The 115343-nt window shown below is 60.5% G+C and carries 100 protein-coding genes and 7 pseudogenes (3 of these 107 only partly in view); 49 read left to right on the forward strand and 58 right to left on the reverse strand.

The genetic code is table 11. From position 1 onward, the window contains the following. Positions 1-450: the 3' portion of an Lrp/AsnC family transcriptional regulator gene (locus AXG89_RS35690; protein WP_075358133.1), read on the forward strand. Its footprint begins 30 nt before the window's first position; the window shows 450 of its 480 coding nt (coding positions 31-480); the start codon falls outside the window, past its left edge; its stop codon occupies positions 448-450. On the opposite strand, the gene AXG89_RS35695 is transcribed toward AXG89_RS35690, so the two are convergent. Beyond that, positions 447-1625, reverse strand: coding sequence for a pyridoxal phosphate-dependent aminotransferase (locus AXG89_RS35695; protein ID WP_075358134.1), 1179 nt, complete (start codon positions 1623-1625; stop codon positions 447-449). The genes AXG89_RS35690 and AXG89_RS35695 overlap by 4 nt on opposite strands. Before the next feature lie 45 nt (positions 1626-1670). Then, the gene (locus tag AXG89_RS35700) at positions 1671-2594 is read right to left on the reverse strand and encodes a LysR family transcriptional regulator (RefSeq protein ID WP_062001359.1); all 924 of its coding nucleotides are present in this window, start codon (positions 2592-2594) and stop codon (positions 1671-1673) included. A 77-nt stretch (positions 2595-2671) separates the two neighbouring features. Between AXG89_RS35700 and AXG89_RS35705 the strand changes: the two genes are divergently transcribed. From AXG89_RS35705 to AXG89_RS35745, 9 genes are all read left to right on the forward strand, one after another. Further along, positions 2672-3352: an HAD-IA family hydrolase gene (locus AXG89_RS35705; RefSeq protein ID WP_075358135.1), complete on the forward strand. Its 681-nt coding sequence runs from the start codon at positions 2672-2674 to the stop codon at positions 3350-3352. Next, a complete protein-coding gene (locus tag AXG89_RS35710) occupies positions 3349-4479 on the forward strand; it encodes a DSD1 family PLP-dependent enzyme (RefSeq protein WP_075358136.1) in 1131 nt (376 codons plus the stop codon). Before AXG89_RS35705 ends, AXG89_RS35710 begins: the two co-directional genes overlap by 4 nt. Before the next feature lie 225 nt (positions 4480-4704). Further along, positions 4705-5784 (forward strand): catalase family peroxidase, encoded by a 1080-nt coding sequence (locus AXG89_RS35715; RefSeq protein WP_075358137.1) that lies wholly within the window; start codon positions 4705-4707, stop codon positions 5782-5784. 138 nt (positions 5785-5922) lie between these two features. Next, positions 5923-6468 (forward strand): RNA polymerase sigma factor, encoded by a 546-nt coding sequence (locus tag AXG89_RS35720; protein WP_062001355.1) that lies wholly within the window; start codon positions 5923-5925, stop codon positions 6466-6468. Next, a complete protein-coding gene (locus tag AXG89_RS35725; protein ID WP_075358138.1) occupies positions 6465-7352 on the forward strand; it encodes an anti-sigma factor family protein in 888 nt (295 codons plus the stop codon). The genes AXG89_RS35720 and AXG89_RS35725 overlap by 4 nt, the downstream gene beginning before the upstream one ends. Before the next feature lie 537 nt (positions 7353-7889). Continuing rightward, entirely contained in the window at positions 7890-8846 is a 957-nt protein-coding gene (locus tag AXG89_RS35730; protein WP_075358139.1) for an anti-sigma factor family protein, read from the forward strand. 89 nt (positions 8847-8935) lie between these two features. After that, positions 8936-9895, forward strand: a complete 960-nt coding sequence (locus AXG89_RS35735; protein ID WP_075358140.1) for a hypothetical protein — start codon at positions 8936-8938, stop codon at positions 9893-9895. Then, the gene (locus AXG89_RS35740; protein ID WP_062001352.1) at positions 9892-10785 is read left to right on the forward strand and encodes a c-type heme family protein; all 894 of its coding nucleotides are present in this window, start codon (positions 9892-9894) and stop codon (positions 10783-10785) included. The genes AXG89_RS35735 and AXG89_RS35740 overlap by 4 nt, the downstream gene beginning before the upstream one ends. Before the next feature lie 2 nt (positions 10786-10787). Next, positions 10788-12200, forward strand: coding sequence for a serine/threonine-protein kinase (locus AXG89_RS35745; protein WP_062001351.1), 1413 nt, complete (start codon positions 10788-10790; stop codon positions 12198-12200). On the opposite strand, the gene tagF is transcribed toward AXG89_RS35745, so the two are convergent. The 17 genes and pseudogenes from tagF to AXG89_RS35830 all read right to left on the reverse strand — a co-directional run bounded on the left by tagF (position 12197) and on the right by AXG89_RS35830 (position 35060). Beyond that, a complete protein-coding gene (gene tagF / locus AXG89_RS35750) occupies positions 12197-12781 on the reverse strand; it encodes a type VI secretion system-associated protein TagF (RefSeq protein ID WP_075358141.1) in 585 nt (194 codons plus the stop codon). The genes AXG89_RS35745 and tagF overlap by 4 nt on opposite strands. Further along, positions 12778-16341 carry a type VI secretion system membrane subunit TssM gene (gene tssM / locus AXG89_RS35755; protein ID WP_119024774.1) on the reverse strand — a complete coding sequence of 1188 codons (3564 nt, stop codon included), beginning with the start codon at positions 16339-16341 and terminating at the stop codon, positions 12778-12780. Before tssM ends, tagF begins: the two co-directional genes overlap by 4 nt. After that, positions 16338-17666, reverse strand: coding sequence for a type VI secretion system protein TssL, long form (tssL, locus tag AXG89_RS35760; RefSeq protein ID WP_062002294.1), 1329 nt, complete (start codon positions 17664-17666; stop codon positions 16338-16340). Before tssL ends, tssM begins: the two co-directional genes overlap by 4 nt. Positions 17667-17680: 14 nt before the next feature. Further along, complete coding sequence (gene tssK, locus AXG89_RS35765) at positions 17681-19015, reverse strand: type VI secretion system baseplate subunit TssK (protein WP_075358143.1); 1335 nt, start codon at positions 19013-19015, stop codon at positions 17681-17683. Positions 19016-19019: 4 nt separating this feature from the next. Continuing rightward, positions 19020-20522, reverse strand: coding sequence for a type VI secretion system-associated FHA domain protein TagH (gene tagH, locus AXG89_RS35770; RefSeq protein WP_083637769.1), 1503 nt, complete (start codon positions 20520-20522; stop codon positions 19020-19022). A 12-nt stretch (positions 20523-20534) separates the two neighbouring features. Next, positions 20535-22511: a type VI secretion system Vgr family protein gene (locus AXG89_RS35775; protein WP_075358145.1), complete on the reverse strand. Its 1977-nt coding sequence runs from the start codon at positions 22509-22511 to the stop codon at positions 20535-20537. Next, a complete protein-coding gene (gene tssH, locus AXG89_RS35780; RefSeq protein WP_075358146.1) occupies positions 22498-25101 on the reverse strand; it encodes a type VI secretion system ATPase TssH in 2604 nt (867 codons plus the stop codon). The genes AXG89_RS35775 and tssH overlap by 14 nt, the downstream gene beginning before the upstream one ends. Positions 25102-25103: 2 nt before the next feature. Then, a pseudogene (gene tssG, locus AXG89_RS35785) lies at positions 25104-26140 on the reverse strand (type VI secretion system baseplate subunit TssG). Further along, entirely contained in the window at positions 26125-27981 is a 1857-nt protein-coding gene (gene tssF, locus AXG89_RS35790; RefSeq protein WP_075358148.1) for a type VI secretion system baseplate subunit TssF, read from the reverse strand. The pseudogene tssG (AXG89_RS35785) and the gene tssF overlap by 16 nt, the downstream one beginning before the upstream one ends. 24 nt (positions 27982-28005) lie before the next feature. Then, positions 28006-28530 (reverse strand): type VI secretion system baseplate subunit TssE, encoded by a 525-nt coding sequence (tssE, locus tag AXG89_RS35795; protein WP_082779011.1) that lies wholly within the window; start codon positions 28528-28530, stop codon positions 28006-28008. A gap of 2 nt (positions 28531-28532) precedes the next feature. After that, positions 28533-29024: an Hcp family type VI secretion system effector gene (locus tag AXG89_RS35800; protein ID WP_062001343.1), complete on the reverse strand. Its 492-nt coding sequence runs from the start codon at positions 29022-29024 to the stop codon at positions 28533-28535. A 69-nt stretch (positions 29025-29093) separates the two neighbouring features. Further along, a complete protein-coding gene (tssC, locus tag AXG89_RS35805) occupies positions 29094-30590 on the reverse strand; it encodes a type VI secretion system contractile sheath large subunit (RefSeq protein WP_075358185.1) in 1497 nt (498 codons plus the stop codon). 69 nt (positions 30591-30659) lie between these two features. Continuing rightward, positions 30660-31160 carry a type VI secretion system contractile sheath small subunit gene (gene tssB, locus AXG89_RS35810; protein WP_062001342.1) on the reverse strand — a complete coding sequence of 167 codons (501 nt, stop codon included), beginning with the start codon at positions 31158-31160 and terminating at the stop codon, positions 30660-30662. Between the two features lie 32 nt (positions 31161-31192). Beyond that, a complete protein-coding gene (gene tssA / locus AXG89_RS35815; protein ID WP_083637772.1) occupies positions 31193-32254 on the reverse strand; it encodes a type VI secretion system protein TssA in 1062 nt (353 codons plus the stop codon). Between the two features lie 308 nt (positions 32255-32562). Continuing rightward, complete coding sequence (locus AXG89_RS35820; protein WP_062002291.1) at positions 32563-33216, reverse strand: YceI family protein; 654 nt, start codon at positions 33214-33216, stop codon at positions 32563-32565. 16 nt (positions 33217-33232) lie between these two features. Next, positions 33233-33694: a DUF3455 domain-containing protein gene (locus AXG89_RS35825; protein ID WP_373408607.1), complete on the reverse strand. Its 462-nt coding sequence runs from the start codon at positions 33692-33694 to the stop codon at positions 33233-33235. 349 nt (positions 33695-34043) lie between these two features. Next, the gene (locus AXG89_RS35830) at positions 34044-35060 is read right to left on the reverse strand and encodes a 1-aminocyclopropane-1-carboxylate deaminase (protein WP_075358150.1); all 1017 of its coding nucleotides are present in this window, start codon (positions 35058-35060) and stop codon (positions 34044-34046) included. 159 nt (positions 35061-35219) lie between these two features. On the opposite strand from AXG89_RS35830, the pseudogene AXG89_RS35835 reads away from it, so the two are divergent. Beyond that, positions 35220-35740, forward strand: a pseudogene (locus tag AXG89_RS35835) (Lrp/AsnC family transcriptional regulator). Positions 35741-35806: 66 nt separating this feature from the next. Beyond that, positions 35807-36136, forward strand: a complete 330-nt coding sequence (gene ppnP, locus AXG89_RS35840; protein ID WP_075358151.1) for a pyrimidine/purine nucleoside phosphorylase — start codon at positions 35807-35809, stop codon at positions 36134-36136. A 56-nt stretch (positions 36137-36192) separates the two neighbouring features. Here ppnP and tssJ read toward each other — a convergent pair whose 3' ends face one another. The 3 genes and pseudogenes from tssJ to AXG89_RS42645 form a co-directional block, all read right to left on the reverse strand. Next, entirely contained in the window at positions 36193-36876 is a 684-nt protein-coding gene (gene tssJ / locus AXG89_RS35845) for a type VI secretion system lipoprotein TssJ (RefSeq protein ID WP_083637805.1), read from the reverse strand. Further along, the gene (gene tssG, locus AXG89_RS35850) at positions 36866-37840 is read right to left on the reverse strand and encodes a type VI secretion system baseplate subunit TssG (RefSeq protein WP_075358153.1); all 975 of its coding nucleotides are present in this window, start codon (positions 37838-37840) and stop codon (positions 36866-36868) included. Before tssG (AXG89_RS35850) ends, tssJ begins: the two co-directional genes overlap by 11 nt. Before the next feature lie 62 nt (positions 37841-37902). Beyond that, positions 37903-38709 (reverse strand): annotated as a pseudogene (locus AXG89_RS42645) (type VI secretion system baseplate subunit TssF); the annotation flags it as partial. Between AXG89_RS42645 and AXG89_RS35860 the strand changes: the two are divergent. Both AXG89_RS35860 and tssE (AXG89_RS35865) read left to right on the forward strand, forming a co-directional pair. Next, positions 38708-39430, forward strand: a pseudogene (locus AXG89_RS35860) (AAA family ATPase); the annotation flags it as partial. The pseudogenes AXG89_RS42645 and AXG89_RS35860 overlap by 2 nt on opposite strands. Beyond that, positions 39427-39849 carry a type VI secretion system baseplate subunit TssE gene (tssE, locus tag AXG89_RS35865; protein WP_062001332.1) on the forward strand — a complete coding sequence of 141 codons (423 nt, stop codon included), beginning with the start codon at positions 39427-39429 and terminating at the stop codon, positions 39847-39849. The pseudogene AXG89_RS35860 and the gene tssE (AXG89_RS35865), both read left to right, overlap by 4 nt. Here the strand turns inward: tssE (AXG89_RS35865) and AXG89_RS35870 are convergent. The 6 genes and pseudogenes from AXG89_RS35870 to AXG89_RS35895 form a co-directional block, all read right to left on the reverse strand. Beyond that, positions 39846-40679, reverse strand: a complete 834-nt coding sequence (locus AXG89_RS35870) for a phosphodiesterase (RefSeq protein WP_075358155.1) — start codon at positions 40677-40679, stop codon at positions 39846-39848. The genes tssE (AXG89_RS35865) and AXG89_RS35870 overlap by 4 nt on opposite strands. Positions 40680-40696: 17 nt before the next feature. Next, entirely contained in the window at positions 40697-41755 is a 1059-nt protein-coding gene (locus AXG89_RS35875) for an ABC transporter ATP-binding protein (RefSeq protein ID WP_062001330.1), read from the reverse strand. Beyond that, positions 41752-42627 (reverse strand): annotated as a pseudogene (locus AXG89_RS35880) (ABC transporter permease); the annotation flags it as partial. The gene AXG89_RS35875 and the pseudogene AXG89_RS35880, both read right to left, overlap by 4 nt. 27 nt (positions 42628-42654) lie before the next feature. After that, positions 42655-43479: an ABC transporter permease gene (locus AXG89_RS35885; protein ID WP_075358156.1), complete on the reverse strand. Its 825-nt coding sequence runs from the start codon at positions 43477-43479 to the stop codon at positions 42655-42657. Between the two features lie 9 nt (positions 43480-43488). Beyond that, positions 43489-44502, reverse strand: a complete 1014-nt coding sequence (locus AXG89_RS35890) for an ABC transporter substrate-binding protein (protein WP_062001328.1) — start codon at positions 44500-44502, stop codon at positions 43489-43491. After that, the gene (locus AXG89_RS35895) at positions 44499-45578 is read right to left on the reverse strand and encodes a substrate-binding domain-containing protein (RefSeq protein WP_062001327.1); all 1080 of its coding nucleotides are present in this window, start codon (positions 45576-45578) and stop codon (positions 44499-44501) included. Before AXG89_RS35895 ends, AXG89_RS35890 begins: the two co-directional genes overlap by 4 nt. A 296-nt stretch (positions 45579-45874) precedes the next feature. Here AXG89_RS35895 and AXG89_RS35900 point away from each other — a divergent pair, with 296 nt between their 5' ends. Together AXG89_RS35900 and AXG89_RS35905 are read left to right on the forward strand one after the other, a co-directional pair. Beyond that, positions 45875-47560 carry a phospholipase C gene (locus AXG89_RS35900; protein ID WP_062001326.1) on the forward strand — a complete coding sequence of 562 codons (1686 nt, stop codon included), beginning with the start codon at positions 45875-45877 and terminating at the stop codon, positions 47558-47560. A 112-nt stretch (positions 47561-47672) separates the two neighbouring features. Beyond that, on the forward strand, positions 47673-49103 hold the full coding sequence (locus AXG89_RS35905) for a cytochrome-c peroxidase (RefSeq protein ID WP_062001325.1): 1431 nt from the start codon (positions 47673-47675) through the stop codon (positions 49101-49103). Here AXG89_RS35905 and AXG89_RS35910 read toward each other — a convergent pair. After that, positions 49100-51055: a PhoX family protein gene (locus tag AXG89_RS35910; protein ID WP_062001324.1), complete on the reverse strand. Its 1956-nt coding sequence runs from the start codon at positions 51053-51055 to the stop codon at positions 49100-49102. The two genes, AXG89_RS35905 and AXG89_RS35910, sit on opposite strands and share 4 nt — an antisense overlap. 204 nt (positions 51056-51259) lie before the next feature. Between AXG89_RS35910 and AXG89_RS44535 the strand changes: the two genes are divergently transcribed. The 3 genes from AXG89_RS44535 to AXG89_RS35920 are packed head-to-tail and all read left to right on the forward strand — an operon-like array spanning position 51260 to position 53572. After that, positions 51260-52426 carry a RecQ family ATP-dependent DNA helicase gene (locus AXG89_RS44535; protein ID WP_335672018.1) on the forward strand — a complete coding sequence of 389 codons (1167 nt, stop codon included), beginning with the start codon at positions 51260-51262 and terminating at the stop codon, positions 52424-52426. A 58-nt stretch (positions 52427-52484) separates the two neighbouring features. Continuing rightward, positions 52485-53033 carry a RecQ family zinc-binding domain-containing protein gene (locus AXG89_RS44540; protein WP_335672019.1) on the forward strand — a complete coding sequence of 183 codons (549 nt, stop codon included), beginning with the start codon at positions 52485-52487 and terminating at the stop codon, positions 53031-53033. A 2-nt stretch (positions 53034-53035) separates the two neighbouring features. Next, a complete protein-coding gene (locus tag AXG89_RS35920; protein ID WP_075358157.1) occupies positions 53036-53572 on the forward strand; it encodes a cupin domain-containing protein in 537 nt (178 codons plus the stop codon). Between the two features lie 3 nt (positions 53573-53575). Here the strand turns inward: AXG89_RS35920 and AXG89_RS35925 are convergent, their stop codons facing one another. The 6 genes from AXG89_RS35925 to AXG89_RS35950 form a co-directional block, all read right to left on the reverse strand. Next, positions 53576-54610, reverse strand: a complete 1035-nt coding sequence (locus AXG89_RS35925; RefSeq protein ID WP_075358158.1) for an NAD(P)-dependent alcohol dehydrogenase — start codon at positions 54608-54610, stop codon at positions 53576-53578. Positions 54611-54648: 38 nt separating this feature from the next. Next, positions 54649-55392, reverse strand: coding sequence for an SDR family oxidoreductase (locus tag AXG89_RS35930; RefSeq protein ID WP_075358159.1), 744 nt, complete (start codon positions 55390-55392; stop codon positions 54649-54651). Positions 55393-55399: 7 nt separating this feature from the next. Beyond that, on the reverse strand, positions 55400-56380 hold the full coding sequence (locus AXG89_RS35935) for a sugar-binding transcriptional regulator (RefSeq protein WP_075358160.1): 981 nt from the start codon (positions 56378-56380) through the stop codon (positions 55400-55402). Between the two features lie 61 nt (positions 56381-56441). Next, positions 56442-57326 (reverse strand): carbohydrate ABC transporter permease, encoded by an 885-nt coding sequence (locus AXG89_RS35940; RefSeq protein ID WP_062001319.1) that lies wholly within the window; start codon positions 57324-57326, stop codon positions 56442-56444. Continuing rightward, the gene (locus AXG89_RS35945) at positions 57323-58261 is read right to left on the reverse strand and encodes a carbohydrate ABC transporter permease (protein ID WP_062001318.1); all 939 of its coding nucleotides are present in this window, start codon (positions 58259-58261) and stop codon (positions 57323-57325) included. Before AXG89_RS35945 ends, AXG89_RS35940 begins: the two co-directional genes overlap by 4 nt. 69 nt (positions 58262-58330) lie before the next feature. Further along, entirely contained in the window at positions 58331-59683 is a 1353-nt protein-coding gene (locus tag AXG89_RS35950; RefSeq protein ID WP_062001317.1) for an ABC transporter substrate-binding protein, read from the reverse strand. Between the two features lie 283 nt (positions 59684-59966). On the opposite strand from AXG89_RS35950, the gene AXG89_RS35955 reads away from it, so the two are divergent. Next, the gene (locus AXG89_RS35955; RefSeq protein WP_075358161.1) at positions 59967-61091 is read left to right on the forward strand and encodes an ABC transporter ATP-binding protein; all 1125 of its coding nucleotides are present in this window, start codon (positions 59967-59969) and stop codon (positions 61089-61091) included. A 99-nt stretch (positions 61092-61190) separates the two neighbouring features. Here AXG89_RS35955 and AXG89_RS35960 read toward each other — a convergent pair whose 3' ends face one another. After that, positions 61191-63302 (reverse strand): hypothetical protein, encoded by a 2112-nt coding sequence (locus tag AXG89_RS35960; protein WP_162916227.1) that lies wholly within the window; start codon positions 63300-63302, stop codon positions 61191-61193. On the opposite strand from AXG89_RS35960, the gene AXG89_RS42650 reads away from it, so the two are divergent. The 9 genes from AXG89_RS42650 (at position 63286) to speB (ending at position 71250) form a co-directional block, all read left to right on the forward strand. Continuing rightward, on the forward strand, positions 63286-63663 hold the full coding sequence (locus tag AXG89_RS42650; RefSeq protein WP_162916228.1) for a hypothetical protein: 378 nt from the start codon (positions 63286-63288) through the stop codon (positions 63661-63663). The two genes, AXG89_RS35960 and AXG89_RS42650, sit on opposite strands and share 17 nt — an antisense overlap. Before the next feature lie 1007 nt (positions 63664-64670). Then, entirely contained in the window at positions 64671-65528 is an 858-nt protein-coding gene (locus tag AXG89_RS35965) for a transporter substrate-binding domain-containing protein (RefSeq protein ID WP_062001314.1), read from the forward strand. Between the two features lie 15 nt (positions 65529-65543). Continuing rightward, positions 65544-66206 (forward strand): amino acid ABC transporter permease, encoded by a 663-nt coding sequence (locus tag AXG89_RS35970; RefSeq protein ID WP_075358906.1) that lies wholly within the window; start codon positions 65544-65546, stop codon positions 66204-66206. Positions 66207-66211: 5 nt separating this feature from the next. Then, positions 66212-66865: an amino acid ABC transporter permease gene (locus AXG89_RS35975; RefSeq protein ID WP_075358907.1), complete on the forward strand. Its 654-nt coding sequence runs from the start codon at positions 66212-66214 to the stop codon at positions 66863-66865. Then, positions 66862-67665: an amino acid ABC transporter ATP-binding protein gene (locus AXG89_RS35980; RefSeq protein ID WP_062001312.1), complete on the forward strand. Its 804-nt coding sequence runs from the start codon at positions 66862-66864 to the stop codon at positions 67663-67665. The genes AXG89_RS35975 and AXG89_RS35980 overlap by 4 nt, the downstream gene beginning before the upstream one ends. Beyond that, positions 67662-68912: a M20 family metallo-hydrolase gene (locus AXG89_RS35985; RefSeq protein WP_062001311.1), complete on the forward strand. Its 1251-nt coding sequence runs from the start codon at positions 67662-67664 to the stop codon at positions 68910-68912. Before AXG89_RS35980 ends, AXG89_RS35985 begins: the two co-directional genes overlap by 4 nt. 25 nt (positions 68913-68937) lie before the next feature. Next, positions 68938-69630, forward strand: a complete 693-nt coding sequence (locus AXG89_RS35990) for a DUF1989 domain-containing protein (RefSeq protein ID WP_062001310.1) — start codon at positions 68938-68940, stop codon at positions 69628-69630. 149 nt (positions 69631-69779) lie between these two features. Continuing rightward, positions 69780-70301, forward strand: coding sequence for a helix-turn-helix domain-containing protein (locus AXG89_RS35995; protein ID WP_062002285.1), 522 nt, complete (start codon positions 69780-69782; stop codon positions 70299-70301). A 10-nt stretch (positions 70302-70311) separates the two neighbouring features. Further along, the gene (speB, locus tag AXG89_RS36000; RefSeq protein WP_062001309.1) at positions 70312-71250 is read left to right on the forward strand and encodes an agmatinase; all 939 of its coding nucleotides are present in this window, start codon (positions 70312-70314) and stop codon (positions 71248-71250) included. A gap of 959 nt (positions 71251-72209) precedes the next feature. Here the strand turns inward: speB and AXG89_RS36005 are convergent. Beyond that, the gene (locus AXG89_RS36005; RefSeq protein WP_075358750.1) at positions 72210-73517 is read right to left on the reverse strand and encodes an MFS transporter; all 1308 of its coding nucleotides are present in this window, start codon (positions 73515-73517) and stop codon (positions 72210-72212) included. Positions 73518-73684: 167 nt separating this feature from the next. Here AXG89_RS36005 and AXG89_RS36010 point away from each other — a divergent pair. The 9 genes and pseudogenes from AXG89_RS36010 (at position 73685) to AXG89_RS36050 (ending at position 81349) form a co-directional block, all read left to right on the forward strand. After that, a pseudogene (locus AXG89_RS36010) lies at positions 73685-74427 on the forward strand (GntR family transcriptional regulator). 37 nt (positions 74428-74464) lie between these two features. Then, on the forward strand, positions 74465-76153 hold the full coding sequence (mdcA, locus tag AXG89_RS36015) for a malonate decarboxylase subunit alpha (RefSeq protein ID WP_062001306.1): 1689 nt from the start codon (positions 74465-74467) through the stop codon (positions 76151-76153). Positions 76154-76158: 5 nt separating this feature from the next. Then, positions 76159-77016, forward strand: coding sequence for a triphosphoribosyl-dephospho-CoA synthase (locus AXG89_RS36020; RefSeq protein WP_075358751.1), 858 nt, complete (start codon positions 76159-76161; stop codon positions 77014-77016). A gap of 16 nt (positions 77017-77032) precedes the next feature. Further along, positions 77033-77335, forward strand: coding sequence for a malonate decarboxylase subunit delta (locus AXG89_RS36025; protein ID WP_075358752.1), 303 nt, complete (start codon positions 77033-77035; stop codon positions 77333-77335). Next, on the forward strand, positions 77332-78177 hold the full coding sequence (locus AXG89_RS36030) for a biotin-independent malonate decarboxylase subunit beta (RefSeq protein ID WP_075358753.1): 846 nt from the start codon (positions 77332-77334) through the stop codon (positions 78175-78177). The genes AXG89_RS36025 and AXG89_RS36030 overlap by 4 nt, the downstream gene beginning before the upstream one ends. Then, a complete protein-coding gene (gene mdcE, locus AXG89_RS36035) occupies positions 78174-78986 on the forward strand; it encodes a biotin-independent malonate decarboxylase subunit gamma (protein ID WP_086386680.1) in 813 nt (270 codons plus the stop codon). The genes AXG89_RS36030 and mdcE overlap by 4 nt, the downstream gene beginning before the upstream one ends. Beyond that, positions 78983-79615, forward strand: coding sequence for a malonate decarboxylase holo-ACP synthase (locus tag AXG89_RS36040; RefSeq protein ID WP_231941498.1), 633 nt, complete (start codon positions 78983-78985; stop codon positions 79613-79615). Before mdcE ends, AXG89_RS36040 begins: the two co-directional genes overlap by 4 nt. Beyond that, entirely contained in the window at positions 79612-80541 is a 930-nt protein-coding gene (gene mdcH, locus AXG89_RS36045) for a malonate decarboxylase subunit epsilon (RefSeq protein WP_075358793.1), read from the forward strand. The genes AXG89_RS36040 and mdcH overlap by 4 nt, the downstream gene beginning before the upstream one ends. Before the next feature lie 88 nt (positions 80542-80629). Next, the gene (locus AXG89_RS36050; protein WP_062001301.1) at positions 80630-81349 is read left to right on the forward strand and encodes a DeoR family transcriptional regulator; all 720 of its coding nucleotides are present in this window, start codon (positions 80630-80632) and stop codon (positions 81347-81349) included. Positions 81350-81359: 10 nt separating this feature from the next. Here the strand turns inward: AXG89_RS36050 and AXG89_RS36055 are convergent, their stop codons facing one another. Then, a complete protein-coding gene (locus AXG89_RS36055; RefSeq protein ID WP_075358754.1) occupies positions 81360-82250 on the reverse strand; it encodes a LysR family transcriptional regulator in 891 nt (296 codons plus the stop codon). A 123-nt stretch (positions 82251-82373) separates the two neighbouring features. Between AXG89_RS36055 and AXG89_RS36060 the strand changes: the two genes are divergently transcribed. Both AXG89_RS36060 and AXG89_RS36065 read left to right on the forward strand, forming a co-directional pair. Beyond that, complete coding sequence (locus AXG89_RS36060; protein WP_075358755.1) at positions 82374-83123, forward strand: SDR family NAD(P)-dependent oxidoreductase; 750 nt, start codon at positions 82374-82376, stop codon at positions 83121-83123. Positions 83124-83152: 29 nt separating this feature from the next. After that, positions 83153-83746, forward strand: a complete 594-nt coding sequence (locus AXG89_RS36065; RefSeq protein ID WP_075358756.1) for an NADPH-dependent F420 reductase — start codon at positions 83153-83155, stop codon at positions 83744-83746. Positions 83747-83762: 16 nt separating this feature from the next. Here AXG89_RS36065 and AXG89_RS36070 read toward each other — a convergent pair whose 3' ends face one another. From AXG89_RS36070 to deoC, 8 genes are all read right to left on the reverse strand, one after another. Further along, the gene (locus AXG89_RS36070) at positions 83763-84824 is read right to left on the reverse strand and encodes an ABC transporter permease (protein ID WP_062001297.1); all 1062 of its coding nucleotides are present in this window, start codon (positions 84822-84824) and stop codon (positions 83763-83765) included. Continuing rightward, entirely contained in the window at positions 84821-86347 is a 1527-nt protein-coding gene (locus AXG89_RS36075; protein WP_075358794.1) for a sugar ABC transporter ATP-binding protein, read from the reverse strand. The genes AXG89_RS36070 and AXG89_RS36075 overlap by 4 nt, the downstream gene beginning before the upstream one ends. 92 nt (positions 86348-86439) lie before the next feature. Further along, on the reverse strand, positions 86440-87444 hold the full coding sequence (locus tag AXG89_RS36080; RefSeq protein ID WP_062001296.1) for an autoinducer 2 ABC transporter substrate-binding protein: 1005 nt from the start codon (positions 87442-87444) through the stop codon (positions 86440-86442). Positions 87445-87497: 53 nt separating this feature from the next. Beyond that, positions 87498-88532, reverse strand: a complete 1035-nt coding sequence (locus tag AXG89_RS36085; protein WP_075358757.1) for an ABC transporter permease — start codon at positions 88530-88532, stop codon at positions 87498-87500. A gap of 16 nt (positions 88533-88548) precedes the next feature. Beyond that, positions 88549-89484: a ribokinase gene (gene rbsK, locus AXG89_RS36090; RefSeq protein WP_075358758.1), complete on the reverse strand. Its 936-nt coding sequence runs from the start codon at positions 89482-89484 to the stop codon at positions 88549-88551. After that, entirely contained in the window at positions 89481-89954 is a 474-nt protein-coding gene (locus AXG89_RS36095; RefSeq protein ID WP_075358759.1) for an RbsD/FucU family protein, read from the reverse strand. The genes rbsK and AXG89_RS36095 overlap by 4 nt, the downstream gene beginning before the upstream one ends. 80 nt (positions 89955-90034) lie before the next feature. Beyond that, positions 90035-92425 carry an aldehyde dehydrogenase family protein gene (locus AXG89_RS36100; RefSeq protein ID WP_062001292.1) on the reverse strand — a complete coding sequence of 797 codons (2391 nt, stop codon included), beginning with the start codon at positions 92423-92425 and terminating at the stop codon, positions 90035-90037. A gap of 33 nt (positions 92426-92458) precedes the next feature. Continuing rightward, positions 92459-93466, reverse strand: a complete 1008-nt coding sequence (deoC, locus tag AXG89_RS36105) for a deoxyribose-phosphate aldolase (protein WP_075358795.1) — start codon at positions 93464-93466, stop codon at positions 92459-92461. 256 nt (positions 93467-93722) lie between these two features. Between deoC and AXG89_RS36110 the strand changes: the two genes are divergently transcribed. After that, complete coding sequence (locus tag AXG89_RS36110) at positions 93723-95276, forward strand: sensor histidine kinase (RefSeq protein WP_062002280.1); 1554 nt, start codon at positions 93723-93725, stop codon at positions 95274-95276. Between the two features lie 300 nt (positions 95277-95576). After that, the gene (locus AXG89_RS36115; RefSeq protein WP_062001291.1) at positions 95577-96680 is read left to right on the forward strand and encodes a glycosyltransferase; all 1104 of its coding nucleotides are present in this window, start codon (positions 95577-95579) and stop codon (positions 96678-96680) included. Between the two features lie 18 nt (positions 96681-96698). Here the strand turns inward: AXG89_RS36115 and AXG89_RS36120 are convergent, their stop codons facing one another. After that, positions 96699-97847 (reverse strand): CaiB/BaiF CoA transferase family protein, encoded by a 1149-nt coding sequence (locus AXG89_RS36120; protein WP_075358760.1) that lies wholly within the window; start codon positions 97845-97847, stop codon positions 96699-96701. A 134-nt stretch (positions 97848-97981) separates the two neighbouring features. Between AXG89_RS36120 and AXG89_RS36125 the strand changes: the two genes are divergently transcribed. Continuing rightward, complete coding sequence (locus AXG89_RS36125) at positions 97982-98770, forward strand: hypothetical protein (protein ID WP_075358761.1); 789 nt, start codon at positions 97982-97984, stop codon at positions 98768-98770. On the opposite strand, the gene AXG89_RS36130 is transcribed toward AXG89_RS36125, so the two are convergent. Further along, the gene (locus tag AXG89_RS36130; protein WP_075358762.1) at positions 98763-99668 is read right to left on the reverse strand and encodes a LysR substrate-binding domain-containing protein; all 906 of its coding nucleotides are present in this window, start codon (positions 99666-99668) and stop codon (positions 98763-98765) included. The genes AXG89_RS36125 and AXG89_RS36130 overlap by 8 nt on opposite strands. A 146-nt stretch (positions 99669-99814) precedes the next feature. On the opposite strand from AXG89_RS36130, the gene AXG89_RS36135 reads away from it, so the two are divergent. Together AXG89_RS36135 and AXG89_RS36140 are read left to right on the forward strand one after the other, a co-directional pair. Next, entirely contained in the window at positions 99815-100996 is a 1182-nt protein-coding gene (locus AXG89_RS36135; protein WP_075358763.1) for a M20 aminoacylase family protein, read from the forward strand. Positions 100997-101089: 93 nt separating this feature from the next. Then, on the forward strand, positions 101090-102364 hold the full coding sequence (locus AXG89_RS36140) for an MFS transporter (protein WP_075358796.1): 1275 nt from the start codon (positions 101090-101092) through the stop codon (positions 102362-102364). A gap of 6 nt (positions 102365-102370) precedes the next feature. Here AXG89_RS36140 and AXG89_RS36145 read toward each other — a convergent pair whose 3' ends face one another. The 5 genes from AXG89_RS36145 to AXG89_RS36165 all read right to left on the reverse strand — a co-directional run bounded on the left by AXG89_RS36145 (position 102371) and on the right by AXG89_RS36165 (position 107910). Further along, positions 102371-102916: a DUF4136 domain-containing protein gene (locus tag AXG89_RS36145; RefSeq protein ID WP_143325582.1), complete on the reverse strand. Its 546-nt coding sequence runs from the start codon at positions 102914-102916 to the stop codon at positions 102371-102373. Between the two features lie 14 nt (positions 102917-102930). After that, entirely contained in the window at positions 102931-105300 is a 2370-nt protein-coding gene (locus tag AXG89_RS36150; protein ID WP_075358764.1) for a CHASE2 domain-containing protein, read from the reverse strand. Positions 105301-105307: 7 nt separating this feature from the next. Beyond that, positions 105308-106672, reverse strand: a complete 1365-nt coding sequence (locus tag AXG89_RS36155; protein WP_083637967.1) for a FecR domain-containing protein — start codon at positions 106670-106672, stop codon at positions 105308-105310. 6 nt (positions 106673-106678) lie between these two features. Then, complete coding sequence (locus AXG89_RS36160; RefSeq protein ID WP_075358765.1) at positions 106679-107371, reverse strand: response regulator transcription factor; 693 nt, start codon at positions 107369-107371, stop codon at positions 106679-106681. A gap of 131 nt (positions 107372-107502) precedes the next feature. Beyond that, on the reverse strand, positions 107503-107910 hold the full coding sequence (locus AXG89_RS36165) for a hypothetical protein (protein ID WP_075358766.1): 408 nt from the start codon (positions 107908-107910) through the stop codon (positions 107503-107505). Positions 107911-108467: 557 nt separating this feature from the next. On the opposite strand from AXG89_RS36165, the gene AXG89_RS36175 reads away from it, so the two are divergent. Together AXG89_RS36175 and AXG89_RS36180 are read left to right on the forward strand one after the other, a co-directional pair. Continuing rightward, entirely contained in the window at positions 108468-109250 is a 783-nt protein-coding gene (locus AXG89_RS36175; protein WP_062001280.1) for a substrate-binding domain-containing protein, read from the forward strand. 49 nt (positions 109251-109299) lie between these two features. Then, positions 109300-109905, forward strand: coding sequence for a pyridoxamine 5'-phosphate oxidase family protein (locus AXG89_RS36180; RefSeq protein ID WP_075358768.1), 606 nt, complete (start codon positions 109300-109302; stop codon positions 109903-109905). Between the two features lie 98 nt (positions 109906-110003). Here the strand turns inward: AXG89_RS36180 and AXG89_RS43945 are convergent. Then, positions 110004-110220: pseudogene (locus AXG89_RS43945) on the reverse strand (LLM class flavin-dependent oxidoreductase); the annotation flags it as partial. A gap of 121 nt (positions 110221-110341) precedes the next feature. Between AXG89_RS43945 and AXG89_RS36190 the strand changes: the two are divergent. Then, on the forward strand, positions 110342-110977 hold the full coding sequence (locus AXG89_RS36190) for a 2OG-Fe(II) oxygenase (RefSeq protein ID WP_236873669.1): 636 nt from the start codon (positions 110342-110344) through the stop codon (positions 110975-110977). Between the two features lie 185 nt (positions 110978-111162). Beyond that, the gene (locus AXG89_RS36195; RefSeq protein WP_075358769.1) at positions 111163-112254 is read left to right on the forward strand and encodes a porin; all 1092 of its coding nucleotides are present in this window, start codon (positions 111163-111165) and stop codon (positions 112252-112254) included. A gap of 15 nt (positions 112255-112269) precedes the next feature. Here AXG89_RS36195 and AXG89_RS36200 read toward each other — a convergent pair whose 3' ends face one another. Continuing rightward, on the reverse strand, positions 112270-113406 hold the full coding sequence (locus AXG89_RS36200) for a hypothetical protein (RefSeq protein ID WP_075358770.1): 1137 nt from the start codon (positions 113404-113406) through the stop codon (positions 112270-112272). 66 nt (positions 113407-113472) lie between these two features. Next, complete coding sequence (locus tag AXG89_RS36205; protein WP_075358771.1) at positions 113473-115002, reverse strand: class I adenylate-forming enzyme family protein; 1530 nt, start codon at positions 115000-115002, stop codon at positions 113473-113475. Beyond that, on the reverse strand, positions 114999-115343 hold the 3' portion of the coding sequence (locus tag AXG89_RS36210; protein WP_119024777.1) for a hypothetical protein. It continues 6 nt past the right edge of the window; 345 of the gene's 351 nt are visible here — the last part of the coding sequence; the start codon falls outside the window, past its right edge — the gene reads right to left on this strand; it ends in the stop codon at positions 114999-115001. Before AXG89_RS36210 ends, AXG89_RS36205 begins: the two co-directional genes overlap by 4 nt. Beyond that, positions 115301-115343, reverse strand: the final stretch of a protein-coding gene (locus AXG89_RS36215) for a VOC family protein (RefSeq protein ID WP_119024778.1). The gene runs 428 nt beyond the window's last position; only the last 43 of its 471 coding nucleotides appear in the window; the start codon falls outside the window, past its right edge — the gene reads right to left on this strand; its stop codon occupies positions 115301-115303. The genes AXG89_RS36210 and AXG89_RS36215 overlap by 49 nt, the downstream gene beginning before the upstream one ends.

Raw genomic sequence — 115343 nt, forward strand, 5'->3', positions numbered from 1 at the left:
CTCAACTTGCTGCAAGAAAACGCGGCCACGCCGTTGCGCGTGATCGCAACCGAAGCCAACGCATCGGTCGCGACATGCCAGCGCCGGATCGCGCAACTCAAGGCGGACGGCGTGCTGCTCAAGGAAGTCGCGATTGTCGACCGGATGCGCGTGAGCCGGCCGCTGACCATTTTTGTATCGGTGGAACTGGACAAGCAGAACGATTCGCTGCTGCGCGCTTTCGAGCGCCGCATGATGAGCGAAGGTGATGTGATGGCGTGCTACGAGGTATCGGGGGAATTCGATTTTTTGCTGATCGTGAATTCCGCCTCGATGGAGACGTATCACGCGTTCACGCGAAGGCTCTTTTCATCGAACAACAATGTGCGCAACTTCAAGAGCAACTTCGCGATGAACTGCTCGAAGTTCGAGACGAAGATTCCCCTGGATGATCCAGAGGAATCAGCTTAACGCCTGATACTCGCTACAAAGGTCGCGATGCGGTCGCATGCTTCGGCGAGACGCGCTTCATCGAGCACGAAGCCCAGTCGCACGAAACCCGCCGCGGTTTCTCCGAACGCACTGGCATCGAGCACCGACACACCCTGCGCCCGAAACAACTGCCAACTGAAATCGTAGGCGCTCAAGCCCGTGCCGGTTACGTCGACTATCATGAACATGCCCGCCTCCGGCAACAGGCAATGCAAGCCTGCCACATCGCGCAGACGATCGAACACAATGTCGCGGCGACGTCTGTAGATCTCGCGCATGTCCGCGACGATCTGCGGGCGGTTTTCGAGCGCGGTCATTGCGGCTTGCTGGATGAAGCCCGGCAAACCGTAGAGCATGCAAAGCGCCAGGCGTCCAAGGTGTTCTACAAGCGTCTTCGGACCGATCACCCAGCCCACGCGCCATCCCGGCATTGCATGGGATTTCGACAAGCTGCCGATCGTCACGGTGCGCTCGGCCATGTCGTCGAGCGAGGCAATGCTGACATGCTCGCGATCGAATGTGAGGTCCGCGTAGACCTCGTCCGAGACGATCCACAGATCGTGTTTTTTCGCCAGCGCCGCAATGCGTTCAAGATCCGGACGCGGCATCACCACACCCGTCGGGTTGCACGGCGTGGCGAAGAAAATGGCTTTGGTGCGCGGCGTGATGGCGGCTTCGAGCGCGTCGCAATCGAGATGAAACGCCTTCGCCGGGTCTACGGCCACGGGTACGAGCGTCGCGCCGGTGACACGCACGCTGGCCTCGTAAGTCAGGTACATCGGCTCGGGCACGACGATTTCATCGCCTGCTTCGCACAAGCATAACGATGTCGCAAAGAGTCCGTTCTGCGCGCCCGCGACGACGATCACGTTGTTTTCATCGATACCCTGATTGCCGGTCTGCTGCACGTGATCCCGCGCGATCGCCGCACGAAGCGGCGCACGTCCCACCACATCCGCGTAATGCGTATCGCCTTCGCGCAATGCACTGACCGCGCGATCGACGATCACTTCGGGCGTCGCGAAGTCCGGGTCGCCGACGCTCAGAATAATGACGTCTTCGCCCTTGTTGAAGGCTTGCTGCGCTGCGTGATGAATTTCCCACGCGGCCGTGCGCTTGCCTTGCAGACGCTCGACGAGATTCGAATACTTCATGCGGCCACTCCCTTGAAGCGTGAATCGTTTGATTATAGCGGCGGTCTATCGGCTGTTTGTCGTGGCCGCGCCCAGATTCGTCGCGAGATAAGCCAGCAACGCCTGGACACGCGAAGAGCGGCCCTTGCGCGATGGAACCAGTGCGATGACCGGCGCGCTGCCAAAGTCCCACTCGCCCAGAAGCCGCACGAGCTTGCCCGATGCAACCGCGTCCGCCACGTCCCATTGCGAACGCAGCACGAGCCCCAAGCCATCTTCGGCCCAACGACGCGCAACACTGCCGTCGTTGGTACTGAATGCAGCGGTGACACGCAGTGCGAGCGGTGCGGAATGCTTGGCGCCGGTCTGCGCGCGCCGTCGGCGCACCCGCCAGAGCGTCACGTCTTCATCATTCTCGCGGATGCAGATGCAATCGTGATCGAGGATCTCGCGCGGTTCACGCGGATAACCCCGGGCCGCGATATAACCCGGACTCGCGCATAACCATCGTTCGTTGGCGAGCAGCGACCGCGCAGTCCACGACGTGTCGCGCACCGTGCCGATCTGGATCACGACGTCGGCGTCGTGACTATGCGGCCAGGGCGTTTCCAGCAGATCGAGTTGCAGCCGGATCTCCGGATTCTCCCGCGCAAATCGCGCGAGCAACGGCGCCACATGCACGCGGCCGAAGCCGAAAGGGGCTGCGATGCGAATGTGGCCGGCGAGACGCGCGGTTTCATCGCGGAACGTATCCGGAAGCGCTTCAATGGCGGTGAGAAGACCCTGCGCTTCCCGCGCGAGGCGCGCACCGTCGGCGGTCAGCGACATGTTTCGTGCATCCCGCGTGGCGAGCGTTACGCCGAGCGTTTCCTCCAGCTTCTTGAGCCGCATGGAAAGTGCCGATGTCGTCACGTTGAGCACGCGCGCCGCCGCACTGAGCGATTCCGATCGCGCGAGCGTAGTGACGAGCCTGAGATCCGCCAGTTCCATCGTTCAGTTTTTCTTAAGGATAGATGTGTGTGAATTTAACCATAGCTTAATGTTTTATCAGTAAAGTTGCGTCCATCATGCCAAACCAATCTGCCTCGACATACCCGAAAGCGGTGCTCTTCGACCTGCTCACCGCTCTCTTGGATTCATGGACCTTGTGGAACCGTGCAGCCGGCAGCGAGGCCGCGGGACGCACGTGGCGCGCGGAATATCTGCGCCTGACCTACAACCGCGGCGCGTATGTGCCCTACGAAGAACTCGTGCGTCAGGCCGCGTTGCAAACCGGCCTGGACGAGTCGGCAGCACGCACGCTCGAAGCCCAGTGGCTGCAACTCGCGCCGTGGAGCGGTGCGCGCGATTCATTGCGCAAGCTCGCGCCGCACTGCAAGCTGGGAATCGTCACGAACTGTTCCGATCGGCTGGGCCGGCAAGCCGCCGACCTGTTCGATATCGACTGGGACGTGATCGTGACGGCCGAAAACGCCGGTTTCTATAAGCCCGATCCGCGTCCTTATCAACGGGCGCTGGATCGCCTGAACATGAACGCCGACGACGCCGCTTTCGTCGCCGGTTCGAGCTACGACATGTTCGGCACCGCGAAGCTCGGCTTGCGTACCTACTGGCACAACCGCGTGGGCCTCGATCTCGTCGATGGCGCACAGCCACCCGAAATCGAAGCGCCCACGTTCGATGCGTTGCTGCCGTGGCTGCGCCAATTCGGTTCATCGAAGGCATCGAAGGAAGACTCCGCACAATGAAACTCGACCAGATCGAAACGCCCGCCGCGCTGATCGACCGGCCGCGCATGATGCGCAACATCGAACGCATGCAGGCGCATATGAACGCGCACGGCGTGGCGTTCAGGCCGCATGTGAAGACCTCGAAGTGCGTGGACGTGGTGCGCGCCCAGCGCGATGCCGGCGCTCGCGGCATCACGGTGTCCACGCTCAAGGAAGCCGAGCAATTCTTCGCGGCCGGCTTCAGCGACATCCTGTATGCGGTGGGCATGGTTGCATCGAAGCTGCCGCGTGCATTGGCGTTGAAGCAATCTGGTTGCGATTTGAAACTGATCGTCGATAACCTCGAATCGGCGCGAGGCGTCGCGGAGTTCGGCCGTTTGCACGGCGTGACCTTTGAGGTGTGGATCGAAATCGATACCGACGGCCATCGCTCCGGCGTCAAGCCCGGCGAGGCGCGCTTGATCGATATCGGCCGCGCCTTGCATCAGGACGGCGCGCGCCTGGGCGGCGTGCTGACGCACGCGGGATCGAGCTACGAACTGAACACGGCCGAATCACTCGCCGCGCTCGCCGAGCAGGAGCGCGCCGGTTGTGTGCAGGCCGCCGAGCGCCTGCGCGAAGCGGGTTTGCCATGCGATGTTGTCAGCGTCGGCTCTACGCCGACCGCCCTCGCCGCGCGTCACCTTGAAGGCGTGACCGAAGTTCGCGCGGGCGTGTATGTCTTCTTCGATCTCGTGATGCGCAACGTGGGCGTATGCAATACGGCCGATCTGGCGCTGAGCGTGCTGACCACGGTCATCGGTCATCAGGCGGATAAAGGCTGGGCCATTCTCGATGCCGGCTGGATGGCGATGAGCCGCGACCGCGGCACGGCGAAGCAGACGCATGACTACGGCTACGGCCAGCCATGTACGCTCGACGGCTCGCCGCTCGAAGGCTACACATTGACCGGCGCAAACCAGGAACATGGGATCCTGGCGAACACGGGTCATCCGGACGGAGACATCACCGCGCACTTGTCGGTCGGCACGCGGCTTTTGATCCTGCCGAACCACGCCTGCGCGACCGGCGCGCAATACCCGGCTTATCACGCGCGTTTGGGCGCGGACGAGATCGAAGTGTGGGACCGGTTTTACGGCTGGTGAGGCGGCGCTTGCCTCGTCAGACGAGCTACCGGAAAACGCTGAAAACATTCACCCGCCCGAGCAGTTCCAGGCAAACGGCGGTTAAACCCCCGCCAAATTTTTGACAGAAGGTCAACAGACAACTTTTTGTCCGACTATACTTGCGGCCTTTCTGACTTCCTGGCTTGCCCGCATCGCTGGCCTTAGGCCGATGCCACACGGCAGCAACGAAGCCAAAGTTTTGCCATGACTGAAAAGCGCCGCCGTCCCAGCCTGATATCCCGCTACGCCCTGATTGCTGCAACGATTGGCGGTATCGCGGGATTGTTTGCGTGGACCGGCGGATGGATTCATTGGCCACATGATCAGCAGACGCTTACATCGGCCCGGTTGATCGATGCCTTCGAATCCGATACAAGCCCACACCCCGGCTTCCGCCGCAATCATGCGAAGGGTGTATGCGTGAGCGGTCGCTTCGAAAGTAACGGCAACGGCGCGCAGCTTTCTCGAGCAAGCGTGTTCGAGCGGGGCACGGTTCCGGTGGTCGGGCGCTTGTCGGCGCCGGGTTTCGACCCGACGCAAGAAGACGATACCGCGATGGTCCGCAGCTTCGCCCTGCGCTTCACCTTGAGCCACGGCGAGCAATGGCGCACCGCGATGAACTCCGTGCCGATCTTCGCCGTCAGCACACCGGAAGCGCTGTATGAGCATTTGGCCGCGTTGCGGCCGGACGCCGCGAGCGGCCGCGTCGACCCCGCGAAGATGGAGATGTTTCTGGAAAAACACCCTGAAACAACGGCTTTTCACGAATGGCTGGCAAGTCACCCGGCGTCATCGAATTTTTCCAACGCCAGTTATTTCAGCATCGACGCGTTCAGGTTCACCAACGCCCAAGGCAACACGCATTTCGTTCGATGGAGCGTCGTGCCCGACGCGGCATACCAGCCCGTCAGCACAACCGATGCGCGCGATCCGGACTTCCTCGCGCACGACCTGAGCAAGCGCCTCGAGCGCGGTCCCGTGCGCTGGCATCTGATGATCACGCCGGCCGCGCCCGGCGATCCGACGAACGACGCCACCCGCGTCTGGCCGCAAGAGCGGGAGTTGCATCGCGTGGATGCGGGTGTGGTGGTGATCGACAGGGCGGAGTCGCAAATCGATGGAGCCTGCCGCGATATCAACTTCGATCCGCTGATCTTGCCGGCTGGAATCGGACCGTCGGACGATCCGCTGCTGGCCGCGCGCTCATCGGCATATTCGGTTTCTTTCAACCGCCGTACACAAGAAGAAGCGCAGGCGGCGCAAGCGGGAAACTCACGCCGCTAGACCGTGCGGCAAGCCGGACGGGTATGCGGCGAAATGCCCGATTGCAAGTTAAACTACCCGGTTCGTTTCACGCAGCTCTCGCGTGCATGCTGCTGGCAGCATCCGGACAAGACACTGGTACCAGGAGATATTCGTTCGATGAACGGTGCAGACTTACCAAGCATGCTTCCCGAAATGCTGCCGCGCTTGTGGGCCTTTGCGCTGCGCATATCGGGCGACCGGCACGACGCCGAGGATCTCGTCCAGCGTGCGTGCCTGCGCGCGCTCGAACGGGCGCATCAATTGCAGCCCGATACGGCCCCGTTGAGCTGGATGTTTTCGATTGTTCATTCCACCTGGATCAACGAATTGCGGGCGCGAAGCGTGCGCAAACGTTCGAGCATGGACTGGGACGACGACTTCCTGGAGAACATCGCCGACCCCGTGGATAAAGGCCCGGAAACGCAGCTCATGCACGGCCAGATCATCAGCGCCGTGGAACGCCTGCCCGAAGCGCAGCGCGTGGTGATGCTGCTGGTCGCAGTCGAAGGGCTGAGTTACCAGGAAGCTGCAGATGTACTCGAGGTTCCTATCGGAACCGTCATGAGCCGCTTATCGCGCGCACGGCAAGCAGTCGGCGCGCAGTTCGGCACGCACGAACCGAAGCCAAAAGCCTCGGCGACGCGAAAGGACTCAATCGCATGAAAACCGATGAAGTAATGTTGATGGCGTATGTCGACGGTGAACTGCCGCCCGACCAGCGCCATGAAGTCGAGGAACACATTCGCGCGTCAGCCGAGGCGGCAGAGCTGGTCGAGTTGCTGAAGGCGTCGCGCGTGGATTATCGGGGCGCGTTCGCCGCACAAAAGTTGCCGCCTGTACCGGATTCGCTGACGCAGAAGATTGAAGCGATGGCACGCGCGCATGCCGCGCCCGCAGTCAATGACAACGCCGTTCCCTCGTCAGCCGGCGGGCCCGTTCGCTCGCGTATGCGCTCCGTTCCCGCGTGGCTTGCTGCTGCCTGTGTAGCAGGCGCGTTCTGCGGCGGCTTGTTCCTGCGACTCGGTCCTCTTTTGGACCACGGCCCATCCGGTTCGATGGCCGCAAGCAATCTCTCGCCGTGGGTTCAGGCCGCCACGGGTTACCAGAAGCTCTATACCCGCGACACGCTGGCCTATGTCAGCGAGACGCCGGAAACATCGTCGAAAACGGTCGATGACATCCGTCGCGAAGACGGTCTTGCATTGCGCATCCCGGATTTGCACAGCGCCGGCCTGACGTTCAAGACCGTGCAGCGCCTGCGTTTCAACAACAAGCCGCTCGTTCAGATCGTGTATCAACCCGAGAAGGGTGAACCCGTCGCGCTTTGCGTGATGAAGGACGTGAAACCGGATCAGGCGGTGGCGGGTCAGGACGTCGATTCCATGCAGGTGGTGACCTGGCGTCAGGCCGAACTGAGCTACGCGCTGATCGGCAAACACGACGGCGTGGACCTGAATGCGCTCGGCAAACAGATCTCGAACCGCGAGGTGGAGCAGCTTTTCAGCGATTCGACGTCCGTGGTGCTTCCGGGCTCATTGGCTGGCTGAATTTCCGCAGTCAACATGTCGTGGTCATCCAAGTTCGCGCGTTTTCTCTGGTATGACCATCGAACGTGTGGTTTGCACGAAACAACGTTTAAGCGTCCGCACCAAATCGCAGTTACACTTGTTACAAGTCCCGCCGGAGCTGGAAAAGCGTGTTTTGGGATCATCGATTTAATTTTGCGCGCATGGAATTTCGGCGCAACCCTGGGTGTTCTTCTTTTAGTACGGGTATAACTTGAGGCCGTTGTTGGGTTGCCGCATTCGTGTGAAGTGGCGATTCTTCTGTGAACCATGTAATCGAATATCCCTGTCAAGCCCCTCGCCGGGCGTCGCCGGGGCCGCAACGGGGGGTTATGCTGGTTGTATGGGTGACCCGGCTTGGATATAAATAAGCCCTTAGAAACTGTGAAGAAACAGTAGAGTCCTCGAAGGTCGATTGCAATTCCAAATGAGTGTGTTTTTTTCATTGGGAAAATGCAATAAAGGGCACGAGAGAAACAAAAACATAAATCATCAGCGAAAGCGAACTGCTTAAGTCTTATGAAATCGGACGATACCCTGCTGATGGCCTACGTGGATGGCGAACTGCCGTCACACGAACGCGAGGAAGTGGAGCGCGAACTGCGCACTTCTCCCGACGTGGCTGAGCGCGTCGCGCTCTTGCAGGCTTCGCGGTTGCCTTATCGCGATGCATTTGCCGGACAGAAGCTGCCACCGGTTCCCGCCAGCCTGACGGCGAAGATCGAGGAAATGGCCCGATCGGCCAAGGCCAGGATTGATGTCAGCGTGAATGATCCCGTGGTGGAACATGCGCCCGGAAGTCCTGCGTCGTCGACCATTCGTTCGCGGCTGCGCATTGCCCCCGCTTGGCTTGCCGTGGCGTTTCTCGGAGGCGCGTTCGCGTGCGGACTCGTGCTGCGCCTCGGGCCAGGCGCAGGGCCGGCATCGAACGTGGGTGCATCGATTGCATCCGTGGGGACCGGTGTCTCGCCCTGGATCATGGCTGCAGCAAGTTACCAGCAACTCTATTCGCGCGAGACGCTTGCGAACGTCAACAGCGACACCGACCTGTCCATCAAGACCGTCGACGAAATCCGCCAGGACGATGGCCTCGCGCTGCGCATTCCCGATTTGAGCGCGGCAGGGCTCACGTTCAAGCGCGTGCAACGTCTGCGCTTCAACAACAAGCCGCTCGTGCAGATCGTGTATTTGCCCAAGGAAGGCGCGCCCATCGCACTATGCGTGATGAAAGAGGTCAAGCCGGATGCGGCGGTAGCGGATCAAACGGTTGCATCGATGACTGTCGTCACCTGGCGTCAGGCTGAACTCGGCTATGCGCTGATCGGGCAGCCGCAAGGCGTCGACCTGACCGCGCTTGGCAAGCAGATCTCCAGCAGCCAGGTCGCGCCGCTTTTCAGCCGCGACGAGTCACGTGCGTCAAGCGCCTCGCTGTTGGCATCGGCGAAAATCCCCCTGAGTACCCGCCCCGTTTTCTGACAGGCGCGGAATAATTTCATCGCTTCGCTGTTGTGTTTAATGCGCCGGCCATTTCCTGGCTCGCGGCGCATTAACGCACAGCGGAACGCATGAGCTATCGCCTCGAATACTTCCTGTTTCTGTTGCACTCCCGTCGGCCGGTCAAACGCGCGTTGTGCGGCTTGTCTGCGTTCGCGTTGCTGTGTGCGGCCTCGCAAGCGCATGCCGGCTGGACGATCGCAAGCGCCGACGCACCCGCCACGGTCATTCGCGCGACGAACGTCTATCAATTGGGCGCGGGCGAAGCGCTGCGTGACGACGACCTGGTTGAATCCGCGCCGCGCAGCGTGGTCCAGCTTCAGGACGATGCAGGCAACCTGCTCGCACTCGGGGCACAGACACGAGTGCTGCTGCAGGCGGGGCCGCGTGTATCGCTGCTCGATGGCTGGCTGAAGATCGCCCATACATGCGCAACGCCGCCGTGCAAGGCGCCGGTCGTCGATACGGAACGGGGTTCGGTCGAGCTTGGCGGGAACGCGGCGGTGGTCGTTGCGGCGCTGCCCGGCACGAATCAGGACGAGTCGACAATCGCCGTATTCAGCGAAAGCGGCACGCAAACGTTGGCTGGTTCCGCGCGTAAAAACGCCATCACGCCGGGCAGTTTCGCTTATGTGACCGCAAGCGTGCCGCCGCAGATTGCGCAGCGTCCATCGAGCGCATTCCTCACCGACATGCCTGTTGTTTTCCGCGACGCATTGCAGCGTCTGCCCATCACACCGGCCGCACACGACAGCCCTGTAAAACCGCTGCGCGCGGCGACCTACGACGATGTGTCCGCTTGGCTCGCAAGCGACTTGCCGGCGCGCAAGCGCTTCCCCGCGCGTTTCCGCTCGCGCCTCACGGACCAGGCGTTTCGCCATGCCATCGATCAAAACCTCAAGGCCTTGCCTGAGTGGCGCGTGCTGCTCTACCCGCCGCCCCCTCGACCCGATGCGCGCCAACGCGCGTTGCAAGCCGTTCGCGTCAACACCTCCGCGCCGCCCGCGAACTCACTGTATGCACATCCATGAAACGCAAACTCTCTCTTAGCGCCAAGTTCAATCTCGTCTTCCTGCTTGTCTTTGCAATCGGCCTGAGTGCGGCGGGCGTGGTCGCGGATCGTCTGTTGCAAAAGCAGGCACTCGATGAAACCGTACACGACGCCAACGTGCTGATCAGCGCGGCAGCATCGATGCAAAGCTACACCGCAACCCACGTCACGCCGCTGCTCGCCACGCAGATCAAATATCAGTTCGTGCCCGAATCCATTCCGGCGTTCTCGGCCATCGAAATGCTGAACCTGTTGCAAAAGGATTTCCCGAACTTCTCGTACAAGTCGACCATGCTCAATCCGACCAATCCGCGCGACCGGCCAACGGATTGGGAGACCGACGTGATCACGCATCTGCACGATCATCCCGACCTGAAACAGATGACAGGTCAACGCATTTCGTCGGGCAATCCCACGCTGTTCCTTGCGCGGCCAAGCCGCATCACGGACGTCGCGTGCATGCAATGCCACAGCACCCCGAGCGCAGCGCCCGCGACCATGATCGACAAATACGGCTCGGCGAACGGGTTCGGCTGGACCATGAACGATGTGATTGGCGCAGAGTTCGTGTCGGTGCCGATGACGCAACCCATCGAACGTGGCCGCGCTGTCTGGCGCACGTTCATGCTGTCGCTGACGGCGGTGTTCGCGGTGGTGCTGATCGTGATGAACGTGATGGTGAACATGCTGATCACGCGACCCATCCAGTCGCTCTCGCGCGCCGCCGATGAAATGAGTCTCGGCAAGCTTGCCGAAACACCTTTGCCAACGGGTGGATCGGATGAGATTGCGTCGCTGGCGGTATCGTTCGGACGCATGAGGACGAGCCTGATCGAAGCATTCAAGATCCTCGATGAAGGGGCGCACTGATCATGACGGCATCCGCCGACACCCCATCCGAACTCGGCCGATACCGCATCGAGCGCGTGCTCGGACGCGGCGCAATGGGTGTTGTGTATCTGGCGTTCGATCCGCAGATCGAGCGCCATGTCGCGCTTAAGACCATCCGCAACGAATTGTTGCCGGCAGGTTCCGAAGGCGGTTCGATGCACGACCTCACCGCGCGTTTCCTGAACGAAGCGCGTGCGGCCGGCCGCCTTGCGCATCCGAATATCGTGTCGGTGTATGACTATGGCGAAGCGGGCGACACGGCATACATCACGATGGAATACGTGCGTGGCGAGAGCCTCGCCGCGCGTCTCGCTCAGCATGCCCGAACGCAAACCCGAATAGAACCGGCGCGTGCCTTAGGTTGCTTTTTGCAACTCCTCGATGCACTTGATTACGCGCATCAGGAAGGCGTGATTCATCGTGACATCAAGCCTGCCAACCTGCTGATCACGCAACGCGGCGAATGCAAGATCACGGACTTCGGCATTGCGCGGATCGAAGCGTCGCATCTCACGCAACTGGGCACGGTGATCGGCACGCCCAGCTACATGTCGCCGGAACAGTTCACGGGCGAGACCATCGATGCGCGCGCCGACCTTTTCTCCGCTGCGGTCGTGCTCTACGAAATGCTGACCGGCGTGTGTCCGTTCGCGGGCACGCCGACCGTGGTCATGCGGCAAGTGTTGAGCGACACGCCTATGCTGCCATCGGAACGCGTGCCGGGCTTGGCCGGTTATATCGATGCGATGTTGATGAAGGCGCTTTCGAAGCGGCCCGAAGACCGTTACGCCTCCGCGCGTGAATGGCGCGATGTGCTGATGGGCGCGCTCGGCGCGGCGCAATCCGAGGACAGCGACCAGACGGTGATTGCATTTGCAAAGCCGATTGCGTTACTCGAAGCGCCAGAGCTCAGCGAACCTTCAATGGACTGGCCGCCTGAACTGATAGCGCAACTGGAGGAGCGGCTCGCAAGTCACGTGGGACCGGTTGCGACGATCTTGCTGCGTCGTGCGACGGCGAAGTCCTCGGACTTCAACGCGTTGCGGGAGCGGCTCGCGGCGCATTTTCCAACCGATGCCGCGCGGCGCGATTTCAACTCGCTGCTGATGCGGCTTGAGACGCCGGGGGATGGGTCACGGATTGCTTCGGGTATGAAGCGGACTTCGATGCCCAGGAACGAGCCGGTGCTTCAGGTGAGCATTGCGCCTGAGGTCTTGCAGGACGCCACGCTCAAGCTCGCTGCATATGTTGGGCCGATAGCGCGGGTCATCGTGGCGCGCGCCGCCGCGAACGTGCCTAATACGGATACGTTTTACGAACGTCTGATCGATGCCGTGCAGGAACCGGATGACCGCGATGCGTTGCGGCGGGATCTTGGCATCGCACCGGATTAACCTCCCAGCAATCGCAAGAACAACGCCGTATCCGGCGCGCCCTCGTGCCTGTGCAGCGCTTGAGCGCTCGTCCACCAAACGCTCGCAACATCGCCCTCGCTCAAAAACCGCCTGAACTTATCGCGCCAGACCAGCGTTTCAGCACCGCTATCAAGTTGCTCCAGCTCGGTCTCGAACTCTGCCAGCGAGAACTTCGCCTTCAACGTCGATAAGGCCAAACCCGCCGCATGCTCGTACCACACCGAACTGCTGTGCAGCCAGTCATCGAAGAAAGCTTGAGCCATTGGTCGAGCCACGACGAAAGGAAAATACCGCCCGACCGCGTCGATACCCGGCATCATCACGCCCGCATACGCCGTATCATCCATCACCCCGGGTTTCATCGCGAAACACCATAGCGGCATGCCGAGGAAGTCTTGCAACCAGGCGTCGCCAAGCTGTTCCTGAGCCTTGAGCAATCCGCGCTGCAACCACGTATCCCACTGCACGACAAATTCGCGCGACAAACCGCGTCCCACAAAGTCGCCATGCGTGCGCACTTTTCCGTAGAAGCCCGTGCCGGCTTCTTCAGGCGTCGTCATAGTTGCGCCGGGCATCGAAAGCGGTCGAGCACACCGGCACGAAACGGATTGACCACGCTGCTCGCCGTGAGGTCGACTGATACCAGGCCGTTGTCGAAGGTCGCCTTGAAGCGGTCGGGCTGACCCGCGGGCGTGATGCGCGCGGTATCGAGCAGATGGAACAACGCCCACGGTCCGTCCGCATGCGGCGCAGTCGTCGCTGCCGGATCGAGCTCCACATGCGCCTGCCCCGTGCCCTTGCCGCTCGGCCACTGGAAGGCAGCGGTCGCGCCTGGCGTGCTGTCGGTTGCAACCAGTTGCACGCCGTCTACATCGAGTACAAAACGTTTGACGGATGGATCGATGGAAGCAAGCTTCGCCGAGAATCGAACCGATATATCATGCCCGCCATCGCGAAACAACGCATCGCGGATCTGCGCAGCATTCTGGAACTGCGCAAGGACGTCGTCGGGTATGCCAAGCGAGCGCGCTTCCGGGCGCCAGCGCCATACAGCGCCCGACGTATCCACGCGGTTCTGCAAGTTCTTCTGGAAGAAATCATCGATCAGGCCGCCCGGCCCGAGAATCCGCCCGAAGTCATCAGGCGCGGCATCCCGCGTCGAGGTGCGCACGAGCGGATAGCGGCCATCCAGCGCTTGCCGGCAAGCCGGCGCGACCGTTGATGCCCACAGCGCCCGAAGCTGCGCACGCTGGCTTTGGACCTGAACGGTATCGGCGTTATCCGCGACACCTTGCAGCACCGCACCGAGCGGCGCGGGTGCGCCTTGCGCGAGCAGTTTCAAGCGATCGAGTGAACTCGTCGGCGGCAAGGGCAGTGATTGCTTGCGCGCGGAATCGACCGCTTGCAGCGTTGCGGCCGCTTCCTTCAATGCACTGATGGAATCGTCGACAGGCGCACCCGAGGTTGCCCCCGGCTTGCCCGCAAGATCATGCAGCGCCTGGAAATGCGTGTTGACGAGCGCGGCGCTGTCGGCACTTGCAGCGGGTTGCGTTTGACCTTCTGCGCCGCCGAGGCTCTTGCGCAATGCATCGAACTTGCCTGCGGCAGCGTCAGTACTTGCTGCCGGCGCGACGAACGTCGTCTCGAGCGCCGCCGCCGTGATCAATGCACGCAGCGGTGAGTTCTGCGAGCCCATCAGGTTCGCAACGCGCGCGCCCTGGTCGGGTGCGGAAAACGATACGACACCGACATCGCCCAGCAGTCCGTCCCACTGCCGGATGCTTTCCTCGCAGTACAAACGCGTCAATGCCGTGCGAAGTTCATCGATACCTGCTGCATCCGGCTTCGTCTCGGCGCGCCCCAGCACCCAGTCGTCCTTCGCAATGTTGGCGAGCGTCATCTCGCGCAAGCGCAGGAAAGCGGTAAAACCAGCTTGCGTATAAGCACCATCGATACCCTGCGTCAACGGCATCCCGCTCTTGCGCACGAACACCAGCAGACCACTTGGCCCCGCCGCCTTGGCGATCGAAAAATCCGCCAGATGAAGCTGCGTAAGCTGCTGCTGGATGCGGCTGTTCAGACGCTGCGCAAGCGGCACGCGGCTCAATGTTGCGCGTGCCTGGGCAATCAGGTTCTGATCGAGCGGCAAGTTTGAATCGAACTGTCCACGGCGAAAGAGCGCCTCAAGATGCTGATCGATACTCGCGCGTTGAGCATCGCTTGCGGTTTGCAGCGGACCGCGTTGCCAGTCGCGCATGGCCCAGCTTCTCAATGCGTCGGGATCGTAGTGCGTCGGGTCGCCAAGCATCAGGTACGCACGCAGTACTTCATATTGAAGCGCGGCATTGTTCGCATCGCCGCGACGCAACTCTTCTTCCATGCGCTGCACAACAATGGGCAACAACGTCTGGCGCAACAACCGCTGATACACCCGTTGCGCTTCGGCGCCGATTTTCTCGCGTTGATCGAGACCGAGCTTCGCCCACCACACATCACCGCGGCTTTCGCGTCCGGCTTCGCCGCCGGGCAAGTCCCGGGCGGCATCGAGTACGGGGAGAACTGCGAGCGGATCATCGCCGAGCGTGGTCTGTTGCACCCGCTGCTGAAGTGCTGCAATCTGCTGACGGCTTTCGTCAACGAAGCGGCGGTTCGCCCGGTCGCTGACAAAGAGTCCGATCAACCCTGCGATCAACACGGCGCCCACCGCGCCAATAGCAATCTGCTGAAACCACGCACGCCGCCGCTCGACGCGCAAGTTGCTGCCAGCAAGGCCCGCTTCCTCGAAGATCACATCGCGCAGCAAACGCTTCACGAAGTATGCGCGGCCACTCGATGTATCGGCGAGCAGCACTTCCCGTTGCAACCCGAGCGCTGCGGCCATGGAACTCATCATGCGGTCGAGCGGACGACCGCTTTGCGTGCCGCTTGTGAAATACACGCCGCGCAACAACGCGGCGCGATCAAAGCGCGATTCGCTGAAGGCGTCATCCAGGAAACGCTGCAGCGATCCTTCGATACCCGCGAACTGCTGCGGGAACGAATAGATCAGCGCGCGACGGCGCACATCGGTTTCCTGCTGCATGCGTTGCAGCACGCGCTCCTGGAGCTGCCGATGCAGCAACCGGAATTCATCCGGGAAACGTTGCAGCGGTTGTCCTGAATTTTCCGCGCCGTCTTCAGGCGAATGCGGGAACGTCACGCCCCACACTTGCTCGCGTTCGTCGCGGCCGAGGTCATCGAAGAATTCGGAGAAGCCGGAGAGCATGTCGCTCTTCGTGACTACCACGTACACCGGGAAACGCATGCCGAGCTGCTTGTTCAACTCGCTCAGGCGTTCACGCACCCACGCCGCGTGCGCTGCACGTTGGGCATCGGTCTGCTGCAACAAGTCCGCTGCCGATACGACGACCATCACGCCGTTGAGCGGACGACGCGGACGGTATTTGCGCAGCATTGCGAGAAATCCGAACCATGCGCCGCGATCCGCTTCGGCGTGACTGTCTTGCGTAGTGAAGCGGCCGGCGGTGTCGAGGAGAACGGCGTCGTCGGTGAACCACCAGTCGCAATGACGCGTGCCGCCAACGCCGCCAATCGCCTGCGCGCCGAGGCGGTCGGCCAGCGGAAATCGCAACCCTGAATGAACCAGCGCCGTCGTTTTGCCTGCACCCGGCGCGCCAACGAACATGTACCACGGCAAGTCGTAAATGGTCTGGCGGCGCGCACTGAACCACGATTGCCAGCCCTTGCCGTCTTTGCCCGTCGCGGTGGTTCGAAGCGTCTTCAATGCTTCCTCGAAGCGCGTGCGCAGGATGGCGAGATCCGCATCGGCGGCCTTGCGTGCTTCGCTCGGTTTGCGATCGGCCGGGTTCACCGAATCCGCGATAAGACTGCGCACGAAGTTGGAACTCGCAAGCCGCGCCTTCACGGCACGCGCGCCGAAGTACACCGCCCAGCACGCGAACAGCAGCGCGATCGCGATCCATCGGCTGGTCCCACTTCCTAGCGGCTCGCTGCCGTTGAACGCGAGCAAGGGTCCTTCGAACCACACAATGAACGCCAGCGCCAACATGCCGAAAAACGACATGACCACCGGCTTTCTGAATCCGTTCAACCACCTCATGACGCGGCTCCTGGCGAAAGAATCACAATGGCAACGCGACGATTTTTCGCGCGGCCCGCGGGGGTATCGTTTGGTGCAATCGGCTCGGTGTCGCCGCGTCCTTCCGCGCTCAGGCGCGAGGGCGAATCGATGCGCGCCGCGATGATCGCGCGCACGGTATCGGCGCGCGCCTGCGAAAGCGCCACGTTCGACGGAAACCGCGCCGAGATGATGCGCTGGTTGTCGGTGTGGCCGACCACGACCACGTTGCCCGGTTTGTCCTGCAATGCGTCCGCGATGCGCTGCATCAGCGGAGCAAAATGTGGATCGAGGTCGGCGCTGCCCGATGCAAACAATTGCGTGCCCGTCGCCGTGTTGTTGATGGTGACTGTCGTGCGGTCTGCCGAATCGCCGACCGTCACCAGCCCTTGCGCAATCTCGGGCGCGAGGAAACCGGCCAGCGTGGCGGCAAGCTTGGGTGCTGCATCGACCTTCGATGCGAGTACAGGCGCGGGCGCCACGCGTATCGACCGCATCGAGGCGAACACCGGGTCCGAAAAGTCGTTGATTCGAAAGCTCAAAACGAGGCTGGCGGTCACGAGCACGAACGCGGCAAGTGCAAGCGCGACCCATAGCGGCACGAATTGCAACAGGCGCTTGCGTTCGCGCGGCGCGGGTTGCCAATGCGGCGACAACGCGCGTTCAACCGGCGGGCGCTGCGCACGGACCATCTGTTCGAGCCGTTCGCGTATCACGTCGAGCTGCGTCTTGCCGCCTTCCATCAGGCGGTATCGTCCGTCGAAACCCAGCGCGAGCATCACGTAGATCAGCTCGAGCAGATCGACATCGATAGCAGGGCTTTGCGCAAGACGCTGCAGGATTACGAAAAGACGCTCGCCGCCCGAAGCTTCGTTGTGGAAGGTCACCAGCAAACTGCGGCGGCCCCACACGCCGGCACCCCACGGCGTGGCGGCAATCGATTCATCGATGAACGTGCACAGGCAATAGCGTGCCGGGCCAAGCTGCGCATCGGGTACGCCGAATGCGCGGCCGTTGGTTTCGAATGTGCGCACCATCTGGATCAGTTGCGTACGCAGCGCCTCGAGATCCGGATGGCTCGTCAGGCGCCGCAACGGCAATGCGAGTTCAAGCAGCGGGTTCGCGGCGCGCAACAGCGGGTTGCGGCCGGCGAGCGTGGCGTCGAGCGGCGCCAAAGCTGGCGCTGCCGCCGCGGTTTTTGCCGTAGCCGGGCGCTCGCGCTTGAGGCCGGGCGTCGGCATCATGATCGTGCGCGCGGCGTCGAGGAAACCCGAGTCGTCGATAGTCGGGTCCGTGTCGTTAGTCATTGCAGTGTCCTTGTTCATCGACGGATGGCCCAGCATTCCATCGTCAGGCCAGGGAACTCGCCGGCGACGTGCAGCGCCATTCCAGCCGACGCGTTGAGTGCTTGCCAGCCTTCGTTCTTGTCGTCGAGTTCGAAGTAAGTGAAGCCCGCATGGAACGGAAGCTGGCGCGGCGCGACCGGCAACGCGCGCAAACCGATGCCCGGCAATTGCAGGTTGACGAGGTCGCGAATTTTTTCGACCGCCCCGATCTTCACCTGGCTGCCGAACGCGGACAGCAGCGTTTCGGTGGATACCTGGGCGCGCACGGCGAGCACAAAAGTCGCATTCGTGAAGAGCGAGCGATCCGCGACCAGGGCGACGCGCAGGCCGTACTTGCGCTCCTCCAGCGGTATGGAGACCACGCCCGGATCAGCGACGCGACTCAAAGCAAGACGCAACGCTTCGATCACCGGCGTGAACGTTTGCTTCAACCGGTCATGCCGATACACGGGGAACGCCGGCGGCCGCCGATCACGCTGACTGAAGGTCGCCAGTTCTCCCGCGAGCTGCACAGTGGCCTGGAAAAGCGCTTCGGGATGCAGTCCGGTCATCGAGCCAAAATGCGCGACCAAGGGCTGCGCGCGATTGACGATCTGCAGCAGCAGGAAGTCGGAGATCTCCGCCATGCCCGCGGCTTCCGGCTGCGACAACCGGGCCGCCAGCGCCTCGCCGCGTTGCTGGAGCAGACCGTTGAGCTCGGTCGAGAAGCGCGCGAGCTTGCCCGCGACAGTGAAGTCCAGACACGGCGCGCAATACTCTTCGTCCAGCACCACACGCGAATCGCTCAGGCGTTCGATCACACGCGCAACGCCCACATAAGCATGCGCATGCACGACGTCCGGTTCGAGCGCGAGTTTCATCCGCAGCTTGCCGACCTGCAACAGCGTGCTGACGGCGTCGGGATCGTTGCTGTCGTGGACTTCGAACTCTTCCGTCCGATAACGCGCGAGGTTGTAGGCACGCTCAGGTCCGCCCGACTCGGTCGCGCCCGGCCGGCGAACCGGCAGTGCGAGCACCACGAGCAGGCTCGCCGTGCCCTCGGGAATGTCGAGCGGCTCCGGGAGGTCGTCATCGGCGGGAAGGTTGAACGGCGTGCCATCAGGCAGGACGCCCGCAGCCGAGCGCAGCGCGAACTTGCCGAGCTTCAACAGCGCTTCATCGATTTCCACCGATGTGAATCCCCAGCCGTAAGCACGCAGGCTGTCAACGCGCGCTTCGAGTTGCGTCTGCACGTGCCGGTCGTGCTGCTGCAGATGCTGCGGCTGCAGGAACATGCCTTCCGACCAGATGACCTTGCTATTCCAGTACATGGCGTTATTCGCTTGGAGTTGAACGTGTGAGTGCGTCGAGTTGCGCCTGGTACGCGCGGCTGAAGGGCTCGCCGAAGGTGCGCTGGAAGTCGTCGCCGGCGTCACGCGCCACGTCCTCCCAGGTATCGACGAAACGCTGCCAGAGGCGCGCGCGGCGATTGCCGAGCAGCGCATCGATGCCCTTTGCCGGTTGCACCGACCGGTCGATCGTCACTGGATCGATGCGCGACATTGCGTGTTCGAGTGCCGCGCGCATGCCGGCGACGACAGCGAGTTCGTGCGTCTGGATATCGTGGAAGGCTTCTTGCAACGCGTCTTCAGGCGCGAGATATCCCGCGCCGCGTGCGCCGAGCATCTGCGTGAGCGCCATGTCGACGTCGGGGAAAAACTTGAGCGGATTGTTGTCGCGCTCTTCGATCAACGTCATGGCGATACGCGTCTCGCGCTTTGCCATGGAGCGTGAGCGCAACGCGGTCATCGTGCCCTGCGTCGCGACGCGCAGCATGCCGCCTACAAGACGCGCGAGGTCATTTGCGGGGATGTGACGGACAGTGCCGGCGTCGATGCCGAGACCTTGCAGGAGGGCTGTCAGCGTGGCGTCATCGCCGGTGGAGGGCGTTGCAGCGACCGGTTCCGGGTGCTTTGGCTGAGGCGTTGGTGCAGGCGCTGGTTCCGGCAGCGCCAGAAACTCCGTCGCTGGAATCACCGGCGCAAGCTCGTCGTGCATCTCGACCGGCGGGATAAACGGGTCGAAGTCCTCGGGAATGATAGGCGTCGCCGGTCCGTCCAAAACCGGCAACGTCGGCACTGCGTTCATCGCGCGTTCCGGCGATATGTGTTCGAAACCCCTGCTCGACCCCGACACCGAAAACGGCGACACTTCGTGTTTCGCCGGACCGATCCCAAGCGGGCTGTTGCCGGCGCCGAGGGCATCGATAAGCTCCTGATTCGCATTCACCCCAAAACGCGCAGGCTCACGCAATAGCGGCGTGGCCGCGAGCGGATCGGGCGTGAATGGAGTATCGGCGCGACTATCCTTCGATGCTGCATGCGGCGCATTCCAGTCATCCGGAATCAGCGGCGCGGCCGGCTTCACGTCCCAGTCCGGTTTCTCCGGCAACGGCGCCGATGGTATGGACACATCCGGGCGCGTCATCATGGTCATGTTCTCCAACTCGTGCTCGATGGACACATCCAGCGCATACGGACCGACCCGCAGACGATCGCCATCATGAAGCTGCGCCTCGCGTGATCCGTCCAGTATCTGGTCGTTCAGCAACGTGGGATTGCTGCCTGCATCGACCAGGATGAAAGCGCCATCGCGCCATTCAATGCGCGCCTGCACGCGCGAGATTGCGCGTTGCGTGTCGGGCAGCACGACGGTGCATTCGGGCGCGCGGCCAAGCGTGCCGCCGGCTGTATCCAACTCGATATCTTGCGGTGCGCTCAAGACGCCGCCACTCACGGTCATCCTCAACTTCGCTGCCCTGGACTGATTCGGTGACATGCGTAAAGCTCCTTATTTGACGACCTTGCGCGAGCCGTCGTCGGCATCGCGCGGCGGGGTCGGCGGCGGTGGCGGCACGCTCACGGGAACAGGAGGAATGCCGGGACCGATGGGTATCGGGATACTCGACATCTCGATGGTCTCCGGACCAATCAAGATGTACGAAGCCCCCGCGCGCAACGCGATGGTCGCGGTCGCCTCGATCTCCACGGCCATGCCCGCCTTGATCTGCACGGCCAAGCCGGCGTTCAGCGAATAGGCTTCGCCCACGAACTGGTTGTGCGCCGTCATGGTCGCGGCCGTCACGCCGCCGAGCACGCTCGACTTGCTGCTGCCCATTACCGTGTCGTTGCGCGCACCGTTCGTCTTGATGAACTCGCTGCCGCTTACGCTCAAGTGACGATCGTGTTCCACGTTCATCAGCGCGTCGTGCTTGACCCACGTTTCATGATTGCGTTCGGCGTGAAAGAACAGTTGTTCGTCGCCCTTGCGATCATCGAGCCGCACTTCGTTGTAGCCGCTGCCGCCCTTGGTCGAGTTGCTCTTGAGCGTGGAGATGGCCGCGTTTGCGGGCAGCTCATACGGCGGCATGTTCGTCGAGTTGTAGACCGCGCCCGTGATCACCGGACGGTCCGGATCGCCTTCGATGAATTCGACCAGCACCTCCTGCCCGATGCGCGGAAGCTGCATGGATCCCCAGCGTTTATTGGCCCAGCTTTGCGATACACGCACCCAGCATCGGTCGAGCTTTTGCGCGCCCGACGACTGCGCGAGTTGTTCACAGTGGAACTGGACCTTTACGCGGCCGTATTGATCGGTGAGGATTTCATCGCCATCGGGGCCGACGACTACCGCCGTTTGCGGACCGCCTACGCGCGGCTCCGGCGTGGTTCGTGCCGTACGGAACGTGTTATCCGCGCGGATCGCGGTAAAGCTGCAATCGAAGATCGGCAACGTGCTGTCGCTCGTCGATACATACGCGTCGGAGACGATCTCCGCACGTGTCTCCGTAATCAGGTATTGGCGATCCTGTGCGGTCGCCGGATGATCGCGCAAACGGATCAGCCCGCCCGGGATGAGACCACGCGACGTGCTGCGTGCACTGATGGAATCGTTCTGCGTTTGATGAATCTCGATGTTCACGCGTGCGAGACGATCGCCATCCGCGGCCTTGACGTGACCCGTCAGGTGTTCCTGCATCACGTAACGCGCGGGATCGAAGGGCGCTGCGCGGGTTGCCCGCGCGACGAGACCGTGGCTATTGCTCACCGATGCCTTCTCGAAGTCGTACTCGTTGACTTCGTATCGTCCAGTCTGCAACGTCGCGCCCGACACCCACCGGTACACGCACTCTTCATCCTGCTCGGGCGTGTCCCAAGCCTGGTACGGAATGGTCTCGTAATGCGGAATGGGACGATGTTCGCTATTCGAGTCGGTCAGCACTAGCGTATGTTTGCCGCCCGTGTACTCGAAAAAATAATGAATGCCTTCGCGCTCGAGCAGACGGCTTACGAAGTCGAAATCGGTCTCGCGATACTGCACGCAATTTTCGAGCGGCGGATAAGCTGCGCTGCATGCATTGCGGAAATCGATATAGAACGGTTCGAACACCGCGCTTACGATCTGCGGAACCGTCTTTTGATAAAAGAATCGCCGATGCGACGATTGCGTCAGCAGCCACAAGCGCGGATGCACGATGGCTTCGTAACGCGCCATGCGGTTATGCGTGGTGTCGCCGGGGACAATGAGCCGCAACGTAGTGACGATGCCATTGAACTGGCGCTCGCCGGCCGCCGGATAATCGAGCGTGACGGACAGGTTCTGGCCAAGCACGTCGCCGGGATCGATATCGTTGCGCGGGCTCAAGAATGCAAGCTGGAATTCATTCATGCGGCCGAGCGCTTCGATTGTCGACATGCGCATGAAGACCGCCGTGTCGCCAAGCGCGGCGCATTCCATGCGGACGTGGCGAGTACTAGTCGAAGGCATAGGTGAACTCCTCTGCTTCAACGCCCACATGTACGCGTGCAAGCGGTTTTCCATCGATCACGCGCGTCAGGAATTCCGTGCTGATCCGCGGCAACAGACTGTTGGTGAGGATCGCGTCGATCATGCGTCCGCCGCTTTCAAGCCGCGTGCAACGCACGGCGATCTGACCGACCACGTCTTCGTCGAAAGTGAACGGCACCTGATGTGTACGCGTCACACGTTTCGCCACCCGTCCGAGTTGCAAGCGGATGATGGAGCGCAGCATCGCGTCGCTGAGCGGGTAATAGGGGATCGTCACCATGCGGCCTAGCAACGCCGGCGGAAACGTGTGCAGGAGTTCCGCATGCAACTGTTCTTCGATGGTTTCCATCGCCGGCATGTTCTCTGGATCGCAGCACAGATGCGCAATGCATTCCGTTCCCGCGTTCGTGGTGAGCAGGATCAGCGTGTTGCGAAAGTCGATGGAGCGGCCCTCGCTGTCTTCCATCCAGCCCTTGTCGAATACCTGGAAGAAGAGTTCGTGAACATCGGGATGCGCCTTCTCCACCTCGTCGAGCAGCACAACGCTATGCGGCCTTCTACGCACGGCTTCGGTCAGCACGCCACCTTCCCCGAAACCGACATAACCGGGAGGCGCGCCTTTCAGCAGCGAGACCGTATGTGCTTCCTGGTATTCGCTCATGTTGATGGTGATGAGGTTTTGCTCCCCGCCATAGAGCAGTTCGGCGAGCGCAAGCGCGGTCTCCGTCTTGCCCACGCCCGATGTTCCCGCGAGCATGAACACGCCGACCGGTTTGTTTGGATTGTCGAGTCCCGCACGCGACGTGCGAATGCGCCGTGCGATCATCTCGGTTGCGTGACCCTGACCGATGATTCGCCGGTCCAACAGCTCACCAAGACGCAGCACGTTGTCGATATCGTTCTTCACCATCTTGAGAACGGGCACGCCGGTCCAGTCCTGAACCACCGCTGCGACCGCTTGCCGATCCACGCCGGGCAGGATCAATGGTGCGTCGCCTTGATGCTCGGCCAGCAACGCCTGTTGCGATCTCAGCGCGGCAAGGTCTGCACCGGCAGCGCCATCGCGTAGTTGCGAACGGCGCGCGAGGATGTCTTTTACGAGTTCGCGTTCCACGTTCCAACGCGTATCGAGTTCCGCGAGTCGCTGCGTTTCTTCTTCCAGCGCCTTCGATGCCACCTTGTGACGCGCGGCTGTATCGATGCCGATCAGGCTTTCGCGCGTGATGACCTCGAGTTCCGTCTTCAACGCGGCGATGCGTTTCTGCGCGTCGTCCACTGCCGGCGGCGTAGCGTGCTGACTCACTGCAACGCGGGCACATGCGGTATCGAGCAGGCTTACGGACTTGTCGGGCAACTGACGCGCCGGAATGTATCGATGCGACAGGCGCACGGCCGCTTCTATGGCTTCGTCGAGCACTTGCACGCCGTGATGCTTTTCCAGCGCACCGGCAATGCCGCGCATCATGGTGATTGCGCGTGCTTCGTCCGGCTCGCGCACTTGCACGACCTGGAAACGCCGCGTCAACGCCGGATCTTTTTCTATGTACCGCCGATACTCCGACCACGTCGTCGCCGCGATCGTGCGCACGGTGCCGCGGGCAAGTGCAGGTTTCAGCAGATTGGCGGCATCGCCGGTTCCGGCTGCGCCGCCTGCGCCCACGAGCGTATGCGCTTCATCGATGAAAAGAATCACCGGGCGCTCCGCCGACTGCACCTCCTCAAGCACCTGGCGCAGGCGCGTTTCGAACTCGCCCTTGACGCCGGCACCTGCCTGGAGCAACGCTACGTCGAGCGTGCGCAGCGTGACATCGCGCAGCATGGGGGGAACATCGCCGGCCACGATTCGTTGCGCCAGTCCCTCGACCACGGCCGTTTTCCCTACACCCGCCTCGCCCGTCAGAAGCGGATTGTTCTGGCGGCGCCGCATCAGGATGTCGATGACCTGACGAATCTCATCGTCGCGACCGACGATTGCATCGAGCCTGCCTGAGCGTGCTTGTTCCGTGAGGTCGACGGTGAAGCGCTGCAATGCGTCCTGATTGGTCGCAGGCATGGCGACTGCCGCTGACGGCGCATTGGAGGCTTGCACATTCTCGGGCGAATCCGCGAGCAAAACGTCGAAGTCATTCACGAGGTCATCGAGTTTCACTCGATCGAACTCGCGCGAAATCCCGCGCAACGCGTTGCGTAAGGCCGGCGTCTTCAACGCGCCGACAATCAGATGCGCGCTGCGCACTTTCGCTGCATCGAACAACAAGGACCCATACACCCAGCCGCGCTCGACAGCTTCTTCCAGTTGCGAAGAGATGTCCGTGATCGATGTAGACCCGCGCGGCAAACGATCCAGCGCTTCTGTCAAATCACGCGCGAGCGCCGAAGGCTCCACGCCAAAATGCTTGATGATCCGGTGCAGATCCGAGTCGGGCAAGTTGAGTAGCTGATGCAGCCAGTGAGTCAGCTCCACATAAGGATTGCCCCGCAAACGACAGAACGTCGTGGCACTTTCCATCGCGCGATAGCTGAGTGTGTCGAGTTTGCCGAACATCACGGCGCGGCTGATTTCTGCCATGGTTATTCCTGTGCGAGAGTCTTGACGCGGCCGTTTCGGCAGAGCGGTTTGAGTAGGAGTTGCGTGGCGTCGGACGCAGCCGGACGTGTTAACAACCATGTTGTGTAACCAAGACGCTGTAGCCGCCCGAGAGCAAGACGGGGTACTTCTGCGCGCTGCAATTGCAGGTTCAAATCCCATTCGAGCGGATCGCGCACGTAGTTGCGGATCCAGTCCGCAAGACGCACGAGGCTCGCGCCGCCGGGCAGGAATCGCTGATAGTCGGTCATCGAAAGCGGACCCAGCGCAACGCGGAACTTGTGCTGCCGGTCCCACGCTCGGCCCCAAGCATGGTGCCGAGGCCGAGGCGGCCGCTTTCATCGGCGGCGCCCAAACGGCTCAGCGAACGCGCCGGCAAGTCGATCCAGTGACCGACGTTCTCCTTCACTTTCACCGGGACGTTGAAGAAGCGCATCAACACAAGACGCAATCCGGCGGCGTGACGGGTCGGACCGCTGAGTACGCCGGCAAAGTGAAGCTTTGCGAAGTCAGGAATGCTGTCGCGATTGCGCAGCGCCGGTTCGCCGAGCCCGAAGGTGCTGCCGACATATGCGGAAAAACGATCACCGTTGTTGCGGTCAAGGCTCACTGTCGGCTGCGCCACCGCCCATGATCGATAAAACAGCGACGTCATGCGGTGATGGAACACATCGAGAAACCGCGCAAAGGTCGGGTCGTTGGCGTTACGCGTGCGGTCACGGATGTATTCGGTGAGGTGCGTGGGCATCGGGCCATTCGGTCCCAGCAGGCCGAAGAAATTCACGACCAGCTTCGGCGCTTTCTTATCCTCACCGTTCAAGCTGAAACTGCGCAACGTGGTCGGAAAGAAGATGAGGTCCGGTTCCTGACCGAAGCGCACGGCATCGTCACGCGGCCGCAACGATGAACCCACTCGCGGCAAGCCGGGATACGCGCATTCGAGCAAGCGCACGGCCTGGAAAAAGTCGAAGCTTTTTGCATCGGCGGAAAGCCGGTCGAGGATGGTCACAGCGTTTTGCATAACCCACTCCCCGGCGCCCAGCGCATGATTTCGCCGCGCGTTGCGCTCGTGACCACCGTCTCGGTGAACGAATTCAGCGATACATATTGAGTGAAGAAGCGCGCGAGCACCGCGCCAAAGAGAAACGCGCTTGCGCCTTCGAAGCCGATCTCATCGATCAGCAGGTTGATCTCCAGGCCTCGGCCAAATACGATCGGTCCGCGCGACGGCAAGCGACGCGTCACAGGCTGTGTATCGATGGAACGAAGACCGTCGACCTGTCTCGCCGCCGCGCCGTCACCAGCGGGCGCATAGAGGCCGAGCAGATCGCGCATGGCTTGCGCACCCTGACCGTCGTTGCTGTCCACAAGCGACGCATAGTTCAAGGACAAGTGGCTCAGAAGCCGCCATGCAACCGGACCCTCTGCATATGACGGCAAAGGCCGGCTAGGGCCGCCGATGCAACGCGCGCTGAGCACAGGCACTTCCAGGTCGACGGTGAAATCGGTCGCCGTATCGCCGAGCGGCATGGTCAGCGTCAGGTCGCGATTGGTGCACAAGACGCTTAGCCCAAGTTGATGGAGTTCGCCCGGGTATGGCGCGTCGGATGTATCGACCAAAGCGATGAACGTCTCGCTGCCAAGGTAATTCGAGCGCACGCCGCGTTCGGTTTGTCGCGATGAAGGCAGTCGTTTCTCACGGCGCACCTGGTAAAACGCACCATCGCCCGAGTCGTGAATACCCATGTCGCGCACACGATAAAACGGCTGGAACGGCAATTCAGCGCCGCCGCCCGCGCGATATCCGGTCACGCCTTGAATCTGATACACCTCGAAGTCCATCGGCCGCGTGCGATCCACCACAACGTGATGCTCGAACTGTTCGCCGGTCACCGCAATGCGGTCGGTGCGCCGCGGAAACAGGTTGATGCACGGCGTGCAGTGCAGGGCAAAGTGCGATGCATCGATGAGTTGTTCGAGCGCCTGATCCACTCGCGAGAGCAACACGATCAATTCGATTTCGTCACTGTCGCAACGGGCCATGCTAGGTTTGAGTCCATCGACGGAAACAAACATGAAGCGCGGTGAAAACGCGAAATACTCTTGCAGCAAGCGATACCCGGGAAACGACCGGCCGCTCACTGGAAGCAAGGCTTCGTCGTCGGAGAAGCCGAGCGGTCGAATGGACGATGCAGGAAACAGCTTGCCTTCAACAACTACGCCAAGCGTTGACCCAAGCAACAACTCATATAAACGCGCTGGCAAACCCTCTCCGCCGCGCAAATAAAGCGGCAGGTTATCGAGCGAAATATCGCTGATTTTTTGATTGTTCAGCGCACGCAAACGCAGGCGCAATCCCGCTTTCACGCCGCGCGGCAACGCTACGTCAACGCCCGCGAGCGTGCCTGTATGCGTGAACAAACGCGCTTCAATCAATTCGATGGGCCACATCGTCATTGCATGCGAGGTACGGAATTCACAGCGCGTGGAACTTTCGCCATCGAGCCGCCCGTGCAAGGCCGTTCCGCGAGGGACCTGAACGCCATCGGCGAGTGACGGATGTGTCATGTCAGGCTGCACTTCCACGATCGTCATCGCCGGCGTCGGCGCGAGATAGTGCGGATAGACAAGCTCTGCAAGATGCTGCGTGAAGCGTGGAAACTCGGCGTCGATCTTCATCTGCACGCGCGCCGAGAGGAAGCTGAAGCCTTCCAGCAAGCGCTCAACATATGGATCTGCGCATTCGAAACTTTCAAGCCCGAGGCGTCCCGCGACCTTCGGAAATTCCTTCGCGAATTCCCCGCCCATCTCGCGGACGTGCTGAAGTTCCTGGCTGTAATACTCGATCAGTTTTGGATTCATGGTCGGGGTCGGTTATGACGCGGTTCAGTTCGCACCGGCTTGCTCGGATAAGTTGACCGTCCCTGCTTCCAGGTCGAGTTCGGTGCGCAAATAGAGACGTTCCGGGACAGGGTGCGCATGCAGATCCCCCTCCACGATGAACGCCATGGCGTTATGCTCGCCGGTCGTCTCACCTGACTGCACGGCACGCACGCGCAGCGTGCCGGGGAGAATTCGCGGTTCGAACGCACGGATGGTGTCGGCCATCAGACGCTCGATCTGCACAATGTCCACATTCGACGCACTCTTTCCCGCAAGGTCGGAGAATCCGAAATTGAGCACTGAATCCGCGACATGCGGAAACCGTTCAATGTCCTGCGACGCAGAAAGCCCTTGCGCATTCAGGAGCCATCCGAGATCGCGCATCACGCTCTGCCGCAACGCCCGCGCAGAACTCGCGCGTTGCTCACGTACCTCGCGGGTCGCATCGCGGTCGTGATCGGTCAGGCGTTCGAGCAGCGAGGGCTGGATGCGCCCTGCGTTGCGCGCGATCGTCGGCGGCTTCGTCACGATCACGCTTCCGCGTTAGCGGGGATGTTCCACTTGCTTTCGACTACGCCGCCGAGTGCCGAGCCGGACGTCGGATCTTGCTGCTGGTAGCTCACGTGGAATTTTTCGAAGTTGAGCGTGACGGTCTCGGTGAACCGGTCTTCGCCGTCCGAGCCACCCGTTGAATAGTTGGTGACGAGCACTTTTTCCAGTTCGATGATGTAGTACTCGAGCGGCTTGGTTCCGCCGGCCTTGCGCACGGTCAGCTTGCCGGTCGGATAGTGCTTGCCGGTCGTGCAAGCGGTGACAATGGAAGGCGTCGAGCGGTCGGTATATTTGGTGACCGACAGGTCGTGGACCGCGACCTTGCCGCCGCCACCGCCGGTACCGAGGTGCATGGTCCCGGACTGGCTCAGGCCCCAGCTCCACGAGAGAATATCGATCTCGTCCTTATGCACTGAATCCAGCGATTCGCCCTTGACTGTACCGAGATCCAAGAAAATATCGACTGCCATGATTTGTTATCCTAAATAGATGATTGCGATTAAACAAACGTTCGGACCAAGCCCGGTGACTAAAAAGAGTTACGCGGCTTTTGCTGAAGGCAGCTTCGACACCAGACGCAACGAAACCGTCAGACCTTCGAGTTGGTAGTGCGGACGCAGGAAGAACTTCGATGTGTAGTAGCCCGGGTTGCCTTCGACTTCTTCCACTACCACTTCGGCTGCAGCGAGCGGCCTGCGTGCCTTCGTCAGCTCCGACGAATTCTCGGGGTCTCCATCCACGTATTGAAGGATCCAGTCCTGCAGCCAGCGCTGCATATCGTCCTTCTCCTTGAAGCTGCCCACCTTGTCGCGGGCAATACATTTCAGGTAATGCGCAAAGCGGCTGCAAGCGAACAGGTACGGCAAGCGCGCTGCGAGATTCGCGTTGGCGGTTGCATCCGGATCTTCGTATTCGACCGGCTTGTTCAGCGATTGCGCTCCAATGAACGCAGCAAAATCCGAGTTCTTCTTGTGCACGAGCGGCATGAAACCGTTCTTCGCTAGTTCCGCCTCACGACGATCGCTGATCGCGATCTCCGTCGGGCATTTCATGTCGACGCCGCCGTCATCGGTGGGAAATGCATGAACCGGCAGGTTCTCCACCGCGCCGCCCGACTCGATACCGCGGATTCGCGAGCACCAGCCATACGTCTTGAACGAGCGGTTGATGTTCACCGCCATTGCGTAGGCCGCGTTTGCCCATGCGTATTTCGATGCATCCGCGCCGGCCGTGTCTTCTTCGAAGTCGAACTCCTCGACTGGGCTCGTCTTCGCGCCATAAGGCGTGCGCGCAAGGAAGCGCGGCATCGCGAGACCGATGTAGCGCGAATCATCCGAGTCACGCAGCGAACGCCATGCGGCGTGTTCCGGCGTCTGGAAAATCTTGGTCAGGTCGCGTGGGTTGGCAAGCTCCTGCCACGAGTCCATCAGCATCACGGCAGGATCGGCGCCTGCGATAAACGGCGCGTGCGCGGCCGCTGAAATCTTGCCCATCTGCGTCAGGAAATCGACGTCCGGACCACTGTTGTCGAAGTAGTAGTCCGCAACCAGTGCGCCGTAAGGTTCGCCGCCGAACTGGCCGTATTCTTCTTCATAGAGCTTCTTGAAGAGCGGGCTTTGATCCCACGCGACGCCCTTGTATTTACGCAACGAGCGATGCAAATCGTTCTTCGAGATATTGAGCACGCGCAGCTTCAGCGTCTCATCGCTTTCCGTGTTGGTCACGAGATAATGCAGGCCGCGCCACGCGCTTTCGAGTTGCTGGAATTGCTCGGTGTGCAGGATCACGTTCACTTGAGCGCTGAGCTTTTCATCGATCTTCGCAATCAGCGATTCAATGGTCGCAAGCGCGTCTTCGGAGACGAGATGCGTGTCTTGCAGCACCTGTTCCGCGAGCGTGCGTACCGCGCTTTCCACGGCTTCCTTGGCTTTGTCGGTGCGTGGCTTGAACGCCTTTTGCAAGAGACGTCCGAACTCGCCGGATGCATCCGCCTCGGTGGTCGGAGTTTCCTGCGTGCTGGTCGTTTGCTGCTGCATGTTGTCGCTGGCATCTGCCATGATTGGTCCTCTTGGCTTGCTGGTTGATAGGGATTCAGGCGTGCAGGATCACGCTTGCGGCTTGGGTGCGGAAGCCAGCGCGCTCAGCAGGGCTGGATCTTCCAGCAGCTTGCCGACCAGCTTCTCCGCGTCGGTCTTGCCGTCCATGTAGGTCAACAGGTTCTGCAACTGGCTGCGTGCTTCGAGCAACTTCGCTAGCGGCTCGACCTTGCGTGCAATCGCCGCCGGGGAGAAGTCGTCCATGCTTTCAAACGTCATGTCCACGCCCATCTTGCCGTTGCCCGTCAGCGTGTTCTCGACCTGCATGGCAACGCGTGGCTTCATGGAGCGCAGGCGTTCGTCGAAGTTATCGATGTCGATTTCGAGGAACTTGCGATCCGCCACCGGCTGCAGCGATTCTTCAGGCGTTCCCGAGAGATCCGATAACACGCCCATGACGAAGGGCAGATTCACCTTCTTTTCCGAGCCGTAAACCTCGACGTCGTACTCGATCTGCACGCGCGGCGCACGATTGCGTGCGATGAATTTCTGACTGCTTTCCTTGGCCATCTTCCTGTTCTCCGGTGAATGAATCGAACGAGCTATTCGGGTGCCGACATGCCGGCCGTTCCAACTACGCTGGTCAGTTGAGCCAGCCCTTCGGGTGCAAGGTCTTTCAGCAAGTCGACGAACGACTTGTCGACAAGTCCACGTGCACGATGCAATAACAGCGGCACTGGACTCGAGGGTTCGTGGCGTGCGTAGTAGTCGCAAAGCCGGTCTAGGGTCGCGATGACATCCGCGCGAGTGGCAAGCTGGTTTGTTCCCGGCGCAGGGATATTGGTCGTGACCGACGCGTGCGCGGTTGTGTGCGCGTCCGGTTCCGGCGTTTTGTCGACGCCCAGTTTTTTCAGGCAATCGCCAATGAGCGTTTCACCTCTTCGCAACGGCGTCTTCAACGCAGCGAGGTCCAGCGCTTGCGCCATGCCGACGCGTTCCGTCAGCACGACCTCGATCCGTTCCGCGTACGCCAACGCCGCGCTGAATGCAGCCTTCAGCGATACCGCGCGATCGACCGAGGCTGCTATCGCCGCTTCGATTTCCGCAAGGCTCATCACGGCGCGGGCGGGTGGCAGGGGCATATCGCCATTGGCATAGAACCATTCGCGCAACGTGAGCAGCAACGTTTGCGATGGAGGCTGCGGCAACAATGGCGTATCGAGTAGTTGTCCAAGCACGCCCGATGTATCCACAAAAGCGGCGAGCGCATTGATGCGTGCCGTCGGGTCGCTGCCGTCGTTCGTGTCGAGTTGCGGATGTACGTGATTCCAATGACGCTCCAGCAGGCCATCCGCGAGCGCGAGTCCATCGGTAAATCCAGCGACGCCTTCAATGGCGAGACACGCCTGCGACAAGAACGCAACCACTCTCAAGTCGCGGCTGCGCGACATCAACTCGACGCACAACGTATTCGCTGCACTCCAGTCGGGCGGGACGGCCGCAACCACGGTCTTGCCATATTCCGCTTCAGGCTTCCCGTTCACCGCTTCTTCCAGCAACCGGAACGATGGGTCGTATTCAAGATCCGCGCCGCAGGTGAGTTCTGCGGAGACGTCTTCGAGCCAGGCGGCCCACTCGATATGCGTGATGAATTCAGGTGTCATGTCGGAACTTCAGAACAGCTCGGTTAGGTAACTTATTCAAGCGTCAATCAACACGTCTCTTACCTAACAAAACATCTTGAAGCTTGGTTTATTCCGAATTTTTTTGCAGGCCGCACATCGAAAATGTTTCTGAATGAAACAGGGGTTCCTGCCGGAGGTCAAAGCAGGTATTTCCGCGCGATGCGGTATCAAACAGCTTTGGCAATTGGCAATGAACATCGGATACCTAACCAATGGATGCAAAAAAAAAGCGCGCTTCAAAATCACGCGCACTTTAGATGACCGCAATCTGCTCATTGAGGCGCTGCTTACTGCCCGTCCGCATCGAACTCCGCCTGAATCGCGACATGTACGTCGTCGCCCACAGCCGGATACCATGTCGATAACCCGAATTGAGCGCGACTGAAGTGACCATCGGCGGAGAAACCGAGGGTTTCTTTTTTCGTCAGCGGGTCTTTGGCATGACCGTTGAACGTGACCGCCAGCGTCACTGGCCGCGTCGTGCCACGAATGGTGAGGTCGCCGGTCAGCTCGCCCTTTTGATCCCCCGTGCGCTTGAACTGCGTACTGACGAAATGCATGGTCGGGTACGTATCCACGTTCAGCACGTCATTGCCCTTGATCATCTTGTTGAGAATGGGGACATTTGTGTCCAGGCTGTTTGCATCGATAGTCGCCTCCACCGTGCTTTGTTCCATACCGCCCGCGTTCCAGTTCAGTTGCGCATCGGCTTTATCGAAGCGCATCACAAAGCGCGAATACTTGAAGTGGTCCACGTCGAAGCTGACGTTCCAGTGATGCTCGTCGAGCTTGTAGCGCCCCGCTGGAACGCTGGTTTCATTCGGCGACACGGAATGCGTCACCACGCTGAGCGCCGTGCAAGCGGACAACGAAATCAATCCCGCCACCAGCAGTCCCGCGCGAATTGTGTGAAAGCTCGATAAGAATCTGGACTGCATCATGGTCGTCCTTGTCATGCTATTTGTAGAAAGCGTAGTTCGCGATATACGGAGAACTGCCCGTCTGGTGTTCCGCTGTACACGCGGCCGCGGGCATCAGACCGCCGACGGTATTGATGCGTTGAACATAGCGGATATTGGACAGCGTACCGCTCGCGCCCGCGCTGTGTGTTTCCAGCAGCAACTGCGGGATGCTTTCAGCGGTTGCGCTGGGCGTTTGCGCAAGCACGTGGCCGACTATACGGCTGCCATCGTCCGCTTGCCATGACGGTCCGGCCGCATGCTTGATCACGGCTTGCCCGCTGGTATCGTAAAGCGTTGCAAGCGGACTCTTGAATACCCACGCCAGGTGATGCTGCGCATCGTATTCGCATGAATAGACCTGTACGCCGGAAGCGGTCGTGGACATGACCTGTTCCGCTTGCGGCGGGTCGATGGATGCCGCGGCGAATGCGCTAGAACACGTCGCGATCGCTGACACAAACAACGCGGCTGTACGAATGGAACGACTGGACAGAATTGACATGACATCCCCGCTTGAATGCTTCGACAAAGCCGCGCCGGCAGGCACCGGGGTCCCGGATGCAACAAGACGACGGAGGGAAATGAGCAAGTTGAACATGGGTGGAGCCCGTAAGTGTGGAGTGGTTGCGGCCGTTACCGTCTGGTTTCTCCTGGCTGCTTTCGATACAACACCTCAAGGTTCAGATCTATTCCATCGGTAGATCAAAGCGCTTAGCCGCCGAAAAGTCCCTGTAAGGACCCTGTCGGCGGCTAAGCGCTGATTATTCAACGAATGGAGCGGCAGGCTTATTCCCTTGCCCTTTTCTTTATCCCTCGCGAAAGATGAAGCTGTAAGCGTTGAGCGCCGGTACGCCGCCTAAATGCGCATAAAGCACCTTCGATCCCGCCGGAAATTCCCCGCGTTTTACCTTGTCGATCATGCCGTGCATCGACTTGCCTTCGTAGACCGGGTCGGTCAGCACGCCTTCCAGCTTTGCGCAAAGGCGGATTGCATCGAGCGTGCCTTCATTTGGCAGACCATATTCGGGGCCGCCGTAACGCTCGTCCAGCACGATATCGCTCGCTTTGATGTCCTGCCCGAGTTCAACCTGCTCCGCCGTTTGCCGCGCAATCCGGTGGATCTGCTCGCGGGTTTTCTCAGGTTTCGCCGATGCATCGATACCAATCACCCGATCCGCGCGTCCATCCGCTGCAAACCCCACCACCATGCCCGCTTGCGTGCTGCCCGTCACCGAGCACACCACGATGTAATCGAACTTGAAGCCAAGTTCCGCTTCCTGCTGCCGCACTTCCTCCGCAAAGCCGACGAATCCCAGCCCGCCAAGCGGATGATCCGAGCAGCCCGCAGGAATCGCATAAGGTTTGCCGCCTGCCTGCCTGACGCTTTCCAGCGCGTCCTCCCAGCTCTTGCGGAAACCGATATCAAAGCCATCCGCCACGAGCCTGACATCGGCGCCCATGATCCGCGACATCTGGATATTACCGACACGGTCATACACCGCGTCCGAATAGTTGACCCAGTTCTCCTGCACGAGCACGCATTTCATGCCCAGATGCGCGGCGACGGCGGCGACCTGTCGCGTCTGGTTCGACTGAATTCCGCCGATGGACACCAGCGTATCGCAGCCCTGCGCAATCGCCTCGGGGATCAGATATTCGAGCTTGCGGGTTTTATTGCCGCCGAATGCCAGCCCGCTGTTGCAGTCCTCGCGCTTCGCATACAGCTCGACTTTCCCGCCCAGATGTTCCGATAAACGCTTGAGCGGCTGGATTGGCGTGGGGCCAAACGTCAGTGCATGCCGCGGAAATTTCTTCAGATTCATGTCTCGCTCCGGTGATCAGCCAAGTCGCCGCAACCATTTGCGTCGATACGAATATGGTAAAAAAATTCGCTGCGATCGGTGTTGCAAAGAAAAATACTTTATCCTTATTTACGAGGCTTAATCTGGATTTTCACTTAATTAACATGTGAACCATTGCCGATGAACGCAACAAAAGTTCGTGCTATATCGCGGGGAAGCGTCAAGACGCCTGATTCTCAAGGCGCCGAGGTCGATCGCGTTGACCGCGCTATCCTCCGGCAATTGCAGCGCGATGCTTCCATCTCCAACGTGGCGCTTGCCGCGAAGGTCAATCTCAGTGCGCCGGCGTGCTTGCGTCGCGTCGAAAGATTGAAGCAGGCGGGATTTATCAGCGGGATCGTTGCGTTGCTTGCGCCAAAGAAACTCAACGCCGGCATGCTGGTGATGATTGGCGTGGTGCTGGATCGATCGACGCCCGAGTCCTTCGCCGCCTTCGAAAAGGCCGCGCAAAAAGTGTCGGGTTGCATGGAATGTCACGTCGTGACAGGCGAGTTCGATTACTTCATGCTTATCCGTACGCGCGACAGCGAGAGCTTCAACAAGCTGCATGCCGAGCATTGCTTTATCTGCCGGGTGTGCGGCAGGTGCGCAGCTTCATGGTGCTCAAGGAGATCTTGTCGACGACGAGTTTTCCCGTTTGAATGGCGTGGCCACGCAGCCCGGTTAAAATGCCGCGGATACATCAACCGGAACAAGGGACTTCACGAATGGCATCGGACACGACCAATACGCAATTCGACAACGCGTCGATCATCAAGCGCGCGAACATTTACTTCGATGGAAAATGTGTATCGCATACCGTCCTGCTTGGCGACGGAACGCGCAAGACGCTAGGGGTCATATTCCCCGCATCGCTGACGTTCTCGACACAAGCCGCCGAGCAAATCGATGTCACCGCAGGCCGCTGCCGCGTGCGAAATCCCGGCGAGGAACAATGGCGCGAGTACGGTCCGGGTGAATCGATCGCGGTGCCGGCTAATACCAGTTTCGATATTGAAGTGATCGAGACGCTAGATTACGTCTGCCATTATTTTTGATTTTTTGAGCGGCTGGACGGCGCTGAGAACGCCGTCTTGATTCGGCCCGTGAGATGCTAGTCGACTGGCCGCGTCCAGTCGTCAAGTGAAGAGGTAAGCTTTCCTGCTGGCTTCGGTACCGTGCCTTGTGCCGTCACGACCGTTTTAGTCGGCTGCGGGTCAAGCACTGGACGAGGTGTACTGCGCACCGTCGCCTGTTGCTTGACCGCCTGCGGCCCCTTGCCGATAAGCGCCATCGAACTGTCCTTCACCTCGATGCGAACAGGATCACTCTGCTTCCACTGCTTACGTGGCAGCACCATCCGCCAAGTTGCTCGTTGATTGTCCTCCCGGAAGAACGCCACGATCGCAACATACTCCGTATCGTCACTCATCGGTTCGCTGATGCTCGCGTTTGCATTCGGCCGAAGCACGACGTCCGTTGTGGTCAAGAGGTCGGGTTTCAGAGCGTCCAGATCATTGCTTTGTAGCTGCGCATAATCGAGTTGCTCAAACGCCTGTGGCGTCTTCAACTGATAGACGCGGAGCACTGTAGACAATGATTGTCCCGCGCCGTTCGTATTCAACGACGACCGGCTTATGAGGTCGAGGTTCATCGCCTTGACCTGGGTGGTGAATGCCCACTTCGCTGCGTCCACGGTCCCGGTTTTCACAGACTGGGCGATGCCGCAGCTGGTGACGAGCAGGCTGGTGCACAGCGCGGCAGACAAGATCGCGCAGCGGTTGATTTTATTGCTCATTGCGGTGTTCCGTGTTTTCGCTTTGGCCATTCCATGTGCCGAGTTGCACACGCGTGATGACGCCTGTTTTGTACGGGCGCTCGAGTTGCTCCAACTGGCTTGTGTATCCAAGACGAACCTGGTCTGAAGCGATATCCGCCCTCGGCATCAACTCTGGAGAGACGTGCATCTCCAGATGTGCATTTGCTTCGTACCCGAGGTAAAACCGCAGCAGCGCCATGATTTCACCGTGAAGTTGGCGGCCAGGCGTAAGGCCTAACACCGACTCACACGTTATGGGTGTGATGACCACGCGCACGCAATTGCCGCGATCGTAGAAACCGCGTCCGAGCACGCAGTTCTCGCCTAATGCGGTCGGCTCGAATTCGGTCAGATGAATCCAGACCGGATGGAATTCCGCGACGGTGATCCTTGCATCGGGTACGGCGTGTTGCAGCACGCCCGCGAGTCCCTCGGCCGTACGCGTGCGCTGGCCGGCGAGACCAAGCATCGAGAGCAACTTGCGCGTACCGACCGTCTTTTCGATCGATGGATGCCCGATACCCAATCCCACGAGGCTTACCAGACAACGCGAAACTTCGTCCGTGCCGCCCTTTTTAAAGCCCGCCGGGAAGCGATACTTTCTCCACGCCCGATAAAACTGCGTCGCAATGCGATGGTGGAACATGTCGAGAAACGCCGACAGCGGTTCGGCGCCGTCGCGGTTCTGCGCGACTTCATCGATGAAATACGATGGCATGTGCGCATCGACGCCGTAAAGACCGAGAAAGGTCGTGCGCACAGAGGGTGGCTTGGATACGTCGTCGTAGTCGTACTCGACTGCATCGATCTCCTTGCCAGGAAAGCCCAGGCGTTGACGCGACCGGAAGCGAACGAGCTCGTTCGATGGCGAATCGGTAGTGCCAAGCGGCGCGTCGTCGGGCGCAGCGAGCTCAAGCAATTCGCAGAAACGCATGAAGTTCATCTGCGTAGCGTTTCGCAGCAACGCGGGGAGTATTGCCGGGAGTAACGCCGGAAGCGGGGACTTCAAAACGGCGCTCCGTCGCCTTCGCAATCGGCAAACGTGATACGGCGTCCCGTGGGCAATGACACGATCACGAGCCGCGTGTAAAGGTTCACCGTCGCGTAGAGCGCGAGGAAGCGGTTCAGCATTTCGCCGAACAGCGCAAGATCCCCATCGCCAGCAAACTTGTCGCTCTGTAACGTCACCTCGATTTCCACGCCGCGCAGCAGGCCGCCCTTCACGAGTTTTTGCAGCGGACGATGCTTGACGTCGGTGATCGCTTCAATGCGACGGCGGTTTAGCTCGCCGTCAGTCCAGTCGTAGAGCGCAAGTGAGCCGCGCAGGATCTCGGCATCAAGCAGCGACAGGTAGTTTGGCGCCAGATGCGACAGCACGCGCCAGTGAAAACGATCACCCGTCGGCGGATAAACAGGCAAAGTTGGCGCGCTCAGGTTCCTCACCGACGCGACATTCGTAAAGCCACCGCGCATACGATTGATGCTGGCTTCTCTCAAGCCCTTGCGAGGCAACATGCCATTCGTGCCGGTCACTGCAAGCGAGAGCGTTTCATCGTGCATGGCGGTCTCGTTGTCCCAGGCGTGGCCGCCCAGCACCACCCACGTATTAAATCGCCCCGACGGCCCGCGCCGTGTGCGTGTGTGGAAATATCGTTCGGGCATTTCGTGCCGCAACATGCCGCCTCGATGGCGAAATGAAGCAAACGGCGCGTACTCGAACCGTGAACCGTTCGATGTCTCAAAGCCGACCACGGCGTCGACTGAATACGGCTCGACAAAATTTCCGTTTGTTCTGACCGCGTGCACCCTGTATCAGGAAGCGCACACGGTTTCACAGCTGAAGGGCTCGCCGCCGGGATACGTCGGTTATGGGCAAGGTGGTGTGCTGACCGAAGCCGTGCGCCGCCGGCCGTATAGCGTGATTCTTCTGGACGAGGTCGAGAAGGCGCATCGCGATGTGCTCAACGTCTTCTACCAGGTCTTTGATCGCGGATTCATGCGCGATGGCGAGGGGCGTGTCATCGATTTCCGCAATACGGTGATTGTGATGACATCGAATCTGGGCAGCGATCAGATCATGGCTGCATACGATGCCGTGCAGGAAGCTGGTGGCGATGTAACCACGAGCATGTTGATGCAAGCCATCAGGCCTCAGTTGATCGATCACTTCCAGCCGGCGTTGCTTGCGCGTTTCCAGACGGTTGTGTATCGACCGCTTTCGGTTGAGGCAATGGCAACCATCGTGCGCATGAAACTGGATAAGGTGGCGCAGCGCGTCGAGCGCAAGTTCGGCTTGCCCCTCATTTGCGACGACGCGCTCATTGACGAACTCGTACGCGCTTGCCAATTGCCCGACTCGGGCGCACGCAATACCGACAGTTTGCTCGATCAGCAAATCCTGCCTGTGTTGTCGCGCGAGTTGCTCATCCGGGCGGCGCAAGACACGAAGGCCCCGGCGATCAGACTCTCATATTCGGATGAAGGCGGAATCGGCGTTGAGTTCGAAGTGTTTGCGGATGACGTTACGTCGTGACGCACGGCGGCCCCGGTTTGTTCGAAGCACTGACGGGTCACTTCGCCAACGGCGATCCGATAGACCTCCATAATCGCAACCAGCAAACGTTCTTGTCGGTGCGCGACAACATCCAGCGGATCTTGAACAGCCGCCGCGACAGCCTTGCCCATCTGCCTGATTATGGTCTGGGTGATTTATCAAAGGTCTATCGGCACATGCCTGCGTCCGCGCATACGCTGCGGCGTGAGATCGAAAGTACGCTGCTCAAGTATGAGCCACGACTGAAGGCCATCGAAATCGAACCAGCCGACAAGCACGACAACATGCTGCTCAGCTTCACGATGACGTGTCATTTGCATCAAACCGGGCTCGTGCGTTTTGGTACGCATTTCGCACCCGATGGAAAAGCGCACCTCACGACACAGGACGAACGCTAATCCACCAAAGCCCCATCCACATCAAAAAAAGGATACGGCCCGTCAAACTGCTCGACATACGCGTGATGTGAAACCATCCCGACGCCCGCGTTCCAGTAATGCAGCGCGAACGCGCCGGGTTCAAGCACAAAACGCGATGGCGCATCGGCATGAAGATCAAGCACGACCTGATGCGCAGTCGATGGCGCGATCGATGCGATCGTCCCGCCAAAACGTCGATGCACCGGCCGATGCACATGCCCGCACAACACACGTTCCACGTTCGGATGCTTCGCGATCAGCGCCTCGAGCTTGCCGGCAGTTTCGGCGTCGAGCGCCATGTCGTCCATATGTCCGATACCGGTTGCAAACGGCGGATGATGCAACGCGACGATAACCGGCCGCTCACGTGCTTCGTCCAACTGCTGTCCGAGCCACTGCAAGCGCGCGTCACACAAAGTGCCGGGACTTGCATGAGGAATTTGCGAATCCAGCGCGATGACCCGTAACTCGCCAAGATCGAACGCGAATTGCACGAAGTCGCCACCTGCACCCGCTTTCCGCAAATAATCGGCATCGAATACTTCGCGCAGCGTGGCGCGGTCGTCGTGATTGCCGACCATTACATACACCGGCATCGTCAGCGGCTTCAGGCAATCGGCCACATGCCGGTACTCTTCCACTGTCCCGAAGTCTGTCAGGTCCCCCGTCACCAGGACCGCATCGGGTCGCGGACTCATCGTGTTGAGACGCTCCACACAACGGCGCAGACAAGCGGCGGTATCGACTTTTCGATAAGCCAGCGCACCAGGAACCTTGATATGCAGGTCGGAAATTTGAGCTAACAGCATAACGGTCTTTCTCCAGATTAGTGCAGCGCGACCCAGCCCTCGTCGCGTACCGATATCCCTACAATAGTCCCTTGCGCAAGTTCCACACGTCCAGGGACATCGACAGTCAACGCATCGGCGGCAGCATCCTTGATCCTGAGGCGCGTGCGTTCGCCAAGGAACATGGCCGACTCCACCGCGCCGCGTAATTGCGCGGACTCGGGATTGACGAGTTCGGCGTCCTCCGGACGGAAAAATACTTCTGACCGTGCGCCATCCTGAACACGCAACTGCGCGACAAGTCCCTTCACGTTGATCGCGCCGCCGGATGCAATGAACGCATCATCGCGGCACTCACCGGCGACACGATTCAACGTGCCGATGAACTGCGCGACCGCGCGCGTCGCGGGCTGGTAATAGATTTCGCGCGGCGTGCCGCATTGTTCAATCCGCCCTGCACTCATCACCACAATGCGGTCAGCAAGGGCCATCGCCTCCGACTGATCGTGCGTGACGTAAATGCTCGTCACGCGAAGCTCGCGCAGCAGTGCGTTCATTTCGGCGCGGAGGGTTTCGCGCAGACGTGCATCGAGCGCGGTCAGGGGTTCATCGAGCAACAATACACGCGGTCTCGGCGCCAATGCGCGTGCGAGTGCAACGCGTTGCCGCTGCCCGCCGGACAGCTCGGTGATCGGCTTGTCGGCGTGCGCGGTGAGTTCGGTCATCGCCAGCAATTCATCGACCCGGCGACGCGCCGCCGATGCCTCCACCTTCTGAATGCGCAGACCATAACCCACGTTGCCGCGCACCGTGAGGTTCGGGAACAGCGCATAGTTCTGGAATACCATGCCGACCTGACGACGTTCAATAGGCAGTGCGGTGACATCGTCGGCGCCAAAGCGGACATGGCCACCCGCGTCGGGTTTTTCGAGCCCGGCGATCAAACGCAACGTAGTCGTCTTGCCGCAACCCGATGGCCCAAGCAATACAAGCGTTTCGCCGGGTTCTATCGATAAATCGACGGGTTCGAGCACGCGTTGTCCGCGGAACGTTTTCGCGCATCGGCTGAGGGTGACTGGGACGGCTTCGAGTCTCATCGTGCGGTCTTTACGGTTGGGGTTTGAACGGGCAACGCGTCGGGGACACGTCGCAATGCACGTTTGCGTTTTGCCGCCGCGCGAGCGCTTTGTGCGCCGGCGGGATCGACGCCGAGCCACTGCATCGCGATCAACAATGGCAGCGTCATCAACAGGAAAAGTATCGTGTACGCGCTGCCGATTTCAAGGCGCATCGACGCGTAGGCATCGGCGAGTCCGACGGGAAGCGTTTTCGTATCGGGCGTATGCAGCATCCACGTCAGGTTGAATTCGCCGATGGACAACGTCAGCACCGCAAGCGCGCCGGCAACAATGCCGGGCCGCGCGTTGGGCAGCACGATGGTAAAAAACCGCTGCGTGAACGACGCACCAAGACTCGCTGCACCTTCTTCCATGGTGCGCAGATCCGTTCCAGCGCAAACGGCCGCGACCGAGCGCACCATGAACGGCAGCGTGAACACGACGTGCCCTGCCACGATGAACCACATGCTGGAGCGAAACGCGCTCCAGCCGCCATACACGGAAAGCAGCGCGAGCGCCGTGGCAAGTCCGGGCAAGGCAATCGGCAATACGAGCAGCTCTTCGATCCACCTCGCCGAGCGGCTGTTGCTGCGCGCGAGCGCGTAGGCTGCGGGCACGCCTATCGCGAGCGTGATGGCGAGCGTGGCGAGCGCGATTTCTATCGATAACCAGACGGAGCCCTGGTACATCGCCCATACTTGTCCGAGCCATTTGAGCGTGAGTCCGCTCGATATGCCGCGAAAGTAATTGACGGTCAGGCCGGCCATCACCGACATCACGACGGGCACGACCATGAACGCGACGAGCGCGAGTGTGACGACCGTTTGTGCAGCAACAAGCAGACCGCGCGGCTTCATGAATTCAGGCATCGGTTGACCTCATGCATTGGCCGCGACGGTCGCGCCGGTCAGACTGCGCGCAACCGCCAGCACCGCCCACGTGACAAGACCCAGCACAATCGACAAGGCCGCCGCCGTTGCCAGGTTCGCGTTGAGCGTGAACTCGGTGTAGATGGTCATAGGCAAGACGTCGAGGTCGGTGGCGAGCGTGAACGCCGTGCCGAATGCGCCCATCGCGGTCGCGAAACAGACGGCTCCCGCCGCGATCAACGCGGGCATCAGGGCGGGCAGGACAACATCGGCGAAGATCCGCCACGGCGATGCACCCAGCGAACGCGCCGCCTCTTCGAGCGACGCATCGAGCTTGGTCGCAGCCGCCATGACGGTGACGATCACGCGCGGTATGGAGAAGTAGAGATAGCCGAGGAACAAACCGCTGAGCGAGTACGCAAACACCCAGCGATCGCCGGTGAGCCGCGTGGAGATGGCGCCGATCAAACCCTGGCGTCCGGCCAGCATGATCACCATGAATCCCACCACCACGCCCGGAAACGCGAGCGGGAACGTCAGCAACGCGACCAGCAGGCGCTTCGCCGGCACATCCCGGCGAGCGAGGAACAAGCCCGCCACTGTCGACAATACCAGCGTCGCCGCTGTCACCGCCAGTGACAACGCGATCGTCGCGACGAGGCTGTGCAGATAGCGCGCGTTGGTCAGCACCTCGCGATACGCGCTCAACGCATTGGGCACGGCGCTCGCCTGCAGCAGCGCAACGAGCGGCAGCAACCAGAACGCGATGAACACCGCGAGCGCCGGCGCGAGCAACGCAATCCGTGCGCGCGTGGAGAAGGTGGAATCTTGCATGACTGAAAATCAGTGCATCACACGAAGATACTCTTCGCCGAACGCACTTTGCTTCGCAGCCATCTTCGCGAAATCGACATCCTTCGCACGCGCATAGTCGGATGCCGGCAGGAATTTGGCGGCGACATCGGGCGGCAGCGTACCGCCACGCACCGGACGCAGGAACGCATTGGCCCACAAGCGCTGTCCTGCGTCGGACAGTACGAAATCAAGCACCTTCTCGCCATTCGCCTGATGCGGTGCGCCTTTGACAAGACTCATCACATACGGCACGACGATGGTCCCTTCCTTCGGAATCACGAACTCCACGTTCGCGTGATCCTTGTATTTCGCTCGATAAGCATCGAAGTCATAGTCGAGCAGGATTGGAATCTCACCGGACATCACACGCGCGTACGCAGTCTGCTTCGGCACGATCGGCGCGTTGGATTTCATCTTCGCAAACCAGTCGAGGCCGGGCTTGAAGTTATCGAGCGTACCGCCCAGCGCCTGGTTCACCGCAACCGCGCCGGCGTACCCCACGAACGCGGACGATGGATCCAGATACCCGACCATGCCCTTGTATTCCGGCTTCAACAAATCAGCCCATGAACGCGGCACGGGTTTGCCATCGAGCGCGTCCTTGTTCACGAAAAAGCCCAGCGTACCGGAGTGGATTGCGAACCAGTAACCGTTCGGGTCCTTCATGCCGGCCGGGATATCGTTCCAGTGCGCCGGCTTGTACGGCTGCACGAGATCCTTGTCCTTCGCCTGGAACGCCGACGACACGCCGAGATACACCACGTCGGCAATCGGGCTCTTCTGCTCGGCCATCATCTGCGCGATGGCCTGGCCGGAGTTCTTGTTGTCGAAGGGAACACGAATGCCCGTCTGCTTCTGGATGGCTTCGATCTGGCTCGCCCAGTCAGCCCATTCCGGCGGGCAGTTGTAGCAGATCGCGGTGCCGTCGGCATACGCGGCGCCAGCCGCGCAAAAGGTGGCCGTCGCGGCAAGCAGCGTGGCGAGGAGTTGACGGATTTTCATGCAGGATTCTCCGGTTCGAGAGCGGCCATCCGGGCCGCAGGTTCGATGTATGACGCGATAGTCGCGCCGGTTCGCACGTTATGAGGCAACTTGAAGGGAATGGGCTCATTAGCTTCGTTCGCGGCTTCGTCGATGGCTTTGCTGTCGGGCAAACCGAGCTGCTTCGCCAGATGACGCCATGCGTGCCGGCCGATCTCGCGATTCGGCGTGGCGACACTCGAAAGCGCGGTCGATAACCACTCGCCGAGTGGAATGCCATCGAAGCCGAGCACGGAGATATCGCCGGGAACCAGCAGACCCGCATGACGCAGGCCGCGGATCACGATCATCGCGAGGCGGTCGTTGCTGCAGAAAAGCGCAGTCGGCCGGCGCAACGGGTCCGAGAGATGCGCGAGCAAGCTGGCCGGCAACTCTTCCGCGTTGAAGTCCATCTCGAGCGGCGCGTAGGGCGTGAGGCCGGCGTCGAGCATCGCATTTTCATATCCGCGATACCGCAGCCGGGCGCGATCCGATTCGGCAAACGACCCGGCAAGCATCAGGATGCGTTTGTGGCCGCGCTGCAGGAGTGCGCGCACGCCATCGCGCGCGGCCCGCCTGTTATCCACCGATACCGCCGCACGGCACGCGGTGTCATTATGCGCGAGCACATACGGCAACCCGATGCGATCGAGTTCATTGAGCAGCGGATTGGATTCGGCGTCGGCCACGGTCGCAATCAGGCCGTCCACGCGCTGCTCGCGCAAGGTTTCGATGGCGCGGCGTTCGCGCGCACTGTCGTAGGCGGTGGTCATCAGCATCAGCCGATAGCCGCTGGCGGACGCAGCTTCATCGATACCTTGCAGCGACTCTGCAAACACCGGATTGGCGAGCGTCGGCACGACCACGCCGACGAGCCGCGTGCGCACCCCACGAAGCTGCCGGCCGCGCGCGCTGGGCATGAAATCCAGCGCTTCGATGGACTCGCGCACCTTTGCGAGCGTCTCGGCGTTGAGCAGCTCCGGCGTGTTGAGCGCACGCGATACGGTGGCAATGGAGACGCCGGAATGTGCGGCAACGTCTCTGATGGTGGAGTGCATGGGCCAGTCGGGAAAGAGATGAAAACGGTTACAGCGGGACGGATTATCTGAGCGCCGTGTGACGCTGGCATGACTGCCTGTGAGCCTGAGCGTCATCTTTTTGGAACCCGTCCTTACCAACTCTTTCTGCTTGTTATGTGGAAGTAACCGTGGCGAAAGCGCAGCGCCTTTTGCGCTTCATGTGCAGGTGTTCCAATGCGGGCGGAAACGAAAAATGGCCATCAAGTCCGGACTCGTCCCCACAGGCCACGCGGCCACCCGCTTTACACACAACAAACGACATCGGAGCTTCACACATGTTTCGTCGAGCCTTACTGGTTGGCGTACCCACTGCAGCAATGGCCATCGGCCTCTATGCATGCGGCGGCGGCAACGACAGCAACCCCGACTCGTCACAGTCGATCCAGAACCGTCTCGCGACGGCCACGCCGATCAAGCACGTCGTCGTGATCTATAACGAGAACGTCTCGTTCGATCATTACTTCGCGACCTACCCGAACGCAGCGAACCCGGCCGGCGAGCCGGTGTTCACGGCCGCCGCGGGCACGCCGGCGGTGAACGGGCTGAGCGGGGCGCTGCTGACGGCGAACCCGAACTTCACGAACACGCTGAATGGCGCAGCGGCTGCGAACCCGTTCCGTCTCGACCGTACGCAAGCTGCATCGGCCGACCAGAACCATGCTTATCGTGCGGAACAACAGGCTTATGACAACGGCGCGGCCGACCTCTTCCCGAAGTTCACGGGTAAAGGCACGGCGGGCGGCGCTGGTTCGTTCGGCACAGCCGGCCAGGTCATGGGTTACTACGACGGCAACACGGTCGGCGCGCTGTGGAACTACGCGCAACACTTTGCGATGAGCGACAACGCCTACACGGACACCTACGGTCCGTCGACGCCTGGCGCGCTCGAAGTGGTGTCGGGCCAGACCAACGGCATGCAGGTCGTGAAAGCGAGCCAGGGTCCGGTCAGCGCGACGAACACGGGCAGCTACTACGTCAATGACGGCCAGGGCGGCTTCACGATGATCAACGACGTCGACCCGGCTAACGACACGTGCTCGAGCACGACGGATACCGCGTTGATGGCCGGCAAGAACATCGGCGACCTGCTGAACGCGGCCAACATCTCGTGGGGCGGCTTCATGGGCGGCTTCAACCTGGCGACCGTGAACAGCAACGGCACGACGGCCTGCAAGCGCAGCACGTTGTCGCCGGTGGTGGGTCAGGCAACGGCCGACTACGTGCCGCACCACAACTGGTTCCAGTATTTCGCGTCGACGGCGAACCCGACGCACGCACGTCCGAGCTCGCAGGCTGCTATCGGCTTGTCGCTCGAAGCCGATGGCAAGACGCCGGAACCGGCTAACCACCAGTACGACACGGATGACTTCTTTGCATCGGTGAAGGCCGGTAACTATCCGTCGGTCAGCTTCATCAAGGCGCCGGCGTTCCAGGACGGCCACGCTGGCTACTCGGACCCGCTCGACGAACAGGCCTTCACCTCGAAGGTCGTCAACTTCCTGCAGCAGCAGCCGGATTGGGCGAGCACCGCTGTGATCGTGGCGTGGGATGACTCGGACGGCTGGTACGACCATGCCTATGCGACGCCGACGTCCGCTTCCTTCGACGCGATCGCGGATCAGGTGAACGGCGCCGGCAAGTGCGGCACGGGCACGGCTCCGCTGGGTGTGAAGGGCGCACCGGTCAATGGCCGTTGCGGTCCCGGCACGCGTACGCCGTTCATCGTGATCTCGCCGTGGGCGAAGGTGAACTATGTCGATCACACGCAGATCAGCCAGGCATCGGTCACGCGCTTCATTGAAGACAACTGGCTCAATGGCAATCGCCTCGGCGGTGGTTCGTTCGACGCAACTGCCGGCAGCATCATGAGCTTGTTCAACTTCAGCGGCGCGGGCAGCAACCCGAAGGTGTTCATCGATCAGAACCTCGGTACGCCGGTCGCATCGGTTCCGGCAATCTGATTTTATAAGCCGCGCGTTGCACGCTGACGCGAAGCCGTGCTTTGTACCTTGTCGCCGTCCCGTAATGGGCGGCGACTTTTTCACTACTGCTTTTTGTATCCTCTCAGGTCCCATGTCGCATACCGCCACACCTTCCATGTCGCCGAATGCCGGGCAGAAACCACGCCTGCCGCGCCCGAAAATCGTCCTGCTCTGGTGCATCGCCGCGGCGTTCGCTGCCGCGTTCGTGTTCTGCATCTGGGCCGTGCTTTATCCGGCGACCGTGCCCGCTCGTGTTGGCGACATCGTGGAAGACCTGACAGGCGCCAATCCGAATCCCGTCATGCTGAGCCGTCCGCCAGTCGCGCCGCTGAGCGCCGTCGCGTTGCTCGGCCAAAAGATATTCTTCGATAAATCCCTGTCCGCGTCCGGCACGCAATCGTGCGCGTCGTGCCACAGTCCCGACCATGCGTTCGGACCGCCGAACAACCTGTCCGTGCAACTCGGCGGACCGCACATGACGTTGCAGGGGTATCGTCCGCCGCCTTCGCTGATGTACCTGTATTTGCAGCCTAATTTCAGCATTGGCCCCGATGCCGGCGAAGCCGAAGCACCGCCCGATTTTGCTGCCCTGGCCTCGCAAGCCGCCGGCACCGCCCGGGCGCAAAAGAACGCGGGTACTGCACCCGCCGCGCCTGCAATGGTCCCGCAAGGCGGTTTTTTCTGGGACGGCCGCGCCGACACCCTTCAGGCACAGGCATCAGGCCCGATGCTCAATGCCGTTGAAATGGCGAACACGAGTCTCGAGGATGTCTCGGCCAAACTGCAGCGCACGGCTTACATGGGCGACTTCAAGCAGTTGTTCGGCCCGAACATCTTCAAGAGCACGGAGCTGGCAACGTCCGAGGCCATGTTCGCGGTCGCGCGTTATCAGATCGAAGAGCAGGCGTTTCATCCGTATTCGAGCAAGTACGATTACTGGCTCGAAGGCAAGGCGCGCCTGACGCAAGCGGAGCTGCACGGCCTGCGTCTTTTCAACGATCCCGACAAAGCGAACTGCGCCGGCTGCCACTTGTCGAAGCCCGCTTCCGACGGCACGCCGCCGATGTTCACCGACTACCAGTACGAAGCACTGGGCGTGCCGCGCAATACCAAGCTTGCGATCAACAACGATCCCAAGTTCTTCGACATGGGCGTATGCGGTCCCTTCCGCAGTGACATCAAGGACCAGACGCAATATTGCGGCATGTTCCTCACGCCCACGCTGCGCAACGCCGCCACGCGCCAGGTCTTCTTTCATAACGGCGTCTATCATTCGCTCGATGACGTCATGGCGTTCTACAACGAGCGCAACACTGCCCCCGAAAAGTTCTATCCGAAGGGCGCGGATGGCAAGGTCAACAAATACGACGATCTTCCCGCCCAACTGCACGCGAACATCGACGTAGCCGATGCACCCTTCGATCGCAAGTTCGGCGACAAGCCCGCGATGACGGCCCAGGAAATGAAGGACATCATCGCGTTCCTGAAGACACTTGACGACGGCTACCGCAAAGGGTCCTAGCTTTTGCCAAGCTTGATGCTGGTCGTGTCGGCGGTGAGGTAACCCACGGTGGCGCCGAAGCGGTCTTTGTAGTTGGCCCGCACGAGCGGGTCCAGCGTGGCCTTCACCTTGTCGTGAACCGGGCTTTCCCAGTCGCCCGCGTGCTGGAAGTTCGTCATGACGTAGGTCCAGCCGTTGATTTCATCGACGGCATGAAGGCCCGTGGATTCTGCGCCGGCCGGACACGAGAGCACACGCGACAAGGTCTTTGTATCGACGTTATAAGCCCACAGGAAGTTGTTCACGTGCATGCTGGAATCTTCGCCAATGAAGAGCGTGCGCAACTTCTCCGAGAACTTTACGTTGTCCGGATTCGCGATCTTCGCGGCGCTCGCCGTGTTGCCCAGGGCATCCGGCGTCGCGAGGTCTTCGCCCACGAGGGCGGTCGGCGCGGCCATATCGACGGGAACCCATTCGCTGTTGATCGCGGCGCCGCTCGTGTCCTTCTGCGCTGATTTAAGGTTCAGCGCATAGACCGCGCCGGCGCTGATGGCGGCGTCCACGGCGACATCGGTCGAGGCGGAGTTGCCCTTCACCATCGACTTCTCGACGCGCGACATCGCCGTGTAGACGACCTTGTCCTTAGCGTTGACGGTCGTGCCTTCGAGCTTCGTAAATCCCAGACTCCCGCCAATGAATGCCGCGTAGCGATGCGTCTCGAGATATGCAGCCGCCTTCTCCATGCCCGGCTTGATGCGGATCCAGTTGAACGTGCCGTTGTAATTGATCTTCTTGAAGCTGGTATCGAGCGGATCCTTGGTCGCCACATCCATGATGTCCGATGCCTTCAGGCGCGAGGCCATCGCTTCGATCTCGGCGCTCGTGGCGCTGCCAATTTTGATCCATGTGAGGTTCGCCGACCCCGCTCCAGCCGATGACGTCTGCGCCCACTTCGCCACATACAGCGTCCCGGACGACAGATCCTCCGCACGATCCGCGATGAACATGAACAGGCCGCCGTTGGTCGCGTCGTCGCCCATCATCACCGTGCGCTTGTCCGGCATCACCTGGACCAGCTCATGCGAGATGCGGCCGAGGCAATAGTGCTTCTTGATCGTGCCGGTGCCGTCCGGATTCACGGTCACTTCGGGCAAGTGGCCATAGTTATAGGGATTGGCGCGGGTTGCATCGCCGTAGAGGCTCGTGCTGTAGGCCTTGAACTGCGCGTTGCTTGATATGGTCGTTGCGTCCGGCTCGTACTCCTCGCTCGACAAATGCGTGTTCCACGGCGAAAGACTCGCCCCGCATGTGATCCACAAACCGTTCGCCTTCGACGTATCCACGTTGTGATACTTCACGAGCGTGAGCTTGCCCGTGGTCTGGTCCTGATCGAGCGTCAATACCGCGATCGGCGACGGCAGTTGTCCATACGCCGACACGAGGCTCTGGTCGCGCGTTGCGTATTCGAACTGGACCACGGCGAACACGGCACGGCCCTTGATGCCGGGGACGGTGGGTTTATCGAGGGAGAGCAGCGAGCTTCCATCCGGGCAATCCGAAAAGAACTGGCGCTCCTTCCCCGGCACCGAACGGTCGATGATCGGCTGGTTGTTGATATCGAAATATCCGCCGCTCAGGATCGTGCCGCCGTTGCCGTTCGGAACCATGTCGCCGGTCACGAAGAAAGGTTGGTACGCGAGCTTGTAGTCCTGCGTGCTGCCGTCGCTCATGGTTACGGTGAGCGTCGACGCGACCGTGGTCGTTGCCATGGCTGCGGGGTTGGCGAGAGAAGGCGCAGCCATCGACGAAAACGCCGCCGATTTGAACGATGCCGACGTGCCCGCAACAGCGTCGTCGCCACCGCCACAACCGGACAAAAGCGTCGAAACGGAGAAAGCGCCCAAAGGCAGCATGGGTGCGCCGACCAGCAGTTTCAGGGTCTTGCGGCGGGAAAAATCGGGCTGCTCTTGCATGTCTTCTTGTCCGGGTTTGTGGGTAGGTTGCGTCCGGCTTAAGTAGTGACCGGCGCGCAATGAAGGCGAAGTGTAAGTTTCATGTATGAAAGCAATATGACAGTTATCGGTATTGGTTTTGGAAGTCTGGCAGAACGCGGCACCGCGTTTGCTCAGTGCAGTAGCGAGACAAGGACATTCCCCTTTATCAGTACAGGCACGCATGTGACGACCGAATCCAAGCTGGGCAAACCCATCAAGGAGCTGCTTCAGGGCACGCTGAAGAAGCGGCTCAAGGCGTCCTTGCATGATGTCTTTGGCATCGATGCACTGCGACCCGGGCAAGAGGAAGTGATCCGCAGCGTCCTTGACGGCCACGACACGCTCGCCGTCATGCCCACGGGCGCGGGCAAGTCGCTGTGCTATCAACTTCCGGCGTTGCAGCTCGGCGGCCTGACGCTCGTGGTCTCGCCGCTGATATCGCTGATGAAAGATCAGTCGGACAAGCTGCGGGAATCCGGTATCGCGGCGGTTGCGCTGCACAGCGGGCTTTCGGCGGCGGATGAACGGCAGGCGATCCGCGACATCCATTCAGGCGAGAGCCGCTTTTTGTTCCTTACCCCCGAGCGGCTGGCAAAGCCGGATTTTGTCGAAATGCTCAACGAGCGTGGCAAGCCCGGGACTCAGTTGATCGTGATCGATGAAGCGCATTGCATCTCGCAGTGGGGTCACGACTTCCGGCCGGCTTTCGTGGAGATGCTGCAGTCCATCAAGGCGCTTGGCAGGCCGCCCGTTCTGGCGCTGACTGCAACGGCAACGCCTGCAGTTGTAGAAGACATCCTGCGCGAGCTCGATATGAAGGACGCACAGGTCATCAATACAGGGGTGTATCGGGACAACCTGGTGTTTGCGGTCGAACAACTGACCAATCCGAAAGAGAAACGCACGCGTTTGCTTGAACGGATTCAGGCGCTAGAAGGGACTGGCATTGTCTATTGTTCGACGGTTGCCGAATGCAATGCGGTCCACGCGGAATTGATGGAAGCGGGAATAGAAGCTCAACGGTACAACGGCAAGATGTCCGCATCAGAACGCACGGCGGCGCAAGACGCGTTCATGGAGAATCGATGCCGTGTGATGGTCGCGACAAACGCTTTCGGCATGGGTATCGACAAACCGGATATCCGTTTTGTCATTCACCACCAGATGCCGGGAAGCCTACTACCAGGAAGCCGGCCGCGCGGGACGCGATGGAGCCGAAGCGCACTGCATCCTGCTGTTCGAATTGAAGGACAAGCAGGTCCAACAATTTTTCCTGAGCGGCCGTTATCCGAGTGTCGAAACGCTTACGCGTTGTGCCGATGCCCTGCGAAAGCTCGCGAGCGGGAATGAACGCAAGCTGATCGATACACCCATCGACTCGCTGCACGAAGCGCTGCCTGAGATTGGCTTGAACAAATTACGGACGGTGCTATCCGTGTTGCAGGACATGCGGATGATTCGACGCACACGCAAAGGCAGCGTGACCGTGCTCGACACCGACGCCCCGCACGATATGCAGGAAGCCGCGCAACGGTTCACGCAGAGGGCAGCACACGATCGCGAAGTGCTTGAACGGATGATCGGTTACGCGCAAAGGGGCCAGTGCCGCTGGCGCATCCTGCTCGATTATTTTCACGCGCATCTGGATGCGGCTCGTTTGCATGAAGCTGTATTGAGCATGCCCGACGAACTCGATGGCGGCGTCTGCTGCAAGTGCGACAACTGCGTTTCCCCGCCAACGGTCGTACCGAGCCCGCGCGAATTGCAGCAGCCCGCTTCCACGCCGAAGCGGGCCGCCAAAGTATGGAATCCCGGGGATGCGGTCCAGGTCCGTAAATACGGAAATGGCCACGTGGAAATGATGAGCGGTGATCGCGTCGCCGTTTTGTTTCCTGACGGCGAGACACGGACATTCATAGCACGTTACGTGAAGGCAGTTAAAGCAAGGAGGTCCTGATCATGAAACACGAATTCGACTCGGCATTTCATCCGGCGGATATCGCATTTGAGACGCTCAAGCTCGCACCGCATGCGTGGGTTCCCAACAATAGCCGCTTGCCCGTTTTGATTTATCGACGAGCGGTCGATCCGTCAACAAAGGATCTCGGCAAGACTTTCGAAGCGCTGCTCGCGGGCAACGAATGGCTGCCGCAATGGCGCGACAGCATCTTCGATTACCACCACTTTCATTCGACGGCGCATGAAGCGCTTGCAGTGATTTCTGGCAAGGCCGAGGTGATCATCGGCGGGCCGGGAGGCGAAGTTGTTTCTGTCGCAGCCGGCGATGTCGTGCTGCTTCCGGCTGGCACGGGACATTGTCTGCAATCGACGGAAGGACGCTTCCAGGTTGTCGGCGCGTATCCAGAAGGGCAGCAATGGGATATCCGGCGCGATGCTTTATTGAAGGAAGAGATCGCTGCAATGGAAGCGTTGCCGTTTCCGCGCAGCGATCCTGTCGCCGGGCGCAATGGTCCGTTACCCCAGGAATGGACCTGAACGTCATTCCATCACGATCTGAACCTTGACGTCGGTTGGATTGCCGCTCGCCGCTTCCTCGAAGGCCTTGATGCCGTCGGCAAATGCAAACGAGCGCGAGATGAACGGCTTCACATCCAGCCGGCCCGACGCGATCAACTGGATCGCGCGCGGGAACATGTTGGCGTAACGGAAGACCGATTCCATCCGTACTTCCTTGATCTGTACTGCGACAATGTCGATGGGCACCGGATGCTGCGGCATGCCGACCAGCACGATGCAACCGCCCGGACACAGCAGGTCGACAATGCCATCGAACGCCTTCTCGTTGCCGCTTGCTTCGAAGACGATGTTTGCGCCCCAGCCATCGGTGAGTTCGGCGACAACGTCCTTCACCTTGCGCTCCCGGATGTTCACGGCCGTCACGCCTTGCACGCCGCCGATCAACTCGAGCTTTTCCGGCACGAGATCACACACGATCGCGCGGCTGCAACCGCCCGCAAGCGCGGCCAGCGCACACATCATGCCGATGGTTCCAGCGCCGAGAATGACAGCCACGTCCCCTGGCTTGATCTTCGCCTTTGTCGCGGCCTGCATGCCGATAGCCAGCGGCTCGACGATCGCGCCTTCGCCGAACGTCACGTTGTCCGGCAGCTTGAACGTGAACGCGGCCGGGTGCACGACGAATGGCGTCAGGCATCCATGAACCGGCGGCGTTGCCCAGAAACGCACGCTTGGATCGAGGTTGTACAGACCTTCGCGCGATGCACGTGACTCCATATCGGGCACGCCCGGTTCCATGCAAACGCGGTCCCCCACTTTCAGATGCGTGACTTCGTCACCGATCTGGATCACCGTGCCTGCGGCTTCGTGACCGAGCACCATCGGTTCGTTCACGACAAACGGCCCGATGCGCCCATGCTGATAATAGTGGATATCGCTGCCACAAATGCCAACCGTGTTGATGCGGATGCGCACGTCGCGGGGGCCCACGACCTGCGGCAATGTGAACGGACGCAAGCTGATGCGACGCGCTTCTTCAAGAACCAGTGCTTCCATGATTGAAGCCCTCTGCAAAGGGGTAACGTGGATAAAAATCAGCCGGCCTGAAAGCCGCCGTCCAAAGCCAGGCTTACGCCGTTGACCATGCTTGAATCTTCGCCGAGAAGGTACGCAATCGTGCGGGCCGCCTCTTCGGGCTGCACGAATCGACGCAAGGGGATGCGAGCCAGCATGGGATCGGACTTTGCCGGCTCGCTCCAGACTTTTTCCGCCATGGGCGTGAGCGTGATGACCGGATTGACCGTGTTCACGCGTATGCCATAAACGCCGAGTTCGACGGCCATGACGCGGCTCAATGCGTCCAGCGCGGCCTTCGATGCGCAATACGACGCGTGCAAAGGCGTTCCGACCTGAGCAGCGATACTCGACACATTGACGATCGCGCCACCGTTGCCCCTCGCAATCATGCTGCGCGCGCATTCCTGCGCGACGATCATTGCGGCGCGAACGTTCACGGCCATCGTAAGATCAAAAGCGTCGATGGTTGCATCGAGGAAAGCGCCGAGCTCGGCAATGCCCGCGCAGTTCACGAGCAAGTCAACCGGCTGCGCTTCTTGCGCAGCCTTCAACGTGGCGGCTGCATCCGCGAGATCGACCGCTATGGTCTTGCAATCGATCAGCGCGGCGAGCGCATCCAGGTCAGCCTGAGAACGGCTCAGCGCAACCACGTGTGCGCCGCGCTCGGCCATCAGTAACGCAGTCGCGTAGCCAATGCCCTTCCCTGCCCCGGTGATCAGCACCGTCTTGCCTTCGAACTCGCGATTCCGGTCCACGTTCATTGTCCTTTCAAGGTTCGTCGCAGAGACGGCGCGCGGTCTCTTCGTCTGTTACCAGCACTGATGGATAACGCCCGCGCAACGCAGCGCGCGTCACCGCGAACTTCTTCGCGCCGCCGCTCACCAGCACGACGCGCTTGATCTTGCGCAGATCGCCCAGTGTGATCGCGACCGTACGGCGATTTAGCGGATGATCGATCGCCTCGCCATCGGCGTCCATGAAGTGACCGAGCATGTCGCCGACCGCGCCGGCTTTCTCGAGCGTTCGGACCTGCTCGGGGTCGTTGATGCCGTAAGTCACCACGAGCGATTCCGTCAGGTCGCCGCACGTCAGCAATGCAAGATCGGATTGGCGCGCGCGCTCATACGTCTCGCGCACGGCACCCTCCTGCAGCAGCATGTCGCGAACGTTCTGGCTGCTTACGTAAATGGGCGCCGCGAACAAAAACCCATCGGCCTGACAGAGGTTCGCGAAGTCCGAAACAATGTCGAACGTATTGATGCTCGGGCAATGCGACAGGCCGCCTTGCAGCGACACCGCCGATACCGGCCCGTACGCGCGCTGCGGCAACGCCCGAAGCACCGCTCGAATCGTGCGGCCCCAGCCAAGCCCGATGGTCTGCCCCGCCTCGATCTGACGCGCCAGGTAAGTCGCGCCGCCAATACCGATCGCGGCCATGTTCGCTTCGTTATTCGCGCCGGTCGGCACGACGACCGCCGCCTCCAGGCCGAAACGTTTGGTCAGCGCTTCCTCCAACGCGACGCATGGCGCGAGCCGGCTGTTGATGGTGATCTGCACCATGCCGGATTCGCGGCTCGCAGCAAGCAGCCGGTTTACGCGCACACGGTTGCTGCCAATGCGCTGCGCGATCTCCTGCTGCGTGAGGTTGCCGACGTAGTAATGCCACGCTACGCGCGCCTGCAGCTCCTCTTCGGTATCGACAAAGGGCTCGGCTGACACGGCGACGGCGGGCGGTGCGGGCTTGTTCATGAGCGTGATGGGTTTCGATAGGGACGGCGCGATGGTAATGCACCCACCCTTGCGTCACCTTTCATTTCACCGCGCCCATGGTGAGCCCCTGCACCAGCCTGCCCGACACCGCCAGCGCGAACACGACCATTGGCAACACGATCAGCGTCCCCGTCGCCATGATTTCGCCCCACGGCAATTCATAGCCGCTCATGTAACTCGTTGCGGCAACAGGTGACGTGATGGCGTCGGTGCGAGTGAGAACCAGCGCATACAGCAAATCGTTCCACGAAAAGATGAACGCGAAGATGGCAGACACCACAATGCCCGGCATCGCCAGCGGCAGGTTGATGCGCCAGAAAATGCGCCACGGGGAAGCGCCGTCGAGACGCGCGGCTTCATCGAGTTCAACCGGGATGTTGCGAAACTGATCCGTGCAGATCCATACGACAATGGGCAGCGAGAAGGTCAGATACAGCAGGATCAGCACGATGTGGGTATCGACGAGACCGAGCTTGGTTGCGATCAGGAAGAATGGCACCGCGAGTACTACAGGGCTCACCATGCGGTTCGAGATAAACCAGAACCACAAGTCTTCCTTGCCGCGAAACTCGAACCGCGCAAGCGCATATGCGGCGGGCGCCCCGAGCAGGATCGACAGGAAGGTTGCGCTGCTCGCCACGATCAGCGAGTTGAGCAAGCTCGCAGCAACATCGTGTTCGAAGAGTGCGTCGGTGTAGTGCGCAAGCGTTGGCGTGAAAAGCCACACGGGGGGCACGGCGAGCGCATCGGCCTGGCTCTTGAGGCTCGTCGTGACCATCCAGTAGAACGGAAACACCGACGTGAGGAACACGATCAGCAAACCGATCACGTGCCAGACCGTCGCACGGCGACGCGCGTTTTTCGCCCGGCGTGCCCGCGACGAAAGCGGTGTGACGGTCACATTGTCAGCAGTTGATGTGCTCACACAGCCTCCCGATAAACAAAACGAATATAGAGCCGCGACAGCACGATCGTAAGGATCAGCAGCAAGACCGCCTGAGCGGAAGCCATGCCTTGATCGAAGAGACGGAACGCGACGCGCTGGATGTAGATGCTGATGAATTCGGTCGCCGTGCCCGGACCGCCGCGGGTCATGGTGAACACGGCATCGAACATCTTGAGCATGTCGGCGGAACGCAGGATCAGGATGGCGGTGAGACCCGGCAACAGATACGGCCGTTGCAGGTGCCATAGAATCTTGCTCCACTTCGGCGTCTCGAGACGCGCGGCTTCCTCGGCTTCCTTCGGAACCATCGCAAGACCCGCAAGCAGGATCAATGCGCAGAACGGCGTCCATTGCCAGATGTCCATGATCATCACGGAGACGAACGCAAGCGTGGGGTCAGCGAGCCAGTCGAGGGGCGGGATGCCAAAGAAGCTCAGCAGATAGTTGACTACGCCGAACTGCCGATTGAAGATCAGGCGGCCGATCAATCCCACCACGGCGTAGGTGGTTGCCATCGGAATCACGAGACCCACGCGCGCCGCCACACGCAGCCAAGGCAGCGCCGTCCTGTGCAGCATCAACGCAGCGAACAGGCCGAATGCGAGCTCGACAGGCAAGGTCAGGCAAAGGAACATGACCGTGCGGCCCAGGGCGCCCCAGAATGACGGATCGGTGAGCGTAGCGACGTAATTATCGATACCGACAAAAGGCGTCCCTGAAGCCAGGTCCGCAAGCTTGTATTGATGAAACGAGTTGTAGACCGCGAGCAGCAGCGGATAAATGCCGATGATCGCCAGCGCCGCGACGGCGGGAAACAAAAACCAGAACGCGGGCGATCGCGGCATGAACCGAAAACGCGCGCGCGGTCGCGGACGCATTGCGCCGGTCGCTGGTGGAACCGTGGTCTTGAGCATGAAACCTCTCCGCAGGTTGGCTCAACGTGAGCAAGAGGCATTGCGCACGCAATGCCCCTCTCATCGGCTTTACTTGAGCAAAGGCTTCTTGCCGTCGTAGTAACCCGCTTTCTTCAGGATGTCTTCTGTCTTCGTGCCGATCGTCTGTGCACCGTCTTTCACCGATACCTGGCCGAGCATGATCTTGCTGCCCCACTCGCCGATCACTTCCGACACGGCCGGCCATTCCGGGAAACGCGGCCGGTAGTCAGGCACGCCGCCTTGCCACGATTCGACCATCGGCTTCACGAACGGATACTTGCTTTGAACATCGGCTTCCTTGTAGACCGCCGTGCGGCCGCTGACACCGCCCGCTTCCAGATACGGCTTGGCCATTTCCTCGGAAGTGATCCACTGGATGAACAGCCACGACGCTGCCTGCTTCTTCGCATTCGACTTCGCGTTCACGGCCAGCGAGAAACCACCCAGCGCAGGCTTGAGTCCGGCAGGCCCCTTCGGTTCGGTCGTGATCGCCAGGCAATCGCCGATCTTCGACTTGCTCGGATCAGTGAGCGTGGGATAGAACGCCGACCATTCCGTGATCATCGCGACCTGCCCTTGCGCGAGCGCATTCACGGCCTCCGCATGGTCGTAATCGACAATGCCCGGCGGCATGTACTTCATCAGCTTCTGCCGGTACTCGAGACCCGCCTGCGATTGCGGCGACATCAGGTTCGATTTGAACTTTGCGTCGAGCAACGACCCGCCGTTGGGCCACAACATGCGCATGAAGCTGTCGGCCGATTGCGTTTCGCCGCGACGCGACTGCAGCGCGAATGCAAACTGGTTCTTGTCGGGTTTCGTCAGCTTCGGCGCGTAGACGTTCAGCAGTTCGTCCCACGTCTTCGGCGGTTCGTTGAAACCCGCGTCCTTCAACATGCACTTGTTGTAGAACATCAGGCCCGAGTAGTTATCGAACGGAAGACCGTAGGTGGTCTTGTCCCAGGTGCCGAAGGAGTCCAGCAGGATCGGGAAGAATCCCGGCAGGTTCAGCTTGGGATCGGCGAGCTTGGGGTTGTCGGTAAAGGTCTTGATGGGCACGAGCCACTTGTTGCTCGCGAACTCGCCAATCCAGACCACGTCCACGAGCACCACGTCCTGGTCGCCGCCGCCGACGAAATTCAGCACCTGCTTTTCGCGGGTGTTCTCGTAAGGGATAACCTCAGTACGCACCTTGATGCCGGTTTCTTTCTCGAACTGGGGTATCAGTTTCGATGCCGCCTTGTATCCCGGCCGGTCAAGAAAGACAGCCTTGATGGTCGTGCCGGAATAAGGCTCCGCTGCTTCCTTCAACGTCCATGCGGACGCGTTCGACACCGATATCAAGGATGCCGTAACGCCCAGCAGCGCGAACGCCGCGGCCTGCGTGCAATGCTTCTTCATGCCTGTCTCCTGGGTAGTTCTTTTTAAAATGCCCAAAGCGGTCGAGGCCGGTTGAGCTGTTCGCGCGTGCTGAATGTCCGACTTGTGATCCTGCTTGTAATCCTGCTCTTGCTGCCGTTTCACTTGTAATTTCAGTTTTACAATTGTATATTTGGACGCGAACAGGTTGTCAAGAACAAATTCGAAAAGCACCGCTTGCTGCGTTGCAGGGCATACCGCGTGCAAAGCAACTTACTTTGCTCAGGCGCTGATCCGTGGCGCGGGGCATCTGCAGGAGACACGCATGAGTGCAGTTCAATTGCATCAGATCCGAAAGGCGTTTGCCGGAACGGAAGTATTGAAGAGCGTCGACATTGCCGTCACCGATCGCGAGTTCATGGTGTTCGTCGGCCCTTCCGGGTGCGGCAAATCCACGTTGCTGCGCACCATCGCAGGCCTTGAACGCAGTGACTCAGGGCAAGTACTGATTGGTGGCGAAGACGTCACCGACCTCGAACCCTCGCAACGCGGCGTGGCCATGGTGTTCCAGTCGTACGCGCTGTATCCGCATATGTCGGTGTACGAGAACATTGCGTTTGGACTGCGGATGATCAAGTTGCCCGAAGCTCAGATCAAGGAACGCGTGCAACGCGCCGCACAAATCCTGCAGATCGAACAATTGCTCGAACGCAAGCCTCGGGCGTTATCAGGCGGCCAACGTCAGCGCGTTGCGATCGGACGGTCGATCGTGCGCGAACCGAAGGTATTTCTCTTCGATGAACCGTTGTCCAACCTCGACGCGGCGCTACGCGTGCAGATGCGGCTTGAGCTGATCAAGCTGCACAAGCAGCTCAACGCAACGATGATCTACGTGACGCATGACCAGACCGAGGCCATGACAATGGCGGACCGGATCGTGGTGTTGAATCATGGGAAGGTCGAGCAGATCGGCTCGCCGCTCGAGCTTTACAGGACGCCGGTGAACCATTTCGTTGCCGGGTTTATCGGATCGCCGAAGATGAATTTCCTGCCCGCCAAGGTTCAGCGCGCGGACACGGCCGGCGTAACGATCGGCTTGCCGGGAGGAGCGTCCATCACGTTGCCGTTCGTCGCCGATGGGGTGACGGCCGGCGATACGCTGAGCTTCGGCATCCGTCCCGAGCATCTGATGGAAACGGCTGCGAGCGGCGCAGAAGGGAAGTTGTCCGGCACGGTGATGGTGGTCGAGCACCTTGGCGGCGAAACCTTGCTGCATGTGAACCTCGACGGCGATGTCCTGATCCAGGTGAAAGGCTCGGGGGAATCGACCGCGGTTGACGGCCAACCCATCGATGCCGGTTTCAACCTGCGTCACACGCATCTGTTCCGCGAAAACGGCGAAGCGCTGAAGCGGCTTCAGACAGTGCCGGCAAGCGCGGCTACGGCTTGAACAGGCGTTCATCCAAAGGTTCACGGGAATAAAAAAACACGAGGCCCCGGATATTCCGAGGCCTCGCGTTCTCTCATGCACTTGATTACTACTTGCCGCTTACTTAATCAGGCTCAGATAGTTGCCGCTCGGGTAAGCAGTGTTCAACCACGTCGACAAACGATTCACCTGGGTCTTGTCGATCCCGTCAGCCTGCATCTGCGGAATCTGGTTCCACGTCCACGTCGGGAAGTTCTCGACGGTTCCGCCCGACACCGTCCCGTGAACATAGTCGATCGCGCACAGGCTTCGCATGCTCCAGAAGCAGGTGGTCTCGCCGGATACCGCATTGGCCTGACCTTCACGCTGCCACGAATCGATGTTGAAGCTGGTCGTGGTGTCCATCCAGTTCGACAGGAACGCGTTCACGACCGCCTGCTCCGTCGCAGGACTCGTGCCTTTCCAGACGCCGGTCTGCCCGCCGTTCCAGACGTCCAGCGGACTGCTGTCGCGAATGGTCCAGCCGCGTTGGACATCGGCCACGCCCACACCGTTATCCATTTCCTGCGCGCCCTTCAGCACGTAGAGGAAGTTGCGGATCGGCTCCGGTCTGCCACTGGCCTGATACAGGTTGTTGAGCAGTCCGTATGCATATTGCCAGTCGGTCGGCATGTGGACGTTATGCGCGCCCGAGCCCGGGTTCAACAGGATCTGCAGGTAATACCACTGGTTGGCCTTCACGTAATGCGCGACGGGGCTGCCGAACATGCTGTTGTCGGCTGGGAAACCCTGGATATGCGGCGACACGTTGAAGACGAAGCGCCAGTATCCGCACCAGCCGCGCGTCTCGGCCTTGGGCGCGTTTTGTGTGTTGACCCATGCCGCCGGACAGTTGGTTTCCAGCGAAAAGTCCTGGGCAAGTTCCCACGACTTCATCAGTTGCCACTGCGCCGTACCGTACAGGTTCTTCTGCTGCGCAATCGTGTAGCTGCCGTTCACGCCTTCGTTGGGCGGCGTAAACCGTTCGCCAAATTCCACACCCCAGTAATAAAGGTTGCCAAAGATATCGCCGGTCTTTCCCTGCGCGTAGCTAGTGCCGCCATTGGCAAGCTGGGCTCGCATATTGTAGGTCGCCGTGCCCGTGCCTTCGCCCGCGTATTCCTTGTTCAGATTGCTGTTCGTGAAGTAATCACCCCACGCGTCCTTCGGATGAATGCGGGGCACCCAGTGATTCCAGTCGGGCAGTTGGAAGCCGATTGGGATTTCGCGAATGTTGATATGCCCCTTCGTCGATATCGCTGCTTTATTGACGCCGCTCGGGAAAATCGCGGCAAGCGTATCCAGATCATTTTCCGATACAGCATCAATACCGGCGCCGCATGTCCAGTCGCTTACCGGCGCGCTATCCAGACCGGGACCCGGCTGATACGGCGGATTCCACGGGCGGCACTTCGGACCCGGCGTGGGATTCGTGCTTGCAAGACTACGGATATAACTGGCAATCTGCATACCCTGGTTCTGCGACAAGCCGTGATATTCGCTTCGAACCACGATCGAGTTGTTCGAGTAATTGAACTTGAACAAATCGTTGCCGCTCGCGCTGTGGCAGTCCATGCAATGCGCCTTGAGCTGGTGACCCGAATTGACCGGCGAATCGATCAGCGTCGCGGTTTGCCACAACTTTTGACCCGCGGAGATATCGGCTGTGTTCGCAAGCGGCGCAGTCCATTTAGTCGGATCGTCTTGCGTGAAATTGCTGCTGGCAATCAGCGCATTGCCCGACGCATCGAGCAAATTGAACGACAACACGCGATAACCCGAGCTCACGCCATCGGTGGTATTGAAGCGGAAACTGATCGTGTTGTTTCCGTTGATTGCGCCCGTCACGGGTACGTTCAACTTGATGGTGTCGTAACCGCCGCCAATGCCGCCATACAATTTCGCGTTGCCCAGCACAGTCACGTTTGCATTCGTCAGATCGATCCACTTGCCGCCGTTGATCTGGACCGAACCCTTGGCGTCGTAGGAGAGATTGTTGACCTGCATGGTCAGCGTATTCGCTGACGCGCCCGCCGGAACGGCGAGGGTGGTCGTCACAACAACGCCGCTGCCCGCGCCCATCACCTCCAACGGCATGACCACCGCACCTGCGACGGGAGTCGTGGGCGTCGTGGTCGCCGGAGGCGTGGTCGCGGTCGTCGTGGCCGGCGCTGTCGTGGACGTCGCTGGCACGGAAGTCGAGGGTTTGCGCCTGCGCGCAGCGGCAGCGACGCTGCTGTCATTGACGGTTGCGGTACTCGCCGAATCGGGCGTTGCGCTGGCTACGGCCGCTGCTGCAGTACTGCTTGTTGCTGCTGCGGTATCGGAACTATCGCCACCGCCGCAAGCGCTCAACACAGCGCTAGATGCGAAACAGATTAACAATGCCTTATTGAGTTTTATCATTTTTTATGAGTTGCGGAAAAGATTAGAAACCTCACGAAAAAAGTCGATGAGGCTTGACGTCTTCAGAAGAAGCGTGATTTCCGCGGAAACGAACACTTGCATGCTGCGGACAGCGGTGAACGCGATTAACGCAATCAAACAGTGTTAATCTGCAATTCAACTTATTTGTCAGATGAATTAAACCAAAGCGGGCGGCTGAATTGATGTGTCGTCTCAAAGCCGGTTAATTTCGGCATAGGCTCTACCTCCACGCAATAAGTGGTCAAAATTCAATTCAAATTCAACTGAAATCACGCCCGCATGAAAAGAGTGATCAACTTGGAAACTGATAGTCCTCGATACGCTACTAAACCATAAGTGTTTGTTCAAACAATGAAAAACATATTTCGTTACATTCAATCGACCGTAAATATTGCTCAATCAGATCGATATCACGATTCATTGCATGATATGCACGAATCAGATCAGCTATTGCGCACTATCCAATCATGCAGTTTCCGAGGCCATATAAGATTCGGCAATGACAGCAATAGCTTTCCAAGTGCACCGTGATAGCCCATCCGGATTAACAAGCCGATATAACCCCTTTGCGCCGGGATTCTAAACGTATCGAATTGATTACTCGAACGCAAGAGTGTGACATTTTGTGAGATTTAGATTACAAGCTTATTCATCACATTAATAAAATTAAGGGTCGCAAAGACCGAAGCAAGCAACAAGCGCGATCAGCGATGGCGGAAAACGACAGCTTGATGGCTGCTTAAGCCTTATCTGGAAAAGCTCGGCGTTTTGTCTTAAGTAACTACCGGTCGCAGTCAGTTTGAATAGTTCAGACATTTCAGATTGCCCGGGAGAGTGATTAGGCAGGAAGGTAGCGGCGAAAGTGATTGTTGGGCATCGTCCACAAAAAGTTGTGCGCAATAGCACAAACCGGTTTCAAGCGAACTTGTGCCCTGAAGACCGCGTTGTGCATAGCAAGCACTGTATCGGTGCCGTCAACGCGTTCGCATCCCACTTCGGTGCAAGGTTGCAACTCTCGTGTACGGCCAATCCAGCGTCCATGTCATGGCATGCTTCATGCATAGTGAATTTCATTCAAGTTACTTGAACCAAATTCACTAACCTATCATTGCGGCGCGGCCGCACGGGAGCATCATGCATAAGCCATTTCGAACGTTTGTCCTGTCGATGACCGGCGCATTTGCGCTGATTGCATCAGTACCCGGTTTTGCACAGGGCAGCGATCTGCTCGCCCGCGTAAAGGCAAACAAGGAGATCACGGTCGGCACGGAAGCGCGCTACGCGCCGTTCGAATCCATTGAAAACGGCAAGATCGTGGGCTACGACGCCGACCTGCTGCAATACGTATTAAAGTCGCTGCCCGATGTAAAACTCAAGCAACTCGACCTGCCCTTCCAGGGCCTGTTGCCCGGCCTCGACGCCAAGCGCTTCGACATGGTCATCACCGCCGTCACCGTGAACAAGGACCGTGCGAGTCACTTTGCTTTCACGTTACCTGTCGCCGATGCCACCGCCGGCGTGCTCGTGCGTTCGAACGAAGCGTCCATCAAATCGCCGAACGACCTGAACGGGAAGATCGTCGGCTCGCAGACGGGTTCGGCCCAGTTGCAGGCACTCATGGCGCTCGACAAAAACCTGAAAGCCGCTGGCGGTCCCGGCATCAAGCAGATCAAGCAATACGTCGCGTTCGATGAAGCATATGCGGACCTGGCCGTCGGCCGTCTCGATGCGGTCGCGCAGTCGGTCGCGAACCTCGGGCCCTTGTTGAAGTCACGTCCGGGCGTGTTCACGGTGCTGCCGCAGAGCATTGGACCGAAGAGCTACTTTGCGTGGGTCGCGCGCAAGGACGCAGACAGCGCCGCACTGCTGAAGCTTTTCAGTGATGGGATCGCGCGTGCGAACAAGGACGGCACCATGAAAGCGCTGCAGATGAAGTGGTTCGGCACGACTATGGATGTTCCTTCGGACGCCGTTCCCGAACCGTCGATGTAAGCAACGTTCATCTATATGAACCCTCCCGATCTCCTTGCGCGTTGCGCAAGTTATCTGCCGCAATTACTGGACGGCGCGATCACCACGTTGTGGCTTTCGGCCATTGCAGTGGCGTGCGGCTTCTTCGCGGGCATCTTCATCTACATGATGTCGGCGAGCGAAAGCCGGACCTTGTCAACGGCTGCACGCGTGTATGTCAGCGTCTTTCGCGGTACGCCCGTCCTCGCACAACTGCTGGTGTTCTATTACCTGCCCTCCGGTCTCGGTTGGGCGATTCCAGGGGTGGTCGCGGCGGCTATCGGGTTATCGATGAACACGGCGGCTTATCAATCGCAGATTCTCGGCACGGGATTTACCGCGATTCCACGCGGGCAGATCGAGGCCGCAAAGACGTTCAACCTCACGCGGCGCCAGACCCTGTGGCACATCGAGATCCCGCAAGTGGTTGCGTTGACCCTGCCGGCGCTGGTCTCGGAGATGATCGATATCGTCAAGGCGTCCGCAGTGGTGTCGGTGATTGCCGTGACCGACCTGATGCGCGTCGGGCAGCAACTGTCTTCGTTCAGTTATCGGCCGCTCGAGGTCTACACGCTCGCTGCGTGCTTTTATCTTGCGATCACGTCGATGCTTTCCCTCGCTGGACGAGGTATCGAACGGCGCATGGCGCGGCGGGCGTGACCGACATGAACAGTTTTCTCTTTCTCATCCCTCGCTTTGCCGATGCCATCCTCGTTACGCTCGAAGTCAGCGTAGTCGCGGCCTTCATTGGTGCTTTGGGCGGCTTTGTCCTGAACGCGTTGCGCCTTCGATTTCCGCGGTTGCTCGGCGCGCTGTATCGCATCTATATATGGCTCGTTCGCGGGACGCCGTACCTTTCGCAACTGGTGATCGTCTACTTTGGGCTGCCCGTCATAGGCGTCACGATGACCGCCGTGCAGGCGACCATCGTCTCGCTTGCGATTTATTCCGCCGCCTATTTCGCGGAGATTTTTCGAGCAGGCTGGGCCAGCATTCCAAGTGGGCATATGGAAGCGGCGCGCGCATTTGGCATCGACCGATGGTCAGTGTTTCGAAGCATCGAACTGCCTCAAGCCATTGCGTTCGTCATGCCGTTGCTTGCGAACCAGACCATTCTCGTCATCAAGGAAAGCGCGGTTGCATCGATCATCACGGTGCCCGAGTTGACCATGACTGCAAGCGACATTGTCTCGTCCACCTATACGTACATCGGTCCATACGCGATGTTGATCATCTGCTACTGGCTTCTCACGCAATGCGTCGCCGTTGCCTTCAAATGGGCGTCGGTGCTCATCGCTCCATCGCGTAAAACCTCATGAGCTCACTTCCCATTCTCGAACTTCGCGCTGTGGGTAAATCGTATGGCGCCAATCGCGTGCTCAAGGGCATCGATCTGACCGTGCAGCGTGGAGAGATCGTTTCGCTCATTGGACCGTCGGGTTCCGGCAAGACGACGGCGTTGCGCTGCATGAACTTCCTCGAAGCCTACGATGAAGGCGAGGTCTGGATCAAAGGCCAGTTGCTTGGTTATCGATCAGCAGGCCGTGCCGAACGTGACCGCGATAGCGAGAAGAGCATTGCGGACGTGCGACGGCCAGTTTCGATGGTATTTCAGCAGTTCAACCTGTGGCCGCATATGACCGTGCTCGGCAACGTGGCGGCGCCACTGGTGTTATCGAAAAAGGCAGATAAGGGCGATGCGTACAAGCAGGCGCTTGCAGCGCTCAAGCGCGTCGGTCTGGTCGAAAAGGCGCATGCGTATCCGGCGTCGTTGAGCGGCGGACAGCAACAACGCGTGGGAATTGCGCGTGCGTTGGCCATCGAACCCGAAGTCATGTTGCTCGATGAACCCACGTCCGCACTCGACCCCGAACTCGTGGAAGAAGTGCTGAGCGTCATCCGCTCTCTTGCGCAAGACGGCATGACGATGGTGATGGTCACCCACGAGATGAGCTTCGCCGCAAAGATTTCGGATCAAGTGGTGTTCATGGAGGCCGGAAAGATCGTGGAAGCGGGGCCGCCCGAGCAACTCTTCGGCAACACGCGCACACCGCGCTTGCAGCAGTTCCTGAAGCCCTGGTTCGATCGCAGCCTGACTTCCGTCGCGGGGCTTGAATGATTCAGGACGACGCGCTCAAAACCGCATGCAGCATCAACGCAACGCGCCTTCTTGAATCCATCCAGACACTTGCGCGCTTCGGCGCGCGTGATGATGGAGGTGTGGACAGGCCGGCGCTTTCGACAATCGACATTGAAGCGCGCCGCCACCTGGTCGAGCGTGCGATCGCACTCGGCTGCACCGTGCGCACCGATGCCTGCGCAAACCTCTTTTTCCGTCGCGAAGGTCTGCAAGATCTGCCGCCGGTCATGACGGGCAGCCATATCGATACTCAACCCACCGGCGGCAAACTCGACGGATGTTATGGCGTGCTCGCAGGCTTCGAATGTCTTGCTGCATTGAACGATGCCAACATCCGGACGCGCCGCCCGTTCGAAGTCGTTGCATGGACCAACGAAGAAGGCACGCGGTTCCAACCCGGCGCGATGGGGTCGAGTGCGTTCGTCGATCCAGCCTTGCTCCAACACTACGGACAAGCGAAAGACGGCAACGGCATCACGCTCGCTGCTGCGCTCGCGGCGCATCGTGACGCGTTTCCTGCGATCGAAACACGTGCCGTGCAAGAGAATGCGCATGCGTTCGTTGAACTGCACATCGAACAAGGCCCGCTGCTCGAACTCGCCGATATTCCTCTTGGTGTAGTCACCGGCATCCAGGGCGTGCGCTGGTACGCGGTGCACTGCAAGGGCGCGGCTGCGCACGCCGGCACCACACCCATGCACGCGCGCCATGACGCCATGACGCTCGCGGTCGCCGTGCGCGCGGAGATATCGGCGCTTGCACACCAGCTCGGCGGCGTCGATACCCGCATCACCTTCGGCCGATGGACCGTGTTGCCCAACTCCATCAACACGATTGCATCGGACGTCACGTTCACGGTGGACTTCCGTCATCCGGACGCGTCCGTGCTCGATGCGTTCGATACCCGGCTGAGCGCCTGCATCGAACGTCATGGCGCTACGCGCGAAGCGTTGTTCACGCATCCACCGGTCGTGTTTGCGCCCTCGGTCATCCGTCGCGTCGCAGAGGCATGCAACGCACTCTCATCACCGCCGATGAACATCACATCCGGCGCGTTCCACGACGCCATGTATCTGGAGAAGCATTGCCCGACCGCGATGCTCTTCGTCCCAAGTCGCGGCGGCATCAGCCATAACCCGCTCGAAGCCACCGACGACGATCACCTCGTTCTGGGCACGCGCGCGCTCGCGCACTGCCTGGTCCAGCTCTGCAACGAAGCACCCTGAAACTGATACGACTTAAGGAGTCACCATGAGCACGCCGCACGTTGAACATCATCACGACAACAGCCACGAACTCGGCGAGAACGCCACGCTGCGCGAACCCATTTCCGCCGATGGCATGCCGGAGATCGGCAAGACCTATACCGTGCCGGCGCGCAATGGCCGCGCGGTTCGCGTGAAGGCGGGTCAGACGATTCGCATCACCAACACGCACGGCGCGCAGGTCTGCGATACGTGGATCTTCAACGCGAATCACCTCGACGAATTCCTTTCGTTCGAACACGCGCGCGCATCGCTTGATAAAGTCATTCCGCAAGCCGGCGATCCGCTGATGACCAACCATCGCCGGCCGATTGCAGAGCTCGTCGCCGACACATCGCCCGGTGTTCACGACACGCTGATGGCGGCCTGCGATTTGTATCGATACAAGAATCTCGGCGTGCATGGCTATCACGACAACTGCGCCGACAACATGCGCATGGCGTTGAAAGCCATCGGACTGCGCGCGCGAGAAGTACCGCAACCGTTCAACCTGTGGATGAACATTCCGATCAAGCCGGACTATTCCATTGAGTGGCTGGCGCCGGTATCGAAGGCAGGCGACCATGTGGACATCAAGGCAGTGATGGATTGCGTCGTGGTGATGTCGGCGTGTCCGCAGGATATTATTCCCATCAACGCGCTCAATCCGCTGGAAGTCGAATTCACGGTGCTGACGTAGACCCTCAAACTTTTAGAAGAGCCTTCCTGGTGGCCACAAAAATCCCCGCAGCACGAAAATCGGCCAGCGCACACCCGCGCGCAAGCAAGCCTGTCGAGGTTCAGCCCGATCCGGCGGCGGCACTCGGCGTGCGTCTCAAACACGCACGGATGGTCAAGCAACTGACCCTGAAAGCGCTCGCGGAGCAGGCCGGCTGCTCGGAAAGCATGTTGTCCAAACTGGAAGGCGGTCACGCGCAGCCATCGCTCGCGACGCTGCACAAGATTGCGCTGGCCTTGTCGACCAATGTGGGCGCGCTTGTATCGGGGCCCGACATCAACACGTCGCCCGTACAGCGCGCGAACGAGCGGCCGACGACCGAGTTTCCGTCGGCCGGCAAGCGGCTTTCGATCATGCTTGAACGCGTGATCGTGCCCGCTGCCGGACAGTTGTTGCAAAGCGATATACACGTGATCGAACCGCTTGCAAGCAGCGACGAACAGATCAGCCACGCGGGCGAAGAGCTCGGTTATGTCATCGAGGGCGAGTTCGAACTGACACTTGGCGACGAATGTCATGTGCTGCACGCAGGTGACACCTTCTACTTTCCCAGCACCGTGCCGCATAGCTACCGCAATCCGGGCAAGACGGTGACACGCGTGCTGTGGACCAATACACCGCCTACTTTCTGACGAGACATTCATGCCCGGCACCGATCGAAGCCAGATGGCGCTTCCGCGTTTCAGCGGCATTCCAACGTTCATGCGGGTGCCGTATTGCACGAATATCGATGAACTCGATATCGTGCTCGCCGGCATTCCGTTCGACGGTGGCGTCACAGCCCGTCCGGGCGCGCGTTTCGGTCCGCGCGAGATCCGCAACATGTCGAGCATGACGCGTGCGATCCATCATGTATCGCGTTTCAATCCCTTCGATGTTTGCCGCGTTGGCGATATCGGCGATGTGCCGTTCACCGATCTGTTTCATCTTGAACGCTCGCATGAAGACATCCGGCGCTTTTTCGAGCCTGTGTTCGCCGCTGGCAAGATTGCGTTGAGCGCAGGCGGCGATCACTCGATCACGTATCCGATCTTCCAGGCCATGGCGCCGAAGGCGCCTATCGGCATGGTGCATATCGATGCCCATACCGACACGTGGGACAGCTTCAAGGGATCGAAATTCACGCACGGTGCGCCGTTTCGCCGCGCGGTCGAAGCGGGCCTGCTGGATCCGAAACGTACGATCCAGATCGGCATTCGCGGCGCGCAGAATTCCGATGAAGGCTGGCGGTATTCGCTGGAAAGCGGGATGCGGGTGGTGTTTATTGAAGAGTTCGACGAACGTGGGGTGAATGCAATCATCGGGGAAGCGCGCAAGGTGATAGGCGATGGTCCGGCGTATCTTTCACTCGATGTCGATGGTCTTGATCCGGTCTATACGCCAGGGACGGGTACACCGGAGATTGGCGGTCTGACGACGCGGGAAACGTTGGGGCTGCTGCGCGGGCTGGACGGGCTTAACTGGATCGGCGGGGATGTGGTGGAGGTTTCGCCACCCTACGACCCGAGCGGTAACACGGCACTTGTTGCCGCTACGCTCATGTATGAGATTCTTTGTTTGCTGGCGCGGAGGTTTGGGTGAGGTTGGGCGGCCGGTTTTTTTGTGGTCGGGGTTGTTGGTGGGTTGCTGCTATTTGGGCCTGTGCGCGTTATATTCTGGCTGTTCTCTTTATCACTATTAGCCACTGTGCGTGGCGGCACTCCATTTCACGCGTTGTGCGCTGGCGCTCGGGACAGTGTTCGTTGCGGTCAGGGTTGATGCCGGGTTGCTGCTGTTTGAACTACCGCGCGTTCTGTTCTAGCTGACTTCTTTTGCACTATTAGCCACTGTGCGTGGCGGCACTTCATTTCTTTTTCCAACGGCGAAAAAGAAACGAAGCAAAGAAAACGCCTCTCAACCGCTAATTCTTAAGTGTCCCGAGCGTGCACTGACAACTGTTTGGTACTTCAGAAGAACGCTCGACGCCATAACCACCAACAGTTGAAACCCTCCCCCTCCGAACACCGATACCCACACGCTTCGCCACCAGTGTGGGAATCCGTCAATTAGGCCTCCGCGCTGCGCGCGCTGGCGCCCGAACGTAAGAGTTGGCTGTTCTGGTTCCGTTTTCCCCGTGTTTGCCTAGGACCACTGGCGAAATTCGGGCAAGTTGAGCATGCTGTAGAGCCGTTACGGCTCAACCAGTTGTTATGCGTTGGTCAGGTTTCCGTATTGACTGCCACAGTTACTAGTGGCGAAGCGTGTGGGTATCTGTTGACGGAGGGGGAGGGGTTCAAGTGTTCGTGGTTATGGCGTCGAGCGTTCTTCTGAAGTACCAAACAGTTGTCACTGCACGCTCGGGACACTTATTTGCCCTCGGTTGGGAGGCGTTTTCTTTGCTTCGTTTCTTTTTCGCCGTTGGAAAAAGAAATGAAGTCCCGCCACGGACAGTGGCTAATAGTGCTAAAAAAGTCAGCTAGAACAGAACGCGAGCAAGCTCAAACAGCAACAACCCGGCATCAACCCCGACCGCAACGAACACTTTCCCGAGCGCCAGCGCCCTAGTGCGGTAAATCCTGCCCCTTCGTTTCAGGAGCAAACGGAATCACCGCCAACCCGACCACAAACGCAATGGCAGTCAGTGCAATCGGCACGCCGAGAGTCTTCATATGCAGCACCATCGCGCCGATGCCAAAATTCACGATTGCCCCAAAAAACCGCCCTATCGATGTACAAAACGCAAACGCCGTCGCACGCACGCGAGTCTCAAACTGCTCCGGCAACCAAAGACTGAAGAGCGCAAAGTTCCCGCCAAAAAATCCCAGCACGACCAGCAACGCAATAAACGGCACGAGCCCGCTCTCGAGATAAAACGCCCAGCCAAACGCGAGCACAATCGACGCAGCCATGCCAACGAAATACACCGCCAGCGTCATCCTGCGCCCGATCTTCTCGGCCATCGGCGGCAACGCAAGACACCCGACAATCGTACCGATAGACAACAAGCCCGTAGCAATCGATGCCATCCGCGACGCTTCCGGCTTCGTCATGCCGGCCTTCGTCGCAAGCTGGATCACGGCCGAAGGTTCATAAACCGCACCCGCCCACAAGCCGATGATCGCGACCGTCAGCAACACGGTCGCAACAATCGTCCGCTGTCTGTACTGCGCAGAGAAAATGGACCGCAACGAACTGGCCTGCTTGACAACCGTTGCTTCAACCTTCTGCCACTTGTCCGTTTCCTTCACGCGCAGCAACACGACGATCGACACAACTACCGGCACCACACCGACCAGGAACATCGCGCGCCATCCAAACGTCGCCCCGATGGTGTAGTTCAGCGCCGCCGCAATAAAGAATCCAGCGTAGTACCCGGTCTGCAGATACCCGGCGCCCATCTTGCGGCGATCTTCGGGCCACGCCTCGGCCACATATGTACCGGCCAACGCCCACTCCCCGCCAATACCCACGCCCGCCAGGAATCGATAAATCCCCAACTCCCAGACCGTATGCGATGTCGCCGCAAGCCCGGTGAAAATTGCAAACGTGAAGATGGTCGCGGCCAAAACCTTGGTGCGCCCGAACCGGTCGGCGAGCGGTCCCCAGATGAACGACAGCCCCCATCCAACCAGAAAGAGCGCAAACAGGATCGACCCGGCAAGGCCCACGTTCGCTGGCGTGGCCGCATAACCGGAACGGGGCAACAGTTCGGTAAGCGCCGGCGCCAGCACCAGCGCATAGATGAACGAGTCCATTCCGTCGAGCGTCCAGCCCGCCCATGCGCCCCAGAAGCCCACTATCTGCGTCCGGTTGAGCGGCGTGCGCGTGCGCCGGCCGGCGGCTATCGTTGGTTCCAACGTGCGTGGCATGAATGTCTTCCTGGTTAAAAGCGACGCGCGCGGCAAGGATGATCGGGCGTCTGCGGGTAAGCACCGGGTCCTGCTCAAAAGCCTTAAAGGTGCAATTTGATATATAATATTTGAAATTGCGCGGATAACCACTCCGCACTTGTACCTAGCTTCGGTGAATAAAGCGTATGAAAAACGAGTTGAACCCGGCATTTCGCGAGGCGCAGTTCGAGCCGCGCCAAAGCACGTCGCGATACATTGCGGACGCGTTGCGCTCGGCCATCGTCGAAGGTACGTTGTTGCCGGGCGAACCTCTGCGGCAGGACGCCATCGCCAGGCAGTTTTCGGTGAGCGCCATCCCGGTACGCGAAGCGTTCCGGCAACTGGACAGCGAAGGCTGGGTAACGATCGAACAGAACCGGGGGCGTCGGTCAGCCTTCAATCTCCTGACGAAGCGCGCGAGATCTACGAGATTCGTGCATCGCTGGAGAGCCTGGCCGTTGGCATCGCGATTGAACGTCATACGGAAGCAACCCTTGCAGAAGCACGCGAATTGCTTGAAGCTGCTGCGAACGAGCGTGATCCGGCGCTATATGTAGTGCGCAACGAACAGTTTCATATGAGCTTGTATGCGCCGGCCGAACGTCCGCACTTGATGGAACTGATCGGCACCATGCATAGGCGCGGCGAGCGTTATCTGCGTCTCAAGTTCGGCATGCCGACGTTCAAGGGCCAGTCCGACGCGGAGCATGAAGCCATTCTCCAGGCGCTGCACGCCCACGATACCGAGGCGGCGCAAACGCTTGTCGCGCGTCATCTGCTTGCAACGGGCGAACTGGTTTATCGTTTCCTCCACGACGCGCAAATGCAGGCACAAGCCTCGCAACCGAAGAAACGCCGCCGCTCTTCCACCGCTTCGAAGTCCGCGTAAGCGCCGATCTTCGAGAGACAGACACCGAGGCCATCGCATGAATCCTCCCGCACAAGCCGATACCAATACCGATACCGCTCCGGCACCGCGCCAATGGAACACGCGGGCGCTGGAAAAGGCGCGGCGACTGAAAGCAATCGAAGGCTGGCTCGACAACGGCGTGCTGAAGTCCGAACGCATTGTCGATGCGCTGGAAACGCTGATTCAATCCGGCGATCGTGTCGCGCTCGAAGGCAACAACCAGAAACAGGCAGATTTTCTCTCGCGTGCGTTTGCGAAGCTCGATCCTTCGCGCGTGCATGACGTGCATCTGCTGATATCGAGTATCAGCCGGCCTGAACACCTGACGTTGTTCGAACGCGGGATTGCGCGCAAGGTGGACTTCTCGTTCGCCGGACCGCAGAGCCTGCGTGTGGCGCAACTGCTCGAAGACGGGCAGCTCGAGATCGGCGCGATCTATACCTATATAGAACTGTATGCGCGGATGTTCATCGACCTGACGCCGCAAGTGGCGCTCGTCTGCGCGGTGCAAGCCGACCGGCACGGCAATCTCTACACGGGCCCGAATACCGAGGACACGCCGACCATCGTTGAAGCGACGGCGTTCCGTCATGGCATCGTGGTGGCGCAGGTGAACGAGATCGTCGACGAACTCCCGCGTGTCGATATCCCCGGCTCATGGGTCGACGTTGTCGTGCAGGCGGACCGGCCATTCGCGGTCGAGCCGCTGTTCACGCGCGATCCGCGTCATATCGGCGAGTTGCAGATCCTCATGGCGATGATGACCATACGCGGCATCTACGAGCGTTATGGCGTGCGGGCGCTCAATCACGGCATTGGCTTCGATACCGCCGCCATCGAACTGCTCTTGCCTACGTATGGCGCGGCGCATGGCCTCAAGGGCAAGATCTGCACGCACTGGGCGCTCAATCCGCATCCCACGCTGATTCCGGCCATAGAAAGCGGCTGGGTCGAAAGCGTGCATTGCTTCGGCAGCGAAGTGGGCATGGAAGACTATATTGAAGCGCGTTCGGACGTGTTCTTCACAGGACGCGACGGCAGCCTGCGTTCCAACCGCGTGCTCTGCCAGCTCGCGGGCCAATATGGCGTTGACCTGTTCATAGGCTCGACGTTGCAGATGGACGCCGATGCAAATTCATCCACGGTGACGCTCGGACGTCTCGCCGGTTTTGGTGGCGCGCCGAACATGGGACATGATCCGCGCGGACGCCGCCATTCGAGTGAAGCGTGGTTATCGTTGATGAAAAACGATGGGCCGAATAGCGCCATCAGCCGCGGCCACAAACTCGTGGTGCAAACCGCCGAGACTTTCAAGAAAGGCGGCGAGCCGACCATCGTCGATGCGCTCGATGCCATCGCCGTCGGCAAGCAAAGCAACATGCCGATCGCCCCGGTGATGATCTACGGCGACGACGTCAGCCATGTCGTCACCGAAGAGGGCATCGCGTATCTGCACGCGGCGGAGGGCGTTGAAGAGCGTCGCGCGGCGTTGCGCGCGGTCGCGGGCGTGACGCCTATCGGCATGCGTGCCGATCCTGCGAAGACCGCAGAACTGCGCCGGCGCGGCGTGGTCGCGTATCCGGAAGACCTCGGCATTCGACGCGGGGAAGCGAAGCGATCGTTGCTTGCGGCGCGCAGTATCGATGACCTGGTTGCGTGGTCCGGCGGTTTGTATCAACCGCCCGCAAAATTTCGCGGCTGGTAAGCGCCATGCCTTGCGCTCAGGCTGTTCTCAAAGACTTTGTTTGCGATCCATTGGCGCTCGCCGATTGCGCGATGAACGCGTTGATCGAGGAAGCGTGCCTCACGCCGAAACCTGCCTTGGTGGATCGGCGCGGCAGCGGTGCGCATCGCGATCTCGACCTCGATATCATGCTGCGTTCCGCACGCGCACTGCAGCCGACATTTCTCGCTCTGGCTCGTGCGTCGTCAAACACGCGACCTTCGCAACGCTTGCGCGAGCAGCTTGCGCGCATCGGCCGGGAAGGCGAAGTTGCGATGATGCGTGCGACCGGCGGCAGCAATGCGCATCGGGGTGCAATATGGATTGTCGGCTTGCTGCTTGCCGGAGCTGCGATGAGTCCGTCCGGCGCCTTGACAACGGTGTGTTCTCAAGCCGCCGCGATCTCGCGATTCGAGGATCGATTTGCACCTCAAGCGGTGGCACAAACACACGGCGCTCGCATCGTCCAGAAGTTCGGCGTCGCCGGTGCGCGTGGTCAGGCGGCCGAGGGTTTTCCTCATGTGCTCGAAGTCGGCTTGCCGGCGTTGCGTGAATCTCGCACAAGAGGGGCGTCCGAAAACGAGGCGCGCCTTGACGCGTTGCTTGCGATCATCGCCACGCTCGATGACACCTGTCTTCTGCATCGCGGTGGCCGCGTGGCTTTGGAAGCCGCACAATCCGGCGCGCGTGAAGTATTGCAAGCAGGCGGCGCATCGCAATCCGAAGGGTTTGCCGCCCTCTTGCGTCTAGATCGAAAGTTAATGGAATTGAACGCGTCGCCCGGAGGCGCAGCGGACCTGCTCGCCGCGACGCTCTTCCTCGATACCCTGCCCTGCGTCGGCTGACGCTGAGAGATCCGCCATGGAAAACCTGCGCTACGAATACCCCGCCACACGCCCCGTGCCGCAACGCGCACATGTGGGCGTCGTGGGCTCGGGAGATCTGGAAATACTGCTGTCGCCATCGGAGACAGATCACGCGGAAGTGGTGATCCGCACGAGCGTCGATGGATACGAAACCGTCTGGAAAAGCGTGCTCGACCGGTTTTTCTCGCGATACGACGGCGCCGCAAAACTCGAGTTGAATGACTTCGGCGCGACGCCGGGCGTCGTGATGTTAAGGCTCGCCGAGGCGGTTGAAGCCAGCGAAGGAGAAGCGTCATGAATGCTCACGACAGCTTTATCGCGCAGCATAGTTTTATTGAATTGACGGCGCGTGAGCGCGCTCGCGCGTTGCTCGATCCGGGTACGTTCCGCGAGTTGCTCGGACCCTTCGACCGGCTCGAGTCGCCGTGGCTCGCCATGCAAAACGTGGTCTGCCAATCGGACGATGGCGCGGTGATCGCACGCGGAACGCTTGGCGGCGAGCCGGCTGTGATCGCGGCGATCGAACCTGCGTTTCAAGGCGGGAGCATTGGGGAAGTGTCGGGCGCGAAGATCGCGGCATCGCTTGAATTTGCGCTGCGCGAGTTCGAAGCAGGTCGCACGATACGTCCAGTGATCCTGTTTGAAACGGGTGGCGTGAGGCTGCAGGAAGCAAATCTCGGGCTGGCCGTGATCGCGGAGATCCAGGCCGCAATCATCGCGTTACGCCGATACGTGCCGGTGGTCGGCGTGATTGGCGGGATGGTGGGATGCTTCGGCGGAATGTCCCTGGCTGCGGCCTTGTGCAGTTATCTCGTGATGACGCGCCAGGCGCGGCTCGGCATGAACGGACCGGAAGTGATCGAACAGGAAGCGGGCGTTGAAGAGCTCGATTCACGCGACCGCAAGCTCATTTGGTCGATGATCGGCGGCGAGGAACGCGCAGCGGTCGGCCTGGTCGATACACTCGTTGAAGACGATACGGGTCAGGTCCTGACCGCCGTACTCGACATGTTCAAACGCGGCGTGCCGAAGAGTCATCGGACGGAGCAAGTCGACAAACAACTCGAACGGCTTTCGCGCATCGATCCATCGTCGATCGACCCCGTCATTCTGCGGACACTTTGGCAAGGAGACGCATGATGAGCGCTACTCGTGGACAGATCTGGATCGACGCGCTGACATCGCGTGAACTGAATGACGATGGTCCGATCCGCAGCGCCGATGCCCCGCTCGGCGATACAACCGCGCGCTTCATCACCGTCGTGCCGGACCTTGCCAACCGCTTTCCGCGCGCCACGGACAATGTCGTCGGACTCGAACAGGGATGGTTGCTCGCGCGTGCCGTGCGCGAAGCGCTGGACGCAGATCGCGACGCAAAGGTGAAGCGCCCGATCGTTGCTATCGTCGACGTCAAGAGCCAGGCGTATGGACGTCGCGAAGAACTGCTGGGCGTGCATCTCGCGTGCGCGGCAGGCGTCGACGCTTATGCAAGCGCCCGGATCGCCGGGCATCCGGTGATCGCGCTGATCGTCGGCCCGGCCATGTCCGGCGCGTTTCTCGCGCACGGTTATCAGGCAAACCGCATTGTCGCGCTGGACGCGAGCGGCATCAGCGTGCACGCAATGGGCAAGGAAGCGGCCGCCCGCGTCACGCGCCGCAGCGTGGAAGGACTCGATGAACTCGGCGATCGCGTGTTGCCGATGTCCTACAAGATGAGTTCCTACGCGAAGCTCGGGCTGTTGCATGAACTCATCGAAGGGATCAATGCCGATACGCCCGGGCGTGAAGACGTCGAGCGTGTGAAGGCTTCGCTGGTCGCCGCCGTGGACGATGCACGTCGAGGTCCGAACGATTTGTCGTCGCGCTTGCAGTCGGCGGACGCAAAACGCAATCGCGCCGCGTCGATAGAAGTGCGCAAGCGCATGGCGGAGCAATGGAACGCGTCGTGAATCCCCACGACTTGTTGCGGCTTGGACAGGACGCACCGGCTTTCAAGGAAGCGCCTGCGTGGGTCGCGGCTTCGCTCGAGCGCGCGCCGTTCGTGGTAGTTCGTCGTGCGCGAAAGCGGGAGGGACGCGTTGCGGTCGGGATTCGTGGCGCGGTCCGCAGCGAACGTTTTGGCGCGTGGCTGGACATGCAACATGTTCACGCCGTGCTTACGCCTGAAATGCTGACATCAAGAAAGCCGCATGAAACGCGTGCCGCTTTACCCGCGTTCAAGTTGCTCCAGGCCGTAGCGCCGATCTGCGAGTCGTCCGGACTTGCATGGGGACCTACGGGCAGTGTCGGCTTCGAGATGGCGAGCGACTGCGCCACAGTGACCGACAAAAGCGATCTCGATCTTTTGATGCGTGCGCCCGACCCACTCGATCGCTCCGCAGCAAAGACCTTGTTCGACGACCTGTCGGCCGCCGCTTCCGAATTCGCAATACCAATACGTATCGACGTTCAAATCGAAACCCACGATGGCGTGTTTTCGCTCGCCGAATTCGCTCATCCGGGCGCACGCGTGATGCTGCGATCCGTCGATGGCCCGAGGCTCGTCGCCGATCCGTGGCAGACGAGTCGCGCCGCATGATCGCATTCCTTTTCCCCGGCCAGGGCTCGCAGTTCACGAGCTTCCTGCATACGCTCGGCGGTGCTTCGCCGCACGCGCGTATTGACGCGACTTTCGAAGAAGCGTCGGACGTGTTGCGTATGAACGTTCTCGATCTCGACAGCGTAGTCGCGTTGAAATCCACCGTTGCCGTGCAGCTCGGCTTGTTTATCGCCGGCGTGGCGACCGCGCGTGCGTTGCGCGAAGAAGGTATCGTGCCCGACGCGGTCGCGGGCTTGTCGGTGGGCGCATATGGCGCGGCGGTCGCGGCTGACGCCATTGATTTCAACGACGCCCTGCTTCTCCTGCAACTACGCGCGCAACTCATGGAACGCGCTTATCCGCATGGTTACGGCATGCTCGCGGTGTCAGGCTTGAGCGAGCGCGAAGTCGACGCCCTCATTGCCCGTACGAATGCAAAGGCGGCATTCATTGCGAATCTCAATGCGCCGCGGCAGATCGTGGTGGCCGGCGCCGACGGCGATCTCGACCTCGTGCGGCAGCAAGCGCTGCAAGCAGGCGCGCGCAAAGCCGAGCGCCTCGCGGTAAGCGTGCCGTCACACTGCGTCCTTCTGGACGATGCCGCCCGCGAACTCACCGAAGCTGCGTCGAAGGTCGAATTCAGGACGCCGTCGATTCCGTACATCGGCAATCGCGGAGCGCGTCCGTTGCGTCAGGCCGATGCAGTGCGCCTGGACCTTGCGACGAACCTGCGTTACCCCGTTCGATGGCACGATTCGACCGTCGTGCTGAGCGAACTCGGCGCGCAAGTTTTCGTGGAGATGCCGCCGGGACGCACGCTCACGCAACTCGCCGACGAAGCGTTGCCGGGCATCGCAAAGGTCGCTGTCGAACAGACGCCGATGACAACCTCAGCGGCCCTGATCAAGGCGCGCGCCGTAGACTGAAGTGAACGGACACGACACGCGCGCTTGTTATAATCGTCTCACCCGGAGAACAAGAACTAACAACCACAACCGCGCCCACGTTCTCTCAATGACCAAAAACGATCGTCTGCGTGTCCTTGCCGAAGCTTTGCGCGAGCAGAGCGTGATGCGTCTTCGCGATGCCGCGACCTTGCTCGATGTATCGGAGATGACGGTTCGCCGCGACATCTCGTCGAGCCCGGGGACATTCACTTATCTCGGCGGTTATATCGTCCGCGCGTCGGACGTGCCCAATGGATCAGGCTATACCATCGACGAAGAGAAGGATCACTTCGCGCAGGCCAAGGCGGATGCGTCTGCGGTCGCCGCGCGTTTGCTCGTGGACAGCGAGACGGTTTTCATCGATTGCGGGACGACGCTGACCACCCTCGCGCGGCTGATTCCCGCCGACATGCATCTGACGGTCGTGTGTTATTCGCTCAATGTCGCCGAGATCCTGCGGCGCAAGGCCAACGTACGGATGATCTTGCTGGGCGGCGTGTATGCGCCGTCATCGGATTCATTTTCCAGCGATGAAAGCATCGAGACGCTGAAACGCATGGGAATCAACAAGGCGTTCATATCGGCGGGTGGGGTCGACGACACGCGTGGCGTCACGTGCTGGAATTTCCATGAAGTCGCGATCAAACAGGCCGCGATGGAAAGCGCGGTCGAACGGCATCTTGTCGTCGATGCCAGCAAGCTGGGGAAAGTCAAGGCACTGCGGTTCTCTCAACTCGACAAGTTCGACTCCGTGATCACGGAGAAGGGAATGAGCCCGAAAGCGTGAGTGGCATGGATTAAATACGCTGCAGTAACGCCGCCGCAAAAAAGTCAGTCGCGCGGCGCACGCGTGCCGGTACGAACCGGCGTTTCGGCCAGATGAGGCTGACGTCCCTGGCGTCGCCAATGAAGTCCTCCAGGATCGTGATGACGTCCGGATGGTCGAGTTCATCGGCGAGAGAAACTTTCGCGAACAGGCCAATTCCAACGCCTTCCAGCACACCGGACCGGATCGTTTCGACACTATTGGATGAAAGGTTGCCGCGAACGGCCACGCTGAACCGGCCTTCCGGTCCGACGAATGGCCAGTTTGCCGACTCGATCAGGCCGCCGTATAAAAGGCAATTGTGATCGACGAGTTCGGCAGGAGTCTTCGGTATCCCGCGTTGCTCGAAGTAGCGCCGTGATCCGACACATACGAGCGGCGTTGTGGTCACGCGCCGGACAACCGCGTCGGGTTCATCGACGGGACCTACCCGGATCGCCAGGTCGATCCGGTCCTGCACCATATCGCGCACGAAGTCCGACAGAACGAGATCGACCTGAAGGCCGGGATTGAGCGCCAACAACTCAGGTATGAGCGGAAGAATGTGAAGGCGTCCGAAGGTCGAGGACGTCGCGATCCTGATCAATCCCGAGACATTGAGCGTGCTGCTTTTCAGCTCGCTGTCGGCTTCATCCATCTCTTCAATCAGCGGTTTCGTCCGGTCGTAGTAGCGCTGCCCTTGATCCGTCAGCGTGACGCTGCGCGTGCTGCGGTTGAACAGCATCACGCCGAGACGCTTCTCCAGCGCGCCAACGGCCTTGCTGACGGCCGACTGCGAATCACCGGTCCTGCGGGCTGCCGCGGAAAAGCCGCCTGCTTCAACCACGGCGATAAACGCATCCACTTCGTGAAACCGGTCCATTGCATTCCCTTCGACTGACCCATTCGAACAGAGAATAGATCTTATGAAAAATATGCGGATTATCATTCGCCGCGAGGGGAATTATGCTGGTTTTGTCAATCACGCACAGAACAGAAGGTCTCCATGTCCACTCTTACAGACAAGATTGCCGTGATCAGCGGCGGAACGACCGGTATCGGATTAGCGATTGCCCAGCGGTTTGTCGCAGAAGGCGCGCACGTCTTCATCTTCGGCCGCCGGCAGGCACAGCTCGACGAAGCCGCCAAACTCATTGGGCGCAACGTCACCGCCATCCAGGCCGACGTCACGAACGTCGATGACCTGGACCGCGTCGCTGCATTGGTCAAGAAAGAAAAAGGCATCGTCGATATTGTCGTTTCGAATGCGGGCTTAACAGAGCAGGCTTCCATCGATACCCTAACGCCCGAACACTTCGACAAGACTTTCAACCTCAACGCCCGCGCCCCGGTTTTCCTCGTGCAGAAGCTGCTGCCCCTGATGACGGGCGGCGGATCGATCGTGCTGGTTTCGTCGGCGATGCACGGCATGGGCATTCCCGGACACACCGCGTATGCGGCGACCAAGGCGGCGATGCGATCCTACGCCCGCACGTGGGCCGCCGAATTCAAGGATCGCGGCATTCGCGTCAATACGCTGAGCCCGGGCGTCACCGACACGCCGATTCTCGATTCCCAGGCGAAGTCGCCCGAAGAGCGCGAAGCGCTGGTGAGGATGTACCTGAACATGATCCCGCTTGGCCGGCTTGCACGTGCCGATGAGATGGCCAGTGCGGCGCTGTTCCTCGCTTCCGATCAGAGTTCCTACATGACCGGTGCGGACCTGATGGACGACGGTGGCGTCGGCCAGGTCTGAGATCCGTTCAACTATCAAAGGAGAGATCAATGAACTACGCAATCATCGGGCTTGGCAAGATCGGCACGGCCATCGCCCAGGCTTTTGCCCGTCAGGGCATCGAAGTAGCAGTGGCAGGCAGGCGGCCGCTGGACGTGCTCGCTGCAAAAATCGGCCCGTCGCTCGTCGCGCAGCGAATCGAGGACGCGGTGAAGGCCGACGTGGTTATCCTGGCCGTGCCCTTCGGTACGCATCAGGACATTGGACGGACGGCGGGAAGCTGGGAAGGAAAGATCGTGATCGATGCAACCAATGCCTACGATGTCCCACCGGAAGAGTTGGGCGGCCTGCCGTCGACCGCCGCTGTTGCGAAGGCGTTTCCGGGAGCGAAGCTGGTGAAGGCGTTCAACCATTTGCCGGCGGGTGTGCTGGCGCAAGGACCGACGCCGCTTCAAGGCGGACGGCGGGTCGTGTTCGTCGCAGGCGATGACGACGCGGCCAGCGCGTCGGTGGCGAAGCTGGTAGACCGGCTTGGGTTTGCACCGATCGAACTCGGGAAGATCGGCGAAGGCGGCCTGCTCATCCAGGCAAGGGGCCGCACGTGGGCCCACTTGATTTTTCAGGATCTGGTCAAGTTCGAGTGATGAAGGGTACGCGGTTTTACCTTGCGCGCCTGCCCAACGCAAACAACGTCCCGGCGACCAGAATAAACGCGCCGATAATCACCTTCTGCCAGGTACTCGGCACGCCGACCAGAATCAGCACGCTGTTGATAAGCGTCACGAGCACCACGCCCAACAGCGTGCCAACAACCGTACCCGTCCCGCCGGTAATCCTCGCCCCGCCTAGAATCACCGCGGCGATCACATCCAGCTCCGTGCCCACCAGATCAAACGGATTCGCCAATCGATTGGTCGATACGTGCAGAATCCCCGCGATCCCTGCCAGCATCCCCGTGTATCCGAACACGAACAAATGAATTGAGCGCAGGTTGTAGCCGAGCCGCTCGGCGATCGGCAAGCTTCCGCCCATTGCGTAAACGCCGCGTCCCATCATCGTTCGATTCAGCAGCCACCACGTCACGACCGCTGCCACAAACAACGCAATCACCGATACCGGCAACACCGCGCGAAGGCCATCGTTCGTGTGATAGAAAAAGAGCGGCAAACGCCCGAAGCTATCCATGCTGTGCGGGATGTTCATGAAGAACTGCGTTCCCACGAACGTCAGCAACAGGCCGCGATACAGGTACTGCGTGCCGATCGTCACGATCAGCGAAGGCGCTTTCAGCCGATGCACGAGCACGCCGTTGATCAACCCCAGCAACACGCCGCCGAGCGCGCCACATAAAAGAATCAGCGCAAACGGCGCATCCGGCCACCACGCAAACACGGCCTTGGTGATGGAGTACATCGTGAAAGCGGCAATCGCGGTGAACGACACATCGATCCCGCCCGACGCCAGCACCACGAGCGTCCCCAGCGCAAACAACGACACGGTCGTGCCCGAGTGCAGCAAATCGAAGATGGTCGCGAACTGGAAGAAGCGCGGGTTCAGCGTGCCGACCACAAGACACGTGATGATGATCAGCCCGAGCGTGAACCACTCCGGATTGCGCACCAGCCGCGCGGTAAAGCTCAACTGCCGCACTCGGGGTGCGACTTCGGCCAATGGCGGCTTGATCTGCGATGTCTGAGCAACGCGATGAATTGACTCGCTCATGCTGCCTCTGAAAGTAGTGCGTGATAAAGATCGGCCTCGGTCAAGTCTTCGGCTCTGTACTCGTCCGATACACGGCCTTTCTTCATCATCAGGATCCGGTCGGAATTCTGCAGCAACTCGGGCAGGTCGTCGCTGATCAGGATGATGCCAATGCCCTGCTCCGCCAGCCGCTGCATGATGCGATAAATGATGTCCTTCGATCCCACGTCCACGCCAACGGTCGGTCCATGCAGGATCAGAACGCGTGGATCGATGGCAAGCCATCGCCCGATCAATACACGTTGCTGGTTGCCGCCCGAAAGCGATTGCACGGGTTTGTCCACGTCGGGCGTTGCAATCTGCAAGTCCTTCACGGTGCGTTCGGCAAGTTCACGGGCGCGCTTTTTGTCGACTTGTCCGAAGCGGTCGCGCAAGCTCGAAATCAACGCGGTGATGACGTTGTCGCGAATGGACTTGTCGAGGAAAAGCCCTTCGTTCAGGCGGTCTTCCGGCACATAACCTATGCGTTGCCACTTGGCATCGGACGGCGTTTTGAGCCGCACGATGGAACCATCCAGCGTCACCGTCCCGCTGTCCGCGGGTGCGACGCCCGCAAGCGCCCGCGCGAGTTCGTTGCGCCCGGAATCGAGCAGACCGGTCACGCCGAGAATTTCTCCGCGATGCAGCGAGAACGTGACATCGGCGAACTGGCGCGAACGCGACAGGCTCTTCACATCGAGCACGATCTCACGGCCGTCCATGACCTCGGCCTTCCTGTAGCGCTCGTTCGATAACTGCTTTCCCGTCATCAACTCGCCAATCTGCGCCTTCGTATAATTTTCGATAGGACCCTGCGCCATCTTCTGGCCGTCGCGCAACACGATCACTTCACCGCCGATTGCGTAACACTCGTCCAGCTTGTGACTCACGAACAGCACCGCGACGCCGTCGGCGCGCAGTTTTGCGAGCACCGCGATCAGGTTATCGACTTCCTTTTGCGTAAGCGATGTCGTGGGTTCATCCATGATGACGAACTTCGCTTCGCTCGCAATCGCGCGTGCAATAGCCACGAGCTGGCGCGTAGCCAACGGCAATTGTTCGATCAAGGTCGCCTGGAAATCGGCATCGCCGGGAAGGCCTACTGCTTCCAGCGCACGCGCCGCCGTGCGTGCCAGTGCCTTGCGATCAAACGTCCGCGCAAGGCGTCCGCCATGCGCCGCGAGTTCCGAAGTCAGGCCGACGTTCTCCGCCACGCTCATGTTCGGCAGCAGCGAAAGATCCTGATACACGGTTTCGATACCCGCCGACAATGCCTCGAGCGGTGCGAGCCGCGCATGCCGTGCGCCTTCGATGACAAGCTCACCCTGATCGGGCGGTTGCGCACCGGAGATGATCTTGATCAACGTGCTCTTGCCGCAGCCGTTCTCGCCGAGCAGGTGATAGATCTGCCCGCGCTCGAAAGAAAGGCTCACGCCACGCAGCGCATACACGCCGGTAAAGCGCTTATGGATATCGACGACTTCAAGAAGCGGCACTGTACTCATCACTGAACCTTCAACCCTTTCAAGCTTCCTGATGACAGCGTGCATGGCGCCCTTCGGGACACCGTGCACGCCTTGCGTCCTGCCAGCCAAGATCAGAACGGATACTGCTTGTAGTTGGTCTTGTCGACATCAACCCAGCCCGTTCCGCGCACGATGATGCCCTTGCCCGGACCCTTGCTCACGGTGACCTTGTTGTATCCGACGATGCCCAGGTCCGCGCCGTTCTCGACTGTCTTGCCATCCACGAGCATCTTCGCGACCTTGTTCATCGCGATACCCGCAAGCTTCGGATCCCAGAACGCGATGCCGTTGACCGCGCCGCTTTCAAGGAACTTGCCGGCTTCGGTCGGCAGGCCCGTGCCGTACACGCAGATCTTGCCGACCTTGCCCGCCTCTTCCACCGCACGGCCAATGCCGATCACATCCAGCGACGACGACCCTTGGAAGCCGGTCAGGTCAGGGTGCTTGCGCAGTACTTCCTTCGCGACCTGATAAGCACGTTCGCCGTCGTTATTGGTTTCGAGTTTCGGCTCGACGAGGTCCATCTTCGGGTACTTCTGCTTCGCATTGCCAATACCGCCATCCGCCCACTGGACCTGCGAACGGCTGCCGAGAGAACCGACCAGCACCGCCCACTTGCCTTGCGAACCCATGCACTTCGCCAGACGTTCGTTCAGGCCCGCGCCATACGCGGTGTTGTCGAACGCTTCGATATCGACCATCGTGTTCTTGGCGTTGTCGGCTTCATGCGTGACGACCTTGATGCCGCGATCCATCGCCTTCTTCAGCGCCGGTTCGAGCGTCGGCGGGTCGTAGGGAACGACCGCGATCGCCGTGACCTTCTTCGCGATCAAGTCTTCGATGATCTTCAGTTGCTGCGCGGCGTCCGCGCGTCCCGGACCGGTCTGATACGCGTTCACGCCGGGATTGTCCTTGGCGAATTCCTTCACGCCGTCGTCCATCCGGTTGAACCAGTTGATACCCGTGACCTTCACCACCGTGACGATGGTTTCGTTGGTCGCGGCGTGGGCCGCGGCAATGATGCCGCCAGTCAGCGTGACAGCAGCGAGTGCGATGGCAATGCGATTGAGTTTCATGCGTTTGTCTCCGTTATGGTTTGTATGTACAGCACATGAGATGAATCGAAAATTCAGGCGGCGGGCGGTTTCGGCACTTTGATCACGGGCGCCGCGCCGCCCCGTCCGAAGATCGCGCGCACGCGTTCTCCGCCGGCGAGCGCCAGCGATGCCAGCAGTAGAAAGCCCCAGGCGCAATCGCCGAAGAACTGCGACACGCCGAGCAAATTGAACAGGCTCGATAAAAACTGCAGCACGGTCGCGGCCAGGAACACGCACACGATGCGCCCATATCCGCCCGCCGGATTCACGCCGCCCATCACCGCAATCAGGATCGCGATCAGCAGGTACGAGTTGCCGTAATCCCATTTCGCGCTCGAGGTATGCGTCGCGCTGATCAATCCCGCGAGCGATGCCAGCACGCCGCACATGCCGTACGTGAGAATCAGCATACGGTCACGCGGAATGCCTGCGTAGAACGCAGCTTTCGGATTCGTGCCCATCAGATAGAGACGCAGGCCGAACGGCGTGCGCTTGAGCAACCAGCCGAGCAACAAAACGGTTGCCACGAAGATCCAGAGCGATATGGGTACTTCCAGGAGGGTGCCGTTGCCGATCGCTGAAAGCGCATCGAGATATTCGACGCGCACCGACGCGCCGTTGCTGAGCACGACGGCAATTCCGGTAAACAACAACGACGTACCCAGCGTGCAAAGAATCGGCGTGAGTTTCAGGCGCGCGATGATCACGCCGTTCATCAACCCGCCGATCAAACCGAGCGCCACCGTGATCGCGCAGAACACGGCTGTGTAAAGCACGGGCGAGTTGTCGGCGGAGATGAACATGGGCAGCAACAGCGCCGCGACCATGCCCGAAAGATTGGCGAGCGCCACGCCCGACAAGTCGATACCGCCATTGCCCGATACCATCGAAAGCATGATGCCGAGCGCGAGCAGGCCGAGCTCGGGCAACTGGCTGCCCATCGACTGGAGGTTGTCGATATCGACGAACTGTCCGTGCGATAAAACCGTCGCAACGATCACGACCAGCAGGTTCACCGCGACCAGGAAATTCAGTTGCCGGTCAGCGAGCAATTTCGATGCAAACATCCAGGCGCTCCTCGGTTCAGGAATGTTGAGCTGGTTCGCCGAGTACGGCGTGGATCTCGGCGAGCTTCGGCATGGACGGTGCAGTACCCGCACGCGTGACCGACAGACTTGCGAGCGCGCAGCCGAAACGTACGGCGTCGAGCGCGCTTTCGCCGCGTGCGAGCGCCGCGGCAAAACCGCCGGTGAAGCCGTCGCCAGCGCCCGCGGTTTCGACCACACGGCCGCAGTTGAACGCCGGCACCAGCACCGATTCCTTCGATGTATGCAGCAACGCGCCCGCTTCTCCCAACGTCACGATCACGGCTTTCACGCCTTTGCCGAGCAGGACGTCGGCGGCTTTGCGTGCATCGTCGACTGAGGCGATTTCAACGCCGGTCAGCGCTGTCGCTTCGGTTTCGTTCGGCGTGATGTAGTCGCACAGCGGGAAGATGTCGTCATCGAGCGTGAACGCGGGCGCCGGATTGAACACGGTCGTCACGCCATGACGATGCGCGATTTCAAGTCCGCGCTTCGCCGCCGCAACAGGTTGTTCGAGTTGCGTGACGAAGACCGCGGCAGATGCAATATCGGCCTCGATAGCGTCCACGTCTTCCGGGCACAAATGTCCAGCCGCGCCCGACGCCACGATGATAGCGTTCCCGCCGGTGACGTCATCCACGAAGATATGCGCCGCGCCGGTTGCCACGCCATCCGTCGACGTGGCGCGCGCCGTGATGCCTTCCGCAGCCCACGTCGAGCGCGCGATTTCGCCGAACGCATCCGCGCCGAGACGGGTGCAGAAGATCACGTCGGCGCCCGCGCGTGCAGCCGCCACCGCCTGATTGGAACCCTTGCCGCCGGGCCCCATCGCGAATGCCGTTCCGGCGATGGTCTCGCCCAGGAGCGGCATGCGCGCGGCGCGAAACGTCAGGTCCGTCACATAGATGCCGAGAATGACGACGCTGCGGCTCATTTCTCATTCCCCGACGGTGCATCGGGCGCAAGGTTCACGCCCTTCTTGAAGACGAAGCAACCATAACCGCGCCCTTCGCCGGTCGCGATCACGCAATACGCTTGTTTCGCACGCTCATAAAACGCAAACCGTTCGATTGAAGCAAACGGCGTCGTCTTTCCTTCGGCGGCATCGACTTCAGTCTGTGCTTCGCGTTGAACGGCGGGGAGCGCGTTTGCATCGCCGACAACTTCCATGCGCTCGGCCGGATGATCGACAAAACTATCCAGCGTGAACACCGACAGCACCGCGCGGATCGCACGCGGCGCATCCACGCCATCGAGCCGCAGCACGTGGCCGAGGACGGTCTGGCGCGCGACGGAATCGGCGGGGAAGTTTGCATCGCAGATCACGACTTCATCGCCGTGACCCATGGCGCACAGCGCGTGCAGGATGTCGGCGTTCAGCAGCGGATCGAGGTTCTTGAGCATTGTGTCTCCTTCAGTTGAGCGGCCCCGCTGTCGTGCGGGGTCAAGCGCTCAGATTCTATTTCTTCTGCTTCCGCTGCGTTTCAATCCCCGTACGGAATCCAGATATTCTTCACCTGCACGGCTTGTCTCAGGAACGGCAAGCCTTCGGAAACGTCGGCATCGAACCAGTCGAACACGCGGCCGTGATCCACGAACGTGCGCTTCAGGTTGCCGATGGATTCACGCTCCACCATCGCCGATAAATCCGCGCCGCCGAAGGACCAGACGGCATCGACATCGTCGTGTTTCGCAAGCGTCGACGCCAGCGGCTTGCGCTCGCCCGTGATGATATTCAGCGCGCCAGCGGGCACATCCGATGTCTCGACCACCTGATAGAAGTCCGTGGCCATCAGCGGGCAGGTTTCGCTCGGCACCGCGACCACACGATTGCCCAATGCGAGCGCCGGTGCGATCAACGAAACGAGGCCCAGCAACGGCGCTTCATCCGGACACACCACGCCGATCACGCCGAGCGGTTCGTGCATGGCGAGCGCCACGCCCTTGAGCGGCGGCGAATGCACGGCGCCGTCGAACTTGTCGGCCCACGCGCCATAGGTGAACAAGCGCGTGATCGATGCTTCGACTTCGCGCTCGGCCTGGGCCGGAGAGATGCCGGTTCGCGCAACCAGTTGCCGTGCAAATTCCTCCGCACGCGCCGACAGATTTTCCGCGAGGTAATACAGCACTTGCGCGCGATTATGCGTGCTGGCCTGCGACCATTTTGCGGCGCCGCGCGCTGCCGCAACTGCGTTGCGCACGTCCTTGCGGCTGCCTTCCCCCACCTCGCCGACGATGCTCCCCGACGGTGCAAACACGAGCCGCGTGTAACCGCTGTCCGGCCGAACCTGCTTTCCGCCGACGAACATCTTCGCTGTGCGATCCAGCGCGCTGACATTGGATTCGGCCACTGAAGTGGACGCTGCAGGCGCACTGGACGCCGACGAACGAACGGCCAGCTTAGACCACGCACGCGGCTTCAGGTACTCGTAAATCCCCTCGCGTCCGCCTTCGCGGCCGAAGCCCGATTCGCGATATCCGCCGAAGCCGACGCCGGCATCGAATAGATTGGTTGCGTTGATCCAGACCACGCCGCATTCCAGGCGCGGCGCAATGTCCAGCGCACGGCCAATGGTCTCGCTCCATACACTCGCAGCGAGTCCATAGCGGGAATGGTTCGCGAGCGCGACGGCTTCATCGGGCGTGCGGAAACTCATGGTCACGAGCACCGGCCCGAAGATCTCGTCCTGCGCAAGCGTGGACGCGGGCGCGACATTCGTCACCAGCGTCGGTGGATAAAACGCGCCCTGCTCCGGCATCTGCAGCGCCTTGGGCTGATGAATCACGCAGCCCTCTGCAACGCCGCGCGCAACGAGCGACTGAATGCGTTCGAGCTGCACGGTATCGACGATCGCGCCCATGTCGATGCCCTTGTCGAGCGACGGCCCGACCCGCAGCGTATCCATGCGCCGCTTCAGCTTGTCGATAAAACGCTTCTCCACGCCTTCCTGCACGAGCAAGCGCGAACCCGCGCAGCACACTTGTCCCTGGTTGAACCAGATTGCATCGACGACACCTTCCACTGCGCTGTCGAGATCGGCGTCATCGAAAACGATGAACGGCGACTTGCCGCCCAGTTCCAGCGTCAACGACTTGCCCGAGCCTGCCGTCGCCACACGAATCTGCTTGCCGACTTCCGTTGAACCCGTAAAGGCAATCTTCGCGATGCGCGGATGATCGACCAGCGCGGCGCCGGTTCGTCCGTCGCCGGTGACGACGTTCAGCACGCCCGCAGGCAATCCCGCACGCGCCGCCAGTTCGGCGAACAGCAACGCGGTCAGCGGCGTGTATTCGGCCGGCTTCAGCACCACGCAGTTGCCGAGGGCGAGCGCCGGTGCAATCTTCCACGAGAGCATCAGCAGCGGGAAATTCCACGGCACGATCTGCCCGATCACACCCAGCGGCGCCCAGTCGGCGAACTCGCGATCCTGCAATTGCGCCCAGCCTGCGTGATGCAGGAAATGGCGGGCTACGAGCGGTATGTCGATGTCGCGCGATTCGCGGATCGGCTTGCCGTTATCGAGCGATTCGAGCACGGAAAAAAGGCGCGCGTTGCGCTGGACCATTCGCGACAGCGCATACAAATGACGCGCACGGCCGGCGCCACCAAGCGCTTGCCACGCTGGCAACGCCCGGTGCGCGGCGTCGACTGCTGCGTCCACATCGGACTGATCGCCTTGCGCAATGCTCGAAAGCACCCGCCCGGTAGCAGGCTCCGAAGAATCGAACCGCTCGCCGGCCAAGGGCTCACGAAAAGCGCCATCGATGAAATGACCAAAACCGTTGGTGTGTTGATCCAGCCAGGCGCGCGCGGCGCCGTCGTCTTCCGGTGCAGGTCCGTAATCCATCGAGGAGAAATAGTCGGCTACGCTCATTGGGAGCTCGTGTAAGAGAGTGATGCGAAAAATTCAGGCGACAGGATGCCGATGAAAAGCGGAATAGCGACCGGTGACGTGATGTTCGAGCTGCCGTTCGATATCGGCGAGCAGACTCGATGCGCCAATGCGAAACAACTCCGGTTCGAGCCATTCGCGGCCGAGTTCCTCTTTCATCAGGATCTGGTATTCGAGCACCGACTTGGCCGTCGACACGCCGCCCGCAGGCTTGAAGCCGATCATCACGCCCGTGCGTTCGAGGTATTCGCGGATCATGCGGACCATCACGAGCGAAACGTCGAGCGTGGCGTTCACGCCTTCCTTGCCCGTCGATGTCTTGATGAAATCGGCGCCGGCCATCATGCAGACCATCGACGCCTTGGCGATATTCGACAGCGTGCGGATATCGCCCGTCGCGAGAATCGCCTTGATATGCGCCGGGCCGCAAGCCGCGCGGAAGTCGCGCATTTCGTCGTAAAGGGCTTGCCAGTTGCCGTTCAGCACATGTTCGCGCGTGACGACAATATCGATCTCCGCCGCGCCGTCTTTCACAGACGCCTCGATTTCCTTCAGCTTCAGCGGATGCGGGATCAGCCCGGCAGGAAAACCTGTGGATACCGCCGCGACCGGAATGCCGCTGCCGGCAAGCGCCGCGACAGCGGTCGCAACGAAACGGTGGTACACGCAGACCGCGCCGGTCTTGATGGAACCGGGCGGCATGCCGAGCGATTCGAGCAGGTCATCGCGAACCGGACGGCGCGCTTTCGCACACAGCCGTTCGACGCGCGAGGCGGTATCGTCGCCATTGAGCGTGGTCAGATCGATGCAGGTGACGGCTTTCAGAAGCCACGCGGCCTGCGCGTCCTTCTTTACGGCGCGGCGCGTGCCGAGCGTGCCGACTCGCCGGCCCACGGCCGACTGGTTGACGCGCAAGCCGTCGATCCACGAGAGATCCAGGGGCACGCCGGGATTGCGTTCGGCATGAACGGCGGGCGGTTTGCCGCGCAAGGGGACAACGGATTGAGAAGCGACGTCGAGCATGAGTAGGGCCGGTTGTGCAACGCACAACATTTTCCGGTTAATCAATAGAGCATTCTAACATTCTCTTGTTACGATCGTAACATCGGGGATTACGCCTATGCCCGCGAAAAAACATTCAGCATTGCGCGCCAGCAAGCCACTTAAATCCGCCAAAAGTCATCAATACGGTTCTCACGGTTAGAATCTCGTACTGAGCCGGATTTGTCATAAGTTGATGCACATCGACAATGCCGCCGCTGCCGCCGAGGAGAGTTTGATGGACGCATTGCCACCAGAAGAAACCATCCGCAGCGCCGTCGACCGGTCGGTAAGCCGCTTGCGCCTGCAGCACGAACTTGCCGTGCAGTTCGCGACATCCGTCCTGCGCGTGCACAACGCCGACGCGTTGCTCGATGAAGCGTGCAAGGCGGTATCGGCGGGATTGCATTCTCGCTTTGTCAAAGTGCTGCGCTATCAGCCGGAAAGCCAGACCTTCGTGCTGGAAGCAGGCGTGGGCTGGGACCCGGCGGATATCGGCACGACAGAACTCGGCGCCGACGACGCCAGCCCCGCAGGCCACGCGTTCACGAGCGGACGGCCGGTGTTGTCGAATCACCTCGGCGCCGAACACCGTTTTCGCACGCCCGAATTGCTGACGCGCCACGGCATCAAGCGCGCGATCAACGTGCCCATTCGCGGCATTCCGGAAACCTACGGCGTGCTGGAAGCCGACAGTTCCGACGACGAAGACTTCAGCGAAACCGATATCGTTTTCCTGGAAGGCATCGCGAACGTCATCTCGATGAGCCGCGAACGCCTCATGGCGGAATCGCAGACAGACGCCAACGAGCTCTTCTCCACCAGCGTACTGAACGCGAGCGTCGATTGCATTCAGGTGTTGTCGGTCGAGGGCGGGATCGAGTTCATGAACGACAACGGACTCACCGCGCTGAAAATCGATGACTTCGCTGAGATTGGCGGGATGCATTGCATCGACTTGTGGCCCGAGGATCAGCGGACCAAGGTCCTGCACGCGCTGGAGACGGCGGTGAATGGAGACCCCACGCGCTTCGAAGGCCCCTGTCCGACCTGCGCCGGCGATGCGCGCTGGTGGGATGTATCGGTGGCGCCGATTCGCGACCCCGACGACCAGGTCAAACGCGTCGTGCTCACCATGCGCGACGTGACCGAGCGGCACGAAAACGAGGAGAAGCTTGCCGCGCTGGTATCGAGCCAGGAAATCCAGTTGGGCAACTCCGCGCTGATGATGAAGGAAGTGCATCACCGCGTGCGCAACAGCCTGCAGCTCGTGCAGACGCTGCTCGCGTTGCAGGCGAATCTAGCCGGCGACAAATCCGTCGCCGTGCATTTGCAAGCCGCCGCCACGCGTGTGCGCACGGTCGGCTCCGTGCATCACCGGCTTTATCAGGACGACGGGGCCGAAGCCACGGACGCAACAAGTTACCTGCGCGGACTCACCTCGGACCTGGCTGACCTGGCTGCAGGGCGCGAGGTTACGCTGGAAGGCGAATCCATCGTGCTGCCGGCCGCACGGCTCGCCCCGCTTGGGCTTGTCACCGCAGAACTCGTAACCAATGCGCTCAAGTACGGCCGCGGCAAGGTGCGCGTCAAGCTGGAGCGCGCAAACGACGCGCTGCTGCTCGCGGTCGAAGACGAAGGCGACGGCTTTCCGAACGACTTTCCGAAACCGCAGGGCACGGGGCTTGGCATGCGGCTTGTGACGACATATGCCGGCAAGGGCATAGGCTCGGTGACGGTTGACCGGGACGTGCCTTATAGCCGGATCGTGGTGAGATTCGCGCCAGGCTGAAGCACGGCGTTAACAAGGCGCTTCAGCAGAAGCGCCTTATCCAGAATTACGGCCTCAATGAATCACTCAACATAATCGGCCACCATAATCGGCCACTCATTCTCTGAATTAATCAGACATACAAATCGATACAGCACGCGGATTTTCCAGGTGTTAAGCTAAACCGAACACACCGTTGTGTCGCCGTTGCGCATTCCCAAGAAGATTGTTTTACCGGTCTGCAGCCCGGGCGGTGAGCCTTACCGTTCAGCATCTGCTCACGACAATTCCCTTTGAATCAGTCCAGCCGGATACGTGCCCATGACAGAGATCAGCACCCAGGAAAGCAAGCCATCAGGTGAGTCGCGGACAAAGATTCTAATGTGTCCTTTCACGAATTACACCAACCGCTATATCGAGATTCAGAAAAGTCTATTCACCGAGATGGGTTACGACGTCATGCCCCTTTCCGTAAGGGGCTTGCTGCGGGGCGGATTCGTTCAGTTATTCAAACCCGAGAACGTCCTGGTGTTTCACTGGCTTGAGTATCGGCCGTTCAAGCGCGAGAAAGGCCGTGCTCAGTTCAGTATTTCAGGCAGCCTGCTTTTCGCTTTCTATTGCGCGCTGATCACAATTGCCAGAGCGAAGACGGTGTACTTCGTGCACGACCATATAGTCCACGATACAACCGGCTTCAACCGGCGCCTCGCCAGCCGTGTGATGTCGTTCATTCGCGGTCTCGCCGATTTCCGTGTGGTTCACGCGCCGAACTTCGAGGACAAATACAAGGCCACGTACTTGCCCCATCCTCTCTACTGGGATTCGCCGGGTCAGCCGCCTACCGTGCCGAAGAAGGAAAGCGGCAAACCCTTGTTCTCGCTGCTTGGCGTAATCCGCCCGTACAAACAGATCGACGCCGTGCTGGAGAACTGGCCAAGCGAATGCAATCTGCAGATCGCGGGTCTGGGCACCGAGGCGTATCTCGCGACGCTCAACGAGATCCTTGACCGGCGTTCGCTGCGCGGCACCGTGAATCTCGATGCCAAGTTCCTCTCGGACGCCGAGTTCGCGCAAAACGTGGTGAATACGGATGTGATCATCCTGCCGCACGCAGCCGACTCCATGCTGGTGAGCGGCGCGTTTTTCGAAGCGATCGGACGCGTGCCGCTAGTGATCTCGCGCTCGACGCCCTTCATGAAATGGGCAGCCGGCAAGTTCGACAACGTTCATCTCTTCGATGACATCAGCGAGCTTCCGGGCATCGTGCGCTCGATCAGCGAGACGTGGCCGGCAGCAGCATCGAGTTCGGCCAACTCCCTCGCCACCGATGAATTCGGCTGGCGCGCATGCCGCCGGCGCTATGAGCAGTTCTTCGAGTCGGTCGTGGGGCGGCGGAAGGTGGTTGAAGAGGCGGTGGTGGAGTAAGGCGCAGCTTCGCGGCGACTAGATGATGTTCTTCCGCCGCAACCCGTCGATCGTCTGCGCCTGCACTCCCCAGTCGCGAAGAATCTCTTCGCTGTGCTGCCCGGCACTCGCCGGCCCCGCGTTCACCTGCGGCGCGGTCCGGCTGAAGCGCGGCGCCGGTGCCGGTTGCGTCACCCCATCGACTTCTATGAATGTCTCGCGCGCCCGGTTATGCGCGTGCGACGGCGCTTCGTCCATATCCAGGACAGGCGCGAAACACACATCGGTCCCTTCCATCAGATCGCACCACGCTTGCCGTGGTTTCGTTGCGAAGATGGCCGAGATCTTCGTTTTCAGCTCCGGCCATCTGCTGCGGTCCATGTGGTTGTCGAAGGCGGGATCGTGGATATTGCACAGCTTGAGTAGCAACGCGTAAAACTGCGGCTCGATCGATCCCACCGATACAAACTTCCCGTCCGCACACGCATACGTGTTGTAGAAGTGCGCGCCGCCGGCGAGCATGGCCGAGCCGCGTTCTCCCGTCCACGCGCCAAACGCCTTGTAGCCGTAGATCATCGCCCCGAGGAGCGCCGAACCTTCGACCATGGCGGCATCGATCACCTGCCCCTTGCCCGAGCCGCGCGCTTCCAGCAGCGCGCACACGACACCGAACGCGAGCATCATGCCGCCGCCGCCAAAGTCGCCCACGAGATTGAGCGGCGGCACCGGAGGCGCGTCGCCGTCGCCGATCTCGTGCAGCATGCCGCTCATCGCAATGTAGTTCAGGTCGTGCCCGGCGGCGTTCGCAAGCGGTCCGTCCTGGCCCCAGCCGGTCACGCGGCCATAAACAAGCCTGGGATTGCGCGCGAGACAGACGTCCGGCCCAAGTCCGAGCCGCTCCATCACGCCGGGACGAAAGCCTTCGATCAACCCATCGGCCTGGTCGATGAGATGCAGCGCCAGGTCGCGCGCCTCCGGCTCTTTCAGGTCCAGCGCGAGGGAACGGCGTCCGCGCGCCATCACGTCGAAACGGGTGCCTTGCATGGGATAGGGCGTCGGACCGTCCGTGGGCTTGCGGTCGATGCGGATCACTTCAGCGCCCATGTCGGCGAGCATCATTGCGGCGAACGGACACGGACCGAGCCCGACCATCTCGACAATGCGAAATCCCTTCAGCGGTCCGCTCATATTCCGCGCTCCGGGAGCGGCACGTAAATGACTAGCGATTTCATATCGGATTATCCTTGGCGCAAAGTACATGAGGAAGCGCATCAATCCAATAAACTCTACACCTCGAGCGGTCAAACAATCGGAGTCTGCCAATGCGTCTTCAGCCAATCAGGCACGCAAGCCTTTGCGCAGCATGCGTGCTTTTGTGTTTATCGGCTGGTGCTTGGGCTCAACAAGCCGCTAGCGGCACCCCCGCGCCGGCTGCGGCACTCAACATCACGCCGAACTTCGCCGGCGATGATCCCGTGGCCGTCAGGGACGCGCTTGTGCGCAAGCTCACGCCCGGAAAGGCGCGCACGTTCGCTCATCGGGTGGAAGATCTGGTCGGAACGGCGCTGCCCAGGACGCTCCACGATCCCGACGTGACCGATGCAAAGCTGAGCCGCGATCTTGCATTCGTGGTGCCGGCGCCGTATGGCATTAGGTATCGCTCGAAGATCCACGTCATGACCGTCGATGTGGACCTCTCCGACAGCGATCATCCGGACGCCATCGTGCTGAAAAAGACCATCATGGGACCGCGCGGGCGGAAACTGGTCGTTGCGGCGGAAGCGAAGGCGAAGGGGTATATCCAGAACGTCGACGTGATCGAACTCGACACCACCACGGGCAAACACAACAAGACCAGCGTGCGCGGGCGGTTCGGGTTATCGGAAGCGGCGTTCGAAGCGGCGGGCGACGGCGATCTCGCGCTCGTGCTGATCTGCCGCGTGGTGCCGCCTTACCTCACCGAGACCGTCGAGCATAGCGATCCGACCAACGAGGAACCCACCGACATCACCACGCGCACCGCGATGCTGCATGCGAATGTCGGCGATGTCTGGCTGGTCAATCGCGAGAAGGGGGTCGTGCTGGCGAAGGGGCTGCATCTTGTCAAATAAGCGCGCGGCGTGACGCAACCACGTCCAGCAGGCACTCAACCAGCAGGGACGCCGCCGGCGTCAGCGGACTATCGCGGCGCGTCACCAACCCAATCGCAATAGCCGGCGGCAAATCCGATATGGGCAGCACCGCAAGTCCATCGCCGACCCACGGATGATCGAGTAGCGGTGCGGGCAACGCCGCGACGGTGTCCGAGCCGCGCAGCAAACCGTGCGCGATCACAAAGCTCGGACATTCGATCACCCTCTTAGGCTCCGGCAAGCCACTGCCGGCAAAATAATCGAGCAGCTCGCGCGTCGAGCTTTCGGGCGATGGATTGAGCAGCCATTCGGCATCGACGAGTCCGGCAAGCGTTGTGCACCGCGCGAGCGGATGACCTTGGCGCGCGACGATCACCGATGGGCTCTCATACAACTCGATGTAATCGAACTCCGGCCCGAGCCGTTCCGGGTTGACGACGGCCACGACGAAATCCAGCGAACCGTCGCGCAAACGCGGCAACGCCACGCCCGGAAATCCCTCGATAAAACTCACCCGCGCATCCGGCATCTTCTCGCGGAAGGCCTGGAACGCTTTCGGCAGAATCGATAACGCCGCGCTCGGCGTAATGGCCGCGGCAACGCTTCCGGACAGCTCGCCTTTCATGTGCGCGATATCGTCTTCAGCGCGGCGCATCTCGCTTGTCACCATCTGCCCACGAATCCTCAATTGCTGCCCGAACGCCGTGAGTTGCACGCCACGCGCCGTGCGCAAGACCAGCGGCACGCCGAGGTCCTGCTCCAGTTCCTTCAGCGCCTTGGTCAATGCAGCTTGCGAGAGATGCAGGCTGCGCGCCGCCGCCCGAATGCTGCCCTGTTCCGCGACCGTCAGGAATGCTCGCAATTGATGGTATTTCATCGACGTCCGTCTCAAATATCAAACGACAGATATGGGTTTCTACCGACAACCCAAAGTAGTCGCAAATTTAATTAGCTGTCTTCTGTTTTGCTCCCGGACTTTATATGCTTGACCGCCATTAGTCACCCGCCTTCAAGGAGCATGTCATGCTGTCAGTCGATCCCGTCGTTCCCGGCATTGCCGCCATTGCGCCGGAGTTCATCGCGGTGCGCAGGAAAATTCACGCGCATCCGGAACTCGCATTCGAGGAACGGGCGACCGGGGATCTCGTTGCCAGTTTGCTCGAGCAGTGGGGGTATGAGGTGACGCCTGGTGTCGGCAAAACGGGCGTGGTCGGCGTGCTCAAGCATGGCGGTGGCACGAAGCGCATCGGCCTGCGTGCGGACATGGATGCATTGCCTATCGAGGAAGCGACGGGGCTGCCCTACACGAGCGCCGTGCCGAAAACCATGCACGCGTGCGGCCACGACGGCCATACCGCCATGCTGTTGTGCGCCGCGCGCTACCTGGCGGAAAGCCGCCAGTTCTCGGGCACGCTCACGGTGATTTTCCAGCCCGCCGAGGAAAGCTACGGCGGCGCACGCGTGATGATGGAAGACGGACTTTTCGAGCGCTTTCCCTGCGATGCCATCTTCGGCCTGCACAACATGCCGGGCTTCGAAACAGGTTGCATGAGTTTCTGCACCGGACCTGCGATGGCATCGGCGGACCGGGCGACTATCGTGTTGCGCGGCCTCGGTGGACACGGCGCGCTTCCGCATCTTTCGCGCGATCCCATGCCGGCGGTGGGCGCGATCATCCTGGCCTTGCAGAGCATCGTTGCGCGGGAAGTCGATTCGCAGAAGTCCGCGGTGATCTCGGTGGGCAGCGTGAAGGCCGGCGATACCTTCAACGTCATCCCGCAAACCGCCGAGATGAAACTTTCCATTCGCGCGCTTGACCCCGCCGTGCGCGCGCTCTTGCGCGAGCGCATTACCACGCTCATCCACGCGCAGGGAGCAGCGTTCGGAGTCGAGGCGGACATCGATTACGAATGGGGTTATCCGGTGCTTTTCAATCACGCGGACCCCACGGCATTTTCCGCCGATGTCGCCACGAAACTGCTCGGCGCGCAACGCGTCGACACGAACGCAAGGCCGCTGATGGGCAGCGAGGATTTCGCCTACATGCTGCAGGTCGTGCCGGGTTCGTATGCCTGGATTGGCAACGGAATCGAAGGCAAAGGCAGTTGCATGGTCCATAACCCGGGCTACGACTTCAACGACGACATCCTGGCGCTCGGCGCGAGTTATTGGGTGCGGCTGGCCGAAGCGTATCTCGCTGATTGAGTGACTGAACGCCTCCAAATACTCCCCAAGTACCGCGCATCGAGAAAAATCATGGGCATCCCTTCAATACGCGATATCAACGTGGCAACGGGCATGGTTCCGGTGCGCAAGCAAAGCCGTGCGCGGCTCGTCGCTGCGGCGGCCGCGGGCAATGCGCTGGAGTTCTACGACTTCACTGTCTACGGATTCTTCGCCCTCGTGATTGGCAAGCTCTTCTTTCCAGTGCAGGACCCGGTCGGACAGTTGCTTCTCGCGGTCGCGAGCTTCGGTGTCGGTTTCTTCACGCGGCCGGTCGGCGGATTGCTGATTGGCATTTATGCTGATCGCGCGGGCCGCAAGAAGGCGATGATCCTGACGCTCGGGCTCATGGCCCTGGGCACGGCGATGATCGCGGTCGCGCCGACCTATGCGCAAGCCGGCGTTGCCGGTCCGTTGATCCTGGTGATCGCACGGCTGATCCAGGGCTTTTCGGCGGGCGGTGAAGTCGGGGCATCGACTACGTTGCTGATCGAGCAGGCGCCGCCGAACCGGCGCGGCTTCTATGCATCGTGGCAGTTCGCGAGCCAGGGACTTGCCGCACTCGCCGGCGCGCTGACGGGCGTCGCGCTGACGGCGAGCCTCACGTCCGCGCAACTTGAAAATTGGGGATGGCGCGTGCCGTTTGTTATCGGTACGTTGATCGTGCCAGTCGGCTGGTGGCTGCGTCGGACGCTCGAAGAAGAACCGCCTCGAACGCCGATGCCGAAGGCGCCAAAACTTCCTTTAATCGATGTCATTGGCAATCATCGGCGCGCACTGCTGAGCGGGCTCGGCCTGACGATCGCCGGGACGGCAGCGCATTTCATCATCGTTTTTTATCTATCGATCTACGGCGTGAAGACGCTCGGCCTGCCCCCGGCAACCGCGATGCTGTCGGGATGTTTGTCGGGCGCGATCATTTTCGTGCTTGCGCCCGTCGGTGGTTATCTGACTGACCGCTTCGGGCGCAAGCCGCTTGCACAGGTGACGCGCGTGATCCTGATGCTCGCAATCTATCCCGCTTTTGTCGCATTGAACACGTGGCCGGCGACCAGCACGCTGATCATCGTGGTGGCACTGCTCTCTTCGGTGCATGCGATCAACATCGGCGGCGTTGGAGCCATGCTCGGCGAGCTCTTTCCGCGCGCCGTTCGCGCGACCGGCGGCGCCGTGGTGTATAGCGTCGGTGTTGCGATCTTCGGCGGCTTCGCGCAGTTCTTCGTGACGTCGCTGATCATCGTGACCGGCAGCGTGCTGGCGCCGGCGTGGTATGTGATCGGCTGCGGCGCGCTCGGGCTGATAGCGGTTGCATGCATGGACGAAACGTCGCACAAGGCGCTGGATGAGTAGGCACCGTCAGTCGCAGCCCGCAAGTTCACGCCGCTCGGCGTTTTGCAGCGGAAAACCATTGAACGCGCATTTCATCAATGCGGGTAATGCGGCGCTCCCGGCCGGATCGCGGTCGGCGTGCGTGACGCTCACTTGATACACGGTCGCGCCGGTCTTGCTTCCGATGAACTGGACGGTCAACGCATGGACATAGCGCTTTCGTTCAAAGAAGCCCGTCGATGCTGCGAAGTCATCGCACGCTTCTTCCGGCGCGGTCGAACACGTGGCCTGGACGCGGACGTTCTGCGGGCGGGTCGCGTAGCCGAGCTTGATCAGGTAGTCCGCCTGAGTTGCTAACGCGGGTTGCAGGCCCTGTGCGGTGAGCGCTTCACGCAGCGGTCGGGCGGTTGCGTCATCCACGCCGGCTTGCGTTTTATCGAGCGCGTATGTCCTGATGCCGCTCGTCGAGAACGCGCCATCGCGATACGCGCTGATGCGAACCGGTTGTTCACTCGCGCAGGCACTCAGCAGTGCAAGAAGAAGCACGGCGGCACGCATTGATCGTAGTTTCACTTCATATCCCTCTCTTATTGCTCGACGGCGTGCGCACGTAATGTGATCGTTACGGCGGTTCCCACGTTCAGCGCGCTTTCGATCGCGATATCACCGGCATGGCGGCTCACCACGGTCTTGACGAACGCCATGCCGAGACCGGTCCCGTCGCTTGCCGGCTGGCCATCGGCATGAAAGCGGCGAAAGCGCTCGAAGAGATGCGCCTGTTGCTCGATCGCGATGCCATACCCCTGATCGCGGACCACGCAGACCACCGTATCCGCCGTCGCGCTGATGATGCAATCCACGCGCGTCGCGGGCGGGCTGAACTTGACGGCGTTGCTCAGCAGGTTGATCAGCGCGCGCGTCATCAAGGAACGGTCGGCCAGCACCCAGAAGTGCTCCCCTTGCGACTCGCATCGGACATCGATTTGTTTTGCGCTGGCTTGCGGCCAGATTTCGTCGCTGGCATCGATTGCAAGCTCATGAAGGTTCAAAGGCTCGAGCTGGTAATGCTGCGACTCGGCGCGCGCGAGTTGCACGAAGTCATCGGCGAGAGCGAGCGACCGGCGCGCGTAACGTTCAACGCGTTCCGTCAGATCCACCGCGCGCTGCGAATCGAGATGCGGCCGCTCGGTTTCAAGCAGCGCCAGGATGGATGCCTGCGGCGAGCGCATGTCGTGTGACAGGAGATGCAGCATGTCGTCGCGCTGACGCTCGGACGCGTGCAGCGCGGTGATATCGACCCAGCTCGCGATCCATCCCGGCGCGTCGCCCGTGTTGGTTGTGCAAGGCGCGTAACGGAGCATGTGGTCACGGCCGTGGAGATCGCGTACCTCGATGCCGCGTGTCATCACGTCCGCATGTGCGGCTACGCGTGGATCGAGAACAGCGGGCCATGAAATGTCGCGGGTGGTTTCATCGACGAGGCGCACGAAGTGGAATGTGCTGAAGACATCCATGATGGACATGTCGGTGAAACGCATCGGGCCGAGTTGAAGGCGCGCGGGATCGTTGACCATCAGGATGCGGCCGGCGTGATCGCAAACCACGATGGGCTCCGGCAAACTGTTCAGGCTGTCCCAGATAAATTGCCGCATGTTGCGCTGACGCTGCACGGCTTCGCGCGTGAGTCCGATAAGCCGTTCGAGCATATCGCCGGCTGCGTGGTGCGGTTTTTTATCGGCGCCGGGCAGCAGGTTGGGTTCGGCGGCGAGGAGGCGCAGCTCCTGGCCGAGATAGGACATGGCGACTTCGAGCCGCCGCCAGCTCCATAGCAGATAGATCAGCGCGAGACCGCCGAGCGCGGGAACCGGCGATAGCCAACGCGAGCGCACATACATCAGCGCGGCGCTCGCAATCAGACTTGCAGCCGCAAGCCCTGCGGTCAGGATCAGCGACTGGAACGGCGACATCACCAGCAAGCCGCCCAGCAGCAAGAGGACAGGCACGATACTCGTCCAGACGCCCGTCGGGTTATCGACGGGAACGACGGCGCGGCCTTCGAGCAGCGCGTCGAGGATCGTCGCGTGGATATCGACGCCGGGCAACTCGCCGAGCGCGCCGGATACCGGTGTGGCGAAACGGTCACGCAATCCTGCGGCCGTCGCGCCGACGAGCACGACCTTGCCCGTGAAAAATTCCGGCGGCACCTGGCCGAGCATCGCGGATACGAACGATACACGCGGATACTCTGCCGACTCACGCGAAAACGGAATCAGCATTCGATGTGCACGCCGGAGGTCGCCGGCGGATGCGGCGTCTTTTCCTTGCGTGCGGGGTAATGGCGCATGCGGGCCGCGCAGCGCGTGGTACACCGGCACCATCAATCCTGGCCACCAGTCGCGCCCGTTGCCCTCGAACAGCGAGACACTGCGTGCGATGCCGTCGCGGTCCACATCGAGATCGATATGTCCTATGCCCGCGGCTGCATCGCGCAGAACGGGAACGGGCTCCACGGCCGCAGGCGCATTCTGGTTGAGCGGCTGGCGATCGACCAGCAACGGCAGATATGTGGGCACGCTTTTCATCGCATTGGCAAAGGCCGTGTCACCCGGCGATGACTCCGTGAACAGCACGTCGTACGCTACAGCGCGCGGCTTCGCTTTGGCGATCTGCTCGAGCAACGCCGCATGTGTGTCGCGCGGCCATGGCCAGCGCCCGAGTTCGGCAATGCTTTCGTCGTCGATGGCAACGATCACTATGTCCGATGCCATCCGATGCGTCGAACGCAGCCGCAGCTGATCGTAGACCAGGAAGCTTGCGCGTTCCGTCAGCGGACCGACGACGCCATACACCACGGCGGCAATCCCGATCGCGCCTATCAGCGTCCACTCGAACAGGAAGCGCCTGCCTATCGACGGACCCCGGTCCCGTCGCTCGCTAAAAGAAAACCGCCACGGCATGCGTCACCTACCGGGTTTGCGTGAACGAGCGAATTTCGCCCGGCACCGAAAGCAGCCGGCCGTTCTGGAAGACATCGACCACGATGGTCCAGTAGTACTTGCCCGGCGCGAGATGCGCGACCGACATTTCGCCGCCGGTGACATCGAGCAGGTCGATGAGCGGTGCGCTCAGGTCGATGTTCCTCGACAAAATGAATCGATACCGCATACCAGGCACCTCGCTGTCCACGTGCCAGCGGAACGCGTACCCGCCGCTTTCGGTCGGAACGGCGCTGGGGTTGGTGGTGTCGACATGGCGGATGAAGGTGAACACTTGCGGCAGGCCGTCGATGCCCTGCCCGTCTGTCGCGCTCACGCGCACGAAGTAATTGCCGTCGGGGATGTCGTCGAAGGCGACGCGCAGGCTGCTCGAACGCTGGTCGCGCAGGAGGTCGAGGAAACCGGCATCAGTGGCGATTTCCGTGCGATAAGCGATGGCGCCACTGACGGCTGTCAGGTCGAATTCGACCTGCTCGAAGCGCTGCAATTTGTCAGGCTCGACGATCCCCGGCGCGCTCAGCAGCGCGACGGGTGTTCCCGCAATCGCGCCCGTACGCGTGACATTGCCATAGCCGGCCGCCACCAGCGTCTCGGCATGGCCCGGGACGGGCTGCGGCGCGGCCGAACCATCAGGCGAACTGTCCACGCCGATCTTTCCCGCGAGCACTTCGACCGTCGTCGCGTCCTGCTCCTCCAGGTAGTTCACGCGAAACCGCGTGCCGCGCACACCCGCAACCACGGACGGCGACGTGACCCGAAACGAATCGCGCGGGTTCGTCAGCGGCGTGACGTCGGTCGTGACTTCGCCTTGCTTGAGGTCGAAACGGCGTTCGACCGCGCCCGTGAGGAGCGTCGTGCGCAAGCGCGCGATCTGGATCCTGCTGCTCGAGGGCAGCACGATATGTGACCCATCGGGCAGTGTCATCGATAAAAACGCATCGCGGCCCGTGCGCACTTCGTCACCTTCATGAAGCAACGCGCCAGCGTTGACAGGAATGAACGGCAAGCCCGGCGCCGTGCTTTTCTCCACGCCTCCACGCACCGCGACCACGCGCGCCGTCAGCGACTTCTGCTTGAGCCGCGCGGTCGGCATGGCAAGACGCGAGTCGATCTGCAAACGGCGCGGATTCGCAACATGGTTCAGTTCGCGCAAGAGACGCCAGTCGTCGGGGCTTTGCATGTACTGATACGCGAGCGTGTAGAGCGAATCGTCCGACTTCACCACATAGGGCGTGGTGTCGGGCGGCGGCACGCGTTTCGCGTGCGCGGGCTGCACGCAAAAGACGATCGCCGTGATCAGAGCCACGCGCCCGGTTTGACTAAACCCATTCACGACGATTCATTCCCCTACTTTCTCAAGCCGATAGCCGTAGCTATAGATCGGCGTGATGCGGTATCCGTTTTGAGGCCGCAACACCAGCTTGGAGCGGATCTGCGACACGTGTGTATCGATGGTGCGCGACGGAATGTCGACGTCCTGCCGCCACACCGACTCGCGAATATGCGTGCGCGACAATGGCCGCGACAGGTTGCGAAAAAGCAGCAGCGCCAGTTCGAATTCCTTTTGCGTCAGCGTGACAGGCTCGCCGTTCACCGCAGCAAGTTGCGCGGCGATGTTGAACCTGTAGATGCCGTAGGTCTCGTGCGGCGCGTCTTTTTGCTTCTGCGCATAGATCCGGCGCAGGAGCGCCTCCACGCGCGCGAGCAGCACCGGCGGCGAGACGGGCTTCAAAACGTAGTCGTCCGCGCCCGCATTGAGCATCTGGACAATGTCCGCTTCCACGCTGCGGCTTGTCAGAAACAGAACCGGCAGATTCGTAGTCAGATTTTGCCGGACCCAATTCAGCACGATGTCGCCCGGCATCTCCGGCATGTTCCAGTCGAGCAGCAGCAGGTCGAACGGCTGGCGCCTGAGTTCATGGATCAGGCTCTTTCCGTCTGTGAATACCTGGCAATCGTGACCCGCCGAGCTCAGCGTCTGAGCCACATACGCCGTCTGACTCAGGTCGTCGTCCAACACGCATATCCGCATTGCCTGATTCCCCGTTGAATTATCCAGACGGTCTGTTTGCTTACCGTTTGCTTTTTCTTGCTGATTAAGCGTGATCTTTTTATCGCCCGATTTAGCGGGCTTTTGCTTTTATTATACTTATCGATGGCTATCTACCGCATTTGAATCAGCATTCTGTCGATGCTTTTCATTACGTGGTCCCACGCGGCGGCGGAATAATCTTCTCGCGCGTTTGCACACATGCGTGCAAACGTTATCAGCCGCCGTGCCGTGTGTTCGCAATGCGTGAGCTGAATGGGTTCGTCCTGATCGTCATGCACTCTGTCGAATTGATCCCCGACGCGCTCCACCGAACGACTCAACGCGTCGAGTCTTTTGCGCAGGATATCTGCGAGCCAGGGCGTTTCGTCCGCGCAGGAGTCCGCGTACGCCTCAATTGCCGCTCGCGCGTGGCGGTCCATCTCAGGGTCCAGCGTCAGCCGGCGCAAACCCTTGGCGGCCTGCCCCGGCCGGATTGACGACTGCAATGCAACTGGACGTCCAATGGACTTACTCAACATGACTAGCCCCCCGGCCTTATATTCTCAAACCCCTTCGTTAAATCTGTTCCCTCAAACCGCTTAAAAGCGATTGCACCGCGTCGCGTTGCAAACGGCTCAAGCCGGAATCCCGTAACGTGATCAAGCGGTTTTGCCAATATTTGGCGTGAAAAATCGCGCCGTCGGCATTCGCTCGGACACAGCGAAACATCACGGCCCGTATATGCGTTATTTCGGCATCGATAATGCTCGACGCATGATTACCCTGGTAAAGACTTTTGTTTTTCACCGATGCCCTCGAGCTTACGTTTTGATCGCGCCGTGGAGTGGTTTTCCACACGCTGGATTAAACGGTTCTCCGAAAACGCAACCTGAAGTGCGAGTGCTGTTTTCGATGCACCACTCTACCGCTGTTCAGTCTCTGTTTATGTAGAGTTTTCACTATTTAACAGTTTGTGCGAAAGCTCAGCCTGAGCTGAAGCCTTGGTTCAATATGGGTCCTTCCGGGCTGTTCCCTAGCGACCTGCCGGCTCGTGGCGATTAAACTTTCGCGGCCTTCTCAACCGCCAATGACTTCCATGAAATCGTTCTTGCTGAAGCTGTCCGCGTACACATTCATCGCCGCTGCAACGGCCGCGACCGTTGTCCAGGCCGCCGAGCTGCATGTGATGAGCTCGGGCGGCTTCACCGCCGCCTACAAGATCCTCGGCCCGCAATTCAGCGCGGCAAGCGGCAATACACTCGACACGGCGCTCGGCCCGTCGATGGGCAAAGCCCCCGAAGCGATCCCTAACCGCCTTGCCCGGGGTGAACCTGCCGATGTCGTCATCATGGTCGGCTATGCGCTCGACGATCTGATCAAGCAAGGCAAGGTGATCCCCGGTTCCCGCGTCGAACTCGCCGATTCGGCAATCGGCATGGTCGTGCGCGCGGGTGCGCCGAAGCCCGACATCGGCACGATTGACGCATTGAAGGCAACGCTGCTGCACGCAAAGTCCGTCGCCTACTCCGATAGCGCAAGCGGCGTGTACGTACAGAACGAGTTGTTCAAGCGCCTTGGGATAGAGGATCAGGTCCGTCCGAAAGCGACCATGGTGCCGAAGATTCCGGTGGCGTCGGTGGTCGCGACAGGCGACTATGAAATTGGCTTCCAGCAAGTGAGCGAGTTGTTGCCCGTGCCGGGCGTCACGTTCGTCGGCAAGATTCCCGATTCGGTGCAATCGGTGACGCGCTTCGCGGCCGGCATACCGGCGGGTTCACAGCATCCGGTGGAGGCCCGGGCGCTGCTGCAGTATCTGGCATCGCCTGCCGCGTTGCCTGTCGTGAAGCAGACGGGGCTCGATCCGGTGGCGTCGCATTGATGTCGCACGCGGATGCTACTCTACGGGGTAAGCATTCAAGGACACGGCCATGCTGACGAACGTCGAAGAACTGGAAAGCGTCTACGGAAAAGCGAACGAGCGGTCGGTGCGCAAGGAGATCTCGTTCATCAGCGAGGACTACGCCGCGTTCATTCTTGCGTCGCCGTTTGTGATGCTGGCGTCGGCGGGAGAAGACGGGCTTGATTGTTCGCCCAAAGGCGACGCCATGGGGTTCGTGCGCATTCTCGACGCCCACACGCTCGCCATTCCCGACCGCCCGGGCAATAACCGCATCGATACACTCAGGAACCTCGTGCAAGACCCGCGCATCGCGCTGCTGTTCCTGGTTCCGGGCGCGGGAGAAATGATGCGCGTGAACGGCCGGGCATCGATTGCGGACGATACCGACCTGCTCGCGTCATTCAGCGTGAACGGCAAACCGCCGCGCACGGTAATCCTGGTGCACGTGGAATCCGTGTATTTCCATTGCTCGAAGGCGGTCGTGCGGTCCGACTTGTGGAACGCGGAAAAGCACGTGGACCGCGCGAGTTTGCCGAGCGCCGGCGCGATGCTCAAGAACGTGAGCGACAGCACCTTCGACGCCGATGCCTATGACCGCGCCCTGCCCGGTCGCCTTAAAACGGACCTCTATTAATCGGCCGTGAGCTCACGCAAACGCAAATTTGCTGAAGGTCTGGTGCACGACCGTTTTCGGATCGCTGTTCTGCTTCAGGATAGCGCGCAAAAGCGCACCACCACGCTGATCCACTCGTGTCCGTAGGCGTAGCGCTCATCATGTTCAGCGAAGCCGATGCCCGCCTTGGCCCGTTCCGGCCGGTTCCACGCGTTCACCAGGTTGAGCGCAAACGGCCGCCGCGGATCTCCTCGATCTGCAGCGCCATTTCGCCAATACGACCGGGTGATAGAGCTACGGCTTGATCGCCGTAATGATCACGATGCGGCTGGTCAGGCATTGCTTGTTGGGAACCAAGGCCGCGGTGTTAATATCCTTCGCCCGGATTCAAGTCCCATCCCGCCCCGGACACGACGTCCGACTTTCCTCCCGCACCTTCGTTTTGAAGGAACACGCAGTGACCCGATCGCACTTCACGGCGCTTTCTGACGCGCCCGTTGATGACTTGCATCGAAATATCGTCGATGCCGTTCATCGACATGGCTGGTCAGAGCAGGACTTCTTTTTGCCACCGGACCTCACGGTCGCACTCGCGCGGGAATGCACGGCGCTTGCGGCGGCGGGGTCCCTGACGCGTGCGGGTGTGGGCCATGGCACGGCAAAGTCGCTCCAACCCGATGTCCGCGGCGACCAGATCCGATGGCTGCAGGCGGGGCAGTCCGACGCCTGCGACCAGTATCTGGCGATCATGGAGACGCTGCGCATCGCGCTGAATCGCGAGTTCTTCCTCGGGCTCGACGAATACGAAAGCCACTTCGCGTTCTACCCGCCGGGTGCATCGTACAAGCCGCATCGCGACCGTTTCCGCGATGACGACAGCCGTGTCATATCGGTCGTGGTCTATCTGAATGCGGACTGGCTGCCTGAACACGGCGGCGCATTGCGGCTGCATCCGGAAGGTTCGGGCACGCGCGATATCTTGCCCGTCGCGGGCCGGATCGCGGTGTTCTTGTCCGCTGACATGCTGCACGAAGTATTGCCCGCGACGCGCGACAGGTTATCCCTTACAGGCTGGTTTCGACGCCGCGCGTAATTTCCTCCACGGCAAGCTGCCCGAAACTTACGATAAGCCTTTTGCGCCGCTGGGAAAGCATCCCGCGCATTCAGCGCGGTCGAAAATGCAAGCTTCGGCGAGCGCGTGTATCCTTCCGTCGAATTGAAGCGGTCGCTACAAAGTGATTCATAGCAGGCGATCGCTTCCGTACTTCGGAGGAGACGATGAAAAAACTGTGGATCGCAGCCGCTGTCGGTTGCGCCAGTGTCAGCGGCGCACAAGCGCAATCGAGCGTCACGCTGTACGGTCGTATCGATAACGGCGTGGAGTACATGAGCAACGTCGGCGGTCATAGCCGCTGGCGGCTCGCAAGCGGCGAATGGGGCACGGGCCTGTTCGGCCTGAAGGGCTCGGAAGACCTCGGTGGCGGCAACAAGGCCATCTTCAAGCTGGAATCCGGCATCGATACCAGCGACGGCACCGCCGGCGACACCAACGGCCGCTTATACCAACGTTACGCGTTCGTAGGGATTGCCAACGATACCTACGGCACGTTCACACTCGGCCGCATGCTCGCCATATCGAATGGCGTGTGGGACTTCGATCCGTTTGTGCAGCAAGCATGGTCGTCGGCATCACTCGTACGCAGCCGCAACTGGAACAAGACCAGCAACAACATCCAGTATCAATCGCCGAACTGGTATGGCATTGACGTTCTCGGCCAATACTCGCTTGGCAACACCACCAGTTTCAATCAGGGACAAAAGAACGCCGACGGCACCTTTGCCGACTACGGCCGATCCGACGGCATTCAGCTCACCTACACGCGGCAGTACTTCCAGATCCGCGGCATCTTCGACGAAATGCGCGACGCGAATGGCCGGTTCTCCGACCTGTTCCTGTATTCGCGGGAATACATCGCGATGATCAACGCGTATGTAGGCAAGTTCAAACTGCAGGCCGCCTACACGCACATGCATGCGGACGCCACCATTGCGGGCGCCCCGACTTCGGGCGATCACGAATGGGGCGGTGTCACGTATCAATGGACACCGGTGTTCGCGACGACCGCCGCCGTGTTCCATATCAACACCAACGGCGATGCATTGCAGGGCGGCGGACGCGCGACCATGTTCGAAATCGGTACAACCTACAACTTCTCGAAGCGCACCTTCCTGTATGCAACGGCGGCAACTGTGCGCAACAGCAACGGCGCGAATTTTTCGCTGGAAGCGAACAGCCAGACGAGCTCCGACAACCCCACGCCCGGTGGCAATCAGTCCGGGGTGTATGTGGGGATCAACCACTCGTTTTGAGGGATGCGGCGGGGGTCAGCTCGAAGCCTCGCCATTTAGCGCGCCATGCTCGCGGATCCACTGCGCAAACGCCTCGTCTTCGAACCGATATTCACCGTGCGCCAGCTTGGTCACGATATTGTCCGCCTGCAGCCGGCGCAGCGAATGCGCAGGCATGTTGACGGGCGGCGCTTCAGGCAGTCCGAGCAAGGCGGCAAGTTGTTCGCGCGCGGCTTGACCGTGAAAATCAGAGACCTTGCCATTCGCCATCATGCCCAGCAATGCCCGGTCGGCCGGCAGCAAACCCGTCCATTGACGCCTGAACTGATCGCTGTTGAACACATGTTCCTTCGTGAACTCCAGCGCAGCTTCGGGGCCGTCGAACGGATACGTCAGATGCCGCTCAAGAAAGCGGCGGAAAAATTCGGGCGTGTTATTGAGCTGGTCGAAGGCCGCAACCGCGTGTTTCATCGATAGCTGATGTTTGGTGATCGTATTCACCTTCTTCACCATGAACTGGATGAAATCACGTCCGAGCAACGGAAACGGCTCGAGCGGCGCCCAGTTGAAAAACGGTTCGGATGAGCGACCGAACATGGTTCGAAGCGTCGACTCCGAACTGCCCGCGAAGATCACCTTGAGCCGGTCCTTGCGAACGTCGAGCCCCGCGCGCAACGCATGCGCGAAGTTCGAATGCGCCGCAGCGGCGAGAACCTGAGCTTCATCGATGATCAGAAGCAGCGGCTTTGTCTGGGAGTCGAACGCCTTCAGCGCATCAGATAGCAACGAGCCGACGAACTTCTTGTCGTCAGCCGTCATTTCAGCCTCGACCGACGCTTCTCCAAACACCGGAATCTTGCCACTCGCCTTCAGCTTCCTGACGGGACTATTGGCCTTGCGCGCCAGCTTTGCCCACCAGTTCGGCTCGATAGCGCCATACAGCGCGCCGACCAAAGCGCCAGCCGGTTCCTCGTCGTCGTCCCAAAGGTTCACATACGCAGTCAGATAACCCGCCTGCTTCGCCGCGGGAATCAGATCCTTGATCAGGAATTCCGTCTTCCCCATCCGACGGCGGGCAAACAAGGTCCGTGCGGAGGACAACCCGAGTCCAAACAGGCCGAGATAACCCGCTGCGAGTTCGGGACGAGAAAAGTGCCACTGATCGGGTTTCATATTTCAAACTATATCATCAAATTTTAAATATATCAAAGTCAATGATATAATTTGATAGACCCTTTCCTAGAGTTCCTTCGCCAGCCGCTTCGCCGCGTCGCGCTTGAGCGCCGCCCGGTCGATCTTGTTCGTGGAGGCCAGCGGAAACGCGTCGACGAACCATACTTGCCGCGGATGCTGGTACGCCGGCGCGTGCTCGAGCGCAAACTTCTTCACCGCCTCGGCGCTCAATTGCGCACCTGGTTTGCGCACGATAAACGCAACCGGTTTGGTGCCCTTGATGGCGTCCTCAACAGGAATCACGCTCGCCTGCTGGATCAGCGGATGCCGCTCCAGCATCTTCTCGACGTCACCGGGGAATATGTTTTCGCCACCCGAAACGAACATGTCGTCGCGTCGTCCGATGAACGTGTAGAAGCCGTTTTCATCGCGGCGAAACACGTCGCCCGTGCGATAAAAGCCATCCGGTGTGATCGGCGGCGCAAGGTCTGCACGATTGTGATATCCGTTCATGAGTCCGGGGCTGCGCATCTCGAGTTCGCCTTCGTCGGCAGGCTGCCCGTTTGTATCGATCAAGCGAAGCTGCACCAGCGGATGCGACACGCCTATGGCCAGCGGCGGTGTCGGTAAACCGAATGGATGCGGGCCGAATACAACCGGACCACCTTCAGTCGTACCGTATGCGTTGATCACTTTCGCGTTCGGCAGCAAGGCATGGATCTGATCGAGCAGCGCGCCGCTGACGGGCGCCGAACCCATGCGCACGTAACGCACCGACGACAAATCCGTCTGCGAAAGGAGATCGCGCTCCTGCAGCATCATCGCGATCATCGGCGGGACGGAGGTGAGCCAGGTGCATCGATACGTATCGATAGCACGAATGTAATTGCGCGCGTTGAAGGCCGGCATCAGCACGGTCGTGGCGCGGGCGGCGAGCGCAAGAAACGCGAGCGCAAGCGCGTTCATGTGATAAAGCGGCGCGGCGATCAATACGCGTTCGTTCTTCAGGGGTTGTGCTTTCAGGCGCGTCTCGACGACCCAGAGATGGCTTGCGTGCGAAAGCACAACGCCCTTCGGCCTGCCTGTCGAACCCGAGGTGTAGAGGAACAGCGCAGCTTCGTTTTCGTGCGGGACAATCGGCTCGAACGGACCGTCATGAGTCTTTGCCTCAGCGATGAACGCATCGAAACCGTGCGCATCATCCGGGTGTTTGAATACGACGCGCGGCAACAACTCTGGTGCCTCAGAAAAACGTTTCGGATCACTGAATACAAGGCGTGCGCCGCTGTCGGCAATGACTTCTGCGATCAACGCCCGCGGAAACTTGTAGTTGACCGGCACGGCGACAAGACCCGCGCGCATGATGCCGAGCATGGTCGCGATAAATTCGGCAGAGTTCGCCCCGAGGACCGCAATGCGCTCGCCGCGCGCGTAGTGGCGGCGAAGCGTATGCGCGACGGCGTCTGCGATGGCATCGAGTTCCGCGAACGTGTATTCATCCGCGTTGAATGCTTCGTCAAGGCCGATGATAGCGACGGCGTCCCTGTTTTCATCGTCATGGGCAATCAAGGCACCAAGATTGGTGGGGAACGTCATGGCTTGAATTCCAGCAAGGTATCGAAGCGGGGTAATGCAACGAGCACGCGGTCCGCGTCAACCTGAACGGGCAGCCCGGCCGTTTTCGCTTTCTGTTCCAAGGATTGCCACGTCGGCGTACGCACGGTGATCCCCGCATAACGTGGGCCATGTGGCCCACGCGACCCGATGTGCGAGGCCATTGCGCCGAAATGCTCGTCGAAAGTCTTGCGCGTCCAGTACACCAGTTCGAAGCCCGCCGCGATTTCGCCAAGCTGCACATAGGGTTCGGGCGCTGCATCGATCAGATGCAGTGCACTCAGGCTCGTTGCACCGTTCGGATGATGCTGCCATTCATCGCG

This window comes from Burkholderia sp. PAMC 26561 (assembly GCF_001557535.2).
In the GTDB taxonomy this organism is placed as follows: Bacteria; Pseudomonadota; Gammaproteobacteria; order Burkholderiales; family Burkholderiaceae; genus Caballeronia.

Coding starts and splice junctions, on each gene's coding strand:
- tssH (WP_075358146.1), bottom strand. CDS start 25,101: ATGGCAGAAATCAGCCGCGCCGTGATGTTCGGCAAACTCGACACACTC.
- AXG89_RS36200 (WP_075358770.1), bottom strand. CDS start 113,406: ATGAAACCCGATCAGTGGCACTTTTCTCGTCCCGAACTCGCAGCGGGT.
- AXG89_RS35925 (WP_075358158.1), bottom strand. CDS start 54,610: ATGGAAGCACTGGTTCTTGAAGAAGCGCGTCGCATCAGCTTGCGTCCG.
- tssB (WP_062001342.1), bottom strand. CDS start 31,160: ATGGCCAAGGAAAGCAGTCAGAAATTCATCGCACGCAATCGTGCGCCG.
- AXG89_RS35955 (WP_075358161.1), top strand. CDS start 59,967: ATGAGTGCAGTTCAATTGCATCAGATCCGAAAGGCGTTTGCCGGAACG.
- AXG89_RS35695 (WP_075358134.1), bottom strand. CDS start 1,625: ATGAAGTATTCGAATCTCGTCGAGCGTCTGCAAGGCAAGCGCACGGCC.
- AXG89_RS35730 (WP_075358139.1), top strand. CDS start 7,890: ATGAAATCGGACGATACCCTGCTGATGGCCTACGTGGATGGCGAACTG.
- AXG89_RS35990 (WP_062001310.1), top strand. CDS start 68,938: ATGAGCACGCCGCACGTTGAACATCATCACGACAACAGCCACGAACTC.
- AXG89_RS35970 (WP_075358906.1), top strand. CDS start 65,544: ATGAACCCTCCCGATCTCCTTGCGCGTTGCGCAAGTTATCTGCCGCAA.
- AXG89_RS36140 (WP_075358796.1), top strand. CDS start 101,090: ATGGTTCCGGTGCGCAAGCAAAGCCGTGCGCGGCTCGTCGCTGCGGCG.
- AXG89_RS36055 (WP_075358754.1), bottom strand. CDS start 82,250: ATGGACCGGTTTCACGAAGTGGATGCGTTTATCGCCGTGGTTGAAGCA.
- AXG89_RS36020 (WP_075358751.1), top strand. CDS start 76,159: ATGCCTTGCGCTCAGGCTGTTCTCAAAGACTTTGTTTGCGATCCATTG.
- AXG89_RS35740 (WP_062001352.1), top strand. CDS start 9,892: ATGAAACGCAAACTCTCTCTTAGCGCCAAGTTCAATCTCGTCTTCCTG.
- AXG89_RS36125 (WP_075358761.1), top strand. CDS start 97,982: ATGCGTCTTCAGCCAATCAGGCACGCAAGCCTTTGCGCAGCATGCGTG.
- rbsK (WP_075358758.1), bottom strand. CDS start 89,484: ATGAGCCGCAGCGTCGTCATTCTCGGCATCTATGTGACGGACCTGACG.
- tssL (WP_062002294.1), bottom strand. CDS start 17,666: ATGACTAACGACACGGACCCGACTATCGACGACTCGGGTTTCCTCGAC.
- AXG89_RS35720 (WP_062001355.1), top strand. CDS start 5,923: ATGAACGGTGCAGACTTACCAAGCATGCTTCCCGAAATGCTGCCGCGC.
- tssJ (WP_083637805.1), bottom strand. CDS start 36,876: ATGAGCAATAAAATCAACCGCTGCGCGATCTTGTCTGCCGCGCTGTGC.
- AXG89_RS35725 (WP_075358138.1), top strand. CDS start 6,465: ATGAAAACCGATGAAGTAATGTTGATGGCGTATGTCGACGGTGAACTG.
- AXG89_RS36180 (WP_075358768.1), top strand. CDS start 109,300: ATGCTGACGAACGTCGAAGAACTGGAAAGCGTCTACGGAAAAGCGAAC.
- AXG89_RS36085 (WP_075358757.1), bottom strand. CDS start 88,532: ATGTTTGCATCGAAATTGCTCGCTGACCGGCAACTGAATTTCCTGGTC.
- AXG89_RS36080 (WP_062001296.1), bottom strand. CDS start 87,444: ATGAAACTCAATCGCATTGCCATCGCACTCGCTGCTGTCACGCTGACT.
- ppnP (WP_075358151.1), top strand. CDS start 35,807: ATGGCATCGGACACGACCAATACGCAATTCGACAACGCGTCGATCATC.
- AXG89_RS36060 (WP_075358755.1), top strand. CDS start 82,374: ATGTCCACTCTTACAGACAAGATTGCCGTGATCAGCGGCGGAACGACC.
- AXG89_RS35735 (WP_075358140.1), top strand. CDS start 8,936: ATGAGCTATCGCCTCGAATACTTCCTGTTTCTGTTGCACTCCCGTCGG.
- AXG89_RS35930 (WP_075358159.1), bottom strand. CDS start 55,392: ATGAACGTGGACCGGAATCGCGAGTTCGAAGGCAAGACGGTGCTGATC.
- tssA (WP_083637772.1), bottom strand. CDS start 32,254: ATGACACCTGAATTCATCACGCATATCGAGTGGGCCGCCTGGCTCGAA.
- AXG89_RS35870 (WP_075358155.1), bottom strand. CDS start 40,679: ATGCTGTTAGCTCAAATTTCCGACCTGCATATCAAGGTTCCTGGTGCG.
- AXG89_RS35910 (WP_062001324.1), bottom strand. CDS start 51,055: ATGCAAGAGCAGCCCGATTTTTCCCGCCGCAAGACCCTGAAACTGCTG.
- AXG89_RS36110 (WP_062002280.1), top strand. CDS start 93,723: ATGGACGCATTGCCACCAGAAGAAACCATCCGCAGCGCCGTCGACCGG.
- tagF (WP_075358141.1), bottom strand. CDS start 12,781: ATGACGACGCCTGAAGAAGCCGGCACGGGCTTCTACGGAAAAGTGCGC.
- AXG89_RS35975 (WP_075358907.1), top strand. CDS start 66,212: ATGAACAGTTTTCTCTTTCTCATCCCTCGCTTTGCCGATGCCATCCTC.
- AXG89_RS35885 (WP_075358156.1), bottom strand. CDS start 43,479: ATGCAAGATTCCACCTTCTCCACGCGCGCACGGATTGCGTTGCTCGCG.
- AXG89_RS35800 (WP_062001343.1), bottom strand. CDS start 29,024: ATGGCAGTCGATATTTTCTTGGATCTCGGTACAGTCAAGGGCGAATCG.
- AXG89_RS35705 (WP_075358135.1), top strand. CDS start 2,672: ATGCCAAACCAATCTGCCTCGACATACCCGAAAGCGGTGCTCTTCGAC.
- AXG89_RS35935 (WP_075358160.1), bottom strand. CDS start 56,380: ATGAACAAGCCCGCACCGCCCGCCGTCGCCGTGTCAGCCGAGCCCTTT.
- AXG89_RS35965 (WP_062001314.1), top strand. CDS start 64,671: ATGCATAAGCCATTTCGAACGTTTGTCCTGTCGATGACCGGCGCATTT.
- AXG89_RS35900 (WP_062001326.1), top strand. CDS start 45,875: ATGTTTCGTCGAGCCTTACTGGTTGGCGTACCCACTGCAGCAATGGCC.
- AXG89_RS35920 (WP_075358157.1), top strand. CDS start 53,036: ATGAAACACGAATTCGACTCGGCATTTCATCCGGCGGATATCGCATTT.
- AXG89_RS36075 (WP_075358794.1), bottom strand. CDS start 86,347: ATGAGTACAGTGCCGCTTCTTGAAGTCGTCGATATCCATAAGCGCTTT.
- tssK (WP_075358143.1), bottom strand. CDS start 19,015: ATGTACTGGAATAGCAAGGTCATCTGGTCGGAAGGCATGTTCCTGCAG.
- AXG89_RS36050 (WP_062001301.1), top strand. CDS start 80,630: ATGACCAAAAACGATCGTCTGCGTGTCCTTGCCGAAGCTTTGCGCGAG.
- AXG89_RS36115 (WP_062001291.1), top strand. CDS start 95,577: ATGACAGAGATCAGCACCCAGGAAAGCAAGCCATCAGGTGAGTCGCGG.
- AXG89_RS36175 (WP_062001280.1), top strand. CDS start 108,468: ATGAAATCGTTCTTGCTGAAGCTGTCCGCGTACACATTCATCGCCGCT.
- mdcH (WP_075358793.1), top strand. CDS start 79,612: ATGATCGCATTCCTTTTCCCCGGCCAGGGCTCGCAGTTCACGAGCTTC.
- AXG89_RS35875 (WP_062001330.1), bottom strand. CDS start 41,755: ATGAGACTCGAAGCCGTCCCAGTCACCCTCAGCCGATGCGCGAAAACG.
- tssG (WP_075358153.1), bottom strand. CDS start 37,840: ATGAACTTCATGCGTTTCTGCGAATTGCTTGAGCTCGCTGCGCCCGAC.
- AXG89_RS36070 (WP_062001297.1), bottom strand. CDS start 84,824: ATGAGCGAGTCAATTCATCGCGTTGCTCAGACATCGCAGATCAAGCCG.
- AXG89_RS36120 (WP_075358760.1), bottom strand. CDS start 97,847: ATGAGCGGACCGCTGAAGGGATTTCGCATTGTCGAGATGGTCGGGCTC.
- AXG89_RS36065 (WP_075358756.1), top strand. CDS start 83,153: ATGAACTACGCAATCATCGGGCTTGGCAAGATCGGCACGGCCATCGCC.
- AXG89_RS35890 (WP_062001328.1), bottom strand. CDS start 44,502: ATGAAAATCCGTCAACTCCTCGCCACGCTGCTTGCCGCGACGGCCACC.
- tssC (WP_075358185.1), bottom strand. CDS start 30,590: ATGCAGCAGCAAACGACCAGCACGCAGGAAACTCCGACCACCGAGGCG.
- AXG89_RS35985 (WP_062001311.1), top strand. CDS start 67,662: ATGATTCAGGACGACGCGCTCAAAACCGCATGCAGCATCAACGCAACG.
- AXG89_RS35995 (WP_062002285.1), top strand. CDS start 69,780: ATGGTCAAGCAACTGACCCTGAAAGCGCTCGCGGAGCAGGCCGGCTGC.
- speB (WP_062001309.1), top strand. CDS start 70,312: ATGCCCGGCACCGATCGAAGCCAGATGGCGCTTCCGCGTTTCAGCGGC.
- deoC (WP_075358795.1), bottom strand. CDS start 93,466: ATGCTCGACGTCGCTTCTCAATCCGTTGTCCCCTTGCGCGGCAAACCG.
- AXG89_RS35980 (WP_062001312.1), top strand. CDS start 66,862: ATGAGCTCACTTCCCATTCTCGAACTTCGCGCTGTGGGTAAATCGTAT.
- AXG89_RS36150 (WP_075358764.1), bottom strand. CDS start 105,300: ATGCCGTGGCGGTTTTCTTTTAGCGAGCGACGGGACCGGGGTCCGTCG.
- AXG89_RS35895 (WP_062001327.1), bottom strand. CDS start 45,578: ATGCACTCCACCATCAGAGACGTTGCCGCACATTCCGGCGTCTCCATT.
- AXG89_RS35950 (WP_062001317.1), bottom strand. CDS start 59,683: ATGAAGAAGCATTGCACGCAGGCCGCGGCGTTCGCGCTGCTGGGCGTT.
- AXG89_RS35775 (WP_075358145.1), bottom strand. CDS start 22,511: ATGCCTTCGACTAGTACTCGCCACGTCCGCATGGAATGCGCCGCGCTT.
- AXG89_RS35715 (WP_075358137.1), top strand. CDS start 4,705: ATGACTGAAAAGCGCCGCCGTCCCAGCCTGATATCCCGCTACGCCCTG.
- AXG89_RS36160 (WP_075358765.1), bottom strand. CDS start 107,371: ATGCGGATATGCGTGTTGGACGACGACCTGAGTCAGACGGCGTATGTG.
- tagH (WP_083637769.1), bottom strand. CDS start 20,522: ATGTCACCGAATCAGTCCAGGGCAGCGAAGTTGAGGATGACCGTGAGT.
- AXG89_RS36025 (WP_075358752.1), top strand. CDS start 77,033: ATGGAAAACCTGCGCTACGAATACCCCGCCACACGCCCCGTGCCGCAA.
- AXG89_RS35830 (WP_075358150.1), bottom strand. CDS start 35,060: ATGAATCTGAAGAAATTTCCGCGGCATGCACTGACGTTTGGCCCCACG.
- AXG89_RS36205 (WP_075358771.1), bottom strand. CDS start 115,002: ATGACGTTCCCCACCAATCTTGGTGCCTTGATTGCCCATGACGATGAA.
- tssM (WP_119024774.1), bottom strand. CDS start 16,341: ATGAGGTGGTTGAACGGATTCAGAAAGCCGGTGGTCATGTCGTTTTTC.
- mdcE (WP_086386680.1), top strand. CDS start 78,174: ATGATGAGCGCTACTCGTGGACAGATCTGGATCGACGCGCTGACATCG.
- AXG89_RS35745 (WP_062001351.1), top strand. CDS start 10,788: ATGACGGCATCCGCCGACACCCCATCCGAACTCGGCCGATACCGCATC.
- AXG89_RS36135 (WP_075358763.1), top strand. CDS start 99,815: ATGCTGTCAGTCGATCCCGTCGTTCCCGGCATTGCCGCCATTGCGCCG.
- mdcA (WP_062001306.1), top strand. CDS start 74,465: ATGAATCCTCCCGCACAAGCCGATACCAATACCGATACCGCTCCGGCA.
- AXG89_RS36030 (WP_075358753.1), top strand. CDS start 77,332: ATGAATGCTCACGACAGCTTTATCGCGCAGCATAGTTTTATTGAATTG.
- AXG89_RS36100 (WP_062001292.1), bottom strand. CDS start 92,425: ATGAGCGTAGCCGACTATTTCTCCTCGATGGATTACGGACCTGCACCG.
- AXG89_RS36095 (WP_075358759.1), bottom strand. CDS start 89,954: ATGCTCAAGAACCTCGATCCGCTGCTGAACGCCGACATCCTGCACGCG.
- AXG89_RS35820 (WP_062002291.1), bottom strand. CDS start 33,216: ATGATGCAGTCCAGATTCTTATCGAGCTTTCACACAATTCGCGCGGGA.
- AXG89_RS36165 (WP_075358766.1), bottom strand. CDS start 107,910: ATGTTGAGTAAGTCCATTGGACGTCCAGTTGCATTGCAGTCGTCAATC.
- AXG89_RS36130 (WP_075358762.1), bottom strand. CDS start 99,668: ATGAAATACCATCAATTGCGAGCATTCCTGACGGTCGCGGAACAGGGC.
- AXG89_RS36005 (WP_075358750.1), bottom strand. CDS start 73,517: ATGCCACGCACGTTGGAACCAACGATAGCCGCCGGCCGGCGCACGCGC.
- AXG89_RS35905 (WP_062001325.1), top strand. CDS start 47,673: ATGTCGCATACCGCCACACCTTCCATGTCGCCGAATGCCGGGCAGAAA.
- tssF (WP_075358148.1), bottom strand. CDS start 27,981: ATGAATCCAAAACTGATCGAGTATTACAGCCAGGAACTTCAGCACGTC.
- AXG89_RS36195 (WP_075358769.1), top strand. CDS start 111,163: ATGAAAAAACTGTGGATCGCAGCCGCTGTCGGTTGCGCCAGTGTCAGC.
- AXG89_RS35945 (WP_062001318.1), bottom strand. CDS start 58,261: ATGCTCAAGACCACGGTTCCACCAGCGACCGGCGCAATGCGTCCGCGA.
- AXG89_RS35710 (WP_075358136.1), top strand. CDS start 3,349: ATGAAACTCGACCAGATCGAAACGCCCGCCGCGCTGATCGACCGGCCG.
- AXG89_RS35700 (WP_062001359.1), bottom strand. CDS start 2,594: ATGGAACTGGCGGATCTCAGGCTCGTCACTACGCTCGCGCGATCGGAA.